The sequence below is a fragment of the Flavobacterium piscisymbiosum genome, assembly GCF_020905295.1.
In the GTDB taxonomy this organism is placed as follows: Bacteria; Bacteroidota; Bacteroidia; order Flavobacteriales; family Flavobacteriaceae; genus Flavobacterium; species Flavobacterium piscisymbiosum.
Genome location: NZ_JAJJMM010000001.1, coordinates 4959143 through 5074485, shown reverse-complemented (window position 1 = coordinate 5074485; position 115343 = coordinate 4959143). Strand labels below are relative to the sequence as shown.

Annotated in this window: 77 protein-coding genes and 2 pseudogenes (1 of these 79 cut by a window edge); 58 read left to right on the top strand and 21 right to left on the bottom strand. The window is 35.6% G+C overall.

All coding sequences use genetic code 11. The annotated features are described in order from the left end of the window. The first annotated feature begins 27 nt into the window (after positions 1 to 27). From LNP81_RS21580 to LNP81_RS21545, 8 genes are all read left to right on the top strand, one after another. Positions 28 to 3171: a SusC/RagA family TonB-linked outer membrane protein gene (locus tag LNP81_RS21580; protein ID WP_230039360.1), complete on the top strand. Its 3144-nt coding sequence runs from the start codon at positions 28 to 30 to the stop codon at positions 3169 to 3171. Between the two features lie 6 nt (positions 3172 to 3177). Beyond that, on the top strand, positions 3178 to 4704 hold the full coding sequence (locus LNP81_RS21575; protein WP_230039359.1) for a RagB/SusD family nutrient uptake outer membrane protein: 1527 nt from the start codon (positions 3178 to 3180) through the stop codon (positions 4702 to 4704). Positions 4705 to 4865: 161 nt separating this feature from the next. Then, positions 4866 to 6398 carry a sialate O-acetylesterase gene (locus tag LNP81_RS21570; protein WP_230039358.1) on the top strand — a complete coding sequence of 511 codons (1533 nt, stop codon included), beginning with the start codon at positions 4866 to 4868 and terminating at the stop codon, positions 6396 to 6398. 242 nt (positions 6399 to 6640) lie between these two features. Next, entirely contained in the window at positions 6641 to 7711 is a 1071-nt protein-coding gene (locus LNP81_RS21565) for a glycoside hydrolase family protein (protein ID WP_230039357.1), read from the top strand. A gap of 100 nt (positions 7712 to 7811) precedes the next feature. Then, positions 7812 to 8141: an L-rhamnose mutarotase gene (gene rhaM, locus LNP81_RS21560; RefSeq protein ID WP_230039356.1), complete on the top strand. Its 330-nt coding sequence runs from the start codon at positions 7812 to 7814 to the stop codon at positions 8139 to 8141. Between the two features lie 35 nt (positions 8142 to 8176). Further along, the gene (locus LNP81_RS21555; protein WP_230039355.1) at positions 8177 to 9466 is read left to right on the top strand and encodes a DUF4861 domain-containing protein; all 1290 of its coding nucleotides are present in this window, start codon (positions 8177 to 8179) and stop codon (positions 9464 to 9466) included. Between the two features lie 452 nt (positions 9467 to 9918). Further along, the gene (locus tag LNP81_RS21550) at positions 9919 to 11247 is read left to right on the top strand and encodes a rhamnogalacturonidase (protein WP_230039354.1); all 1329 of its coding nucleotides are present in this window, start codon (positions 9919 to 9921) and stop codon (positions 11245 to 11247) included. Between the two features lie 318 nt (positions 11248 to 11565). Continuing rightward, entirely contained in the window at positions 11566 to 11742 is a 177-nt protein-coding gene (locus tag LNP81_RS21545; protein ID WP_055095391.1) for a histone H1, read from the top strand. A 348-nt stretch (positions 11743 to 12090) separates the two neighbouring features. Here the strand turns inward: LNP81_RS21545 and LNP81_RS21540 are convergent, their stop codons facing one another. Continuing rightward, the gene (locus LNP81_RS21540; protein ID WP_230039353.1) at positions 12091 to 13590 is read right to left on the bottom strand and encodes a rhamnogalacturonan acetylesterase; all 1500 of its coding nucleotides are present in this window, start codon (positions 13588 to 13590) and stop codon (positions 12091 to 12093) included. 536 nt (positions 13591 to 14126) lie between these two features. Here LNP81_RS21540 and LNP81_RS21535 point away from each other — a divergent pair. The 11 genes and pseudogenes from LNP81_RS21535 to LNP81_RS21490 all read left to right on the top strand — a co-directional run bounded on the left by LNP81_RS21535 (position 14127) and on the right by LNP81_RS21490 (position 27980). Beyond that, positions 14127 to 17537, top strand: coding sequence for a DUF4450 domain-containing protein (locus LNP81_RS21535; protein ID WP_230039352.1), 3411 nt, complete (start codon positions 14127 to 14129; stop codon positions 17535 to 17537). A gap of 601 nt (positions 17538 to 18138) precedes the next feature. Then, positions 18139 to 20265 carry a hypothetical protein gene (locus LNP81_RS21530; protein ID WP_230039351.1) on the top strand — a complete coding sequence of 709 codons (2127 nt, stop codon included), beginning with the start codon at positions 18139 to 18141 and terminating at the stop codon, positions 20263 to 20265. A 324-nt stretch (positions 20266 to 20589) separates the two neighbouring features. Next, complete coding sequence (locus LNP81_RS21525; protein ID WP_230039350.1) at positions 20590 to 22443, top strand: rhamnogalacturonan lyase; 1854 nt, start codon at positions 20590 to 20592, stop codon at positions 22441 to 22443. 278 nt (positions 22444 to 22721) lie between these two features. Further along, positions 22722 to 23183, top strand: coding sequence for a hypothetical protein (locus tag LNP81_RS21520; protein ID WP_230039349.1), 462 nt, complete (start codon positions 22722 to 22724; stop codon positions 23181 to 23183). Positions 23184 to 23199: 16 nt separating this feature from the next. Beyond that, complete coding sequence (locus tag LNP81_RS21515; RefSeq protein WP_230039348.1) at positions 23200 to 23898, top strand: hypothetical protein; 699 nt, start codon at positions 23200 to 23202, stop codon at positions 23896 to 23898. Between the two features lie 6 nt (positions 23899 to 23904). Further along, positions 23905 to 24618: a DUF1266 domain-containing protein gene (locus LNP81_RS21510; protein WP_230039347.1), complete on the top strand. Its 714-nt coding sequence runs from the start codon at positions 23905 to 23907 to the stop codon at positions 24616 to 24618. A 337-nt stretch (positions 24619 to 24955) separates the two neighbouring features. Then, entirely contained in the window at positions 24956 to 25318 is a 363-nt protein-coding gene (locus tag LNP81_RS21505) for a hypothetical protein (protein ID WP_230039346.1), read from the top strand. Between the two features lie 14 nt (positions 25319 to 25332). Then, the gene (locus LNP81_RS21500; RefSeq protein ID WP_230039345.1) at positions 25333 to 25779 is read left to right on the top strand and encodes a hypothetical protein; all 447 of its coding nucleotides are present in this window, start codon (positions 25333 to 25335) and stop codon (positions 25777 to 25779) included. A gap of 222 nt (positions 25780 to 26001) precedes the next feature. Continuing rightward, a pseudogene (locus tag LNP81_RS27545) lies at positions 26002 to 26127 on the top strand (transposase-like zinc-binding domain-containing protein); the annotation flags it as partial. 326 nt (positions 26128 to 26453) lie between these two features. Continuing rightward, positions 26454 to 27053 carry an REP-associated tyrosine transposase gene (locus tag LNP81_RS21495; protein ID WP_230039344.1) on the top strand — a complete coding sequence of 200 codons (600 nt, stop codon included), beginning with the start codon at positions 26454 to 26456 and terminating at the stop codon, positions 27051 to 27053. A gap of 168 nt (positions 27054 to 27221) precedes the next feature. Beyond that, entirely contained in the window at positions 27222 to 27980 is a 759-nt protein-coding gene (locus LNP81_RS21490) for a hypothetical protein (protein WP_230039343.1), read from the top strand. Between the two features lie 335 nt (positions 27981 to 28315). Here the strand turns inward: LNP81_RS21490 and LNP81_RS21485 are convergent. From LNP81_RS21485 to LNP81_RS21475, 3 genes and pseudogenes are all read right to left on the bottom strand, one after another. Next, positions 28316 to 28774, bottom strand: a pseudogene (locus LNP81_RS21485) (transposase); the annotation flags it as partial. Between the two features lie 126 nt (positions 28775 to 28900). Beyond that, a complete protein-coding gene (locus LNP81_RS21480; RefSeq protein WP_230039342.1) occupies positions 28901 to 29278 on the bottom strand; it encodes a hypothetical protein in 378 nt (125 codons plus the stop codon). Positions 29279 to 29661: 383 nt separating this feature from the next. Next, positions 29662 to 30702 carry a GntR family transcriptional regulator gene (locus LNP81_RS21475; RefSeq protein ID WP_230039341.1) on the bottom strand — a complete coding sequence of 347 codons (1041 nt, stop codon included), beginning with the start codon at positions 30700 to 30702 and terminating at the stop codon, positions 29662 to 29664. 389 nt (positions 30703 to 31091) lie between these two features. Between LNP81_RS21475 and rhaT the strand changes: the two genes are divergently transcribed. The 7 genes from rhaT (at position 31092) to LNP81_RS21440 (ending at position 40609) form a co-directional block, all read left to right on the top strand. Next, positions 31092 to 32141: an L-rhamnose/proton symporter RhaT gene (gene rhaT, locus LNP81_RS21470; RefSeq protein WP_230039340.1), complete on the top strand. Its 1050-nt coding sequence runs from the start codon at positions 31092 to 31094 to the stop codon at positions 32139 to 32141. A 24-nt stretch (positions 32142 to 32165) separates the two neighbouring features. Next, entirely contained in the window at positions 32166 to 34307 is a 2142-nt protein-coding gene (locus LNP81_RS21465) for a bifunctional aldolase/short-chain dehydrogenase (RefSeq protein WP_230039339.1), read from the top strand. A gap of 194 nt (positions 34308 to 34501) precedes the next feature. Then, positions 34502 to 35776 carry a sugar isomerase gene (locus tag LNP81_RS21460; RefSeq protein ID WP_230039338.1) on the top strand — a complete coding sequence of 425 codons (1275 nt, stop codon included), beginning with the start codon at positions 34502 to 34504 and terminating at the stop codon, positions 35774 to 35776. 99 nt (positions 35777 to 35875) lie between these two features. Beyond that, positions 35876 to 37237 carry an FGGY-family carbohydrate kinase gene (locus LNP81_RS21455; protein ID WP_230039337.1) on the top strand — a complete coding sequence of 454 codons (1362 nt, stop codon included), beginning with the start codon at positions 35876 to 35878 and terminating at the stop codon, positions 37235 to 37237. 461 nt (positions 37238 to 37698) lie between these two features. Further along, entirely contained in the window at positions 37699 to 38439 is a 741-nt protein-coding gene (locus LNP81_RS21450; protein ID WP_230039336.1) for a (Fe-S)-binding protein, read from the top strand. 189 nt (positions 38440 to 38628) lie between these two features. Next, positions 38629 to 40029 carry a lactate utilization protein B gene (locus tag LNP81_RS21445; protein WP_230039335.1) on the top strand — a complete coding sequence of 467 codons (1401 nt, stop codon included), beginning with the start codon at positions 38629 to 38631 and terminating at the stop codon, positions 40027 to 40029. Beyond that, positions 40022 to 40609: a LutC/YkgG family protein gene (locus LNP81_RS21440; protein ID WP_230039334.1), complete on the top strand. Its 588-nt coding sequence runs from the start codon at positions 40022 to 40024 to the stop codon at positions 40607 to 40609. The genes LNP81_RS21445 and LNP81_RS21440 overlap by 8 nt, the downstream gene beginning before the upstream one ends. A gap of 62 nt (positions 40610 to 40671) precedes the next feature. Here LNP81_RS21440 and LNP81_RS21435 read toward each other — a convergent pair whose 3' ends face one another. The 3 genes from LNP81_RS21435 to LNP81_RS21425 form a co-directional block, all read right to left on the bottom strand. After that, positions 40672 to 41430, bottom strand: coding sequence for a LytR/AlgR family response regulator transcription factor (locus LNP81_RS21435; protein WP_230039333.1), 759 nt, complete (start codon positions 41428 to 41430; stop codon positions 40672 to 40674). A gap of 12 nt (positions 41431 to 41442) precedes the next feature. Continuing rightward, positions 41443 to 42483: a sensor histidine kinase gene (locus LNP81_RS21430; RefSeq protein WP_230039332.1), complete on the bottom strand. Its 1041-nt coding sequence runs from the start codon at positions 42481 to 42483 to the stop codon at positions 41443 to 41445. 270 nt (positions 42484 to 42753) lie between these two features. Beyond that, on the bottom strand, positions 42754 to 43389 hold the full coding sequence (locus tag LNP81_RS21425; RefSeq protein WP_230039331.1) for an outer membrane beta-barrel protein: 636 nt from the start codon (positions 43387 to 43389) through the stop codon (positions 42754 to 42756). Positions 43390 to 43755: 366 nt separating this feature from the next. Between LNP81_RS21425 and LNP81_RS21420 the strand changes: the two genes are divergently transcribed. The 8 genes from LNP81_RS21420 to LNP81_RS21385 all read left to right on the top strand — a co-directional run bounded on the left by LNP81_RS21420 (position 43756) and on the right by LNP81_RS21385 (position 59217). Then, positions 43756 to 46497, top strand: coding sequence for a substrate-binding domain-containing protein (locus LNP81_RS21420; protein ID WP_230039330.1), 2742 nt, complete (start codon positions 43756 to 43758; stop codon positions 46495 to 46497). 1031 nt (positions 46498 to 47528) lie between these two features. After that, positions 47529 to 48887 (top strand): sugar porter family MFS transporter, encoded by a 1359-nt coding sequence (locus tag LNP81_RS21415; RefSeq protein WP_230039329.1) that lies wholly within the window; start codon positions 47529 to 47531, stop codon positions 48885 to 48887. Further along, positions 48850 to 50457 (top strand): glycoside hydrolase family 32 protein, encoded by a 1608-nt coding sequence (locus tag LNP81_RS21410; RefSeq protein WP_230039328.1) that lies wholly within the window; start codon positions 48850 to 48852, stop codon positions 50455 to 50457. Before LNP81_RS21415 ends, LNP81_RS21410 begins: the two co-directional genes overlap by 38 nt. Positions 50458 to 50481: 24 nt before the next feature. Then, on the top strand, positions 50482 to 53586 hold the full coding sequence (locus LNP81_RS21405) for a SusC/RagA family TonB-linked outer membrane protein (protein ID WP_230039327.1): 3105 nt from the start codon (positions 50482 to 50484) through the stop codon (positions 53584 to 53586). Between the two features lie 22 nt (positions 53587 to 53608). Continuing rightward, the gene (locus LNP81_RS21400) at positions 53609 to 55300 is read left to right on the top strand and encodes a RagB/SusD family nutrient uptake outer membrane protein (RefSeq protein WP_230039326.1); all 1692 of its coding nucleotides are present in this window, start codon (positions 53609 to 53611) and stop codon (positions 55298 to 55300) included. Between the two features lie 19 nt (positions 55301 to 55319). Then, on the top strand, positions 55320 to 56717 hold the full coding sequence (locus tag LNP81_RS21395; protein ID WP_230039325.1) for a DUF4960 domain-containing protein: 1398 nt from the start codon (positions 55320 to 55322) through the stop codon (positions 56715 to 56717). A gap of 20 nt (positions 56718 to 56737) precedes the next feature. Continuing rightward, positions 56738 to 58291 (top strand): glycoside hydrolase family 32 protein, encoded by a 1554-nt coding sequence (locus LNP81_RS21390; protein WP_230039324.1) that lies wholly within the window; start codon positions 56738 to 56740, stop codon positions 58289 to 58291. 23 nt (positions 58292 to 58314) lie between these two features. After that, positions 58315 to 59217: a carbohydrate kinase family protein gene (locus LNP81_RS21385; protein ID WP_230039323.1), complete on the top strand. Its 903-nt coding sequence runs from the start codon at positions 58315 to 58317 to the stop codon at positions 59215 to 59217. Between the two features lie 93 nt (positions 59218 to 59310). Here LNP81_RS21385 and LNP81_RS21380 read toward each other — a convergent pair whose 3' ends face one another. Further along, positions 59311 to 59709, bottom strand: a complete 399-nt coding sequence (locus tag LNP81_RS21380) for a winged helix-turn-helix transcriptional regulator (protein WP_230039322.1) — start codon at positions 59707 to 59709, stop codon at positions 59311 to 59313. Between the two features lie 99 nt (positions 59710 to 59808). On the opposite strand from LNP81_RS21380, the gene LNP81_RS27390 reads away from it, so the two are divergent. The 16 genes from LNP81_RS27390 to LNP81_RS21305 all read left to right on the top strand — a co-directional run bounded on the left by LNP81_RS27390 (position 59809) and on the right by LNP81_RS21305 (position 90223). Next, entirely contained in the window at positions 59809 to 59931 is a 123-nt protein-coding gene (locus tag LNP81_RS27390) for a hypothetical protein (protein WP_255700762.1), read from the top strand. Next, on the top strand, positions 59918 to 61099 hold the full coding sequence (locus tag LNP81_RS21375) for an MFS transporter (RefSeq protein ID WP_230039321.1): 1182 nt from the start codon (positions 59918 to 59920) through the stop codon (positions 61097 to 61099). The genes LNP81_RS27390 and LNP81_RS21375 overlap by 14 nt, the downstream gene beginning before the upstream one ends. A gap of 383 nt (positions 61100 to 61482) precedes the next feature. Beyond that, the gene (locus tag LNP81_RS21370; RefSeq protein ID WP_230039320.1) at positions 61483 to 64038 is read left to right on the top strand and encodes an adenosylcobalamin-dependent ribonucleoside-diphosphate reductase; all 2556 of its coding nucleotides are present in this window, start codon (positions 61483 to 61485) and stop codon (positions 64036 to 64038) included. 558 nt (positions 64039 to 64596) lie between these two features. After that, the gene (locus tag LNP81_RS21365) at positions 64597 to 68637 is read left to right on the top strand and encodes a hybrid sensor histidine kinase/response regulator transcription factor (protein ID WP_230039319.1); all 4041 of its coding nucleotides are present in this window, start codon (positions 64597 to 64599) and stop codon (positions 68635 to 68637) included. Positions 68638 to 69697: 1060 nt separating this feature from the next. Then, entirely contained in the window at positions 69698 to 71095 is a 1398-nt protein-coding gene (locus tag LNP81_RS21360) for a hypothetical protein (protein WP_230039318.1), read from the top strand. 45 nt (positions 71096 to 71140) lie between these two features. After that, positions 71141 to 74173: a SusC/RagA family TonB-linked outer membrane protein gene (locus LNP81_RS21355; protein WP_230039317.1), complete on the top strand. Its 3033-nt coding sequence runs from the start codon at positions 71141 to 71143 to the stop codon at positions 74171 to 74173. A gap of 11 nt (positions 74174 to 74184) precedes the next feature. Then, positions 74185 to 75786 (top strand): RagB/SusD family nutrient uptake outer membrane protein, encoded by a 1602-nt coding sequence (locus LNP81_RS21350; protein ID WP_230039316.1) that lies wholly within the window; start codon positions 74185 to 74187, stop codon positions 75784 to 75786. Position 75787: 1 nt separating this feature from the next. Next, on the top strand, positions 75788 to 77425 hold the full coding sequence (locus tag LNP81_RS21345; protein WP_230039315.1) for a glycoside hydrolase: 1638 nt from the start codon (positions 75788 to 75790) through the stop codon (positions 77423 to 77425). A gap of 459 nt (positions 77426 to 77884) precedes the next feature. Then, on the top strand, positions 77885 to 79471 hold the full coding sequence (locus LNP81_RS21340) for a glycoside hydrolase (protein ID WP_230039314.1): 1587 nt from the start codon (positions 77885 to 77887) through the stop codon (positions 79469 to 79471). Positions 79472 to 79642: 171 nt separating this feature from the next. Then, positions 79643 to 82063: a glycoside hydrolase family 2 TIM barrel-domain containing protein gene (locus LNP81_RS21335; RefSeq protein ID WP_230039313.1), complete on the top strand. Its 2421-nt coding sequence runs from the start codon at positions 79643 to 79645 to the stop codon at positions 82061 to 82063. Between the two features lie 390 nt (positions 82064 to 82453). Continuing rightward, positions 82454 to 83824, top strand: a complete 1371-nt coding sequence (locus LNP81_RS21330; protein ID WP_230039312.1) for a glycoside hydrolase family 27 protein — start codon at positions 82454 to 82456, stop codon at positions 83822 to 83824. Next, positions 83824 to 86370: an alpha-L-arabinofuranosidase C-terminal domain-containing protein gene (locus LNP81_RS21325; RefSeq protein WP_230039311.1), complete on the top strand. Its 2547-nt coding sequence runs from the start codon at positions 83824 to 83826 to the stop codon at positions 86368 to 86370. The genes LNP81_RS21330 and LNP81_RS21325 overlap by 1 nt, the downstream gene beginning before the upstream one ends. Before the next feature lie 59 nt (positions 86371 to 86429). Then, a complete protein-coding gene (locus LNP81_RS21320; RefSeq protein ID WP_230039310.1) occupies positions 86430 to 88364 on the top strand; it encodes a glycoside hydrolase family 43 protein in 1935 nt (644 codons plus the stop codon). A 344-nt stretch (positions 88365 to 88708) separates the two neighbouring features. After that, positions 88709 to 89122 (top strand): hypothetical protein, encoded by a 414-nt coding sequence (locus LNP81_RS21315; protein WP_230039309.1) that lies wholly within the window; start codon positions 88709 to 88711, stop codon positions 89120 to 89122. A 220-nt stretch (positions 89123 to 89342) separates the two neighbouring features. Further along, positions 89343 to 89729, top strand: coding sequence for a helix-turn-helix transcriptional regulator (locus tag LNP81_RS21310; protein ID WP_255700761.1), 387 nt, complete (start codon positions 89343 to 89345; stop codon positions 89727 to 89729). Between the two features lie 161 nt (positions 89730 to 89890). After that, positions 89891 to 90223: a carboxypeptidase-like regulatory domain-containing protein gene (locus LNP81_RS21305; RefSeq protein WP_230039307.1), complete on the top strand. Its 333-nt coding sequence runs from the start codon at positions 89891 to 89893 to the stop codon at positions 90221 to 90223. Between the two features lie 80 nt (positions 90224 to 90303). Here the strand turns inward: LNP81_RS21305 and LNP81_RS21300 are convergent, their stop codons facing one another. Then, the gene (locus LNP81_RS21300) at positions 90304 to 90636 is read right to left on the bottom strand and encodes a YegP family protein (RefSeq protein ID WP_230039306.1); all 333 of its coding nucleotides are present in this window, start codon (positions 90634 to 90636) and stop codon (positions 90304 to 90306) included. Between the two features lie 130 nt (positions 90637 to 90766). Continuing rightward, a complete protein-coding gene (locus LNP81_RS21295) occupies positions 90767 to 91522 on the bottom strand; it encodes a DUF1349 domain-containing protein (RefSeq protein ID WP_230039305.1) in 756 nt (251 codons plus the stop codon). Between the two features lie 103 nt (positions 91523 to 91625). Here LNP81_RS21295 and LNP81_RS21290 point away from each other — a divergent pair, with 103 nt between their 5' ends. The 5 genes from LNP81_RS21290 to LNP81_RS21270 all read left to right on the top strand — a co-directional run bounded on the left by LNP81_RS21290 (position 91626) and on the right by LNP81_RS21270 (position 94890). After that, positions 91626 to 92399: a response regulator transcription factor gene (locus LNP81_RS21290; RefSeq protein WP_230039304.1), complete on the top strand. Its 774-nt coding sequence runs from the start codon at positions 91626 to 91628 to the stop codon at positions 92397 to 92399. A gap of 101 nt (positions 92400 to 92500) precedes the next feature. After that, positions 92501 to 93631: an XdhC family protein gene (locus tag LNP81_RS21285; protein ID WP_230039303.1), complete on the top strand. Its 1131-nt coding sequence runs from the start codon at positions 92501 to 92503 to the stop codon at positions 93629 to 93631. Next, positions 93628 to 94218 carry a nucleotidyltransferase family protein gene (locus LNP81_RS21280; protein WP_230039302.1) on the top strand — a complete coding sequence of 197 codons (591 nt, stop codon included), beginning with the start codon at positions 93628 to 93630 and terminating at the stop codon, positions 94216 to 94218. Before LNP81_RS21285 ends, LNP81_RS21280 begins: the two co-directional genes overlap by 4 nt. A gap of 131 nt (positions 94219 to 94349) precedes the next feature. After that, positions 94350 to 94595 carry a ribbon-helix-helix domain-containing protein gene (locus tag LNP81_RS21275; RefSeq protein ID WP_230039301.1) on the top strand — a complete coding sequence of 82 codons (246 nt, stop codon included), beginning with the start codon at positions 94350 to 94352 and terminating at the stop codon, positions 94593 to 94595. Further along, positions 94588 to 94890, top strand: a complete 303-nt coding sequence (locus LNP81_RS21270; RefSeq protein ID WP_230039300.1) for a type II toxin-antitoxin system RelE/ParE family toxin — start codon at positions 94588 to 94590, stop codon at positions 94888 to 94890. Before LNP81_RS21275 ends, LNP81_RS21270 begins: the two co-directional genes overlap by 8 nt. 264 nt (positions 94891 to 95154) lie before the next feature. Here LNP81_RS21270 and LNP81_RS21265 read toward each other — a convergent pair whose 3' ends face one another. After that, positions 95155 to 96285 (bottom strand): cysteine desulfurase family protein, encoded by a 1131-nt coding sequence (locus LNP81_RS21265; protein ID WP_230039299.1) that lies wholly within the window; start codon positions 96283 to 96285, stop codon positions 95155 to 95157. A gap of 174 nt (positions 96286 to 96459) precedes the next feature. Here LNP81_RS21265 and LNP81_RS21260 point away from each other — a divergent pair, with 174 nt between their 5' ends. The 3 genes from LNP81_RS21260 to LNP81_RS21250 are packed head-to-tail and all read left to right on the top strand — an operon-like array spanning position 96460 to position 100291. Further along, positions 96460 to 97101: a (2Fe-2S)-binding protein gene (locus tag LNP81_RS21260; RefSeq protein ID WP_230039298.1), complete on the top strand. Its 642-nt coding sequence runs from the start codon at positions 96460 to 96462 to the stop codon at positions 97099 to 97101. Further along, a complete protein-coding gene (locus LNP81_RS21255; RefSeq protein ID WP_230039297.1) occupies positions 97098 to 98078 on the top strand; it encodes an FAD binding domain-containing protein in 981 nt (326 codons plus the stop codon). Before LNP81_RS21260 ends, LNP81_RS21255 begins: the two co-directional genes overlap by 4 nt. Before the next feature lie 8 nt (positions 98079 to 98086). Then, positions 98087 to 100291 (top strand): xanthine dehydrogenase family protein molybdopterin-binding subunit, encoded by a 2205-nt coding sequence (locus LNP81_RS21250; protein ID WP_230039296.1) that lies wholly within the window; start codon positions 98087 to 98089, stop codon positions 100289 to 100291. Positions 100292 to 100638: 347 nt separating this feature from the next. Here LNP81_RS21250 and LNP81_RS21245 read toward each other — a convergent pair whose 3' ends face one another. The 10 genes from LNP81_RS21245 to LNP81_RS21200 form a co-directional block, all read right to left on the bottom strand. Then, complete coding sequence (locus LNP81_RS21245; protein ID WP_230039295.1) at positions 100639 to 102039, bottom strand: serine hydrolase domain-containing protein; 1401 nt, start codon at positions 102037 to 102039, stop codon at positions 100639 to 100641. Between the two features lie 111 nt (positions 102040 to 102150). Next, entirely contained in the window at positions 102151 to 102714 is a 564-nt protein-coding gene (locus LNP81_RS21240; RefSeq protein WP_230039294.1) for a DUF2911 domain-containing protein, read from the bottom strand. A gap of 97 nt (positions 102715 to 102811) precedes the next feature. Further along, positions 102812 to 104629 (bottom strand): glycoside hydrolase family 2 protein, encoded by a 1818-nt coding sequence (locus LNP81_RS21235; RefSeq protein ID WP_230039293.1) that lies wholly within the window; start codon positions 104627 to 104629, stop codon positions 102812 to 102814. A 38-nt stretch (positions 104630 to 104667) separates the two neighbouring features. Continuing rightward, positions 104668 to 105525: a heparin lyase I family protein gene (locus LNP81_RS21230; RefSeq protein WP_230039292.1), complete on the bottom strand. Its 858-nt coding sequence runs from the start codon at positions 105523 to 105525 to the stop codon at positions 104668 to 104670. A 137-nt stretch (positions 105526 to 105662) separates the two neighbouring features. Continuing rightward, positions 105663 to 105845 (bottom strand): hypothetical protein, encoded by a 183-nt coding sequence (locus LNP81_RS21225; protein WP_230039291.1) that lies wholly within the window; start codon positions 105843 to 105845, stop codon positions 105663 to 105665. 115 nt (positions 105846 to 105960) lie between these two features. Further along, on the bottom strand, positions 105961 to 108378 hold the full coding sequence (locus LNP81_RS21220) for a glycoside hydrolase family 2 protein (RefSeq protein ID WP_230039290.1): 2418 nt from the start codon (positions 108376 to 108378) through the stop codon (positions 105961 to 105963). Positions 108379 to 108522: 144 nt separating this feature from the next. After that, positions 108523 to 109701, bottom strand: a complete 1179-nt coding sequence (locus LNP81_RS21215; RefSeq protein ID WP_230039289.1) for a glycoside hydrolase family 88 protein — start codon at positions 109699 to 109701, stop codon at positions 108523 to 108525. Positions 109702 to 109858: 157 nt separating this feature from the next. Next, on the bottom strand, positions 109859 to 111376 hold the full coding sequence (locus LNP81_RS21210) for a RagB/SusD family nutrient uptake outer membrane protein (protein ID WP_230039288.1): 1518 nt from the start codon (positions 111374 to 111376) through the stop codon (positions 109859 to 109861). A gap of 138 nt (positions 111377 to 111514) precedes the next feature. Next, positions 111515 to 114517: a SusC/RagA family TonB-linked outer membrane protein gene (locus LNP81_RS21205; protein ID WP_230039287.1), complete on the bottom strand. Its 3003-nt coding sequence runs from the start codon at positions 114515 to 114517 to the stop codon at positions 111515 to 111517. 215 nt (positions 114518 to 114732) lie between these two features. Then, positions 114733 to 115343, bottom strand: the final stretch of a protein-coding gene (locus LNP81_RS21200; RefSeq protein WP_230039286.1) for a two-component regulator propeller domain-containing protein. The gene runs 3493 nt beyond the window's last position; only the last 611 of its 4104 coding nucleotides appear in the window; the start codon falls outside the window, past its right edge; the stop codon is at positions 114733 to 114735.

Here is a 115343-nt window from a genome sequence, read left to right as displayed (position 1 = left end):
TATTAAACTAACCAAAATTTAACTTTTATGAAAAATAAGCTTAATCTTTTGCTGATTATGGCCTTCTTTGCTTTATTGCAAGTATCGGCTTATGGGCAAGAAAAAACGGTTACAGGAACAGTTACTGATCCGTCTAAACTCTCTATTCCCGGAGTTAACGTAATCGTGAAGGGAACCAATAGAGGAGCGAGTACTGATTTTGACGGAAAGTTCAGCATAAAAGCATCCGAGGGTGAAACTTTGGTTTTTTCTTTCGTAGGATTTTTAAAGAAAGAACTAAAAATAGGAGCTTCAACTACTTATAATGTTTCTTTAGATGCAGAGAGTTCAAACTTAAATGAAGTCGTAGTTATTGGGTACGGAACCCAAAAGAAAAAATTAACTACAGGAGCCATTTCGGGAATTAAAACTGAAAACTTTACCGAAAGACCTATTTCCAGAATTGACCAGGGATTAATTGGACAGGTAGCTGGTGTTCGTGTAAAACAAACAACAGGTTTACCGGGACAGCCTTTTAGTATTGAAATCAGGGGAGCAGGATCTATTACGGCAGGAAATGAGCCTTTGTATGTTGTAGACGGATTTCCTATTTATACAGAAGGATCTAATAGCAATGGAGGATTTTCAAGCGGAAGCCCTCTTGACAACATGAATCCTAATGACGTAGAATCGATCGAAGTTTTAAAAGATGCCGCAGCGGCCTCAATTTACGGATCGAGAGCTTCAAACGGAGTTGTTTTAATTACAACTAAAAAAGGTAAAAAAGGAAAACCAAAATTCACTTTTAATACTTACGGAGGGGTAAATAAAGAAGCCAACAGAGTCGATATGTTGTCTGCTCAGGGGTGGATCGACAGGGCCAAAACCATGATCGATTCGCAATGGGTAGGATCAGGAATTACAGGGGCTTCTGCAAGCCAGAACAATGCGGAAAGAATTGCAGCTTATAATGCTAAAAATCCAACTGCACCTCTTAATACCGCCAACACAAGATATTATACGTATTTGTACGATGAAAGATGGGATATGCCGGGACACCCTGGATTAGATTATATCGACTGGCAGGATAAAGTTTTCCGTACAGGAGAATTCAATAACTATCAATTATCAGCTTCGGGAGCTACAGATGCTGTCAATTATTATGTGTCGGCCAATTACCAAAAAAACACAGGGTACATCATCGGAACTGATTATACATTGTTCTCTGCGAGAGCAAATGTTGATTTTAAATTATCAGAAAACTTTAAAACAGGAATTAATATTGCGCCTTCATATTCCATCAAAAATGATCCGGGAGTAGAAGGGAAAGACAATACTTTATTTAAAGCCCTTGTAGCAACACCGGTTTTTGAAAGCGCCTCCAATGCGGCAGGAGAAAAATATACAACCAGATATGCGTGGGGCAGCAGCACGACCAATATGCTTAATGCATTGGCCAGAACAGGAAAAAACTCCATGTACAGAACTTTGATTTCTACCTATGCAAGTTATCAGTTTGCAAAAGGATTTACCTGGAAAACGACATTGAATTTTGATAACTCAGACAATACAACAGAGAGTTATACGCCAAATGATGTTCAGGCAAGTATTAGAGGAGCTTATAACACGTACAGAAGACAAAATTTAGTAAATGAAAATACTTTGAACTGGGATAAATCATTTGGGAATCATAATTTCAATGTGCTTTTAGGACAGTCTTTCAGTTCATATGAAATCATGAGATCAAGCTTATCTTCGGGAGCATTATATAACAGTTCAACTGTAGAAACATTGCCAACGGGATCATTAGGATCTACAAATGCAGAAAAAAGTACCTTATTATCTTATTTCGCAAGGCTGCAATACAATTACAAAGAAAAATACATTTTATCTGCAAGCGTAAGACGTGATGGTTCTTCAAAATTTGGATCAGACAGACAATGGGGAGTTTTTCCATCTGTTTCATTAGGATGGAGAGTAAAACAAGAAGAGTTTATGCAAAAAGTAAACTGGCTTAGTGATTTAAAACTAAGAGCGAGCGGAGGTCTTAACGGAAGTAACAATATTGGCAGTTATGCTTCTTATGCAACATTGGCTACTTACAATTATTCTATTGGCGGTGCGGCTGCAATTGGTCAGGGAGCATCATCAATAGCAAATCCTGACTTGCACTGGGAAGAATCAAGAAGTGTCGATTTTGGATTGGATTTCGGAATTCTTAAAAACAGGGTAACAGGTACATTCGAAGTATACAGAAAAAACAATAGTGAATTATTATTAAGAGTGCCTATTGTTGGAGCTACGGGATTTACAAGCTATTTGACCAATGTAGGTGAAGTACAAAATCAGGGATGGGAATTTGAACTGAGTTCTTTAAACGTGAAAACACCAAGTTTTGAATGGAGAACTTCGGCCAATATAAGCCATAACGAAAACAAAGTTTTGGCACTTGGACCTGGCCAGAGTAAAATTGAAATTAGTAATGCCTATGATGGTGGAGTTCCTTTTGTAAAATTAGAAGTTGGAAAACCAATGTATACTATTTTTGGATTACAGCAAAACGGAGTAGTGAGTCAGGCAGATATTGATGCAGGAGGAACTACAATTGGAGGCAACAAATTAGTTTTGGGAGATCCAAGATATATTGATCAGAATGGAGATAAAAAAATCAATGCAGATGACCGTGTAGATTTGGGTAATCCTACTCCAAAATATACTTGGGGAATCACAAACACTTTCAAGTACAAGGATATTGATTTGAATATTTTGGTTCAGGGACAAAACGGAGGAACAGTTTACGGATTAACAGGAAGAGCGATTGACCGTACCGGAATGGGATCTGTTGAAAATTCATTAAACGTAGATCCTTCTGTGAGAGGAAACTGGAGAACTTCTTTTGGATATCAGGCCAACTCAGACTGGTTGTACAAATCAGATTATGTGAGTGTTCGAAACATTACAATTGGGTATAACCTGAGACAAGCCATTAAAGGTTTAAGCAGAATTGATAATATGAGACTTTATGTAACGGGTGAAAACTGGTTCTACTGGAATAAATATAAAGTAGGTTTCAATCCCGAGGCAGTAAATACATCAGCGAGTTCAAACAGCGATTTTTCTGTGCCGGTAGATTATGGAGGAGCTCCTTTGGCAAAATCTTTAGTGATAGGACTTAACATTAATTTTAATTAAAATAAAATGAAAAAATATATTTATTTATTAGCAGCAGTATTGGCAATTACATCTTGCACAGATGAATTGAATCAATTGCCGTTATCTCAGGGAACCATTGAAAATTTCTATGCTACACCGGGCGATTTTGTTCAGGCCAGAAATGCAACGTATTCTGTGGCCTTTCACGGAATGGGTACTTACGGTTATGCCAACAGAGTCTTAAATTTAAGCGAAGTAAGATCAGATAATTTGCTGGCAACCACTCAGGCTTCAAGAGATTGGGAAGGAATTAATAGTTTCTACACCTCGATAAGTTCGAACACTTACGTGAAAGAAGCCTATTTGAGTAATTACAACGCTATTAATAAAGCGAATCAATTATTAGAAAAAATAGCCGAAAAAGGAGATCAGATTTTTACCGATCCGGCTGAGAAAGCTTCTATGATTGCCGAAACTCGTTTTCTTAGAGCATTCTGCTATTTTGATTTAGTAAGATGGTTTGGAAGAGTTCCATTAATGGAAAAAACAATGACTGCTACCGAAGCTGCAAAAATACCAAGAACTCCGGTTGTAGATGTTTACAAATTGATTATTTCAGATCTTGAACAAGCGATTCCGGATCTTGCTCCAACATACGATGCAGCCAATTTTGGTCGTGTTACAAAATATGGAGCAAAAGCCTTATTAGGACTTGTATACATGACCCGTTCAAGCCCAACATACAGCATTGATGGTGCTACATTAGGATTAAACGAATGGGACAAAGCGTATCAGCAATTAAATGATATTAAGTTAAGTGGTTTATATGCCTTTAATACAGATTACGAACCAATTTTTAAAGTAGAAGGAATTACCAATAAAGAAAATGTATTAACAATTCCGTACACTCAAAGTTTGCCGCTTGCTGTTGGAGGTAATTTTATGGTAGAGCTAGGTTACGAGCCTTATTTTGCCTCATTAAATTTATCAGCGCAGGGAGCTCTTGAAGCAAAACCAATTTCGACTGGATTTTTGAATTTGTTTGAAGCAACAGACAAAAGAAAAATATACGGTATCGCAACCAGCTATACCGTTGCAACAGGAACCTATAAAGGAAGTTATACATTACCTGTTTTCAAAAAATACATCGACGCTGCCAGATACGGAAACGGTCGTGAAGACTGGGGTGTCGATTTTATGGTAACACGTTATACAGATGTATTGATGCTAATGGCCGAATGTACGCTTCACGGCGGCGGCGGATCGCAGGCAGAAGTAGATGAGATTGTAAATAAAATAAGAACAAGAGCAGGTGTTGCTGCAAATGCATCTAATATTACGCTGGATGAATTGTTTACAGAAAGAAGAAAAGAATTCTTCTCAGAAGGAACAAGATGGTTTGACCTTATTAGATCAGGAAAAGCAGTAACTACAATGAACGCCTGGAAAGCGGCAGAAGATACCGAAGGAAAAATTAGAACAATCGACAATAACTCATTGTTATACCCAATTCCGTTATCAGAAATATTAGCAGTTCCTGGACTTTATACTCAAAATCCGGGTTACGATTAAGAAATATTTGCTCCCAATTTTTTTTATTTTTTTTAAAGGAGCTGTCTTTTTTTAGGCAGCTTCTTTTTTTATTTTTAATTTAACAATAAACAGGAAAGCACAGGATAGATTCACCGTTTAACTGTTTTAAATTTAAAGTTTTAGTATTTAAAAATATTCTAATGATTTACTTAAAAAGACTTCTCTTAATTCTACTGGTTTTTAGTACAAAAAACGCTGTACTGGCACAGGTTAAATTGCCCGCTTTAGTTGCTGATAATATGGTGTTGCAGCAAAACACAAAAGTTAATTTATGGGGATGGGCAGCTCCAAACGAAAAAATAGCCATTCATTTAGGATGGAATAATCTTCCTGTCGAAGTTGTGGCTGATGCCAATGGAAACTGGAAAACAGCAGTAAACACACCAAACGGAAGTGACAAGGCCTACGATATTACCATCAATGCATCAAATAATATCTCTTTAAGAAATATTCTAATCGGCGAGGTATGGCTTTGTTCAGGCCAGTCGAATATGTTTTTTCCTGTGGGAAGAGAAGATAAAACCTGGAAAACCGGAGTTAAAAATTACGAAGAAGAAGTCAAAAGCGCCTCTTTCCCTAATATCAGATTGTTTACCGTTGCCGTAAACGCGACACAAACACCAATTGAAGATGTTACCGGAAGCTGGAAAGTGTGTACGCCTGAAAGTATTCAGACATTCTCTGCCGTAGCCTATTTCTTTGGCAGGGATTTGTATCAAAAACTAAATGTACCTATCGGGTTAATCACGACTTCCTGGGGCGGAACAAAAGCAGAAGCGTGGACAGCGCAAAGTGTTTTAGAACAAGATGTTGCTTTTTTACCCATTTTGCAGGAAGATGCAAAAAACGAAAAAGCATATCAGGAAAAACTCGAAACTTATTATTTAAGTCTTACCAACGAACGAATTGCAGCTGCTCAAAACGCCGAGAAAGGACAATTAAAAAAGCCTAAAAAAGAAGCCAACAAAACCTCGTATGTATTATATAATGCAATGCTTCATCCTCTGGTAAATTATACGATAAAAGGTGCTATTTGGTATCAGGGCGAAAGCAATTCCGGAAAAGCCTATTTGTATCGATCTTTATTTCCCGCAATGGTAAAAAGCTGGAGAGAAGAATGGAAACAAGGAGATTTCCCTTTTTATTATGTACAAATTACACCCCACAAAGGACAAAATGCCGAAATACGCGAAGCACAATTAATGTCTTTAAAAACAATTCCGAACAGCGGAATGGTTGTTACCACAGATGTTGGGGACGCCAATAATATTCACCCAATAGACAAACAAACTGTGGGTTACAGACTCGCTTTAATCGCACGCGCTAAAACTTATGGAGAAAATAAATTGGTGTATTCAGGACCTGTTTTTAACCAAATGAAAATTAAAAAACAAAAAGCACAACTGTTTTTTGATTACGCAGAATCGGGTTTAAAGCAAAATGGAGATCATCTAAAAGAATTCGAAATAGCAGGAAATGATCAGGTTTTTTATCCGGCAGATGCCAAAATTGAAGGAAAAACAATTGTAGTTTCTTCTGCAAAAGTAAAAGAACCCGTTGCCGTTCGTTTTGCCTGGAAAGCCATACCGGAGCCAAATTTATTTAATAAAGAAAATTTACCCGCGTCACCTTTTAGAACAGATGATTGGGAAATTAAAACAGATAAAAAATAGGTTTAGCGCTTTGAACTTTGTCAAAGTTTGTATAGTATGCCATTTTGAGGAACGCATCAACATTACTAAAATTTGACAAAGTTACTATAAAGTTTGTCATTCCGAGGAACGAGGAATCTCCGTTAGTAGTTCGCCAAAGATTGTTAACTTACTTTATCGAGTTTCTTGCGAAGATCCCTCGTTCCTCGGGAAGACAAAAATGTGTTTACCAAAAGAGTAGCAAATCTTAAATTCAAAAAAAAATGAATAGAAGACAATTTATAATCGGAAATTCTCTCGCTGTTATGGCGATATGTCTTCCATTTTCGGCGAAAGCCATTACTTTATGGGATGATCCAAAGCTTTCTGATTTCGAAAAAAGACTTCGACCAGTGGGACGCGCTTTAGAATTCGAAGATTATTATGTTTGGTGCAACAGCCCAATTGAAGGTCCGGATGGTAAAATTCATGTGTTTTTTTCCAGATGGCCCAAAGCAAAAGGAATGAGCGGATGGATCAACAGTTCTGAGATTGCACATGCAGTTGCTAATAATCCTGAAGGACCATATGAATATGTCAGTACAATTTTAGCACCGCGAGGCGAAGGTTTTTGGGATGCTACAACCTGTCATAATCCAAGTATTCATTTTGTAGACGGAAAATATGCCTTGTTTTTCATGGGAAATTCCAACGGAAAAATGAATACCAAACGCATTGGTTTAGCCACTTCCGATTCTCTTTTTGGACCTTGGCGAAGACCCGATGAACCGTTATTGCTTCCTGCAAAAGAAGGCGAATGGGATGATCTTTTAACCACAAATCCTTCGTTTTTAAAACGTCCAAACGGTGAATATTGGCTGTATTATAAATCATTGGATACAGAAAATTACGAACATCCAAAATTTCCCGTAAAAGGCAACAGAAAATACGGACTGGCGATAGCTAAATCCCTTCAAGGACCTTATAAAAAATACGAACACAATCCGGTAATTGATTTCTCTAAACTGGGAGACAACAAACAATGCGAAGATGCTTTTGTATGGTATGAAAATAAGAAATTCAAAATGCTGGCAAGAGATATGGGCGTTTTCGGGATCGATTACGGATTGTACATGGATTCTGATGACGGAAAGAATTGGAGTGATCCTCAAATTGCCTATCAGCCCTTAAACAAATATATCAATCAGCCCGAAGCGCCCAAACATTTAAATCGGTATGGTAGGGTAGAACGTCCGCAGTTATTGTTCCAAAACGGAAAAGCGACTTATTTGTTTACCGCTTCGCAAGGAGGAAAATACGAAACAGCTTCGGCATTTATTTTTAAAATAGTTTAAAAGGTGCTGATGAAACGCCTTTTTGAGACAATGCAAAACCTATGTATCTATGTGTTTAAAAAATTACGCCCAACAAAAAAAACAAAAATCATTAGAAAAAATGGAAAATAATACAACAGTAAGAAATGCTTTTACGATGAAATTAAAACCGGGTTTTGAAGCCGAATATAAATTACGTCACGATACAATCTGGCCTGAATTACAAACTTTACTTTCAGAAAGCGGAATTCAGGATTATAGTATTTTTTTAGACGAAATAACCTTAACACTTTTTGCAGTTCAGAAAATCAGTAAAGATTTTGATGTGAATTTTTTGCCCAATCATCCAATTGTAAAAAAATGGTGGAGTTATATGGGGGATATAATGGAAACAAATGCAGATAATTCGCCAAAAACAATTGTGTTAAAAGAAGTTTTTCATTTGGATTAAATGATTAAATTGTCCCTCAAATAAAAAGAAAAAGAATGAAAAATACTATAAAATTTTACACGCCTATTGCATTATCAGTATTGATTTTTGCAAACTGTAATGCACAGAAAAAAGCAAACTCAAATACAATTGTTTTAAAAAATACTTCAAATATAGAGGTGACTCAAAAAGCTATTTCGATAAAAAGAAACCAACTATCTGTAAATAACCAAATAGGAACTTATCCTATCTTAATATATAAAAACGATACAATTCCTGCACAAGTTAATGATTTGGATGGAGACGGAAAATGGGATGAATTATTTATCGTTACTGATTTTTCTCCAAAAGAAGTAAAAACTACAACCTTAAGATGGTCAGATACAGATCCTAAATTTTCAATAAAAACGAGTGTAAGATTCGGAAAGAGAGAAGCTAAAAACCTGCCTGTTCATCCTGCAACCGATGAAGTTTTGATGGCCAATCAGGTACATAAGAAATTAGGTTACCAAAAATATCAAACCGACGGCCCATCTTGGGAAAATGACAAAGTAGGTTTCAGGCATTATCTTGACGGAAGAAATTCAAAAGATGTTTTTGGAAAAAAAATACCGGCTATTACACCAGAAGATGTTGGTATAAACAGCAAAGGAGCTGTTGAAGACAATTATCATGTGATGTACGATTGGGGAAGAGATATTTTTCCTGTCGGAAATTCAGCCGGACTTGGAGGTTTTGCTTTACTGATCGATAATAAAATCAACAGACTTGGAATTATTGGAAGCGATACCATAAATAATATCGAAAAAACAACATTCAAAATCGTAAGTGAAGGTCCGGTAAATTCGGTTTTGAGCTATAACTATCAAAATTGGGAAGCTTCAGGAAATAAATATCAGGCACAAGAAACTACATCGATTTGGCCTGGAATGTACGGTTATAAAAACACTATTTCGGTTAATGGTTTAAAAGGAAAAGAAACGCTTGTAATTGCATACTCGAATTTAAACAATCAAAACCCTTTGCAGGTAATTAATGCCGGAGATTTTGTATGTTTCATATTACACGATAAACTGACCTACGAACGCCAATGGATTCTGGGAACTGCTGTAATTGTACCAAAAGCGGTATATAAAGGTTACATCGAAGCACCAAAAACAGGAAAACTAACAGATTCTTATTTGATAAAACTCTCTGCAAAAAACAATCAGCAAGTGAGTTATTACCCAATAGCGGGCTGGGAATTAAGCGCAGACAGTAATTTTAAAGATTCAGCGTATTTTACCAATTACGTCACGACTTTAGCTAAACAATTATCAGCTAAAATTAAGGTTGAGGTAAAGTAAACGCCTAGTTTGTCATCCTGACGCAGGAAGGATCACACTCGAAACTCGACAAAGAATGACCGTTCAGTTTGTCATTCCAAGGAATGAGACTCGAGCGATAGCGAACAAACGAAGTAGATCACACTCGAAACTCGACAAAGATTGTTAACCGTTCAGTTTGTCTATCCCGAGGAACGAGGGATCTCCGCAAGAAACTCGACAAAGTAAATCGCTAATCTTTACGGAGTTTCTTGTGTGATCCTTCCTCTGTCAGGATGACAAGATTGCTGAGAACTTTGACAAAGTTGAATAACGACACAATTAGACGAAAATATTATTATGAAAACTAATGCCCTAGCCCCGATAGAAGTGGAAATCCTTTTGTGTTCGCCGGGGCGGACAGAAAAGATTGGAACGAATAGCGGGATTAGCTCCTAAAAAAAATAACTAACTAACACTAACACATAACCAAAATGAAAAATATTTTTAAAATTTTAATCTGCATCATAGGATTTTCACAGAGTTCCTTTGCGCAGAATTATGCAAATGATACATTTCCGGATGGAAGTGAAATCACCAATTGGTTTAAGGATTATTCTAAAATTCAGTTGAAAGATCTGGGCAAAAAATACATTATTACAGATTTTGGAGTAGGAAAGGACAGTACCAAAATTCAAACCGTTGCCATTCAGAAGGTAATCGATAAAGCCGCTGCAAATGGCGGTGGAGTTATTATTATCCCAAAAGGAGTTTACTTAAGCGGGGCATTGTTTTTTAAACCTAAAACTACTTTATACGTTTCAGAAGGCGGAGTTTTGAAAGGTTCTGATAATATCGCCGATTTCCCAATAATGCCATCGAGAATGGAAGGGCAAAATTTGGATTATTTCCCCGCTTTGGTCAATGCATACGGAGTCGATAATTTTTCGATTTCGGGAAAAGGAACTATTAACGGAAACGGAAAAAAGTATTGGGATGCTTTTTGGGCGCGACGCAAAGAGAATCCAAAATGCACCAATCTTGAAGTTTCAAGACCCCGATTGGTTTTTATATGGAACTCTAATAACGTGCAGCTTCAGGATGTAAGACTGATTAATTCCGGTTTCTGGACGAATCATTTTTATAAATGTAATAATGTAAAACTGCTTGATCTTTATATTTTTTCTCCTCACATTAGCTCAAAAGCGCCAAGTACAGATGCAATCGATATTGATATTTGCACTAACTTTTTGGTAAAAGGCTGCTATTTGTCTGTTAATGATGATGCAATTGCCTTAAAAGGAGGGAAAGGACCTTACGCAGATCAGGATAAAAACAACGGACCCAATGCCAATATTATCATCGAAGACTGCAATTTTGGATTCTGTCATTCAGCGCTAACAAACGGAAGCGAATCTATTCATAACAAAAACGTTATTATGCGTAATTGTAAAATAGACGGCGCTTCGAGATTATTATGGCTCAAAATGAGACCGGATACACCACAGCGATATGAATACATAAGAGTAGAAGATATTAAAGGTGAAGCTAAAACCTGTCTGGCTGTTTTTGCCTGGAAACAATTTTTTGATTTAAAAGGACGTCCTGATGTTCCGTTATCGTACGGAGACCATGTTACTTTAAAAAATATCGATCTTAAGTGTGATACTTTTTATGGAGTAGAAAATGATCCAAATGTTCGTTTATCCAATTTTACGTTTGAGAATTTAAATATTCAGGCAAAGAAAACCGAGATTGATAAAAGCATAATAAATGGAGTTAATTTTAAAAATGTTTACGTGAATAAACAGTTAGTAGAGTAATTTTTCCCCAAATTCTCAGTTAAATTAAGGTTGATATTGGTCGAAATGTTAAAATTTCAGGTCGTTTTTTGAAATTTAGATAAAAAATAACAAATTATTTTCAGTCGTTTTTTAGGCCTCGTGTAAGCCTCTCTTTTTATAGTTGGTAAAATAAGTGATTGATTAGTAGTTGTTTGGTTCTTCTGAGGTTCGCAAAAAAAAGTGAGGTAAATTTAATGTTAACGCGAACCCTGAAAAACACTGATAATTTTAACGTGAAATATGTTGTAACTATCAATCAAACTTTTATTTTTGCGACTTAATTTAATCATTATAAGCATGAAAGATCTATTAGTAAAAATCAACGCCGAAATTGACACATTTAGAGCAGAAGCTGAATCTTTAACAGAAAAAGGTGTTAAAGCTGCTGGACCAAGAGCTCGTAAAGCTACTTTAGAAATTGAAAAACTTTTAAAAGAGTTTAGAAAAGTTTCTATCGAAGAATCAAAAAAATAATATTTTTATTCAAAATAAAACCTCGTTTAAGCAATTAAACGAGGTTTTTTTATGGGATAAATTTGAGGTTAGAAGTTGGAGGTTAGAAGTTAGAGGTTAGAAGTTAAAAGTTAGAAGTTATGATGAATAAAAATTGTCAAGCAACCCATAACCCATAACCCATAACACATAACCCATAACTCAAAACTCATAATTCATAATTCATAACTCATAATTCATAACTCATAATTCATAACTCATAATTCATAACTCATAATTCATAACTCATAATTCATAACTCATAATTCATAACTCATAATTCATAACTCATAACCCATAACTCAAAACCCATAACTCAAAACTCATAACTCATAACACATAATCCCTAAGTCCACAGTCTTTTAATTTTTTAATGCTTTCCGCTACGGTCAATGCATTTAGATTAGCACCTTCTGCGCCAGTGTGCGTATGATCTTTTGGGAAAAAGACTTTTACTTTTTCTTTCCCTAAAGCTTCATATTTAAGAGCAACTATTTCATTCAAATCGATATAGAAAACTTTTTCCTTTTCGGCAGCTTCTTTCGACCAATTACCGTACGTATCACTTCTTCGCTCTACTTTATCGTTTGGCCATTCATTTCTTGGCGTTTGGCTCAAAACAATAGGTATAGCACCTTTTTCTTTGGCTTCACGAATAAACTTGGTCATGTACCATCCAAAAGTATGTACAATTTCTTTCGAGCCATCTGCAAGAGTAACTTCCTGCGTTTCGTCGCCATTTCCTTTAAGGGAACCCCTAAATTTTTCCTTATCAATAGCCCCGGCATCATTATGCCCAAACTGAATTAGTATATAATCACCGGCTTGTAACTGATTTTTAACTTCATCCCAAAGGCCTTCATGATCAAAAGTTCGGGTACTTCTGCCACCTCTGGCTTTGTTAATTACTTCAATTCTGGTCGTATCACAATACGTAGGAAACGAAACTCCCCAGCCCACGGCATTTTGATCATCATTATTATTGGCCATTGTAGAGTCTCCAACTAGATACACTTTCTTTTTGGCAGGAAGCACAATTTTTGGGTCTTTTAAAATATAATTTTTCAAAGAGTTTTTGCTTTCTTTTAATTGATCAATAATTACCGAAGTAGAAAGTACCGCACCTTTTGCTGAGGTATGCGTATGGTCTTTTTTATAAAAGTAAGTTCCTGTTACTTTTTGTTCGCCCAGTTTTTCCATTTCCAGAGCCATTTTATCATTCAAATCTATAAAAGTAACTTTCTCTTTTTCTGCAACTTGTTTGGCCCATAAACCATATGATTTATTGTTTCGGGGTACTTTTCCTTCTTTCCAGTCGTTTCGCGGAATCGGAGAACAAACAATCGGAATCGCTCCTTTTGATTTTGCTTCACGAATTACCTTTTGAATGTACCAGCCGTAACTGTGAACAATTTCATGTTTTTTGGTCAGGATATTATCGATTTCCTGAGTTTCGTTTCCGATTCCTTTGATCGTTCCGCGTGCACGAAGACTATCGTTTAAAGGCCCATCATCATTATGCCCAAACTGAATCAGGACATAATCTCCTTTTTTGAGTTTATTTAAAACCGCAATCCACAAACCTTTATCCTGAAAAGTTCGGCTGCTTGTACCGCCCAAAGCATGATTTTCGATATTGAGTTTTGTAGTATCTAAAAATTGACCAATATAATCACCCCATCCCCAAAGTCCGCCGGAACCATCGCCTTTGCCATTTTTTACAGTAGAATCGCCCACCATAAAAACAGTTGGTTTATTCTCTTGTTTTAATGTGAAATTGAAAAATAGGAAAGCCAGACATAAGAAAGAAAATAGTTTAATTGATTTCATGAAATATGATATTTTGTTTAAAAGTAATTGTTTAATAGGTTTTAATAATCGTAAATCAAAAAGACTAAACAAAAGTTCGACTTCGCTATCAATGAAGTTTTAATTTCAAGCCACTCGTTTCACTGCATACTTTTTTCGCAATCCCTTAGCGACCTCAAAGCAAAGCGAAATAAAAACAAAACCTTGCGTCCCGAATCTTCGGGATTGCGTAAACCTTAGCGCTCTTTGCGGTAAAAATCATTTACATTTTCAGGCTAAGCGAAGCGAAAGCCTAATCAGAAAACCTGAAACTTTTTTTATAGCATAGTTAATTTGATGTTATTTCAAAACTAGTTGTTCTGTTTTTATAAAGTATCCTGTACTATGATGTTAAAAAATAAGAATATTATAAATTATTATATTGCGAAAATCAGGTAGGTACAGGATACTATACCACTAAAAAACAAAGAAATTGCATCCACGTTACAGCATTCATAAAATTAGAACAGAATAATTTTATTATCCGAATTTAAGGATAATTCATTTTTTACAACGCTATGAAAATTAAAAAACAATCTATTCAAACCCTGGCAGCTTTATTTATAATGTGTTCACTCGTTACTTTTGGACAAGAAAATAAAACACCACGCAAAATACACTACGTGCCGGAGGGAAATAGTTTTGTTTTAAAAAATGGTACCCGAAAATTCAACAGAGCGTTGTACGGTTCTAATACAGGATTTAGGGTAGAAACAGGCGATTTTCCTGAGTTTGCAATGTATATGCCGGGTATGGGAGGAAACTTAAAGTTAGGTCTCGTAAATGGAAACGAAAGCAAATGGATTACCGAAACTTCAAAAATTGATACCCGATATGTTTTAGGCATAATGCATTATACCATTGAAGACCCGATTTTAGGAAACGGAAAATTATTTGTAGATGTCGTCGCTTTAAAAGAAAGCGAAGGTTTTATCGTAAAAGTATGTGGTAAAAACGTATCAAAAAATAGCAGTTTAATTTGGGCTTTTGGCGGAGCAACCGGAAAAAAGTTTAGCCGTGACGGCGATATTGGTGCTGATCCTGAATCGGTTTTTTATCTGCAGCCTGATTATTGTATCAATAATAAGTACACGATCAAAAAGCAATCATTTCTGTTAGAATATGGTTCAGAAAGCAACAAACAAAAAACAGGAAACAATAAAAGCCTTAGCGGATTTTTCCCTGAATCTGTCGCACATTTAGCCAATGCAAAGTCTCAGAAAACTCCATTAGAACTTTACAATTCAAATCCCGAATCGCTGAGTCTCATTACAGGAAAAATAAAATCGATTAGTGAGAAAGGGGATTATTGGCTGTTTTTGGCAGAAGATTCCAAAACAAATTACAACCAGAAAAATATAGCACAACTTTACGAAAAGTCAGTGCAGCAAACACAGCTTTTGGCCAATAGAGTAAAAGTTTCAACTCCTGATCCTTATATCAATACTTTAGGAGCTGCCCTTGCCATCGCTGCCGACGGAATTTGGGAAATTCCAGCCTATCTTCATGGCGCCATTGCCTGGAGAATGTATCTAAATGCCTGGCGAGGAGCTTACACCGCTGATCCTTTAGGCTGGCATGATCGTGCAAAAACGCATTTTACCAGTTACAGCAATTCGCAGGTAACAAGTCCGGAAAGTGGCCCGATTGTGTTGGATGAAGAAAGAAATTTAGCGCGCCAAAAAGAAGAAATAGGAACCTCGATGTTCAGTAGCGGATATATCAGCAGAAGTCCGAATAAGAATAACGTTGCGCATCATTACGATATGAATCTGGTTTTTATAGATCAGATGCTCAAACATTTTAAATGGACAGGTGATACGGCATTCATAAAGGAAATGTGGCCAACAATCCAGAGGCATTTAAACTGGGAAAAAAGAAATTTCGATCCAGATGGAGACGGATTATACGATGCATACGCTTCAATTTGGGCGAGTGATGCCTTGCAATACAGCGGGGGCGGAGTCATACATTCTTCGGCGTATAATTATTATGCGAACAAAACAGTTGCCCAAATCGCAAAGAAAATTCAGCAAGATGAAAATCCGTTTACCAAAGAAGCAGCCAAAATTCTAAAAGCAACAAACAGTCAGCTTTGGGTGGCCAATAAAGGAATTTTTGCCGAATATAAAGACGCTTTAGGAAACAGATTATTGCACGATACCCCTGGAATCTGGAGCATTTACCACACGATCGATTCAGAATTATCGAATCCTTTCGAGAGTTATCAAATGCTGGATTATGTGAATAATCAGATTCCGCATATCCCGATCTCGGCAGAAGGATTAGACAAAAAAGACCTTTATGTCATTAGTACCACCAACTGGCAGCCTTACACATGGTCGACAAATAATGTGGCATTAGCGGAACAATTGCATACCTCTTTGGCATTTTGGCAAGGCGGACAATCAGAAAAAGCTTTTACAATGTGGGAAAGTGCTCTGGTAGAAAGTATGTATTTAGGAGCTTCGCCCGGAGGTTTCGAGCAGCTTTTATATCAGGATGCGATGCGTGGCGAATTGTACCGCGATTTTGCCGATCCTATTGGTATGGCTTCAAGAACTCTGGTCGAAGGACTTTTTGGGATTCAGCCGGATGCTTTGGCTGGGGTTTTAACCATTAAACCCGGATTTCCTCAAAAATGGAATGAGGCTTCTTTACAAATTCCAGACATCTCGATTGATTTTAAAAGAGAAAATAAAGAAGAGAAATACCAGATCAAAAATCAGTTTTCGGCTAAAATGAATTTAAATTTGGTTTTGAATTCGTCTTATGAAAGTGTGGAAATTATTACTGTTAATGGAAAATCAGTTTCATGGAAATTGATTCCCGAAAACATCGGAAATCCAAAAATAAGTATCGAAGTTCCTTATAATACCTCTTATGAAATTACCATTAAGTGGAAAGGAGATTTAATTGAAAATGTGATATCAAAAGAAAATTATACTGTAAATGAAATATTAGAATTGAAAACTTCTAAAGCAAAAATAATTTCAGTTTACGATCCGCAATTAGTTTTAAGCGAAATTTCCAAAACAGAAAATTCGCTCAAGGCAAAAGTGAATTCGGCAGGTGATAAACTCTTTTTTGTAGAATTGAAACAGGGAGAATTATCCTGGTGGAAACCCATTCATGTAAATGTAAAATTAGATAATATTTCTAGCAAAGAAGCCACAAACTGGGACGCGCCATTGGACAAATCCAAACGTGCAGAAACAATTTCGCTTGCATCATTTTTCAATTCAAAAGTGACGGATATTTTCAATTATGAATATTTATCGCCAAGACCGCAAACGGTGACTTTACAATTACCCAAACAAGGAATCGGGAATTGGTGTTATCCTAATATTTCCGTAAAAATCGATGACAAAGGTTTACGCGAAAAAGCAAAAGCCAACGGACAGATTACAACTCCAAACGGAATTCCGTTTCAAACGCCTTCTGATGAAAATCAAAAAAATATCATCTTCACATCTATGTGGGATAATTTTCCTGAAAGTATCAATATCCCCTTAAACGGAAAAGCGTCACATGCGTATTTCATGCTTGCCGGAACCACAAACCCAATGCAAAGCCGCATCACAAACGGAGAAATTACCATTAATTATACGGATGGGACTTCGGAAATTCTGCCTCTAAAAAATCCTGAAAACTGGTGGCCCATCGAGCAGGATTATTTTATTGATGGCTTGGCTTTTACAACCGATGCGCCAAAACCGCCAAGAGTTTATTTTAAAACAGGAGAAATTTCGAGAGATTTCAAAGATTTTAAAACCATAAAAGGATTCACCAGTTATGGAGTCGATGGCGGCGCAGGAACGATTTTAGATTTACCATTAGATAAAAATAAAACATTAAAAAACCTGACTTTAAAAACCATTGCCAATGATGTAGTGATTGGTTTGATGAGTCTGACTTTGGTGAGGTGATTTTTAGAATAAAGAGTAAAGAGTAAAGAGTAAAGAGTAAAGAGTAAAGAGTAAAGAGTAAAGAGTAAAGAGTGTAGAATATAGATTTTAGAACATAGATTTTAGATTTTGAAATAGAAATTTTAAGCTCCAGAGGAGCGATATATTTATAGAAACATTTATAGCGACTATCATTCGAGTCCCGTAGGGACGACATATAAATCTAGCCAATAAGAAAATTAGATAATGATAAAAATAAAAATATAAAACCGCTTAAAATTTTACCACAAAGAACACAAATTTTGTTATCCCGATTCTTATGATAAAACCAAATATTTTTTTTCAGGAGCTAATCCCGCTATCCGTTACAATCTTTTGTGCCGAACCCCGGCACAAAAGGATTTCCACTTCTATCGGGGCTAGGCCAATCATTTTTATAACAATATTTTCGTCTAATTTGTCATCCCGAGGAACGAGGGATCTCCGCAAGAAACTCCGCAAAGCTTTGTATTGATAAAGCTTTGCGAACTTAATTTTTTACAAATATTATTAGATAAAAAAACCTTGCGCACTTTGCGGTTAAATTTTTTTTATCTCAACCTGAAACTATAAACCTAACCAAATGAAAAAACATCTATTAATAATTATATCATTATTCTCGATTTCATTGTCGGCCCAACAGAAAATTGATCGAAAAGCATTAGTAACAAGGCATAATGTACAAATTACGGCTATCGATACTTTGGCTTCGCTCACTGTTGGTAACGGTGCTTTTGCTTTTACTGTTGATGCTACCGGTTTGCAGACTTTCCCTAAAAAATACCAAAACGGAATTCCTTTAGGAACACAATCAGAGTGGGGTTGGGACAGCTATAAAAATACCAATAATTATAAATTTTCAGAAACCCTGAGAGATTACAAGCAATACGGACGAGATATTTCATACACGGTTCAGATAAAAGAACCAGCCAGAAAAGTCGAAGCGGTGAATTGGTTTCGCCAGAATCCGCATTTATTGCAATTGGGAAATTTAGGTTTTGAGATTACCAAAAAAGACGGAAGTCCGGCAAAACCCGAAGACATTAAATCGATTGCCCAAAAACTGAATTTATGGACAGGAGAAATCGAAAGTTATTTTGAAGTAGAAGGTATTCCGGTCACCGTTCTTACGGCTTCTCATCAGGAAAAAGATGCTATTGGAGTAAAAGTAAAATCAGATTTATTACAGCAAAAACGTTTAAAAATTAGTTTGAGAATTCCGTTTCCTACAGGAGATTGGGCAGATATGGGAACAAAATACGAAGGAAAGCAGGATTATAAAAGTGCTCTTGTCGAAAAGTCTAAAACAGAAGCTGTTATTACCCATGCAATGGACAGTATTTCATACAACGTAAATTTGAACTGGAAAGGAAATGCACAAATTAAAAAAACTGCAGATCATTATTTTGTGCTCGAAGCAGTCAATACCAATACCTTAGAATTAAGCTGTCTTTTTGCTTTAACAGATAAAAAAATATCCAATTCTTCTTTCGCAGAAATTGAAAGCAGTAGTATAAAAGGTTGGGAGCAATTCTGGAAAAGTGGCGCTGCGGTAGATTTTTCAGGAAGTACAGATCCGCGTGCAAAAGAACTGGAACGAAGAGTAATCCTTTCGCAATATTTGACGAAAGTTCAATGTACAGGAAAAGTGCCGCCTCAGGAAACGGGTTTAACGTATAATAGTTGGTACGGAAAACCGCATTTAGAAATGCATTGGTGGCATGGTGTTCACTTTGCCCTTTGGAACCGACCTGAATTGCTGGAAAAAAGTTTACCGTGGTATCAGAAAGTTTTTGATAAAGCCAAAAATATAGCAAAAAGACAAGGTTTTGAAGGCGCAAGATGGCAGAAAATGGTAGATGCAGACGGGAATGAAAGTCCGTCATCTGTAGGTTCATTTTTGATTTGGCAGCAGCCACATTTTATTACCTATGCTGAATTGATTTATCGCGCTAAACCCACCACAGCGACTTTAAATTTATATAGCGAGCGTGTTTTCGCAACCGCAGATTTCATGGCTTCTTTTGCCCATTACGACAGCAAAACAGATCGTTATGTTTTAGGTCCGGGTGTTATTCCGGCTCAGGAACGTTTTAAAGCAATGGAAACTTTCAATCCAACATATGAATTGGCGTATTGGAACTGGGCTTTGAAAACAGCAATCGCCTGGAAGAAAAAATTAAACCAAACAGTACCTGAAAAATGGGAAAACGTTTTGGCGAAATTATCTTCGTTACCAATGTTAGATCAGGTATATCTGGCCACAGAAAGTGCCAAAGATTCGTATACCAATCCGGAATTCAAAACAGATCATCCATCTGTATTAGGAACTTTCGGGATGCTTCCGGAAACATCGCTTTTAGATAAAAAAATCATGAAAAATACTTTCGATTTGGTTTGGAAAACGTGGACATGGGATAAAACATGGGGATGGGATTTTCCAATGACAGCCATGTCGGCAGCACGTTTACAAATGCCCGAAAAAGCAATTGATGCATTATTCATGAATGTAACGACGAACACTTATTTGAAAAACGGACACAATTATCAGGCAGAAAGATTAACACTTTACCTTCCCGGAAACGGGGGATTGTTAACCGCTGTTGCCATGATGTGTGCCGGTTGGGATGGAAGCACAGAACCAAACCCAGGCTTCCCAAAAGACGGAACCTGGAAAATACAAAGCGAAGGATTTAAAAAGATGTTTTGATTTAATGGGCCACGTGTTAGACGGGTTTGAACGGATTGTCGCAGATTTTTTATTTATTTTTTTTGAGCTTAAATATTCTCACACAAAGCCGCAAAATAATAAACTTATAAAACAAACTTTGCGCCTCTGCCTCTTTGCGAGAGATTAAAAAAAAATCAGTTCAAACCAGTCAAAAACCGCGTAATCCGTGTGCGATGATAAACAATATAAAAATAAAAACTTTGCGCCTCTGCGTCTTTGCGAGAGATTTAAAAAAAAATCAGTGCAAACCAGCTAAAACCCGTTCAATCCGTGGCCAATAACTAACCATAAAAAACACCAATCATGAAGAATAAAATTTTACTATTATTTCTTTTATCAACTTTAGTTTCATTCGCTCAAAGGCAAATGGAAAACCTGGACCGTGGCGTTATTGCAGTAAAAGACAAAGGTCAGTTTTTTATAGGATGGAGAGTTTTAGGGACTGATCCTGATAATCTTGCTTTTAATTTATATCGAAAAAGCGGCACTAAAAAAGCCGTTAAACTTAATGACAAACCTATTCTGGGAGCTACTAATTTTGTAGATACCAAAGCCAATAGCCAGGAAGAAAATACCTGGTTTGTAAAAACAGTTCTTAAAGGAAAAGAAACCGATGCAAAAGGAAGTTTTACCATTGCTGCTCAAAGTCCGGATAAAGATTATTTATCTATTAAACTAAAACCGGTTGAAGGATATATTCCAAATGACCTTTCGGTGGGGGATTTAGACGGAGACGGAAGATATGATTTGATAGTACACATGACCGGAAAAGCACATGATAATTCACATACCGGAATTACAGACCCACCCATATTTCAGGCCTATACTTTAGACGGGAAATTTTTATGGCAGATTAATCTCGGAAAAAACATTCGCGAAGGCGCACATTACACCCAGTTTATGGTGTATGATTTAGATGGTGACGGAATTTCGGAATTTGTCTGTAAAACTGCTGACGGGACTACCGACAGTGAGAATAATGTTGTGGGCGACGCTTCAAAAGACTGGGTAGAACGCGACCCGAATTCGCCTATTTTGGGTAAAATTCTAAAAGGCCCTGAGTACCTTTCTGTTTTTGACGGAAGAACTGGAAAACTAATTACCACCGTTGATTATATTCCGGAACGTGGTGATCTTGCCGGTTGGGGCGGACATGGCGGCAGCGGAGGAAATGATACTAAAGGAAACAGGATTGATCGTTTTACGGCTTGTATCGCTTATCTTGACGGCGTTCATCCAAGTGTGGTAATGTGCCGTGGTTATTATGGAAGAACCGTTTTGGCAGCCTGGGATTTTAAAGATAAAAAATTGACTTCAAGATGGGTTTTTGATAGTAAAGATGCCGATAATCCGTACTCCGGAATGGGAAATCACGGACTAACGGTCGCAGATGTGGATAATGACGGAAAAGACGAAATTATCTACGGATCGATGTGTGTGGATGATGATGGAAAAGGTTTGTATACGACAGGTTTTAGACACGGAGATGCACTTCATGTTTCAGATCTTGATCTTGATGTTCCCGGCTTGGAAGTTTTTGGAATTCACGAAATAGAAAACGGAACTACAGGTCCGGGCGTAACACTGTTTTCTGCTGCTGACGGAAAAGTATTGTTTACCGGTTCTATAAACGAAGATGTTGGGCGAGGAGTTGCAGACAATATAGATCCAACCCGAAAAGGAGCGCAATGCTGGTGGTCAGGATCTCCTTTTTTGCATGACATGAAAGGAAACGAAATAGGAAAAGCACCAAGCTCTATCAATTTTTTAATTTATTGGGATGGAGATTCTTCAAGAGAATTACTGAACTCAAATTACATCGACAAATACAACGCAGGCCGATTATTTACTGCAACAGGCGCAACATCAAATAATGGTACAAAATCTACGCCAGCACTTTCTGCAGATATTTTAGGGGACTGGCGCGAAGAATTAATATTAAGATCTGAAGATAATACAGAACTTAGAATTTATTCGACTACAATTCCAACCGCAATAAGACAATATACTTTGATGCACGATCCGCAATACAGACTAAGCGTTGCATGGCAAAATGTGGGATATAATCAGCCGCCACATACTAGTTTTTATATGGGAACAGGCATGAAACCTGCACCAAAACCAAATATTGTACTGGTTAAATTTCAGGATAATTAAACGGTATTTTTCGTGAATATTAATTTTTTGTAACGTTAAGTTTAACATTAAAACAAAAAAGAATATACATTTTAGAAATTAGATTTTGTGTTTTATTAAAATGCAAAATCTAATTTTTTTTATTGTCTATTGTAAGAAAAATTAAATATATTTGAACAAAAATGTTAAAGAAGCTTTTAATAATATTCTTTTTTGAGTGTTTTAACATATCATTTTTTGTTGTTGTAAATTAAATACTAATCCAAATAAACCCAAAAAAAATACTAAACCAATAAATTATGATTTACCTGAAAAAAATTCTATTAACAACGATTGTTACTTTCTGCTCTTACAATTTGGCTTTAGCCAAAGCAAGAATACCAATTGGTAAAATTGACAAATTAGAAATTGTATCAGATTTACCCAATACAGACGAATACCTCTCAAAAGAAGAATCAAATACACATTTAGATCTTGCCCGATTGCATCAGGAATATAGTATTGCCTGGATTCCGGTTTGGATCACACAGGAACCAAAGCTGGTATTGGCAAAGCCGGATTCTGACAGATATTACGAACTCTCTGATGAACAGCTTGAAAAAATAATAAATACCAATAAATTAGATAAAGAGCAATTACTGAAATTAGGATTTTATACGCAATATGGCGGAAAAATAATTCTGTTTTTATTAGTATGCTTGATTCTGTATGGCATTTTTGGAAAAGACAAAAACAAAGACGTAAAACCAATTAACCTTTAATAAATTAAATTAAATTATGAATCCACTTTTTTTAATTCCCGTTGTATTAGTAATTGCCGGTATCATTTTTATGGTATACATGAACAAAAAGCATGCAGCCGCAAAATCAGAAATTGACTTAGATCTTGAAAGAACAAAATACGATCTTCATAAAGAAGAAGTTTTAAAACAAGATTTTCAGCAATTAACACAATGGTTAAAAGGGAAATCGATAGATGCTTACACCTCCGGATCTGTTCCTCAGACCAAAGCAAATAAAGTTCAGGAAGTGGTAACTGACGGAATTAAAAATGTTGCCCTTTCTGCTGTAGGCGTAAAATTGCAACGCGTAGAAACCGAATGTTTCTGGGTTTTGAGCGGTAATGATTTGCATTTTTTTAGTACTGATGCTGTTGGAGAATTAGACGAGCATGTTGTTTTTGATAATTTCCGTATCGAAGATGCAAAACTTGAATATGGCGGTATTTTAAAATCACAATTAGGATTGTACTCAAAATCTTCTGAAGAATATTTGCCAAAAACTCATATCATTACATTCAATATAGATGGTAATCCTTTGGCACTTGAAATTCACGACAGATTGCATTATGTTCCGGATCCAACAGATATTTTTAATTTGAACAAACAATTATTAACAAGAGCAAAATATCAGGTAGTAGGAGAGAATTTCGTAAAAGTATTACAAAACAAGTTTCCAAATCTACAAGTAGCATAAAGACAAATGGGCATATTTTCAAAGATTTTCAATGCGTTTAAAAGCATTCGATTAAACGATAAAAATGTAATAGTTGGTCAGCAATTAGATTATTTATTAGTTAGTGCTATGTATGCTGAACAACAATCTGCCTATCTTAATTCGTATGAAACCGGACTTAGTAAATCGACATTAAAGACGCTTTTAGAAGATTATTGGAGTATCTATGATAAAGAGGCTGCCGCAGAAATACTTTTGGATCTGCAGGACAGAAATCAGGATCAATATATCGAGGTCGTTTATGATGCTTTCGAAAATAAAGAGAACTACGTTACGATTTTAAAGTCGAATTTACCTGCCGAAGAAGAAATCTTCAAGAAGTATCTAGATATATATCGTAATCTTAACAATGTGGTGCCTGAGCTTATAGAGCAAAATGTTATTAAAGATTTTGTGCAAATAAAAAAGATCAAAGATGCGGCATGGAATTATGGCAGAGGAGCATTTTTATCACGTTGTTGTTATGAGGCTGGTTATCTTTCTGAATTAGAGATGAAAGAATATCTGAGAAAATCATTTACTGAGCTTAAAAAATATTGTACTACATGGGAAGAATATACCATTAGTTACATATTTGGAAGAGCACTTTGGGGAGGCCCAAACAACAGCGGAATGATTCAAATTGCTGATGATCTGCTTCATAATGCAAAAAGTCCTTTAAAAGATAAGAAGTATTTGTAAACGCAAATTCATCCTTTTTAAAGAAGAAAATAATTAATCAAAAAAAAGAGTCGCAAAGTAAAGTGTTTACACGAATAACTTTGCGACTTTTATTTCTATGATTCAGGATTATTAGAAATTGAAAAAGTTGATAATCCAATAGTAAATGTTTTAGATCCAAAATCTTTAACTCTATATAATTTATATTAAATTCAGTATTAAAGTCGGAGACTTTCAGAGTTTTTCGTTTTTCAGTTACATTTGTTTAAAATGGCGCAAAGTCAGAGACATTTGCGCAGCTCGAATAAGGAACACTTCGGAGAGCAGGGGGGGTAACGCCATAGGAAAAGCTTCTACCATGAGCTCACTAAGCAATTCCGTTAGAGCTACGGCTACAGAATTATCAACGTCTGGAAGTGTTCCTTCCACTGTTGTAGGTGCTGAATTAAATGGTCAGACTATGATTGCTACTAGTGGGGCGCCTCAATCAGTCATAGCGCCTCAATTAGAAGGTGTTGTTGGCGAGTTAGGTGGTATAGGTACAAAGACAGCTACAGGAAATACAGTTGGATGCTGTGCAGAATTCCAAGCTGGAAATAATTTGTTATTGGAAAATCCAAATGCATTACCAAATCAAATTAATTTTACCAATGCGATAAGACCAAGAACTGGTCAAACTATACCGATGTGTGATAACTGTAAAACAACTTTTGGAAAATAATTAAATACAAAAATATGATTACTGAAATAGAACAACAATCCTTAGATATTGATTGGTTTTTTACCGATGGAAAGCACGTAGCATTCGTTGCTTCAGGTGGTGGAAAACTACCTAAATCAATTGCAGAATCATCCGATTATAATTTGCTCTCTTCCTATTTTAGAAATTTACCTGAAAAATCTGAGATAGAAATTAATGTCAGTTTAAGTGAGATATTAAAAATGGTGCCAGATGAAAGATATTTAGCAGATTATGTTTTGATGACTAAAAAAGGTTTGTATTCTTTCGATAAAACTATATTAAATAATTTTTTAGACCCAAATTATCATCTAGTTGCTCAGCCTATCTCACCTTTAGAGATTATTGATTTGCCAAAGGAAGTATTTGAAATACTAATAAAATCTAAATATGATAAAAACTTAACATCAATTTCAAGTTTTAATTCATTTGAAATTACATAGCCCCCGATTACGAATAGTTCTGATGAAACTCTGTGCTAATGTCTCCTGACTTCGCACCCGCAATCTAAAGCAAACAAAAAAGCCGGTAGTGTTTCAAAGTTAGTGATATGATATTTTAGATTTCTAACTTGTTGAAATAGAATAAATATCATTAAAAAATAATTTAAAGATGAGCAGTAATGCTCATCTTTTTTGTTTTAATATTGCCTTAAACGTGCTAAAATGAATAAAAATGCGACATGGTGTTCCAAAGTTAGTGATGATGTAAATTGTCCTAAATGCAAAGAGAAAAAGGTTATTAGAAATGGTAGAACTAAAAACTATAAACAGCAGTACTACTGTAAAATGGGTAGTGTTTCAAAGTTAGTGATATAAGATTTTAGATTTCTAACCTTTTGAAATTGAACAAATTTTAGAAATAAATAATTTTAAGATGAGCAGTGATGCTCATCTTTTTTGTTTTATTATTGCCTTAAATGTGCTAAAATGAATAAAAACACCCGCTCCCCGAAGTGTTATCATGAAAAGCTGCGCAAATGTCTCTGACTTTGCGCATTTTTTTTTGTCTAATGAATCTTACATCTAATAAAAGTCTCCCGACTTTTAAGAATAACTTCTTGAGAACAATTTAAGTAAGAAAAATCAATTATTTTTGAACGAAATATAATTTAAAAATGAAAGAAGGATATGTAATTCGAGATCAAAAATTACCTCATTTTATAACATCAACAGTTGTAGACTGGATTGATGTTTTTACACGTCAAACGTACAGAGACATTGTAATTGACTGTTTCGATTATTGTATTAAAAATAAAGGAATGATTTTGTATGGCTATGTTATTATGAGCAATCATATTCATTTAATTGTTCAGTCTGAAGAAGGGAAATTGTCAGATTTAATTAGGGATTTTAAAAAGTTTATTGCAAAAAATATTTTAGATAAAATTCAAAGCAGTCCTGAAAGCAGAAAAGAATGGATGCTGGAACGTTTTAAACTTGCAGCTCAAAAACATCAGCGTAATAAAGAATATCAATTCTGGCAATATGGAAATCATGCAGAGGAAATTTATTCAACAGCCTTTATGTGGTCTAAATTGCATTATATACATTTGAATCCTGTGAGAGCCGGATTGGTTGCAAAAGCCTCGGATTATATTTATTCTAGTGCAGCTAATTATGTTAATAATTCAGGATTATTAGAAATTGAAAAAGTTGATAATCCAATAGTAAATGTTTTAGATCCAAAATCTTTAACTCTATATAATTTATATTAAATTCAGTATTAAAGTCGGAGACTTTCAGAGTTTTTCGTTTTTCAGTTACATTTGTTTAAAATGGCGCAAAGTCAGAGACATTTGCGCAGCTCGAATAAGGAACACTTCGGAGAGCAGGGGCAGCTCGAATAAGGAACACTTCGGAGAGCAGATTAAAACAAAAAAAAAATGAATGCATATAAAAAGGTCATACTGTTAGTATTTTTTATTTTATTGTCATGTAAAAAAAATACAAAAGAAATTATTCAATATGATGCAGAAGGAAAAATAGTTTCGAAAGTTTATGGGAATCCAGCAGAATTTATTGATTCTATTTTTTATTATAAAAATGGTGTAGTAGATTCAAAAATGGTAACTAATAAATTAAATAAATTATCGTTTTACGTAAAGTATTATGATGGGAAAAATATAGTTTCAGAGGGAAATACTATCAATAAGTTAAAAGATAATAAATGGAAGTATTATAATTCTAAAAATAAAGTTGAGAAAGTTGTAGAGTATAAAAATATATGTGGTGAAGAATATCCAAATCAAGAATGGAATTATGATTCAAAAGGCAATTTAGACATTCCTAATAGTTCTTTTTTTTCTTATACATTTAAAAATTCTAAATTTGGATCAAAAGTAAAGAATGAATTAATTATTAAATACGTTCCGTTAATAAAGAAAAAAGGTGTAATATCACTAATATATTTTTCACCTGATTTTGACAATAAATTTTGTAACATTGATAAAATAAAGAAAAACGGGTTAAAATCATCTGGAAATGATATTAGTTTTAAAATTAATATTAGTTTTAAAAATAAAGGAAAAAAATATTTTAGAGGTTACATCGAAGAGCATTTTTATGAAGACACAAATAATAAAGAAGTAGTTAATCATAAAACTAGAAAAGTTTATATTGATATTCCAATTATTGTTAACTAGCTAATAAGCCCCGCTTCCCGAAGTGTTCTCATGAAAAGCTGCGCAAATGTCTCTGACTTTGCGCAATTTTTTTTGTCTAATGAATCTTATATCTAATAAAAGTCTCCCGACTTTTCACTGTAAGTTTTCTAAAAATATTTTTTGTAAGATAAAAACGATTATTTTTATACGAATGAATCTTACATCTAATAAAAGTCTCCCGACTTTTTCAAAAAAAAAGCGCCAGATTTCTCTGAGATTTTCTATTCTAATATTCTTAATTAGAGTCTCAATTCTATAAAAAAAACTTAGTGTCTTCGTAGAAAAAAAATATCTCAATCGAATTAATTTACAACAGATTCTAGTTGTTCATTTTTAGAAAAGTTAAGTTTTCCAACTTCGTTGAGAAATTCAGGATCAAATTCAGTATACGCCCGAAGTGTATATTTTTCATCTCTTTTTTGCATTACAAAACGAATTTTCTGTACCATTAACCAAATAGGTTCGTATCGTTTGTGTCCTAACAAATATTGTATTTCTAAAATAGAAAATTTTCTTTTAGAGAGTGTCATTAGTTCAATACAAATCATCCAGTATTTAAGAGGTAAATTAGAGTTTTCCATCACTGTTCCGGAACGAAGACCAATTCTGTTTTTGCATTTCCTGCATTGAAATTTTAAATCAGATTTTCTGAAGGAATGGGTATTATTTGCGCATTTCTTGCAAATCAAACCATTTTTTAAACGCTTGTTTTTAAATTCTTCAATGCAAATTTCTTCATTTGGGTATTTTTCGAAGTACTCTCGTAATTCCATTTAGGGCTATTTTCTTTTACCGAATAAATATAGATAAATGAATTAGGCATGCAAAGAAAGAGCATAAATAAAAAAGAAAATATTCAAAAACGAATATTCTCTTTTTAAAATTTATATAAAATACAATTACAATTTTTCTGCTATTTCTTTTTTGTATTTATTCAGGATAGATTTTGTCATCCCTAAATTAGCTCTTGTAGAATCTACAGCTAAATAAATAAAATATTCTCCATTATCAGAAACGTCAATAATGTGAATTTGAGAAGTTAGGGTAATCATTACATTATCAACAGCCTGTCCTTGCAAATTTAATGCTTTTATAGCATTCATTTTTGCTTTAACAACTTCAAGATTAAATGCAGAGGCCAATTCAGGATCGAAATCGCTTACCACAGATTGTGAATAATATGACATTCCACTTTTGATTTCAGCTACAGAAACTGCGATAAAACCGGGTACATTTTTTTTTAGATCTTCTCCAAACTGTTTTAAAAAATCAGACATAGTTTTTAGTTATTTTAGGGTTTTGAAATCCTTTATGATGGATTTTGGGCAAAAATATAGATATGATTCTATTTAGTTATCCGCAATACGTACCTAAACTTATTTTTTTCTTAGCAATGTTTTCTTTGTTAAATAGTTTGTGAGGTTAGTATGATAGTAATGAAATTTAAAAAATCTATTTTCTTAAAAGGATTTACTTGAAAAGCTAAACAAATGCCTCATACTTTGCGCAATTTTTTTGTTCTAATAAATCTTAAATCAAATAAAATTCTCCTGATTTTTTCAAAAAAAAAGCCCCAGATTTCCCTGAAGCTTTCTACTTTAATACATAATTAGAATCTCAATTCTATAAAAAAATACTTAGCGCCTTAGTGGCAAAAAAACTAAATAGAATTTCGATCAATAAAATTAAACGGCACTTTTACCTGTCCTTTTTCTTTATTCAGAATCATTCGGGCAGCAGTTTCTCCCATTACATTAAAATCGGTAGACATCACCGTTATCCCCAATAACTCTTTCAAAGGTGTATCGTTATACGAAATCACGCCAATATCTTTACCCAGAGTAAATTTTTCATCACGAATTTGTTTCATTAAATTCACCAAATCCGATTCTTCGATGGTGATGAATAAATCCCCTTTTTTTAGAATCATATCATCGTAGACTTCGCTTAGAATTTCAAAATTGATTTCATGCTCCACACAAAATTTTCTAAACCCATGCAAAATTCTACGCGGATACGGATAAACCGCTTTGTCAGGATATACGAGAATTAGTTTTTCGTATTTTGTTATTTTGGCAAGACCTTCCTTTAAGGCGTTATAAATATCATTTTCAAAATCCTGATAAATCTTGATAATTTCGCCCTGCATCCCCAGTTTGATATTATCCATTAAAACAAGTTTGTCCTCTGGGATATTCTGGATCGCTTTCGCAACTTCATCAGTAAAACTCAAGTGTTTTAATTCATCGGTTTTAAAATGCGTTGTAATCACATAATAATCGTAAGCACCTTCAAATTTATCCAGTAAGTTCAAAAACAAGGTTTCGTCGCAGTGGTAAATATGCAAATCAGTATGCGCATTTGCTCCAATTGTATTGATGAATGAGTTGTAAGTCTTCATTTTATAAGCACTAAGCTTATTTAACACAAAGAGGATATTTACCTTAGATTCCAGTTTAGTTCGGGTAATATAATATCCTTTTCCTCTTATAGAAGAAATGATTTTTCGCTCCTTTAAAATATTATACGCCTTTTCGACAGTATCTCTCGACATATAAAACTCCTCGCTAAAGCTATTTATAGAGGGTATTTTTTGATTTATTTTTAAGTTTCCGTTGGCAATATTCTGCAGGATCGAATCTACAATTTGTTTGTATTTAGGAATCCTGGACTCTTCATCTATTTTAATTAATTTAATCATTTTGTAAGTCTTGTAAATTATGCAGCAATAAGTTACGATTTAATTTTGAGTTATAATTTGTGCAAAAAAAGTTTTAGCCTAAAAGGGTAAAATAATTCATTCCGGTACTTTTCTCACAAAGGCTTTCAAATTAAATAAGGGTTGTTGTATGTTTTTGCTGATTTGTATGTTTAAGGCAAATTGAGGATATAATAATTACGAAATCGATTGCTAAAATAGAAATTTTAAATTTATATTTCCAATAATATCGGGCAGTTGTTTGTAATAATCTTCAGTTTTAACATAAATAACAAAACTATAAAGGATAGTACAGGACAGTTTTCTTTTTTACATTCTATTATTTTACAAAACCAATTTAACTATCAAATTAACCAAAAACTAAATTATTAATGGAATCATTATTAGGAATCATTTTTCATTCTATCGGAGGATTTTCTTCAGGTAGTTTTTATATGCCATTTAAAAAAGTAAAAGATTGGGCTTGGGAAAGCTACTGGATCGTGGGAGGATTTTTCTCCTGGCTAATAGTACCGCCCATTGCTGCCTATTTAACGATTCCAAATTTTGTCGATATCATTGTAACAGCATCGCCAACCATAAAAGCTTTCACCTTTTTGATGGGATTAATTTGGGGAGTTGGAGGATTAACCTACGGCTTGGGAGTTCGCTATTTAGGAATGTCTTTAGGAAACTCTATTATCCTTGGATTTTGTTCTGCTTTTGGTGCCTTGGTTCCTTCAGTTTATTACGATTTATATCCAACAGAAGGTAAAATTTCGTTTACCGATATGCTTTCAAATCCAGGCGGACGTCTTGTTCTGGCAGGAGTTTTAGTTTGTCTTATAGGAATTGCCATTTCCGGAAAAGCAGGAATCTTAAAAGAAAAAGATTTTGCAACAGGACACGAGGATAAAGACAAAGATTTTAGTTTAGTAAAAGGTTTAATTATCGCCGTTATTTCGGGAATTCTGAGTTCGTTTTTTAATTACGGAATCGAAGCTGGAAAACCAATGGCAGAAACCGCAGTAAATTATGGCTGTAATCCGTTATTCCAAAACAATGTGACCTATATAGTTTTGATGTGGGGAGGTCTTACCACCAACTTTATCTGGTGCATGTACCTTAATTTCAAAAATAAAACTTTCTCAGATTATACCAATACCAAAACGCCAATTGCCAGAAACGTACTTTTTTCGGGTATTGCAGGAACGATGTGGTTTTTACAATTTTTCTTTTACGGAATGGGAGAAAGCAAATTAGGAAACGGCGCAAGTTCATGGATTTTGCACATGGCAACCATTATCCTGACAGCAAATTTCTGGGGCTTTTATCTTAAAGAATGGGCAGGAGTTTCTAAAAGAACTCTTAGAACTTTTGGTTGGGGAATTGCACTGATCATGCTATCAATTGTTTTAGTCGGAATTGGAAACTCATTATAAACATACAAACATAACATAACAACAATGTCGAATATAAATATAAATAATATGACTTTTAAGCATGTAAGCTATCTTTGGGATGACGCTAAGGCAGCAGCATTGGCAGGAGATGAAGTAGCGCTTTTCATTTATCGATCTAATTTATTAGGAGCCGATTTAAGATTGACAAACTATGGCGGTGGAAATACGTCGGTAAAAATTACTGATAAAGATCCGTTAACCGGAGAAACCTCTGAAGTAATGTGGATTAAAGGTTCTGGTGGAGACATTGGTACACTAACAAAATCAGGTTGTGCGGCACTTTATCTGGACCGTCTTCGTAATCTTGAAAATGTATACAGAGGAATAGAATTCGAAGACGAAATGGTCGAATTATTCAATCACTGTATTTTCGATTTGGCTTCAAAAGCACCTTCTATAGATACGCCTTTACATGGTTTTTTGCCTTTCAAACATATCGATCACTTACATCCTGATGCAGCCATTGCAATCGCTGCAGCCAAAGACGGAGCTAAAATTACCGACGAATTATTCGACGGCGAAATTGGCTGGGTAGGATGGCAGCGTCCTGGTTTTGACTTGGGGCTTCAGTTAAGAAGTTGTCTGGAAGAGGCAGAGAAAAAAGGAAAAAAATTACGTGGTATCATGTTAGGTTCTCACGGTTTGTTTACCTGGGGAGATACTGCTTACGAAAGTTATGTAAACACACTTGAGGTAATCGAGAAATGTGCTGAATATTTAGAAAGTAACTACGGAAAAAAACGTGCTGTTTTTGGAGGTAAAAAAATAGACAGTCTTCCTGAGGCTGATCGTAAATTAAAAGCGGCAAAAGTAGCACCAATTCTTAGAGGTTTCTGTTCATCAGAACGTCAAATGATTGGGCATTATACAGATGATGCAAGAGTTTTGGAATTCATTAATTCTAATGATTTATCAAAACTGGCTCCACTTGGAACTTCTTGTCCGGATCACTTTTTACGTACCAAAATCAGTCCTTTGGTTTTAACCTTAGAACCAAACGAAGATTTATCAGATGTTGATGCGATCAAAGCAAAATTAACACCTGCTTTTGAAGCGTATCGCGTCATGTACAAAGACTATTATAATACTTGCAAAAAGTCGAATTCGCCTGCAATGCGTGACCCAAATCCGGTTGTGATTTTATATCCGGGAGTTGGTATGTTTACGTTTGCTAAAGATAAAACAATGGCGCGTTTGGCATCAGAATATTATATCAATGCAGTCAATGTAATGAAAGGTGCCGAAGCAGTTTCAGAATATACTTCGCTGCCACATCAGGAAGCTTTTGATATTGAATATTGGTTGCTTGAAGAAGCCAAACTGCAACGTATGCCAAAACCAAAAGCACTTTCAGGAAGAGTAGCTGTAATTACAGGTTCGGCAGGCGGAATTGGTAAGGCAATTGCCAAAAAGTTTGCTCAGGAAGGTGCTTGTGTGGTCATCAACGACATCAACGAAGAACGTTTAGAACAAGCTACAGCTGAGTTTATTAAACTATTTGGTAAAGATGCTGTTTCAAGCACATTACTAAATGTAACAGACGAAAAAAGTACAGAAAAAGCATTAGACGAAGCTTCATTAGCTTTTGGAGGTGCAGATATTATAGTGAATAATGCAGGAATTAGTATTTCTAAATCTATTGCAGAACATACCCTTGAAGAATGGGACAGATTGTATGATATTTTGGTAAAAGGACAATTTATTGTTTCGAAAGCCGGAATCGAAGTCATGCGCAAACAAGGATTTGGCGGAGATATCGTAAACATTGTATCTAAAAATGCAGTTGTTGCGGGGCCAAATAATCCGGGTTACGGTTCGGCCAAAGCAGCTCAGGCACATTTAACACGTTTAATGGCAGCTGAATTAGGTGCCGATAAAATTCGTGTAAATACAGTAAATCCTGATGCAGTAATCTCAGATTCTAATATTTGGTCTGGTGGCTGGGCAGAAGGTCGTGCAAAAGCATACGGTATTACGGTTGCCGAGTTACCGGCTTATTATGCAAAACGTACGTTACTAAATGAAATTATATTGCCGGATGATATTGCAAACGCTTGTTTTGCATTCGTTGGCGGTTTGCTGGACAAATCAACAGGAAACGCCCTGAATGTAGACGGCGGAGTATCAATGGGCTTTTACAGATAGATAGTTTAAGTTTTTAAGTTTGTTTAAAGCAAAAGTGGTTTTTTGTGGTCTAACGTTCGATATCATTCGGACGTTAGATTTTTTTAGACATAACTGCCTGCAAAAATGAACAAATAGCATAAAAGAGTAAAGTTAAACCAGAGTTCAATTTATATAATTTATATATTGTAATCTCTATTAAAAGATAAAATAATATGTTAATCGGATCAAACAATATCGCATCTCACAACGACGATTTATTAAAAAAACATCAAAATAAATTTGCCTTTACAGTATCAGAAATTGGTGATACAGAATCTATTATTCAAAAATTGATCGATTTTCAAATCGCGATTCCATCTTGGGCTTTAGGAACAGGTGGAACACGTTTTGGTCGTTTTGCAGGAGGTGGAGAGCCACGTTCTATCGAAGAAAAAATCGAAGATGTAGGTTTGCTTCATGCTTTAAACAATGCTTCAGGAGCGATTTCTTTACATATTCCGTGGGATATTCCACAGGATTATAAAGCCATAAAAAGTCTTGCTGCACAACACAATTTAAGATTTGATGCCATGAATTCGAATACCTTTCAGGATCAGGCAGGTCAGGACAATTCGTATAAATTTGGATCATTACAAAACGTAAACAAAGCAGTTCGCAAACAAGCAATTGCTCATAATATAGAAGTTATCCAACACGGAATCGAATTAGGATCAGAATCACTAACAATTTGGTTAGCCGATGGATCTTCTTTTCCGGGACAATTAAACTTTAGAAAAGCCTACCAAAATACATTAGAAAGTTTAGAAGAAATCTACGATGCATTACCTTCAAACTGGAAATTATTTTTAGAATACAAATGTGCCGAACCTAATTTTTATTCCACAACAGTGGCAGATTGGGGACAATCGTATTCGTATGTGAAAAAATTAGGAGACAAAGCACAAACTTTGGTCGATTTAGGACATCATTTACCAAATGCCAATATCGAGCAAATCGTTTCATTATTATTGATGGAAGAAAAACTGGGAGGTTTTCACTTTAATGATTCAAAATACGGAGATGATGATTTAACAGCCGGAGCTTTAAAACCTTATCAATTATTCTTGATTTTTAATGAATTAGTAGAAGGAATGGACGCTCGCGGAATGAATCACGCCAAAGATTTAGGCTGGATGATCGATGCTTCTCACAACATAAAAGATCCTTTAGAAGATTTATTACAATCTGTAGAAGCCATTATGATTGCATATGCCCAGGCTCTTTTGGTAGACAGAAAAGCATTAGAAAAAGCGCAGGAAGAAAATGATGTTGTAAAAGCACAGGAAATCCTTCAGGACGCTTTCCGTACAGATGTTCGTGCATTGGTTGCCGAGGCTCGTTTACGTTCAGGCGCGGCATTAAATCCGGTGGAATTGTACAGAAGCCTTTCTGTTAGAAAAAATCTAATTGGTGAAAGAGGACTAAAAACATTGGCGACAGGATTGTAAATTATAAGTTATGAGTTATAGTAATACTCTATTGCAGTTTTTTATAAAACAAAAAACTAACTCATAACTCATAATTCAAAACTCATAACTTATAATTAAATGAATGTAGTTGCAATTTTTGACATTGGTAAAACAAACAAGAAAGTATTTTTATTTGATGAAAATTATAAAATTGTCTGGGAAAAATCAGTAAATCTTGACGAAACCCTCGACGAAGATGGTTTTCCCTGCGAAGATATCGAAGTCCTTAAAAACTGGATATTCGATCGATTGGCAGAAATTAAAAATCTAACGGATTACGTTTTAAAGGCCATCAATTTTAGTACTTACGGTGCTAGTTTTGTTTACATTGATGAAAAAGGAAAAGTTTTAACTCCTCTATACAATTACTTAAAAGAGTATCCGGAGGAGTTAAAAAACGACTTTTATAATAAATACAAAGGACAAGAAACTTTTGCAGTCAAAACGGCTTCGCCCGTATTGGGAAGTCTGAATTCTGGAATGCAGATTTACAGGCTCAAAGAAAAAAATCCGGAACTATTCGATCAGGTAAAATACTGTTTGCATTTACCGCAGTATTTGAGTTTTCTTTTAACCAATGAAGCTTACGCTGATATTACAAGTATTGGATGCCATACCAATCTTTGGAATTTTAAAAAGATGAAGTATCATAAATGGCTCAAAAATGAAGGTATTTCAGATAAAATTCCACCGCTTCATTACGGAAAAGATATTATAAAAAAAGAAGACGGACTAGCCATTGGTGTTGGACTTCACGACAGTTCATCGGCTATTATTCCGTACACAATAAACTTTACAGAACCTTTTGTTTTATTGTCGACCGGAACATGGAGTATTTCCCTGAATCCTTTCAATAATAAACAATTGACTTTTGAAGAATTGCAGCACGATTGTTTGTGTTATATGCAATACACAGAAAAGCCTGTAAAAGCAGCACGTCTGTTTTCAGGGAACGAACACGAATTACAAACAAAAAGATTGGCAGAACATTTTAAAGTGCCTATAGATACTTATAAAGAGGTTTATTTCGATAAAAAGATAGTGTCGAATTTGCGAGCGCTAAACTTTCAGATTATTTATCCAAAGAAATATGATTTTGATATTCTAAAAGAATGTCCGTTTCAAAAGAGAGATCTTGATAATTTTAAAAGCTACGAAATCGCCTATCATCAATTGATGCTGGATTTGGTAGAGCAACAGTTTTTTTCGACTAATCTGGTCATTCACAATAGTTCCGTAAAGAAGATTTTTGTAGATGGAGGCTTTAGTAAAAATTCAATTTTCATGAATTTATTGGCCGAAGCTTATCCGGATATCGAAGTTTTTGCCGCTTCGATGGCGCAGGCAAGTGCGTTGGGTGCTGCATTGGCGATTCATCAAAACTGGAATCCAAAACCGATCCAGAATGATTTGATTGATTTGAAGTTTTATAAGCATTGATTTTAAATTAAAAATTTAGAATTAAAAATTAAAAATAATTAGGTAATCCCGATTGCTATTAGGATAGAGGATTGTAGCTGATTCATTTCCGCATAGTTTGTCAATCCCGAGGAATGAGGGATGACAAAAAATGAGAGAAGCAAAAAATCTGCGTTATCTGCAAGATCTGCAAGAGAAAAACAGCAACAGATTAAGGAATTTTTGTTTCACGCAGATTTTACAGATTTAAGCAGATTTAATTTTAGATAATAATCTGCGTACATCGGCTTAAATCTTTTTAAAATCTGCGTGAAATAATAGTATAAAATAGATTACACATAAAAAACAAATACACACATAAAACATAAATTTTGTGCGTAAAAAAGAAATACAATTTTTTACATTAGCACTTTGAGATTTATTTGGAGTGAAAAGTCCTTTCATATTGATAAACAAACTCAAAGCGTTTAAAAAGACAACATATGAAAATCGGATTATTTATACCGTGTTATGTCGATCAGTTTTACCCAAAAGTAGGGATTGCAACTTATGAACTTTTGCAGAAATTAGGTTGCGAGGTTCATTTTCCAATGGGGCAAACCTGCTGCGGACAGCCTATGGCGAATAGCGGATACCAATATTTAACCAAAGGCTGTGATGCAAATTTTATCGCCAATTTTGCCGGATTCGATTATATTGTTTGCCCTTCCGGAAGTTGTGTTTTACATGTAAAAGAACATTTGCATGACGAAAAACAAGAAGAAGTAGCAGCAGAAATGCGAAAGAAAGTTTTCGAATTAACGGAGTTTATTACCGATATTTTAAAAGTAGATACTATAGAAGGAAATTTCCCGTACAGAGTAGGAATGCACGTAAGTTGTCATGGTCAACGCGGATTAAAGCTTTCGCAGATGACAGAACTTAATGCGCCATTTTTCTCTAAACCAGAGCAATTACTGCACAATATAAAAGGATTAGATTTGGTTTCTTTATCCAGAAAAGATGAATGTTGCGGTTTTGGAGGAACATTTTGTGTTACTGAAGAAGCTGTTTCGGTAAAAATGGGACAAGACCGAATAAAAGATCATGAAAACCATCATGTAGATTATATTACCGGTGGAGATATGTCGTGTTTGATGCATTTAGAAGGAATTCTAAAAAGGCAAAAAAGCCCCATCAAAACCATTCATATTGCTGAAATATTAAATTCGTTGGAAAATTAAAAAATAAGTTTTGAGTGTAATTTTTAACCGCAAAGCTCGCAAAGAAAAAAAACGCAAAGTCCGCTAAGATTAAATTTAGCTTTGCGAACCTTGCGTAAAAACATTGCGGACTTTGCGGTTAAATTAATTACCAATAGTTAAGGTTTAGAAATTTAATTAATTTCAAAATTGACTTTTAAATAATTAAAGATGTCATCAGAAAAAGTTATACCGCACAGCGAAGCCGCAACACGTTTTAACAAAGATGTAGAACGCGTCAACTGGCACGATGAAACACTTTGGTTTGTTCGTGAAAAAAGGGATAAATCGGCGCATCAAATCCCCGATTGGGAATTGCTTCGTGAAACTGCATCGCAAATCAAAAACAATGTGCTTTCTAATATTCACGATTATTTGATTGAATTTGAGGCCAATGCACAGAAAAACGGTATAATAGTACATTGGGCAGCCGATGCAAAAGAGCATAACGAAATTGTGCATTCGATCATGGCAAAACATGATGTAAAGCAAATGGTGAAATCAAAATCGATGCTTACAGAAGAATGCCATTTGAATGATTATCTGGCCGAAAAAGGCATTGAAGTAATCGATTCTGATTTAGGAGAATACATTGTTCAGCTTCGCAAAGAACCGCCCAGTCATATTGTTTTGCCCGCTATTCACCTTAAAAAAGAAGATGTAAGCGAAACTTTTCACGAACATTTAGGTACACAAAAAGGAAATATAGATCCTCAATATTTAACAGAATCGGCTCGTTTGAGTCTAAGAAATACCTTCTTAACGAGAAAAGTAGCGTTGACCGGAGTCAATTTTGCTATTGCAGAAACCGGCGAAATTGTCGTTTGTACCAATGAAGGAAATGCCGATATGGGCGCACATCTTGCCGATGTTCATATTGCCTGCATGGGATTCGAAAAACTGATTCCGCAACGCAAACATTTAGGTATTTTCCTTAGATTATTAGCCAGAAGCGCTACAGGACAGCCTATTACCACTTTTTCAAGTCATTTTAAGAAACCAAGAGACGGCAAAGAAATTCATATCGTGATTGTAGATAACGGCAGAAGTACTCAATTAGGCAGAGAAGATTTTAGAAATTCCCTCAAATGTATTCGTTGTGGCGCGTGTATGAATACATGCCCGGTCTACAGACGAAGCGGTGGACACAGTTATCACAATGCCGTTGCAGGACCAATTGGTTCTATTTTGGCACCCAATTTAGACATGAGCAAAAATGCCGACTTACCTTTTGCAAGTACACTTTGTGGTTCTTGTACCAATGTTTGTCCGGTAAAAATCGATATACACGACCAATTGTACAAATGGCGTCAGGTTTTGGTAAAAGAAGGTCATACACCAAAAGCCAAAACCGTTGCAATGAAAACGATGGCAACAGTTTTAGCGAATCCAACTATTTTTAATATTGCCGGAAAATCAGGTCGTTTTGTAATGAAAAATATTCCCGGTCTGGTCAATAATAAAATGAACAAATGGTACGATCAGCGCGAAATGCCGGAAGTTCCTGAGGAATCTTTTAGAGAATGGTACAAGAAAAATTCAAGAGAAGCAAAAGCAAAAGACAATGAGTAGTAAAGCAGATATTTTAAATAAAATAAAGCAAAATCAACCTGCTTTTATCACTAATTTGCCTGATCTGAATCTTTTAAGTTCAGAGAATCCTGATGTGCTTTCAACCTATAAAACAGTACTCAAAAATATAGGCGGAGATCCTGTTGAAGTGGCCAATTATGCTGAAATCATCGAATATATAAAATCAAATTATAATCTCGAAAAACGCCTGATCACCACAATTCCGGAACTTTCTGAAATTGCAGCTTTAGACTGGACAAACGATGACCCACATTCGCTTCAGGATGTCGAATTGAATGTGATTAAAGCTCATTTTGGCGTAGCCGAAAATAGTGCGCTTTGGGTGACAGATGATGTATTAGGACAACGCGTATCGCCATTTATTGCACAATATCTTGCTATAATTGTGCATAAAAAAGATATTATCGCCACCATGCATCAGGCCTATGAGAGAATTGGCAATCAGGAATATGGTTTCGGGACTTTTATTGCCGGACCATCCAAAACGGCTGATATCGAACAATCATTGGTTCTTGGAGCGCATGGCGCAAGAGGATTGATTGTTTTTTTATTGGATTAAGATTTAAGGAAACAATCTTTTAAATAATTATCGAAGCATTAATTTAAAAATCTATAAAAATTTTACTTGCTATCCAGCCAGTTTTTAAAAGAAATTCCGCGTTCCCTGCTTACTAATATTATTTCGTTAACAATAGGTTTGAGTTCCAGTTTTAGTTTATAATCAAAGGATTGAGATAATTTGTGGATTGATTTTAAGGAAACAATATAATTCCTGGTCACTTTAAAAAAGTCATCAGGATTTAATTCTTGCATTAATTCATCAAGTGTTTGCCTAATCACATATTTTTGGTTAGTATGTGTAGTAAGATATACTATTTTATTTTCAGAGCTGAAATAAGCAATATCAGCACTGGGAATTGTAATAAACAAATCTTTGTAGCTGATTAAAAATCGTGATTTATAAATGTCCTTTTGTAAACGCATTTTTTTTAAAATATCTACAACACTTTTATCAAGCTCGGGATTCATGAAACTTTTAATTCTTTTTATACTCGAGTCTAATTTTTTTTGCTCGATAGGCTTTAAAAGATAATCGATACCATTTACTTCAAATGCCTGTAATGCATACTTGTCATAGGCAGTCGTAAAAATAACGAACGATTGGATATTGACCTGATTAAAGATTTCAAAACTGATACCGTCAGTAAGACGTATATCCATAAAAATAATGTCAGGACTTTTTTCTTTTTCAAGCCAGGCGATACTATCGCGTACAGTTTGTAAAACTCCGGCAACTACAATTCCTTCTTCCAACTGTAAAAGCATTTTTTGCAATCTTGCCGCATTTGCAGCCTCATCTTCAATAATTAAAACGGTCATCGTAAATGTTTTTTAATTGTTTAATAAGGGAATTTTAACTTCAAAGCTATCTTCTAAATCATATACTTCAGGTGGTATTGCTCCTAAAACTTTATAACTATGATCAATATGCGCGAGACCAATTCCTTCACCGGGTTCTTTGGTAAATTTGGGTGCTTTATTGTTTTTTACTATTATCCATTGGTCTTCGTAACTTATACGAATAATAAGCGGCGCAGTTATAGAGAAAGAATTATGTTTTATAGCGTTTTCAATTAAAAGCTGTAGTGTCAATGGGGGAATATATTTGTTCAGAAGGTCGCTGTTATCGGCAATATAGATGGTAATAGAAGATCCATATCTTATTTGGTATAAAAATAAATACTCCTTGATGAAATCCAGTTCTGTTTTTAAAACTACAATATTTTTATTCCTATAAGACAAAAGATAACGATAAACAGCAGAAAGATTGGTAACATATTGTACAGCTGTGACTTGATTTTCTTCAATAAGAGAGGTAAGAGTACTAAGATTATTAAAAAGAAAATGAGGGTCTAATTGTAGCTTCAAAGCATTCAACTCGGCTTGTAAAGCCTGTTTTTTATTTTCAACAGCTTCAAGTTTACTTTCATTCCATTTTAGGAGAAGCTGCTCAGCCGTGAGTCCGGTAGTTACTAATATTGAAAATATAATACCAAAGATTAGCGCTCTTCTTAAAAGAAGGTCGTCATAACCATATTTTTGAGGAAGATCAATAGTAAAAAAGAGGACAACAAGAATACTCACAATAACTATTTGAAGCAGTAGTTGAAAGATAAACCTCGGCATAGTGTTTTTTTTCCAAACCGATTTTTTATTAAGCATTTGCGATAATCCAAGACCGGTTTCAAATAACACTATGGTAAAGATTAAACAAAACACTCCTTCTGTAATAAAATCAATTATCGTATAAAACTTCCATCCCTGAATATTACTCTCATCAGAATTAAGGAGTATTAAAATTAGATAAAGAAAAACAGCAAAAACGGGATATCCGTATAAGCGCAAATTTTTATAGTGTTTTGTATACATCATATAAATTTAATCATAAAGTAGAATGTCGTTGTATGATTATTAAATCTAAAATAATTCTTCACAATATATTCCAATTTTAGAAAGTTCTGTTATTAAAAATGCTGAGCAGTTTGTATCGCTCTCGACTCTTAAAATTTTGTCACAATCTTCTAAGTCAAAGTTCCATTTAGAATTCAAAAGTATTCTATTAAGAACAGGTTTTACTTTTCTTAACTTAGATTTTGTATTAATATCGGTTTTGTAGATGGAAATTATCATGCGAATATAGTATTAAAAACTAAAAAGATATGATTTTAAGCCTAGCTGAAGACTCATACCGCTTAGGTGTGTATCAGAACCTGAAGGAACCGTTGGAAGTCTGGAAGCTTGTCCTTCCAGAGAAACAATAAAATACCTGTTGAATATATAATTAACACCAATACTTGCTGATATGTAAAGGTAACTACCGGTTTTAGTCGTATAGCTTATTGTATTTTCATTTATCAGTACTGTTTTGGGAGAGTCGATAAAAGAAGTACCTGAACCCACCATTACAAAGGGTTGCCAATGTTTGATTTTGTATTGATATCCAATATTGATTCCTATCGTTGTGCTATTTGCTTTAGAATCGATTATAGAATTAAAACCATTTGAACTTTGGATAGATTTATAAGAGACAGTTGTTTGTCCAAACTGTAATTTAGCAAAATAATGTTCCTTATAGTTGAACTGAAGAAATGTTACTCCATTAGAACCAAGCTGATTTTTATCATCGGGAAATCCTTTAGCAGATTCTTTAAAAGGGGAAAAAACACCAAATGAGCCTCCAAAATCAACAGAGAATTTTTTTGTTCCTGTTTCAGATTGGGTTTGTGCCATTAATAAAGCAGAGAAAAAGAATAAAATGGTAATAAGTAACTTTGTCATTTACTATGATTTTTAAGATTAATGGCAAAGATAGATTGGGGTCGAAGATGGCTGTTTGTAGAATGTACCCAACTCCTGAATTTAGCTGCTGAAGTCGAAATTATGAGAACTCAATTTTTTTTGCAATACTTAAAATAACAGTAATGTTTACATTTACTTACAAAATATTTAATAGTATCGTTTTGAATTTAAGATATTACGATACTAATTTGTCTACATCAAATAAAAGTTTAATTTTACCTTATTATATATTGCCTTCCCACTTGTCAGTGAAAAATAATCCTTCCTAATTATTTTGACAGGTTGCTGGTCTAATAAGGTATTTTTTTTTGAAAACTCATTTTCATTTACATAAACTCATAATTCATGTATTCACTTGTAAAATATATTTTGCTGCTTTTTTTAGCATCATTAAGTTTAGTTTCCTGTACTCAAAAACAAGGAGATAAAATAAAAGTTGGATTTTCTCAGGCGATGACCACAGATGATTGGCGCAAACAAATGACCAGCTCAATGAAAATTGAAGCCTCATTACGCCCTGAAGTCGATTTAAAAATTAGCGATGCCAATAATAATGTCGCCAGACAAATAGATGATATCGAAAGGTTTATCGCTAATAAAGTAGATGTAATTATTGTATCTCCCATTCAGTCAAAACCCCTAACTGCCGTTGTCGAAAAATCGATCAAAGCCGGAATTCCGGTTCTTGTTGTAGACCGCAAAATCGATGGCGAAAATTACACGGCTTATCTTGGTGCAGATAATATCGAAATTGGAAGAATTGCCGCCAGATATATCATCTCGCACAGCAAAGGTTCTGGTAAAATCGTTGAAATTACGGGTGCAAACGGATCGTCGCCTGCGTATGAACGTAGTCTGGGTTTTACTCAGATTATTCAGGGAAATAAACGTTTTAAAGTTGTAAATACCATTCACGGCAATTGGGAAAAAGAGTCAGTAACCGCGCCATTAAAAACAATTCTTTTACAAAATCCTGATGTCGAATACATTTTCGCCCATAACGATCGTATGGCATTAAGCGCTTGGGAAACAGCCAAAACGGTTGGTTTAGAAAATAAAATTAAGTTTTTAGGTGTCGACGGACTAAACTCTGTCAATGGCGGAATCGAACTGGTAAAAAGCGGCGTTTTAGACGGAACCATTTTATATCCTACGGGAGGAAATGAAGCACTAAAACTGGCTTTGAAAATGTACAATAAAGAACCTATTTCTAAAAATAATATCCTCAATACCATTGTAATCGACCATAACAATGCTGAAATTATCGAAAACCAAATGGATAAAGTCGATCAGCAGCAAACCGTTATCGAGTCACAGCAAGGAGCTATAAAAGTGCAGGAAAGAGAATATGCTTCGCAAAACAATTTGGTGAGATTACTAAGTTTTTTCTTAGTGATTATCCTGAGTTTGACCATTTACAGCATTTACTCGACGATTTCTATTTCGAGAAAGAAAAAACAACTCGAACGTATTAATCAGACCGTAATTGATCAGAACAATGAAATTCAGGAAATGGCTAAAGTAGCCGAGAAAAGCAACGAAGCAAAACTGAATTTCTTTACCGGACTTTCGCATGAATTTAAAACTCCCATAACGCTTATTATGAGTTATGTAGAGTCTTTGATCGAAAATGAAAAAATAAAAGGAACCGCACTTATTGACGAGGTGAAACTCATTCATAAAAATTCGAACAGATTGCTCAGATTAATAAATCAGTTATTAGACTTTAGGAAAATAGAAGAACAAAAATTTACGTTAAGAGCCTCAAATACTAAAATCTATGATTTTACCAATGAAGTAATGACCAATTTTAAAGGAGAAGCTGCCCGCAGGAATATTGATTTTCAGCTGAGTATGAAAAATAAAAACCTGGAATTGTTTATCGATAGGGGATTGATGGATAAAGTGTATTTTAATTTGCTTTCCAACGCTTTTAAATTTACACCGGATAACGGAAAAATAAACATTTCGATTGTCGAAAACCAAGACAATACGGTAAAAATCAGCTTTAAGGATTCGGGAATCGGAATTCCGGAGAATGAATTGTCTAATGTCTTTAGTCCGTTTTTTAAAGCTTCAAATAATAATAAAAACAGTTCAGGAATTGGACTTCATTTATCGAAAGAGTTTGTGCTTTTGCATCACGGAACAATCGAACTAAAATCAAAACAAGGCAGTGAGTTTGTTATTACTTTATTGAAAGGAAATAGTCATTTACAGCCTTCAGAGATCGTAAGTAAAGCCGAAAACCTAAATATAACGCCCAATTTAATAACAGATAATCTTGATATAGAACCTGATTTTAAAGAAGTAAATACAATTGCTGAATCAGAGAAACATTCACTTTTGATTATAGAAGACAATATTGACTTGGTCACATTTTTAAAGGCAAAATTATCTGGTGAATATATCGTTTACTCTTCTGACGGAAGTGATGCTATCGAAAAAACAATGGAAATAGTACCCGATATCATCATTTGTGACATCAATTTAATAGATAAAGACGGTTATGAAATCAGTAAAGAATTGAAAAAAGATTTACGTTCGTCGCATATTCCTATTATTATTCTAACAGCGCAAAGCAATAAAGAATCTGTTTTAAAAGGTTTGCAGAGCGGAGTAGACCAATATTTGACCAAACCATTCAGTCTTTCGATCTTAAAACAATCCATTTCGGGCTTGCTTTTCAACAGAGAAAAACTCCGTTATTACTATACCAATAATATTTACCGCATCGAACCCGAATCTAAATTTGGTAATCAGGAACAAACGTTCATTACTAAAATGAATGATATCATCAAGATGAATGTCGAAAATCCTAAATTCTCTGTCGAAGATTTGGCAGACAAACTAAGTGTTTCAAGAGTTCAGTTGTATCGAAAAGTAAAAGCGATTATCGGAATTAATATTAGCGATCATATCAATAATGTCAAATTAGAGAAAGCCGCAGAGCTTTTAAAATCAAATGAGATGAACATTTCTGAAATTGCATACTCACTTGGATTCTCTTCTCCCAACTATTTTTCGACCGCTTTTAAGAATAAATTTGGAATTTCGCCAAAAGAATACAAAAATGATAAGTATTAATACCAATCAAGAATTTAGAGTCTGCAATTTGTGCTGTTAAGCACTAATATTGGTAGAATTTTTTTCAGGAGCTAATCCCGCTATTCGTTCCAATCTTTTGTGTCCGCCGCGGCGGACACAAAAGGATTTCCTCTTCTATCGGGGCTAGGACAATCATTTTCATAACAAGATTTCCGTCTAATTTGTCATTTCGGCGAAGGAGACCCGAGCGATAACGAACAGACGAATCAAATCTTCGCAAGTAACTCCGTAACGAGAATTTAATCGTTGTCAGATGAATTCAATAGAATACCTAAAAGTCCCGAAGCGCATGTCATTAAGTTAAGGAAAAATCTAATGGCACAATTTGTTAAGAACAATATCTCATCACTTTGTTTTTGTTCCGTAGGAACGTTTGATTTTATAATTAACAATTAGCAAAAACTTATACAGATTTCTTATACTATTTCTCAAACGTCCCAATGGGACGATGTTTCTCACGATGCATTTTTTTTCTACCGATGAGGTGTTCCGATGGAACACAATCTAAAATAGCTTAACTTAATGACATTACCCGAGCCTCGGGATTAGAAACCTGTTAGGATATCACATTTGAATTGCCTCCAGCTTCAGCTGGAGGAGAGAGAATGGATATAGAGGGGCTTTAGCCAAAATGCTCATTATCTGGGCTAAATTCATTCTTAGCTTTATTTTATATCTTCAAATAAATCACCACCAATTCAAAAGACAAAACTTAAATAAAATGTAAAATTCTCTTTACTTATAGTTTTTTTAACAACTTTGAACCTCAGGACCTTTGTTACTTTGTCCCTTTTTCAATTATTTCATGTATCATTTTTATATTAAATGTAACAAAATCGAAACTACATGGTTTTCGTAAATAAATTTTAATACACGTAAAGACTTGTAAATAAACGATTTGAGTTTAAAGTATCAAACTATCAATAATTATAGAATTAAATTGTAACATCATTAAAAATAAGTTGTTTTTTTTGCGAATATCTTAGCAACAAGTTTTTAATACATCTACAATGAATAAGATATTGATTTGGTCTGTTACTGCTGCACTGGCAGGTTTTCTATTCGGTTTTGATACCGTAGTTATTTCTGGAGCTGATAAACAATTACAGCTTTTATGGCATTCATCTGATGCTTTTCATGGTTCTGTTGTTATGGCAATGGCACTTTGGGGAACAGTTGTAGGTGCCATTTTTGGAGGAATTCCAACCAATAAAATAGGTCGTAAAAAAACACTCTTCTGGATTGGGATTTTATATTTCGTTTCGGCAATAGGCGCTTCTTTCGCAAACGATCCTTATGTATTTGCTGCTTTCAGGTTTATTGGAGGTTTAGGTGTTGGTGCTTCAACTATTGCTGCTCCGGCCTATGTTTCTGAAATTGCTCCGGCAGACAAACGCGGACGATTGGTAGCTTTGTATCAGTTTAATATTGTATTGGGAATCTTAATTGCTTTTATATCCAATTACTTTTTAAAAGATATTGGCGAAAATGCCTGGCGCTGGATGGTAGGAATTCAGGCTTTTCCATCACTTATCTATATTCTTTTCATACTTACAATCCCGGAAAGCCCAAGATGGTTATTGTCTAAAAACCGTGATGAAGAAGCACGTAAAGTCCTGTTTCAAATTGATCCCACTGCAGATCTTAAAGATATTATGGATGATTCAAGAGAAAATGGTGTTACAAAACACGAGAATATCTTCATGAAGAAATACCGTTTCCCGTTGATTCTGGCCTTTTTAATTGCGTTTTTCAATCAGTTTTCAGGAATCAATGCCTTTTTATATTACGCACCAAGAATTTTTGAAGAAGCAGGCTTAGGACAAAATACCGCTTTACTGAGCAGCATCGGGATCGGGATCACGAATCTTATATTTACCTTAATCGGAGTAGCATTAATTGACAAATTAGGAAGAAAGTTGTTAATGTACATTGGTTCTGTTGGATATATTATTTCTCTAGGCTTAGTCTCTGCTTCATTTTATTACAATTGGGGAGGATTATCAGTACCTACTTTTCTTTTCTTATTTATTGCATCACACGCCATTGGCCAGGGAGCCGTAATCTGGGTGTTTATCTCAGAAATTTTCCCTAATCACATTCGTGCTTCAGGACAAGCTTTCGGGAGTTCGGTACACTGGGTTTTAGCGGCGATTATTCCGTCTTTAATTCCAATGTTGTTTTCAGAAATTGGACCCGACGTCGTATTCTTAATTTTTGCATTGATGATGGTCCTGCAATTACTGTTTGTAATATTTATAATGCCGGAAACTAAAGGGATCTCTTTAGAAGTTTTAAGTGAAAATTTAACCAAAAAAAATATCAAAAAACATGACATCAAAGAAACATCTACCGCTGGCATTATATAGTGCTGTATTATTATCAATAGGAGCTTGTAAACCATATACGGCTGTTGCACAAACAACTGCAGTTTCAACTTCGGTTGCAACAGAAGAAAAAATGTACCGTCCTAATTTTCACTTTACACCAAAAAATGGCTGGATGAATGATCCTAACGGAATGTTCTATGCCGATGGAGTTTATCATTTGTATTATCAGCATTATCCTGAAAAAAGTGTTTGGGGACCAATGCACTGGGGGCATGCTATTAGTAAAGATTTAATTAAATGGGAAGAGCAGCCAATTGCGATTTATCCGGACAAAGACAAATACATTTTTTCAGGAAGCGCTGTTGTAGATACACATAATACTTCAGGTTTAGGAACTGGTAAAAAGGCTCCAATTGTAGCGATTTATACGCTGCATGATATGACAAAAGAAAAAGAAGGCAAGATCGATGTTGAACAACAGGATATTGCGTTTTCGAACGACAATGGTTTTACATGGCAGAAATTTGAGGAAGGAAATCCTGTCATTAAAAACCCCGGGATTCGTGATTTTCGTGATCCAAAAGTAAACTGGGATGAAACCCATAAACAATGGATTATGTCCTTAGCGGCACAAGATCGTACTCAGTTTTATGCCTCTAAAGATCTTAAAAACTGGAAATATTTATCAGAGTTTGGAAAAAACATTGGCGCTCACGGAGGTGTTTGGGAATGTCCGGATTTCTTCGAAATAAAAGTAAAAGGTTCCAATGAAACCAAATGGGTTTTGATTCAGAATTTGAATCCTGGCGGAGCAAACGGAGGTTCAGGAACACAATATTTTATTGGCGATTTCGACGGAACAACTTTTACACTTGAATCTAATTTTGCTAAAAAAATAGAGACAGAAAAAGCAGCATGGCTGGATTACGGAAAAGACAATTATGCTGGCGTAACCTGGAATAATGTTCCTGCTGCAGACGGTCGACGATTGTTTATTGGCTGGATGTCAAACTGGGATTATGCTCAGCAAGTTCCAACACAATCCTGGAGAAGTGCCACAACCATTGCGCGTGAACTTCAGGTTATTAAAAAAGGAAACAATTATACTTTAATAAATAATCCGGTAAAAGAAATCAATAAATATATTGGTAAAACGATCAAAGTAAAAAGCCTGAAAGGAAAAGAAAAATTAGCGATTGTTGAAACAGGAAAAATCGATTTAACAAAAGCAATGCTTCATTTTAATATCAAGAACTTAAAACAGGATACGTACACTTTTACACTTTCAAATACAAATGGAGAAGCCGTGACTTTCGGGATTAATAATTCAGATCACTATTTATTTTTGGATCGTTCGAAATCAGGAAAAATTGATTTTTCAGAAAAATTTGCTTCAACAATTACCAAAGCAGCTTTAGACGAAAGTCAAAAAGAAGGTGTTTTTAAAATCATATTAGATAAAACCTCTATAGAGATATTTTACAATAATGGAGAAAAAGTAATTACCGAAATCTTTTTTCCAAACCAGCCTTACACTTCTCTTTCTGTTTCTTCAAACAGTGGGGTTGAGCTAAGCAATTTAGAAATTAACCAATTAAATATAAACTAACCTTAAAACCAAAAACCACTAACTATGAAAACTAAACTCATTTATTTTCTATTATTCTTTTTTCCCATGCTGGTAATGACAGCACAGGAAACAGGAATAAAAGGAACGGTAATTTCGTCAGATGACGGAATGCCGCTTCCGGGAGCAACAGTAATTGTTTCGGGAACGAATACCAGTACAGTAACAGATTTTGATGGAAATTTCTCTTTTCAGAATGTAGCTTCAGATGCAAAGATTGTTGTTTCTTTTATCGGATACAGTCCGCAATCGATTGAAGTAAAAGGACAAAAAACATTCACTATCACTTTAAAAGTAGATAATAATCAGTTGAATGAAGTTGTTGTAACAGGATATTCAAAACAAAAGAAAACAGATATTACGGGAGCAGTTGCCGTTGTAAACATGAAGGAAGTCATGAAACAACCGGAACCAAACCCAATAAAAGCGCTGCAAGGAAGAGTGGCGGGGGTAAAAGTTACCTCTGACGGTTCGCCAAGTGGAGGAAATACCAAAGTTGTGATTCGTGGAGTTGGAACTTTAAACAATACTGATCCTCTTTATGTAATCGACGGAATGCCAACCAAATCCGGAATGCACGAATTGAACCCAAATGATATTGAAACAATTCAGGTTTTAAAAGATGCTTCTTCGGCCAGTATTTATGGTTCCCGCGCTTCAAACGGAGTTATTATCATCACAACCAAAAAAGGGAAAGAGGGTAAAATGAGAATCAATTTTAGCACTTATACTTCTTTGTCTGATTATTCCAGAAAGCAGGAAGTGCTGAATGCCAATCAGTTTGGACAGGCTTTATGGCAGGCAAATATCAACGACGGTTTAAACCCGAACAATAATAATTTACGTTATCAGTTTGACTGGTCCGTAAACAATAACAAACCACAATTAAACAAAGTTTTAGTTCCGGAATATTTAGATGCCAGTCAAACCCTGAAAGCTTCAAATACCGATTGGTACGATGCGATCTCGCAAACCGGAATTGCAAATTCGTATGACTTATCGGTTTCAAACGCATCAGACAAAGGGAATTATGTTTTCTCTTTGGGTTATTATGGAAATGAAGGAGTTGTAAAAACTACAGATTTCCAGAGGATTTCTGCCAGAATGAACGGTTCGTATAAATATTTTGACGGGAAACTGGTTATTGGCGAAAATTTCTCGATGACCCGAACTAACGAAGTTACAGATCCCGGAGTTTTAGATCCTGCACTTCGCGCCTTACCTATAATTCCGGTACATACTGTAGACGGAAAAGGATGGGGCGGACCAGTTGGAGGAATGAACGACAGACAAAATCCGGTTCGTCTTTTAGAATACAACAAAGACAATAAATACGATTATTTACGTCTTTTCGGAAATATGTATGCTGATCTGGAAATCATTAAAAACTTACATATCAAGAGTAGTTTTGGTATCGATTACGGATCGTATAAAAAACGTACGCTGCAAAGAAGTTATCAGTCAGGTTATTTGCAAAACGATCAGACATCGGTAACTATTGATCAGTCATTGAGTGACAAATGGACCTGGACCAATACGGCAATTTATAGCCTGAATCTAGGAAAAAGCAACCTGAATTTTATGGCAGGAACAGAGATGTACAAAGATGTTTATGATACGACAACTTTGCGTAAAAACGATTTCCTGATCGAAACTCCTGATTATATGTATCCTGATGCAGGAACCGGAGAATCGTTTACAAGCGGAACTTCGACAACGTATTCATTGTTATCTTTCTTCGGAAAAGTAGATTATGAATTTGATAATCGTTATTTACTTTCTGGTACTATTCGTCGTGACGGATCGTCTCGTTTTGGTAAAAATAATCAGTACGGAACCTTCCCGGCAATTTCAGCAGGATGGAGAATCAGTAATGAAGATTTCATTAAAAATAATGCACCTGTTTTCTCTGATTTAAAATTAAGAGCAGGATGGGGACAAACCGGAAATCAGGAAATTAGCAATACTGCTGTTTACAGTTTGTATTTGGCCAGTTATGCAGGCGGAAGCCCAACCTGGGCAACTTCTTATGGTACGGCTTATGATATTGCAGGAAACGGAAACGGTTTACTTCCGTCAGGTTTTATTGCAACTCAATCCGGAAATGATGATTTGAAATGGGAAACGACTACACAAACTAACATCGGTTTAGACTTTGGATTATTCAAACAAAAATTAAGCGGATCTGTAGATTATTACATCAAAAAAACAGATGATATTTTGGTTTTACCGCCGTATTTAGGTGTAATTGGCGAAGGTGGAAATCGTTGGGTAAACGGTGCTTCGATGCAAAACGAAGGTTGGGAAGTTACTTTAGGCTATCATGACGAAACCTCATTTGGACTAAAATATGATATCTCGGCAAATGTTTCGGCGAACAAAAACAAGATTACAAAATTGCCGGACGAAGTACGAAATAACTATGGTGGAGACGGATTGAACGATAATATCTTAGGTCGTCCAATTAATTCAATGTATGGTTATGTTACTGACGGATTGTTTAAAAGTCAGGACGAAGTAGACAACTCGGCCACTCAGGAAGGGAAAGGCCTTGGTAGAATTCGTTACAAAGATTTAAACGGAGATGGAGTAATTACAGATAAAGACCGTACATGGATAGGAAATCCAAATCCGGGTTTGACTTATGGATTTAATTTAGGATTAGGGTATAAAAACTGGGATTTCACCACTTTCTGGGAAGGAGCAAGTGATGTTGATGTCATTAATAATACCAAATACCAAACGGATTTCTGGAGTGTAGATGATGTAGGTTCTAATAAAGGAACCCGTTTGCTAAATGCGTGGTCTTTAGACAATCCAAATTCTACTATTCCGGCATTGACGACTGTAGACAGAAATGCAGAATCAAGATTTTCGACTTATTATGTAGAAAACGGAAACTATCTTAAACTGCGTGTTTTACAGGTAGGATACAGTTTGCCAAAAGATTTATTGAAAAAAATGAATTTCGATAGCTTTAGATTGTACATCAGCGGTCAAAATTTACTGATCATTGATGCCAAAAGTTTTACTGGTGTAGATCCTGAAAATGCAGGATTTGGATATCCGCAGCCAACGACTTTTACGGCTGGTCTTAATTTTACTTTATAATAAAAGCTTAAAATCAAAAAAAATGAAAAAATTACTATATATAACCTGCTTTTTGGTACTTGGAATGTTGGGTTCCTGCTCAGATTTTCTGGAAAATGATCCTCGTGGTGTACTCTCAGAAGAAGATATTGTGACACCGCAATCGGTAGAAGGATTTATGAATGCAGCTTATGCACAATTAGGTAACGACCATTATGATTCACCATACAGTTTATGGCCTTTTGGAAATGTGCGTTCTGATGATGCTTACAAAGGCGGAAGCGGAACAAACGACATTCAGGATTTTCACTTCTTTGAAGTATCCAATAATATCCGAACTGATTTTGCAGAATTAGACAATTTCTGGTACATCAGTTATGTTGGGGTTTCAAGAGCCAATAAAGCCTTGAAAGCATTAGAACAAATTTCAGAAGCTGATTATCCTTTGAAAAAAACGCGTATTGCTGAAATGCGTTTCTTAAGAGGACATTTTTACTTTATGTTGAAAATTATGTTCAGAAGTGTTCCTTACATCACAGAAGATATTCCTGTTGAAAATTATAAAACCATCTCAAACAAAGTGCTTTCAAACGAAGAACTTTGGAACAAAATTGCCGAAGATTTTCAGGCTGCAGCCGATGCTCTGCCGGAAACTCAGCCACAAGTGGGACGTGCTACACAAAAAGCAGCTTATGCTTATTTAGCCAAAACACGTTTGTATCAGGCGTATACACAAGATGAAACGTATAAAGTTACAGGAATCAATCAACAGCATTTGCAGGAAGTAATTGCAGCGACAGATAAAGTAATTGGGAAAGCAAGTTTAGAGCCTGATTTTGCCAACAACTTCTTGCCGGGAACTTTTGAAAACGGTACAGAATCTATTTTTTCTATTCAGTTTTCTGATAATGACGGAACTTTATACGGAAGATTAAATTTTTCAGATGTCCTTTCTACGCCTCAGGGTTTAGGATGCTGCGATTTTCATAAACCAAGTCAGAACTTAGTAAATGCCTTTAAAACAGGAACTAATGGTTTGCCGGAATTTGATACTTATAACGATCAGGATTTTGATTATAAAAACAGAGATGCCAATACGGTTGATCCAAGATTGTACCATACTGTTGCGATGCCGGGTTTACCATATAAATACGATCCTGAATTTTTGTACGTAGAAGCTTGGGTGAGATCTCCGGGAACATACGGTTATTTTGCTTCATTAAAAGAAAACGTAGCGCCAAACTGTAGTTGCGTGGTCAATATCGATCCGTTTTACGGAAACTCAAAAAACAGAATCCAGATTCGTTACGCCGATGTGATATTGATGCGTGCCGAAGCCCTGATTGAATTAGGAAGACAATCAGAAGCTTTGCCATTAATCAATCAAATCAGAGAGCGTGCGGCGCAAAGTACAGGAAGACTTCCGTATGCAAAAAACTTTAAAATCAATACTTATGTAGACGGAAGCAATTGCAACTGGACACAGGATTTTGCTCGTAAAGCCTTGCGTTGGGAACGTCGTTTAGAACTGGCGATGGAAGGAAATCGTTTCTTTGATTTGGTTCGTTGGGGCGTTACAGATGAAGTAATGAATGCATTTTACAGCGAAGAAAAAACAAAACGTACCTATTATCAGGATGCCTTTTTTGATGCTCATAAAGAGGAGTATTGCCCAATTCCGTTAAAGCAAATTAATTTTAGTCAGGGATTGTACAAACAAAATTTAGGTTATTAATCTATTTTAAGAAATCAATATGAGAAAACTTATCAATACATACTGGGTCAAAGTGGCTACAGTATTGGCTATCGTTTTTGTATTTACAGCCTGCGAAAATAGTTTCGAAAACGGAGGTTTTGATGTCAATTCGCCATCGAATGTTACTTCTTTTAAAATAAACGGAGTTGCAGGAACAATCGACCAGAAAACAGGAGCAATCAATATAACAATGCCTTACGGATCTGATATTACAGCTGTAAAACCTGAAATTGTTTTGGCAGAAGGAGCAACATCAAATCTGGATCTAACTGCACCAATAAACTTTGCAAATCCGGTAAAGTTCAGAGTGGTAAACGGTAATTTATACAAAGATTATACGGTGACAACGGTAGTTTCAAGTCCAATTAAGAGTTTTACTATTAATGGAGTTGCAGCAACAATAAACGATGTAAGCAAAACCATTACGATGACATTGCCCGAAGGTACAAACCTGACAGCACTTCAGCCTTTAATCGTATTAACAGAAGGGGTTTTGATATCGCCGGTTTCAGGCACTACGATTGATTTTAACAACTCGGTAACTTTTGTAGTAACCTCAAATGGTAAAAGTGTTAATTATACTGCCAATGTAGGAGTTCCGGTAGCAGGTTTGGTAGTAGCCTTTTTAGGAACGGCAGCAACAAGATCAGGAATCACGAATATGGATGAAGTTACAGCATCAAACTGGTTGTTTGATAATTTCCCGGGAGCCAGATATATTTCATTCGAAAGTGTTTTAAACGGAGCTGATTTAAGTGATGTTAACGTGATTTGGTGGCATTTTGATTCGGCTGCAAATTTACCTTCAGTGGCTTATAATCCTGCGGTAACAACAGCGCTCAAAAATTTCAGAACTAGCGGAGGGAATTTACTTTTAACCTCTTTTGCATCTCAATATGTAGATGCTTTAGGAATTGTTCCATCCGGAAAAGGGCCTAATAATGTTTTTGGAGATTTTCCTCCAAACGGAAATGTAGATGGTAATTCATGGGGAATGTCTTTCGTGGGGCATGAGAACCATCCAATATTTCAGGGATTAACCACTTTTGAAGCCGGAAAAGCTAATTTGCTGCAAGGCGGAACTTTCAGGTTAAATCATACCGCATGGTGGTTTTTACCGGAATGGGGAGGTTACACAAACGGTGAAGGCTGGAGAAACCAAACCGGAGGAACCAATTTGGCCAGTGAAGCCTGGGACAATAATCTTGACGGACGAGTGACCATTGCAGAGTTCCCAAATACAGCAACAAATAAAAATGTAATTGTGATCTCGATGGGAGCTTACGATTGGTATAATGAAGCTAATAGTTCCGGAGTACCAAGTCAGTCTAATGAGTTTATTACAAATATTAAGCTTCTGACACAAAACAGCATCAATTATCTGGCTGAGAAATAATTTATTTTCAATTCAAAAAAATGAAATACAGAAACATTATAACCATAGTTTCCATCTTCTTTTCGCTTGCCTCATGTAGTCAGGACGATAATTATACCGGAGGCTCGATTTCAGGAGGTAATACCGAAATAGCAAGTATCTTTCCTGTCCCGCCTTCGCAGTGGATGGGTGCCAGTGATCCTTACTACAGTGCGGGTTATACAGGAGATATCATGCCATTTTTCGATAACGGAAAATTTCATATTTACTTTCTGCACGACGCTCAGAATAAACCTGCCGGAAAAGGATTTCATGATATTCATGAATACTTGAGTACAGATTTAGCCCATTTTACATACGAAGGGCAAATGATTCCATATGGCAAAACTACTGATCCTGATTTTGCCATTGGCACAGGATCAGTTGTAAAAGTCGGTAATATTTATTACTTTTATTATACAGGCCACAATGAAACGCCAGCTTTTGTGCAGTCAAACGCCAGAGAAAGTGTTTTGTGCGCCACAAGTTCTGATTTAAAAAACTGGACAAAAGTGCCTTCATTTAAGATCACAGCACCAGCCGGATATTACAATTATGATTTTAGAGATCCGCATGTGTTTTACAACGATGAGCTTAAAAAGTATTCGATGTTGGTAAGCACGCAAACAGAACCAGGCCGAAAAGCAGTTTTGCTACATTTTACAAGTGCTGATCCGGTTTCTGGAAAGTGGGATGTTCAAACGCCAATTTACACTACAACTCCTCAGGAAAATTATTTGATGATGGAATGTGCTGATATCTTCAAAATGGGAAGTTACTGGTATTTGATTTTTTCTGAAAACTGGAGTGCTAATAAAGGAACACATTACAAAATGTCAAGTTCGATCAATGGCCCGTGGACAACGCCGGAAATTGACAGGATCGACGGAGAATATTTTTATGCCGGAAAAACAGCTTCTGATGGAAACAAAAGATATGTTTTTGGATGGAATGCCAGAAAAACACCTGAAAATGATTTAGGAAATAAAGATTGGGCCGGAAATATGGTGATTCATGAGCTAACACAAAATGCAGATGGAACCTTAACAACCCAGTCACCGCAAAAGGTAAAAGATTTATTTTCTAAAAAAGTAACGCCCGAAGTAGAGACAACTTTAGGAGATGTAACAGCAACATCAGGAACTTATACCTTGTCAGGGGCAACAAATAAAGCTTTAGTAACGTTTAAAACTATAGGTAAAAAAGCAAAACTAAAAGCAGAGCTTACTTTATCAGGTAATAATGGAACTTCAGGATTTGTTTTTCATACCAATGAAACCGGAAGTTATTATAAAATTGTACTGGATATTGCTAAAGGTAAAATAATAGGATATAATTCAGCATCGCAGGAAGCAACCGCAATACCGTTTAAGCTTCAAGCAAATACTAAATACGATGTTGAAATAATTGCAGAAGGAAGTGTAGTAGTATTTTACATCAACGGAAAAGTGGCTTTAACGAATAGAATTTACGGAAGAGACAAAAATAAATGGGGATTAATTGCTGAAGGACAAAATAGTACGATTTCTAACCTTCAGATTACGCAACCGGAATAACATTAATATAAAATAGTTTTAGAATGAATAACGGAAAAAGCCTTAAAGCTGTAGCCTACGGAGAAGTACTTTGGGATGTTTTTGATAACGAAAAAAAGATTGGCGGAGCGCCTCTTAATGTTGCTTTACGCATGAAAACATTAGGTTGCGATGTAGCCATGATTAGCTGCGTAGGAAAAGATGCTGACGGAGAAGCAATTATCAATCAGGTCAAAAGTCTCGGACTTGAAACGAATGCGATCATGCAGTCAGAAAATTTCCCAACCGGATTGGTGAATGTAACCTTAAACGAGCGTGGTTCTGCAACTTATGAAATTGCTTATCCATCGGCCTGGGATAAAATTGTACTCAACGATTTTGCAAAAAAAGTTGTTGCCGATGCTGATGTGCTAATTTATGGCAGTTTGGTTTGCAGAGACGAAGTTTCAAGAAAATCTCTGGAAGAATTGTTACAGACAAAAGTATATAAGGTTTTTGATGTGAATTTAAGAAAGCCACATTATTCGTATGAGATTTTGGAGCAATTAATGCATTCGGCTAATTTTATAAAGTTTAATGACGAAGAATTATTAGAAATTGCCAAAGCCATGCATTCGCCTTTTACTGGTTTAGAAGAGAATATGCATTTTATCGCAGAAAAAACCAATGTTACGGCAATGTGCGTAACAAAAGGTAAACACGGCGCATTGCTAATGTGGGAAGGTAAACTTTATGATAATAGCGGATACCCTGTTGAGGTGTCAGATACAGTGGGAGCAGGCGATTCGTTTTTGGGAGCATTAACTACTTCGCTGCTTACCGGAAAAGAACCTCAGGCAGCTATAGATTTTGCTTGTGCCATTGGCGCTTTGGTGGCCGCATCTCCGGGAGCAAATCCAGAAATTTCGCATTCTAAAATTGAAAATTTAATGACTAAAGTTTCATAATATTTAGTCTTTTAATTGTTTTTTGAAGAACATTAAAGTAAAAGCCACTCCCAAAAGGAGTGGTTTTTTGTTGTAAAAATTTCAAAAATAGTTTTATTCTTGTTCTACTAAGTTTTCTGCTTCGATAGCATTTTTTTGCGCCATAGTCTCTTTATGTTCTGCTCCCCAATTGCTTATTAAGCCCCAGATAGGAACTAATTTTAGGCTAATTTCAGTAAGTTCATATTCTACCCTTGGCGGAACTTCGGCATAAACGGTACGTTTTACCATTCCGTCTCGTTCTAATTCACGCAATTGCAAAGTAAGCATGCGTTCTGTAATATTGCATATTTGATTTCTTAATTCACCAAATCTAAGTTTTCCTTTTTCAAGTTTGCACAGTATCAACAGTTTCCATCGGCCGCCCACAAGGCAAACGGCATAAGTCAGATTGCAGGTTGTGATATAATTTCTATTTTCTGTATTTGTTGAACTTTCCTTTCTTTTCGCCATTACTTACTTTTTTGTTAGTACCCTACAATGGGATGTGTATAGTGCAAAAATAAGGCACTAACAGTAATTTTGGAATTTTAATTCAAAATTTTTATAAACATGTTTACATACTCATTGGTACTTATTATGGCAATAACACTCACCGGAATACCCAGTCAGGGACAAATCATCAAAAATGCAATTTATTCATCACTAAATTCAGATAGTAATGAAACTAAATAAAAAAATTGCCTACGTTGGTTGCCTGGGAATGATTGGAATTATAACAACAGAATTTGGAATAATCGGAATCTTACCACAAATTGCCGTTTATTACGGAATTACAATCGATAAAGCAGCTTATTTATTAAGTGCTTTTGCATTGGTTATTGCGCTTACGGGACCTTTTATGACTTTATTACTTTCGGGATTTGACAGAAAAAAGATCATGCTTGTGACTATTTTTATCTTTTTCTTTTCTACAATTGTTTCTGCATTTTCTCCGCCTTTTTGGCTTCTGATGATTGTTCGAATGTTGCCTGCATTTTTACAACCGGTTTATATTGCTACAGCAATTGCAGCAGCCGTAGCATCAGGAAAAAAAAGTCAGGAGAATCAATTAATGGGAATCGTTCTGGGCGGAATTGCATTGGCAATGGTTACAACCGTACCATTTGCAACCTATCTGGCTAGTATTTTTAGCTGGCAGGTTTCGTTTTATATTCAGACAATTGTTAGTGCTTTAGCATTAGTGGCTATTTTTAAAACAATGCCATCCGGGGACATACCGGAGAAAAAATCATACGGAAGTCAGATCAGAATTTTAAAAGACAGCCCCTTTCTATTAAGTACTGCAATGAACTTTTTTATGATCGCATCCTGGTTTTCTACCTACAGTTATTTTGCCGATTATTTAGTAAAAACAAGAAAATTAGATATGGCAACCATTAGTTATATGTTACTTCTATTTGGTGTTGTGGGCGTTTTTTCTAATTGGCTTGCCGGAAAAATGCTGACCAAAAGCATAACAAAAACAGTTGCTTTTTTTCTTTCAGGAACTATCATTATTCCTGTAATATTGGTCTATTCAGGAGATAGCATCTGGACAACTGTAATTGTCATTATCATTTGGGGATTTTTTTACGCGCCCTGTTTTTTAAATGCTTCGGCATACATGATTTCGGCAGCTCCAAAATCGCTTGAATTTGCCAATAGTCTGGCAACTTCTTTTGGAAATCTGGGAGTATTTCTGGGTACGGCCGCCGGAGGATGGATTATTTCTCATAGCGCAATTAATAATATTCCGTGGGCAGGAATGGTCTTTGGAATTTTAGCTTTATTGATGGTGGTCTGGAGAAGTGTTTTAGAAAAGAAAAATAAAAAAGTGATACTAATTGATACTATAAATTAATAAAAGAAATGCTTTCAGGTAAATTTTCCTGAAGGCATTTTTTATTATTTAGAACATATCAATAAAGCAATCAGAATTGAAATTTGATAAATCTCTTAATTAAAAATCAATCATTCAAAATAAGTAAGAAAAATTATCGATTTATGTTTTTATTTAACTCATTCTTCTCATTATTATCATTCAATGATTTTTGTCATATTTTCTGTTAATTGTGAATCATAAATGTATTTATTTGTTAACTTTCTGATGTTTATAAATTTTTAATGTATTTATTATCAATTGTTTAAATGTTATTTTTTGTAAACTTTTTTAATCTTATTTTTTTTAGAGTTTATTTGGTTCTAAATTTACCACTCGTAAAAAACGTCAAAAATATCATAATCATGGATGAATTATTAGCTGCAAAAAAGGAAACAATTATTTACACTCAGGATGAAACAATTCAGGCTTCTTTAGAATATTTTAAAGGAGATAGTCTTGCGGCAACAGTTTGGGTAAGCAAGTATGCTCTTAAAGATTCTCAGGGTAATATTTTCGAAAAATCACCCAATGATATGCACCATCGTATTGCGTCAGAAATTGCGCGAATCGAAAGTCGGTATGCAAATCCGCTTAGCGAAAAAGAAATTTTTGATCTCATTAAAGATTTTAAATATCTCGTACCTCAGGGAAGCCCGATGACCGGAATAGGAAATCCCTTTCAGGTGGCATCATTGTCGAATTGTTTTGTAATTGGTAATGATAATTCGGACTCGTATGGCGGAATCATGAAAACCGATCAGGAACAAGTTCAGTTAATGAAACGAAGAGGAGGAGTAGGACATGATTTGTCGCATATTCGCCCTAAAGGTTCTCCGGTGAAAAATTCGGCTTTAACCTCTACAGGATTGGTTCCTTTTATGGAGCGTTATTCAAACTCAACTCGCGAAGTGGCCCAGGATGGCCGTCGAGGCGCTTTGATGCTTTCGGTTTCTGTAAATCATCCCGATGCTGCCGATTTTATTGATGCCAAAATGGAACAGGGAAAAGTAACCGGTGCCAATGTATCAGTAAGAATTGATGATATTTTTATGAAAGCAGTAAAAGACGATGCTTTATACGAACAGAAATATCCAATTTTTAGCGAGAAACCATTGTACTCTAAAGTAATTAAAGCAAAAGAACTTTGGGACAAAATCATTCACAATGCCTGGAAATCGGCTGAGCCTGGAATTTTATTCTGGGACACTATTATCAACGAATCTTTGCCGGACTGTTATGCTGATTTAGGATACAAAACCTTATCTACGAATCCGTGTGGCGAAATCCCGCTTTGTGCTTATGATTCCTGTCGTTTATTGGCAATAAACCTTTTTTCGTATGTCATTCAGCCTTTCACGAAAGTGGCCTCTTTTGATTTTGAACTTTTCAAAAAACATGTAGCCGCCGCTCAAAGAATAATGGATGATATTATTGATCTTGAGCTGGAAAAAATTGATGCTATTTTAGAAAAAATCAATCAGGATCCGGAAAGTGATGAGGTAAAAATGGTAGAGAAAAATCTGTGGTTAAACATCAAACATAAAGCCAATGAAGGCCGTCGTACCGGAATTGGAATAACTGCCGAAGGAGATATGCTGGCAGCTTTAGGTTTACGTTACGGAAGCGACGAAGGTATTTTATTTGCCGAAAAAATTCATGAAACGCTTGCATTAGAAGCCTACCGCGGATCAGTAAATCTGGCGAAAGAACGCGGAATGTTTGCTATTTATGATGCTAAAAGAGAGAAGAACAATCCGTTTTTACTTCGATTAAAAAAAGCAGATGCTGAGTTGTACAATCAAATGCAAAAATACGGCCGTCGTAATATTGCATTATTGACAATCGCACCAACCGGAACGACAAGTTTAATGACGCAAACCACATCTGGTATTGAGCCTGTTTTTCTTCCGGTTTATAAAAGAAGAAGAAAAGTAAACCCGAACGATAAAGATGCAAGAGTTGATTTTGTAGATGAGTTAGGAGATAGTTGGGAAGAATATGTGGTGTTTCATCACCGATTCAAAGAATGGATGCTGATCAACGGATACGATACTTCTAAAAACTACAGTCAGGAAGAAATTGATGTATTGGTCGAAAAATCGCCTTATTACAAAGCCACCAGTAATGATATCGACTGGCTGAACAAAGTAAAAATGCAGGGGAAAATCCAGAAATGGGTCGATCACTCGATTTCGGTTACTATAAACGTACCTAATGAAACACCAGAGGAAATGGTGAATAAATTGTACATGGAAGCCTGGGAAGCCGGATGCAAAGGTGTTACCGTGTATCGTGATGGTTCACGTTCAGGAGTTTTAATTTCGAACACAGAAAAGAAAGAAGAACCTACTGAAACGCATTCCAGTACTTTTACAACCAAACGTCCTCAAATATTAGAAGCCGATGTAGTACGTTTTCAAAACAGTAAAGACAAATGGATCGCTTTTATCGGATTATTAGATGGCAAACCGTATGAAATTTTTACTGGTTTGGTAGATGATGAAGATGGTATTTTGATTCCGCGTTGGGTTTCTGAAGGCTTGATTATCAAAAATAAAAACGAAGAAGGAAATACACGTTACGACTTTCAATATAAAAATACAAGAGGTTACAAAACCACAATCGAAGGACTTTCGCATAAGTTTAATCCGGAATACTGGAATTATGCCAAACTAATTTCAAGTACCCTAAGACACGGAATGCCTATCGATAAAGTAGTAGATTTAATTAGCAGTTTACAACTTGATAGTGAATCTATAAATACCTGGAAAAATGGCGTATCACGTGCCTTGAAACGTTACATAGTAGACGGCACAGAAGTTCGCGGACAAAAATGCAGCAATTGCAACTCAGATAATCTTATTTATCAGGAAGGTTGTCTTACTTGTAGTGATTGTGGTTCGTCTAAATGCGGTTAAAAGTTTTTTGCCATGAAGGTGCTAAGACACGAAGTTTTTTATAAAGTTTTGCCACCAAGACGCTAAGACGCAAAGTTTTTTATAAAGTTTTTGCCACGAAGGCGCTAAGACACGAAGTTTTTATAATCTATATTTGATTTAAGCTTTGTGACTTGGTGCCTTCGTTGTATTTTAAAGTTAATTTATAAGTTGTAATTTTCTTAATCTCGCAAAGACGCAGAGCCGCAAAGTTTTTTAAGCTTTATTTTCTTATTTTGGGATTGATTTAACATGCCGAAGTCATCTATAATATAAACTTTGCGTCCTTGCGCCTTTGCGAGATTATTTCAGCCTTCAGCCTGGTAAAAAAAATCTTTGCATTCTTTTATGGCTGAAAAAAACATCATTGTAGTGGAATTATTTTTCGCGTAGGGATTATTTTATTAAAAAGTAAGATCAAGGTAAAATCCTATAAACACTGGGATGAAAGTGATTTTTATAACTATATTTTTATGATATATATAGAAATTTAGCTTATAATTGTACTATTTACACAAAATCAAAAAAATACCTTTTATTTTGAAGTATTTAGTTTTACTTTTTATACTGCTATTGGGGTTTTCTCCATTGAGTTATGCACAGGACAATCCTGTAAAATTTCTTGATATTTCTGATGGATTGTCTAACAATTCCGTGACCACTATTTTTCAGGATAGCGATGGTTATATGTGGTTTGGGACTTACGATGGACTCAATCGTTACGATGGATACAATTTTAAAGTTTTCCGTAACCGAATCAACGATAAAAAATCATTGTTGTTCAATACGATTTATAACATCGAGGGAGATTCCAAAAAAAATATTTGGGTTGGCGGTTCCAATGGTATTTGTATTTACAATAAAACTACAGCCACATTTCATAATGTACAATATACTGTATCGGGTAAAAAGCCTGAAGTTTTAAAAGACATTATTCACCAGATGCGTTCTGTTTCAGATAATTTGGTTTTAGTAGCTTCTCAAAACTTAGGATTAATTGCTTTCGAAAATGGTTCTTTTGTTGGGAAACACATTCCACTCAATGTTCTGGGAAACAGAATTACAGTCAATAATTATGATGCGATAGCTATCGAAAAGGATCAAAAAAACAATCATTCGTGGGTTTATATTAAGAATGTAGGTATTTCGAGTTACAATTATAAGTCTAAAACTTTAAAAGTTGTTTTTCCGCTTTCAAAAGAAGTAAAAGCCATGAAACTGGCCACTGACGGAAACTTATTATTAGGAACTGATGAAGGTTTGTTTCTGTTTAATACCAAATCCGGTGTGCTGTCAGAGAATTACTTTTCGACCAAAAGCAGCGTTACTGATCTTCTTTTAGATAAAAAAAATGAAATCTGGATTACCACAGACGGTTCCGGAATTTATAAAGTCATTGGTAACAGTAAAAAAGCCATTCCGGCAAATGCAATAAAAGAAAATCAGGTTGCCAAAAGTAATTCGGTTTGGAGTTTATACGAAGATAAATCAGGCAACAAATGGTTTGGTTCTTTGCGCGGCGGAATCAGTATGCTCAGCAATACGCCCAAATATTTTAAAAGCATCAAATACAACTCAAAAGATCTGGTTGAAAACTTTATCCTTTCTTTTTGTGAAGATGAAAAAAACAATGTTTGGGTTGGTACAGATGGTGCAGGTCTAAAATATTGGGATCGAAAAAACAATACGTATACCAATTACAGCAACAAACTTTCAAGCAAATTTATTACGGGGATTGTACGCGACAATAACAACGAAATCTGGCTTTCGACCTGGGCTGGAGGCGTAAATAAAATTAACCCAAAAAACAATTCGGTTACACCATATTCCTGTTACAATCCTTACACCAAACAAATCGAAAAGAATATTTGGTTTGTTTACAAAGATTCAAAAGCCAATATCTGGGCAAGTGGTACAAATGAGGGCGCTTTGTATTTTTTAGACAGAGAAAAGAACAGTTTCACACTTTTTGATCCATCGGTTACGAATTTGCAATGCATGACCGAAACCAGCGACGGAAAATTGTGGGCTGGAAATTATAGTTCTTTATTTTCTATCGAAAAAACAACCCGAAAAATCAATAAAATTACGATAGGAAATCCCGTAAGATGCATTCACGAAGACAAGGATAAAAACCTCTGGCTGGGAACACAGGAAGGTGGTTTATTGTTGTTTGACCGAAAAACAAATACTTTTAAAAGACTGACCACAGATGATGGTTTGCCTTCGAACACGGTTTTAAGATTACTCGAAGATAAAGAAGGCAATCTCTGGATGAGTACCTACAACGGTATTTGCAGATATGATAAAAAGAGAAAGACATTCCGTAATTTTTCTATCAATGATGGTTTGCAAAGCAATCAGTTTAGTTTTAATGCGGGCCTTAAATTATCGACAGGAGAATTTTTGTTTGGAGGAATAAACGGTTTTAATGCCTTTTTTCCGGAAGCCATAAAAGGATTCAATCAAAAAAACAACTTACTCCTATCTGATTTTTATGTCAACAATTTACCTATCGAAGAAAGCAAAAACGACTTAGAGTGGGAGAATGGTAAAATCGAACAAGTAAGCCTGCCGTACGATCAAACCACATTGTCACTAGAGTTTGTAGCGTTGGATTATAATAATGCCGACAAAATAAATTACGCCTATTATTTAGAAGGCTGGGACGAACAATGGAATTATGTGGGTCAAGCCCGAAAAGCCAATTATGCCCGATTAACCGAAGGGAAATATATTTTTAAAGTAAAAACAACCAATTTTAAAGGTGGCTGGAACAAAGAAGTAAGCTTGATTACGATTGAAGTTTTGCCACCTTGGTACAGAGCCTGGTGGGCATATGCATTGTATTTACTGGCAGGTATTGGCGCTATTTTTGCCTATTTGGAATACAATAAAAACAAAGAAAAACTAAAGTATAAAGTCAAAATTGCTGAACTGGAAAGCAAAAAAGAAAAGGAAATTGCCGAGAAACAATCCTCGATGTTTACCTATATCTCTCACGAATTTAGGACACCGCTTTCGCTGATTATAAATCCGTTGAAAAAAGCAGTGCAGAAAGAAAGTGTACAAAACGGTTCTTCGGGAAGTGATTTGGCGATTGCGCACAGAAACGCCAGAAGACTTTTGAGTCTGGTCGATCAGTTGTTGCTTTTCAGGAAAGCAGAGAACGATGCAGATTCACTCAGATTATCTCCTATAAATGTAAATAATCTTTGTAATGAAGTGTACCAATGTTTTGTAAATCAGGCAAAAGATAAAAGTATTCGATACAATTTTGGTATTCCGGATCATGAAATTGTGATCATTGGAGATTATGAAAAAATCGAAATTTCGTTGTTCAATTTAATGTCAAATGCTTTTAAATACACGCCAATTGGTGGAAAAATCAATCTTAGACTTACAGAAAACGATCACGAAGTTTTCTTAGAAATTTCGGATAGCGGAGATGGAATCGAACCAAAGGATATTGAAGTGATTTTCGAAAAATTCAAACAAATAAAATCGAAAGTATCTATTGGAACCGGTTTCGGAATCGGACTTTATATCGTCAAACATTTTGTCGACAAACACAAAGGAACCGTAAGCTGTACCAGTGAAATTGGAAAAGGAAGTACTTTTAAACTCACATTCCTAAAAGGAGACAGCCATTTTGATAATGTCGAAATTACAAATGAAATCCCAAAAAGAAGCCAGTTATTTGATGAACTTATTATAGATGATGGTCAGGAGAATCAGACCGCAAATCCTTCAGTTTCAGAAAGTGATTTTCAGAAAATCATGCTTACAGATAAGCGTACGGTTTTGATTATTGATGATAATGTCGAAATAAGAGCTTATTTGATCAAATTATTTTCTGAATCCTATATTGTATACAGCGCCGAAAATGGGGAAGAAGGTCTAAAACTAACCAAGAAACACATGCCTGATTTGGTGATTAGTGATATCACAATGGAAGAAATGGATGGTTTGGAATTGTGCCGAAAAATAAAAGAAAATGACGCATTATCTCACATTCCGGTTATTTTACTAACCGCATCAAAAAATCCCGAAACGCATTTGCAGGGTATCAACGATGGAGCCGATGATTATATCACCAAACCTTTTGATGATGATATTCTCGTAGCGCGTGTCGAATCGTTATTAAGAAACCGCAGCAATTTGCGGACCTATTTCTTAGATAGTATCACGCTCAAAGAAAACACCCAGAAAGTGCCTCAGGAATATCAGGAAATCCTGAAAAAGTGTATCGATATTGTCGAAGCTAATATTCATAAAAGAGATTTTACAATAAAAAACTTTGCTCTCGAAATGGGAATGAGCCACAGAACATTGTACACGAAAATTAAAATCATTTCCGGCCAGACTTTAAATGCATTTATCCGTTCGGTTCGAATTCGAAGAGCGGCTATGCTAATGCTTACCGAAGATATAAATATTACCCAGGCAAGTGCCGAAGTAGGTTTTGAAGATCCTAAATATTTCAGACAGCAATTTGTAAAACTCTTCGGGATGACACCTTCAGAATACATCAAAAAGTACAAGAGTTCTTTCAACTCAGATCTTAATGTTATTAAATAATTCTAAAACATTTTTCACGTTCAAACCTGTCATTTCGATTTCATGATCAGCCAAAATCTTTTTTTTCAGGAGCTAATCCCGCACCCGAGCCTGAAAGTGCGAACTGGCGAAGCAATCCGTTTCAATCTTTCCACTTCTATCGGGGCTAGGGCAATCATTTTCATAATAATATTTTCGTCTGGTTTGTCATTTCGACTGAAGCGAGAAATGACAAAATAATAATCATTTTTAATATTTATGATGAAAATCAATTTCTTGTTTTTTAAACGGATTAATCCATTATTTGAATTTCGAATACCCAATCTTGTCATTTCGACGAAGGAGACTCGAGCGATAGCGAACAGACGAAGTAAATCTCCGCAAGTAACTCCGCAACGAAAGTCTAATTTTTGTCGAGCTTCTCGTCGAGATTTCTCCTTCGTCGAAACGACAAATCTTGAGTTTATATCTCATGGTCGAAAAAACGCAAACGTTTTAGCTGTAAAACATCATTTTATTTACTAATTACATATAATTCAAAAATAGACTGGTATTTTTTCATAGTCCTTAATTTTTAATCCAAAATAATAGTTAATTGCAATTTTGACCTCCTTTTTTTTCCATTTTACCCCTCCTTAAAAGTGTTGAATATACATTTCTTTGCACTTATAGTAATCTGTTAGTTGAATTACTGTGTATAATATAAGTGTTTATTTTACGATAAGTTTTTTGATCTGTTTAAAGGAATTGAGCCTTCTTTAAAATAAGATAGTAAGAGTTGGTTTTACATGTTTACTTATCAAACCCGCAGTGAAAACTGCGGGGTAAAATAAAGTTTAATTATACAATTAGATCAATAAGAAGTTGTCTTATTAAGACGAGAAGTATATAAATAAAAAAAGAAAAAAGTAGCTAACAATTAACCAAACTCAGCCATATGAAAATAACCACATAATGAATTTTTTGTTCTTCTGTTTTTCCCCTAAAAAAATAGCAGCAACAATATCCTCACAAATTAAACCTACAGAATTTTTTAAACTATCACTTTACAATACCTAACTAACCTAACCTTAAAAATCAAATGAAAAAAAATGTATTTTTATTTTTTCTTGCTGTTTTTGCTGTTCTATTTACAGGATGTCAAAATAACGAATCTGATTTTCCAAGTTCTGATAATCCTACTGTTGTTGTTTCAACAAAGGAAATTTACGGAGCACCAAGCAGGAAATTTGAAATTAAAGCCGCTTTGGCTGACGATTTAGGATTAAAAAGCGTGAGAATTCAAATCCCTGAATTATCACTGGATAAAGTCATCGCTTTTGCAACTGATCCCTTACTTAAATCATACGATTTGAGTTACTTTTTTGAAGTTCCTGCGAATAGAGGAACCTCTGAAGCTTTCAAAGTAAAATTGACGATTACCGATGTTTCAGGAAACGCAATTGATGAAGACATCAACTTACGTCTTGACGGAGAATTTGCTGCACCATCAATCACTATGATTACTCCAAAAGAGGGAGCAGTTATTTTATTGTCGACAAGCAATAAAATGCCAGTAAATTTTGTTGTGAATGATGATTCAGGAATCGATTTTATTCAAATTCAGTGTGCTGCATTGGGTATCGACGAAACAGTTCAGTTAACAGGATCTCCGCAATCGTATACTTTCAATAAAACCTATACATTACCAGTAACGGCTGATAATTATGTTTTAACAATTACGGCAAAAGACAAATTTGCGATTCCGAATACAGGAACGTTAAGCGTAAATGTTGTGGCTACAAATGAATATCCGGCAATTTACTTATGCGATCAGCCAAAAGGCACAAACCTTACTACTGATGCAGTTGGAGTTCCAATGTATTTTCACAATAAAGAAGGGCAAGATTTCGAATTCAAATATTATGCTGATAAAGACAATAAAGAGATTTATTTCTTAGGTCAGGAATCTGATTTTGCGCCACATTGTTTTGGACTAAATGCTTCAGGAGAACTGGCAGATGATGTTGCTTCGACACCAATTATCTTACCTACAAAAGGATATTATGTAATCAAAGTAAATCCGAATACTTTAAAATATACTGCAACTAAATACACGCCATCAAGCAAAGTTTGGGCTGATGTTGCCAACGGATTATGGCATGATGAAGAAGCAAAAAGAAGACCTTTCGTAAGTGTTTGCGGTGCCGGAATTCAGGGAGCTGACTGGGATACCTGGACGGCTTGGGTTCAAACAGGATTACACTTAGCCAACAACCCAAATAACCCTTACCAATTAGTAGGAGAGTATACGCTGACAGGAACTATGGAGGCAACTTTTACAGGTCAATGGTGGAATCCATCATGGAGGTTAATCAAAAACGGGGTTGCTACAATGTCGCCGGGAGAAAACGGAAATGCTAAATATCCTGCAGCTCCGGGAGTTTACAAAGTGGTGCTGGATACTGAATTGGAAAGACTTTTTGTTACTAAAAAATAGTAGCTTATCATCTGGCTATAACATTTAATTAAAAAATATCTTAATATGAAATATAGATTTATATGGTTGTTTATTACCATGTTGTGCAGTGCTGCAACGTTTGGTCAAATAACAGTAAAAGGAACCGTTAAGGATAAAGGCAATGTGCCCATTCCGGGAGTAAACTTATTGGTAAAAGGATCTGCAAGTACAGCCGCTACAGATTTTGATGGAAATTTTACGATTTCTGTTCCAAATAAAAATTCTCAGATCGAATTTTCGTTCATTGGCTTTGCCAATAAAACAATTTCGGTAGGAGAGCAAACCGTTCTAAATGTAACGCTTGAAGAATCTAGTCAGGTTCTTGACGAGATTGTTGTGGTAGGTTACGCCGCGGTAAAAAAGAGCGATGTAACGAGTTCGATTTCTTCTATAAAAGGAAAAGAATTACAAACCATGACTGTGGGTAACGTTGCAGAATCTTTGCAGGGTAAAGTTGCCGGAGTTCAGGTTACAGGTCAGGGTGGTCCTGGCGCTCAGCCAAGGGTTTTAATTCGTGGAATCTCTACGGTAAACCTTAATACAGATCCGCTTTATGTGATCGACGGAATCCCGATGGGAACGAGCATCAACTTTTTGAGCAACAATGAGATTGAATCGATGGAAGTATTAAAAGATGCTTCTGCAAGTGCCATTTACGGTTCAAGAGCTTCAAACGGAGTTATTTTGATCACGACCAAAAAAGGTAAAAGCGGTCAGACAAGATTCAATTTTGATTTAAGTTCAGGGATTCAGATGATGAATAACCCTTATAATATGGCAGATGCTGAAGGCTACGCTAGTATTATGAACAAAGCTTACAACAATTCAGGATATGCAGATTATTTGCCAAATCCGTCCCAATACAGAGGAAAAACTACTGATTGGTGGAAAGCTGGAATTAAGTCCGGAGCGCCTGTAACAAATGCTTCTTTGGGAGTAAGCGGAGGTTCTGACAAACATACCTATTCTATTAGTTTAAACTATTATAACTCAGAATCTATTTATGAAGTAGGTGGATGGGAAAGAATCACGATGAGAATCAACAACGATTTTAAATTTTCGGATAAATTTTCTGCCGGAATTACTTTAAATCCTCGTTACGAAACTTACGGAGCTCCTGGAAACTGGGCTGATTTTGATAAAATTGATCCTATTACGCCAGTTTACAAACCAGCAGATCAATTGACTGGATTAGAAAACGAATACAGCATTTTTGCACGTTCTCCTTCTTACATCTGGAATCCTGTTGCATCTGTAAAACGTTATGATGATTTTACAGATCAGTACAACTTAAATACAAACGGTTATTTACAATATACGCCAATAAAAGGTTTAGTGATTCGTACTCAGGCTTCTGTAGAAGTAGGAGATAAAGTTAGAAGCAAATTTACACCTGATTTCGTAATCGATGCTGCACACGAAAAAGCAGAGATCAATACAATCGAAAGATGGAATACAACAAATGTTGACTGGACATGGCAAAATACAATTACTTATTCTAGAGCATTTGCAGAAAAGCATAATTTCTCTTTAATGGTAGGTAATACTATGGAAGAATACAATGGTAAAGATCTTTGGGGTTACGGAGAAGGAGTTCCTAACAACACTGATGCCATGAGAGAATTAAATGCAGCAACCAAAAACCGTAATAGCGGTGGTAACAGCTGGTCAAGTTCTTTGATGTCTTATATTTCTCGTTTCTCGTACAATTATGACAGTAAATATTATTTTACAGGAACATTCAGACGTGATGGTTCTTCTAAATTCATGACGAATAATAAATGGGCCAATTTCCCATCGGCATCTGTTTCATGGAGAATTCTTAACGAAGGATTTATGGAATCTACAAAAGATGTTTTAAGCGATTTAAGATTTAGAGCAGGTTGGGGTAAAGTAGGAAATCAGGGCTTACCAACAGCTGTTTATCAATCCAACATTGGTCAGGGATTTTATCCTATTGGCGATGTTGTGGGCGATACTTCATTCCCGTCATCAATGGCGAATAAAGACATTAAATGGGAAACAGTAGAAGATATGAGTTTTGGACTTGATTTCGGATTATGGAAAAACAAACTTTCAGGATCTTTAGAGTATTATCAAAAGAAAACCAAGGATATGTTGTTCCTGAAACAATTTCCAACTTACAGTGGTTTTCCGGACAATTCAAGAATCTGGTCAAATGTGGGTTCTATGCAATCAAGCGGTATTGATTTACTGGTTTCTTATAAAGATAAAAAAGGAGATTTCTCTTATGGAGTAGATGTTACTTTTACAACAGTAAACATAGAAATGCTGTCATTATCATCTGAAGGAGAAAGACTTTACGGAGCAGGAAACAGAACCCTGACAATGAAAGGTGAAGAACCTGGATTTTTCTACGGATATGTTGCTGACGGTTTATTCCAAAACCAAACACAATTGAATTCGCATACAGATGAGCACGGAACAAAATTACAACCTTATGCTCAGGTAGGAGATGTTCGTTTTAAAGATGTAAACGGTGACGGAAAAATAGACGAAAAAGACCGTACAAAAATTGGTTCACCTTGGGCAGATTACAATGTAGGTCTGAATTTGAATTTTGCTTACAAACAATTTGATTTAGTAGCCAACTTTTACTCCAGTATTGGAAATGAAATCGTAAACGAAAACATTTCGGATTTATACAATGGTGCAAGCTTAACCAACAAAGTAAGCGGATTAGAGCAAATGGCCTGGCATGGTGAAGGAACTTCAAACCGTGTTCCTCGTTTGTCTAAAGATGATAACAACGAAAACTTTACCAAATTCTCTTCTTTATATGTTGAAGATGGTTCGTTTGTACGTATGAAAAACCTTCAGGTTGGATATTCGTTCTACAACAAATTTGGTTTAGATAAATTGAGAATCTCATTATCAGGACAAAATTTATGGACATGGACCAAATACGATGGTGTTGATCCTGAAGTTGCAGGAGGAGATCCTGACAAAGGCGACAGAGTAAAAGGAGCAGGTTTTGGAGGATGGAACTATCCGGTTCAGCCAACTATTTTGATGGGGCTTAATGTAGCATTTTAATAAAAAACGACATGAAAAAAACGATATTATCAATACTAGCTTTTTCTCTAATTGCAGTTTCATGCAGCGATTTTATTGAAAAAGACGAAAGAGGTAAACAAACCTTAGAGAACTATTTTCAAACCGCGCAGGAATGCGAGAATTATGCCAATGAGCTAACACAGCGATTATTGCTTGCCAAAGACTGGTGGGTACTAACAGCGCCAAGAGTAACCAACGAAATGGCTACTGATGATGCCTGGATGGGTAATACAGGTCAGGATAACAGTGCACACAGACCAGCTTCGCAATACCTGATAACACCTGATAACATGGGAGATATGAATGGTGCTTATACCGCTCATTATTACACCATTCAATCAGCCAATATTGGTTTAGAGAAAATGGCTGCATCGCCAATTCCTGATGCACAGAAAAATCAATATATGGGAGAATCTTTATTCGTTCGTGCTTACTGCTATTACGAATTGGTGAATCTTTATGGAGCAGTTCCATTATACACAAAAGTGTTAGGAACTTCAGATCTTAATTTACAACGCAGTCCTGTTGCAGCTGTTTACGCTCAGATTGAAGCCGATCTTAAGGAATCTGCTGCAAAATTAGAAAGTGCTCCTGTAGCCAGAAACGGAAGAATCAATAAATGGGCTGCTTATGCTTTATTGGCGCGTGTTTCGTTGTTTCAGGAAAAATGGGCTGAAGCCAAATTATACTCAAACAAAGTAATTACTGAAGGGCCTTATGCTCTTGAATCTGATTTCTTGAACATCTGGAATGTAAACAACCATAATGGTGTTGAATCTATTCTTGAAGCGCAAACTTCAGCGGTTCAGGATAAAAATCTTGGGGCTGCTTTACCAACTTTGGCTGGAGCCAGAGGTGAAGACAAGAAAAACTTCCCGAGTAATGATGCCGGAGATGTTCTGGACGGTTGGGGATGGTGTATGCCAACCAGCGATTTAGAAAATGCTTATCTTTCTGAAAATGATGTAATTCGTCGCAGAAGCACTATTACAAAATGGGGAGAAGCCGCTTACGGAGATGAGGTGTTGAACCCAACACACAAATTCAGTTTAAACGATAATAAATCAGGACGTATCATTCGTAAATATTATATTCCGATCGCAACACGTCGTGCATTAGACAAAAAAGACGGACACTTACCATTGAATATTCCGTTGATTCGTTTGGCCGAAATGTACCTTACAAGAGCAGAAGCTAATTATCATACTGGCGGAGACGCTTTAGCAGATATTAACATCATTAGAGCCCGTGTAAAATTAGATCCAAAAACAGGATTATCAGGACCAACGCTTTTAAGACAAATCTACAAAGAGCGTCGTTTAGAACTGGCTTTCGAAGGATTGCGTTTGTATGATATTCGTCGTGAAAAAGATCCAAATACAGGAAGACCGGTAATCGAATCTTTGATGGGACCAAACGGAACTTTTGTTCAGTACAACCTGAATTCTACAGATCCGTACGAAACAACCAATTTAAGAGAACCTCAGGATAAAGGAATCAATTTTAATCCTGCAAAACACTTAGTATGGCCAATACCTCAAATCGAAATTGATTTAAGTGGCGGATTAATCACTCAAAATCCTAATTACTAAAATGAGATTTATAAACAACAATAAAGTAAGTCTGCTGTGTGCAGGCTTACTTTTCGCAAACTCATTTTTGGTAAGCTGCGATTCAGAAAACAACGGAAACTCAGATGCTGAAAATACTACAGCCGAGTTGAGTATCAATCTGGATGCAAATCTTCAAACAATGGAAAGCTTTGGTGCTTCTGATGCCTGGCAATGTAATTTTATAGGCAGAAATTGGCCTTTGGATAAAAAAAATAAAATAGCCGATTTACTTTTCAGTAAAGAAGTAGATGCAGACGGAAATCCAAAAGGAATTGGTTTGTCATTATGGCGCTTCAACCTTGGTTCAGGAAGTGCTGAGCAAGGAGATGCAAGCGATATTACAGATGAATGGAGACGTACAGAATGTTTCACCAACGATGGAGTTACATACAACATGAACAAACAGGCCGGTCAGGTTTGGTTTATGAAAGCAGCAAAAGAGCGTGGTTTAGAAAAATTACTGGCTTTCGCCAATAGTGCTCCGGTGTATTTAACACAAAATGGAAAAGCGCACGCATCCATCAAAGAATTTTATAATTTAAAAGATGGAAAATGGTCAGAATTGGCTGATTTCTGGACCAACTCTTTGGATAAACTAAAAACAGAACACGGTTTAACAATCGATTATGTTTCTCCGTTTAATGAGCCACAATACGAGTGGGACGGTTCAGGACAAGAAGGTTCACCGGCAACGAATGCCAATGTCTACAGTTTTGTAAATGTCCTTTCACCAAAATTACAATCAAAAGGATTGACTTCTCAGATTGTGGTAGGAGAAACAGCAGCTTACGAACATTTGTACAAAACAGTTTCTGGTAAAGAAAACAGATCAAACCAGATCGATTATTTCTTCGGAGTAAATTCGGCAAAAAATATTGCAGGATTACCAAATGTAAAAAAGACCATTTCAGGACACAGTTACTGGCAAGCCTGGCCATTGACAGAATTAGTGTATTCAAGACAATTGGCCGCAACAAGAACGCAGTCAGTTCCGGGATTAAGCCTTTGGTCATCAGAATATTGTGTTTTAGAAAGCCCTGGAACTGCTGAATTGCCAGGCGGAGCAGGTCCGGGAAGAGATTTAGGAATCCAGACCGCACTTTGGACAGCTCGTATTATCAGTACAGATATTGCCGTTGGTGGTGTTTCGTCATGGCAATGGTGGACAGCCATTAGCCGCGGAGATTACAAAGACGGCTTAATTCACGTAGATGATGGTTCAAGCAACGGAGCCGGAAATGCAGATTATTGCAAAAACGACGGTTTTGTCAGAGATGCAAAAACACTTTGGGCATTAGGAAACTTCTCATTCTTCGTAAAACCGGGAATGGTGAGAGTGCAGATTCCAAGTGTTGATAATGCCACTTCCGTGAATGGTGTAATGGTTACTGCATACAAAGATGCCGCAACAAAAAAATTAGTAGTTGTAGCAGTAAACGTTGGCAAATCGGCGAAAGCCTATAAACTAAACCTTTCAGGCGGTGCATTAACAGATAATAAATTAACACCTTATACAACCTCTGAAACCTTGAGTTTGAAAAAAGGAACCGCTGTTGAAGCTTCTGGATTTGAAATTCCTGCTAAGTCAATTGTGACTTATGTAGGAACATATAAATAGGAGGTTCTAAGGGACTAAGTTGCTAAGGTACTGAGGTTTTTTTTCTCTAGGATGGATTAAAATCCATCCCTAAAATATATTTTGTTCCTCTGGAACTTCTAAAGAAAATTCCGGAGGAATGATTCATATTGTAGCAACGGATTTTAATCCGTTGAAGTGAGAAGATTGCGTTTTACCGCGCAGACCTTTGTCAAAGTTTTAAACTTTGACAAAGGTTATAACCGCAAACTATGTCATCCTGAGCGAAGTCGAAGGACAAGTAAGTAATTCTATAATCAAGGACGACAAAGATTGTCGAGCTACTTGCGAAGATTTCTCCTTCGTCGAAATGACAAGATTGCGATAAAAGCTTCAGAAACCTTTGTCAAAGTTTTAAACTTTGACAAAGGTAATACCGTCGAAATATAGCAAGGCTGTCATTGAAAATATTAGATTAAAATAGAAAGAATAATAAAAATAATGAGAAAAGTATACATCTCGCTTTTATTGGTCATGAGTTCGCTGTCGTATGCACAGCGAACCGTAACCATTAGCACTGATCATGTAGTACAAACCATGGACGGTTTTGGAGGCTCTGATGCCTGGAGATGCCAGTTTGTGGGGAAAAATTGGCCGGAACAAAAAAAGAATGCCATTGCCGATTTGCTTTTTAGTAAAGAAATCGATGCACAGGGAAATCCAAAAGGAATCGGGCTTTCGATCTGGAGATTTAATCTTGGTGCGGGAAGTACGGAGCAAGGCGAAAAAAGTAAAGTTTCGGACGAGTGGAGAAGAAGCGAATCTTTTTTGCAGGCAGATGGTACTTACGATTTTAATAAACAAGAAGGACAAAGATGGTTCTTGCAGGCAGCCAAAAAACGTGGTGTCGAAAAATTCCTGATTTTTACCAATAGTCCGCCGGTTTACATGACCAAAAACGGATTATCTTTTGCATCTGAAAAGAATAAACTGAATCTAAAAGATGGTGCAATGCCAAAATTTGCCGATTTTCTAGTTCAAAGTATTCAGGGATTGGAAAAGAAAGAAGGAATCAAATTCGATTATGTAAGCCCAATCAACGAACCACAGTGGGAATGGATGCCAAAAGACGGCGACACCAACAGTCAGGAAGGAACTCCGGCAACCAATCAGGAAATTTACGATTTGACCAAATCACTTTCAGAAAAACTGAAAGCGAATAAAATGAATACAGAAATCGTCATTGCCGAAGCCGCACAAATCGATTATTTATACGAAAATGTAAATTCTGAAAACCGCGACAAGCAAATTGATTATTTCTTTGGAAAAACAAAAACCAACGTTTCAAAATTCCCAAATGTAAAAAACGTCATTTTAGGACATAGTTATTTTACTACATGGCCAATTGAAAGACAGGTTTTAAGCAGAAAATTAATTGCAGCCAACATCAAACAAAATCCGGGATTAAAATACTGGCAATCGGAATATTGTATTTTAGAAAATCCGGGAGAATCTGAAATTCCGGGCGGTTCAGGCGGAGGAAGAGATTTAGGAATGCAGACGGCTTTATTCGTAGGGCGTTTGATTCACAATGATATTGCTGTTGCCAATGCTGCTTCATGGCAATGGTGGACATCGCTAACACGTGTTGATTACAAAGACGGTCTGATTTATCTTGATGACGGAAAAAGCAACGGAGGAACAGCGCCGGATTACGTAAAAAATGACGGAGAATTTCACGATTCAAAATTACTTTGGGCTTTAGGAAATTACTCTTTGTTTGTACGTCCGGGAATGCTTAGAATCGATGTTCCCAATCAAAACGATCTGGAAGCAGCAAACGATGTAATGCTAACCGCTTATAAAGATGTCGAAAACAAAAAGCTAATTGTAGTTGCTGTAAACGTTGGAAAATCAGCCCAAAAATACAAATTCAATTTATCGAAAGGAACTGTAAAAAACAATGATTTTACACCTTACATAACCTCAGATACTTCGAATTTAAAAAGAGCAGCAACTCAAAAAATTGATAATCTCGAAATTCCCGCAAAATCGATAGTGACGTTTGTGGGGGAGTTACAGTTTTAGTATTCAGTCGCAGTTTACAGTCTCAGTTTTCAGTTTACAGTCACAGTCTGAAAACTGAAAACTGAGACTGGGACTGGGACTGGGACTAAAAAATTGAAACAAAGAACAATAAATTAAAAATAACAAAAGCTTAGAACCTTAAATTCTCAGCACCTTAGAACCTTAAAAAAAATGTTTACAAAAAAGATCTTACTACCCGTATTACTCTTCTCGTGTTTGTCTGCATTCAGTCAGATCTCGTTTGGAGATTCAAAGAAAATCAATGACAACTGGAAATTCAATCTTCAGGATACTCCGGATGCTCAAAAACAAGCTTACGACGATAGCAAATGGCAGTCAGTAAACGTTCCTCACGACTGGAGCGTAAAAGGACAATTGAGCCCAACATTGGCTAGCTGTACTGGTTTCTTGCCAGGCGGAATTGGCTGGTACCGCAAATCAGTTACGATTCCTCAAAGTAAAACAGGCGAAAAAGTCTATTTGTATTTTGAAGGCGTTTACAACAGAAGCGAAGTTTTCATCAACGGACATTCATTAGGAAAACGTCCAAACGGTTATATTTCTTTTGCTTATGATGCTACTCCGTATGTAAAATATGGTGGAGAAAACACGATTTCGGTTCGTGTAGATCACAGTCAAAGTGCCGATTCAAGATGGTACACCGGTTCAGGAATTTACCGTGATGTTTGGTTGGTATATTCTAATCCGGTTCATATTACACAATGGGGTGTTTATGCATATCCGGAAGTAAAAAAAGGAACAGGAACACTAAATGTTGAAGTTGAGGTTGAAAATGGTTCAGCTGGAAAATCAAGTCTTACCGTAGTAAATGAACTGATTTCAAAAGACGGAAAATCAGTAGGGAAATCTTCTTCTAAAGTGGAAGTTGCCGCTAATAAAAACGGAAAAATCTCGACTAAAATAAATGTAAAAAATCCACAATTATGGGATTTAGAAAATCCAAATTTATATCAGCTTAAAACAACTGTTTTTAAAGACGGAAAACAAATTGATGAAACGGTAACCAAAACAGGTTTCAGAGATTTCAAATTCGATCCTAATAATGGTTTTGCATTAAACGGAAAATGGATGAAAATGAAAGGTGTTTGTCTGCACCATGATGCCGGAGTTTTAGGTTCTGCAGTACCAAGAGAAGTTTGGGAAACAAGATTGAAAACATTAAAAGAAATTGGTGTAAATGCAATCCGTACCAGTCATAATCCGCAAGCGCCTGTTTTTTATGAACTTTGCGACGAGTTAGGAATATTGGTTTTAAACGAAGCTTACGACGAATGGGAATTTCCAAAACGTAAATGGTTAGAAGGCTGGAATTATGGAACTCCGGGATTCGAAGGTACGTTTGATATTTTTGCAGATTACGCAGAAAAAGATTTAGAAGATTTTGTACGTCGTGACAGAAACCACCTTTCGGTTTTTGCATGGAGTATTGGTAACGAAGTAGATTATCCAAATGATCCGTATTCTCATCCGGTTCTGGATAAAGGAAAAGACGGATTTGGACAAGCTAATTATGGTGGTTACAAAAAAGATGCGCCAGATGCAATGCGTCTTGGAGCAATTGCAAAACGTTTGGTAGCTGCGGTTAAAAAATACGACAAATCACGCCCAACAACTGCTGGTTTAGCCGGAGTTGCAATGTCTAACGAAACAGAATATCCAGGTGCTTTAGACATTACAGGATATAATTATACAGAAAGCAAATATCAATCGGATCACGAGAAATACCCGAACAGAGTTATTTTTGGAAGTGAAAACGTTCACGACATGGAACCTTGGTTAGCGGTAAAAAACAACAAACACATCTTCGGACAATTCTTGTGGACAGGAATTGATTATTTAGGTGAATCAGGAAGATGGCCATCAAGAGGTTTTTACTCAGGATTGGTTGATTTTGCAGGAGTAATCAAACCTAGAGGATATTTCCGTCAGTCACTTTGGTCAGATAAACCAATGGCATATATCGGAACTTATCCGTTAAAAGATGTAAAAGATGTTTCTAAAGATGCATGGGCAATTTGGAATTACACTCAAGGTGAAAAAATTCGCGTAGTGGTGTATACCAATGCAGCCAAAGCACGTTTAGAATTGAACGGAAAAGTAGTAGGCGAAACCAAAGCATACGACGAAAAAACCGGAATTATCTACTGGGATATTCCGTTTGCTTCAGGAAAACTAGAAGCAGTTGGTTTAAGCAAAGATGACAAAGAAGTAAGCAGATATGCTATTTCGACTACACAACAACCTGTAGAGTTAACTATTGCAGACAAAAACATTACGATTACAAAAGACAAAGGAGTTGCTAAAATCATGGTTCAGGTTAAGGATCAGAACGGTTTACCGGTTATGCTTTCAGATAATGAAGTTACGTGCACCATTAGCGGACCTGGAGTTTTGTTAGGACTAGAAGCAGGAAACAACAGCGACATGACGGATTATACAGATAATGTTCAAAGAGTTTTCCACGGTCATATTGCAGCATACATTCAGGCAACCGGAGAAGCTCAGCCTATAAAAGTGACGTTTACAAGTCAATGGTTAAAACCAGTTGAAGTTACCATTAATGTAAAATAATCAGTTTTCAACGAAGACCTAACAGGTTTTTAATCCCGTCCCGAAGTTTCGGGATCGGGCAATGTCATTAAGTTAAGGAGAAATCTAATTAAGAAAGTAATTAGAAAAATCCGTTTTTATCAGCGTTTTCGCTTTAGCGAATCAGTAAAATCAGCGTCTAATTTTAACGCGGATAAAACAGATTTACTTCGTAAAAACGCAGATAAAAACAGATTTTATTTTCTAAAAACTTAACTTAATGAAATTGGGCTTCGGGACTGTTAGGTCTAACAATGCAATGTTATAAAAAAATTAACCTGTCAGTCTTTTTGTTAAGCTGATGGGTTTATTTTTATAGTATCCAAAAGTTTATTATATTTAAAGTGTAAAATTTACACATATTTAATTAAAATGAAAATAAAAAATACAATTGCTTTGGCAATAGGCGTTGTTTTAGCATCGGTTTCATCGAATGCTCAAACGACAACATTCAAAAAAGAAGAATTCAAACAATGGGCACAAACGCCTCCAATGGGTTGGAACAGTTGGGATTGCTACGGTTCTACAGTCGAAGAACACGAAGTAAAAGCCAACGCCGATTATATGGTGAAAAACCTGAAAAAATTTGGATGGGAATATGTTGTAGTCGATATTAGATGGTTTGTAGAAAATGACAAAGCAGGAGGATACAATCAAACAGATCCGCGTTATGTAATCGATCAGTACGGAAGATATTTGCCGGCTTTAAATCGTTTTCCATCTGCAAAAGACGGACAAGGATTTAAACCTTTGGCAGATTATATCCATAAAAAAGGATTGAAATTCGGGATTCACATTATGCGCGGAATTCCTAAAAAAGCCGTTGAAGACAAATTGCCTATCAAAGGTACAAACGGAATCACAGCTGATCAGATTTATTCTACAGCATTGCAATGCGAATGGTTAAGAGACAATTATACCGTTGTTGCAGATAAACCCGGTGCACAGGAATATTACGATTCATTATTTGAATTGTACGCACAATGGGGCGTTGACTTTATCAAAATCGATGATTTATCAAGACCGTATCACGAAGGAGAAATTAACCTGATCAGAAACGCAATCGACAAATGCGGACGTAAAATTGTATTGAGCACTTCACCGGGAGAAACACCTATCACTGCTGCGCCACACGTAACCACTCACGCCAATATGTGGAGAATGGTAGACGACGTTTGGGATACCTGGCCACACATTACACATTTAATGAATGTTGCTCAAAAATGGTATCCTTACATTGCACCGGGAACATGGCCAGACTGCGATATGATTCCGCTTGGACGTATTTCATTAAGAGGAGAACGTGGCGAAGACAGAATGTCGCGATTGACAAAAGACGAGCAATATACTTTGATTACTTTCTTCAATATTTTTAAATCGCCGTTGTTTTTTGGTGGAGATTTGCCAAGTAACGACGCTTTTACTTTATCATTATTAACCAATAAAGAAGTGGTGAAAATGCACAATGAAAGTACCGGTGTAAAACAGCTTTTCCAGAAAGATGGGAAAATAGCCGTGACTTCAAAAAATCCAAAAGACGGAAGTACTTATCTGGCTTTGTTCAATATTTCGGATAATGCGACAGAAACGATTTCGGTAAATTTATCAGATCTTGGAATTTCAGGTTCGGTTCAGGCTATTAATTTATGGACAGGGGAGAAATCGACAGTTTCAGCTACAGCAGTTTCAGCAGCATTAAAACCTCATAGTTCAGTACTTTTTCAATTAAAAGCTAAAAAATAATGAAGAAGCTTTTACTGCGTCATCGAATTCTGATTGTACTTTTTGCAGTTTTTATTTCATTTGCATTTGGTTTAAAATCAAAAGAAGACAAACCGGACAAGGTATACCTTTTCGCCTATTCCACATTAAAAAATAATGGAAAAAACGGACTTCATTTTGCCTGGAGTACAGATCAGAAAAACTGGTTTGGCGTAGGTCCTGAACATTCTTTTTTAAAATCAGATTATGGAAGTTGGGGACCAACGGGTAAATCAATGTCTGAAGCTTTTTTGATTCAGGATGATAACGGAATTTTTCATTGTTTTTGGGGAGTGCAGGATGATGTTTTTGCGTCTGCTTCAAGTAAAGATTTGATTAACTGGACAAGACAAAGTTACATTCAGGCAATGAAAAATGTGACAAAAAATGAATCAGGAAAACCAATTATTCAAAACATAAAAGTCAGCAAAAAAGCAGGCGAATATAACATTTATTGGAAAGCAGACAACGCAAATTATACTAGTGTTACCAAAGATTTTAAAACATATTCTAAAGCCATAATTGATGACAATAAAGTTCCTCAGTTTAGTGAAATCACATTACAAGGAGAAACTCAAAAAGGAACTATTACTGAAGTCGATTGGACTTTAGTTGATTCGCTGATAAAAAACATGGAATCATCAAAGTTTAGGGACAAACAAGATAATACTTCACCCAAAAGTGATAGTTTGCTGTTTGTGGGCCTGAAACCTGTAACGGCTCAAATTAGTATTGACGGAAAAGATTCTAAAAAAATAAGCAATATGCTTACGGGAATGTTTTTTGAAGATATTAATTACGCTGCAGATGGTGGTTTATACGCTGAATTGATCCAGAATCGTGATTTTGAATATTCGTTACACGATAAAAAAGGCAGCGATAAAAACTGGAATGAAACCATGGCGTGGAGCGGAAATTTTAAGGTAGAAAAGGAAAATCCAATTCATCCTAATAATTCGCATTATGCTGTCCTTACAAAAAGTAAAATCAGCAATTCAGGTTTTGACGGAATTCCGCTTAAAGCGAATGAAAAATACGATTTCAGTGTTTTTGCAAAAGGAGCCAAATTTACCGTAAAATTAATTGGGGCTAGCGGAGAAACTTTGGCGGAAGCCGCACTAAAACCCAATACTTCGTGGAAAAAAATTAGCGCAGTGCTAAAAGTATCCAAAACAGTAAGCGATGCTCATTTAGAAATTAGTTCTGATGGAGAAGTTGCTCTGGATATGGTATCTCTTTTCCCTCAAAATACGTTCAAAAACCGTAAAAACGGGCTTCGTGCTGATTTGGCTGAAACCATTGCGGATATGCATCCAAAGTTTGTTCGTTTTCCTGGTGGTTGTGTAGCTCACGGCGATGGAATAGGAAATATTTACCGTTGGAAAAATACTATTGGACCTTTAGAAAGCCGAACTCCAATGCGTAATATTTGGGGATATCATCAATCACTTGGATTAGGATATTTTGAATATTTTCAGTTTTGTGAAGATCTGGGCGCGCTTCCTGTTCCGGTTTTAGCGGCAGGAGTTCCATGTCAAAATTCATCTGACGGTGGTGCCGGACAACAATTTGGTATTCCGATGGAAGACATGGATGAATACGTGCAGGATGTTCTGGATTTAATTGAATATGCCAACGGACCCGTGACAAGTGTTTGGGGTAAAAAACGTGCTGAAGCCGGTCATCCTAAACCTTTTAATTTAAAATATGTTGGTATCGGTAATGAAGATTTAATTAGTGATGTTTTTGAAGAACGTTATAGAATGATTGTAAAAGCCGTGCAGAAAAAATATCCTGAAATTATTATTATTGGTACTGTTGGACCCTTTTTTGAAGGCACAGATTATAACGAAGGATGGGCAATTGCCAATGATTTGAAACTGCCAATTGTAGACGAACATTATTATCAAAGTCCGGGTTGGTTTATTAATAACCAGAATTTTTATGACAGTTATGACCGTTCTAAATCAAAAGTGTATTTGGGAGAATATGCATCTCGTGGCAATAAATTTTACAATGCTTTGGCCGAGGCGCTTTATCTTACTGCGATCGAGCGAAATGGCGATGTAGTTACAATGGCTTCTTATGCGCCTTTATTTGCTCGCGAGAAACACACACAATGGAATCCTGATTTGATTTATTTTACAGGAAATGAAGTAAAACCAACAGTAAATTATTTTGTACAGAAATTGTACGGACAAAATCCGGGCGATATTTATTTGCAGCCTAAAATAAAATTATCAGATGCAAATAATGAAGTTCATAAGCGAATTGGTGTTTCAGTGGTTCAGGATAATGCTTCGGGAGATTTGATTGTAAAGTTAGTCAATATGCTTCCGGTTGCTGTAATTCCGGCAATAGATGTATCGAATCTAACGACGACTGAAACTGCAGGTTATACTACATTTTCAGGAACTCCCGAGAGTACCACTGCCAGACCAATATCTCAAACTATAACAGTAAAGGAAGCCTTTTCAAAAGAATTGCCTGCTTATTCATTTACTGTGATTCGTATTAAAACTAAATAATTTTTCGACTATTTAAAGTTATATTTTTTGAAAGTTGAAAACCATAAACAGAATAGATAATGAAAAAAACACATTTTAGTCTTGTATTATTTTTAATGATTTTTAATTTTTTACAAGCCCAGAATACCCCAAAAGGAACTCCGCCCGTTATTGCCGACAAAGATTTAACAGCTTATTTATTTGTGTACTTTACAGGAAATTCGGTTGAGGAAGAAGCAGTACGATACGCCATAAGTGCCGATGGTTATCATTATTATCATTTAAATAATAATAAACCGATTATTGACAGTAAAGCGATAAGTTCAACCGGAGGCGTTCGTGATCCGCATATTTTGCGTGGCGATGATGGTAAAACATTTTATATGGTCCTGACCGATATGACTTCATCAAAAGGCTGGGACAGTAACCGCGCCATGATTTTACTAAAAAGTACCGATTTGGTAAAATGGGAAAGCAATGTTGTAAATATTCAAACAACTTTTCCTGGAAATGAAAACCTGAAACGTGTTTGGGCACCACAAACTATTTATGATGCTAAAGCAGGGAAGTATTTAATTTATTTCAGTCTGCAATACGCCGGAGGTCCTGATAAAATTTATTACGCTTATGCGAATAAGGATTTCACTGCTCTGGAAAGCGCTCCAAAATTATTATTTGTGCCAAAATCAGAGAGAGCTTCTATTGACGGAGATATTATCGAAAAAGACGGCGTATATCATCTTTTCTATAAAACCGAAGGCGGAAAAGCCGGAATAAAAGTAGCCACAACAACAGATTTAACTTCAGGAAAATGGACAGAAAACGACAATTATCTGCAACAAACCCAAGATGGGGTAGAAGGTTCAAGCGTTTTTAAACTCAACAATTCTGATGATTATATCCTGATGTACGACGTGTATACGAAAGGGAAATATCAGTTTACCAAAACCAAAGATCTGGAGAACTTTACAGTAATTGATAATGATATTTCGATGGATTTTAATCCGCGTCACGGAACCATTTTACCTATCACACGTTCTGAGTTGAAAAGGCTTGTGGCCAAATGGGGAATGCCGGAGAAATTTCCAAAAATAAATAATAATCCCGTTCTCGAAGGGTATTATGCTGATCCTGAAATTTTATATTCAAATAAAACTAAGAAATATTATATCTACCCAACCAGCGACGGATTTGACGGTTGGTCAGGAAATTACTTTAAAACCTTTTCATCAGATAATTTAACCGACTGGAAAGATGAAGGAATTATTGTAGATCTTAGAAAAGATGTAAGCTGGGCCAACAGAAATGCCTGGGCGCCTTGTATTGTTGAGAAAAAGATCAAAGGAAAATACAAGTATTTCTATTATTTTACAGCAGCTCAAAAAGTAGGAGTAGCTTCATCAGATAATCCTACAGGACCTTTTACAGACAGCGGAAAAGCTTTGGTAAACACAAGACCCGAAGGTATAAAAGGTGGTCAGGAAATCGATCCGGATGTTTTTACAGATCCTAAAAGCGGTAAAAGTTATTTGTACTGGGGTAATGGATATATGGCTGTAGCCGAATTGAATGCCGATATGATTTCGCTTAAAGAAGGAACTACAAAAGTCATAAAAGTTGATAAAACGTATCGTGAAGGAACGTATGTTATTTACAGAAACGGACAATACTATTTCTTGTGGAGTGAAGACGATACCAGAAGCCCAAATTATAAAGTAAGATACGGAGTTTCGAAATCGCCTTTGGGGCCAATAGAAATTCCAGAAAACAATATTGTCATACAAGGAAATCCTGGTGAGGGAATTTATGCAACGGGACATAATTCGGTTTTGCAGATTCCAAATAAAGATGAATGGTATATTGTTTATCACAGATTTTCATATCCAACAGGAATAAAAATGGGAGATGCCGGCGGTTTTCACCGTGAAGTTTGTATCGATAAACTAGAGTTTAATCAGGATGGGACTATTAAACAAGTAACACCAACTCATTTGGGTATAAACGCAATTAAATAATTTTATATATTAATTTTGGTCAGTAAGGGCTATTTCTTTTGATAGAAATAGTCCTTATTTTTTTTTGTATCAATTTGAAAAACATATGCATTACAAAAATGAAGTCATAAATTAAATTCTCACGTTTAAGGATCGAATAAGAATTAAAAATTTACATTTTAGATTTAATTACAACTTTTAGTTATATTCTATAAGAGGGTTTGTAAGAAAAAAAAACGAGATAATGCGTAATATTGCGGAGGTGAGGAATTGCTTTAAAAATAATTATAATCAGATAATTTTTTTAAGTTTTTTCAATTCTTCACGACAGTGAATTTATGTTTTTCTTAATCCCCCAAATTATTATGTTCTTTACCCTTACTCAAGATCAAGTTCAATTTCAATATGGATCAAATCGATGGCAATACAGCTATAATGAGATTGTAGAACTTGGTTTACTTAAAAAAAAGAAGTCTTTTCTTCTTGAAAATTGTGCTTTTATAGCAGTAACAGCTTTGGCGTATTACTGTATGGTTTTCTCCAATTTATCTGAGTTGTATTATATAGGACCTACCTTATTACTCTATACAATTCTAATTATTTTGAGATTTCATAACGACATCGAATTTGAATATTATGTCATTGTGAGAGACATTTATAAAAAAGAAACCAAAGTAAAAATAAACGGTGTAGATCGTCCTGTAATAGGAAAACAGATTGATCATTTTTTAAATCTCAATTTCAACCGATTGTTACAGAAAACAAAAAAGAACCTATAAAATAAAGCAATGTTATTAGGAATTTCCCTTTACGATTTAGTTATGATAGCAGTGGCTATTTTATATGGTTTTTTTATTACCACTAAAAAAAAATGAACACATACTACTACAGTAACCCTACTATTGAGGTAGTATGATATTAAACATTAAATAGTATAGCTGTAATACTAAAAGTTTAGTACCGGTCAGTTTTAGCTATACAAAATCCCCCAATGAAATTATGACCTCTTCAATAAAAAATAAAATTAAAAGCATTCGAGAATTAAAAAATTATACGCAGGAATATATGGCAGATCAACTAGGAGTTACACAGGCAGGTTATAGTAAAATTGAAAAAGGAAAGACCATTCTTTCTTATGTAAAATTAGTCGAAATTGCCCGTATTCTCGAAGTTAGTGTAGAAGATGTTATTAGTTTTGACAGCCAGAGATATTTTAATAATGTCAATAAAGTCAGAGGAAACAATAACGGAAGTATTCAGATTAACTCAGATAACAGTGCCACTCTTAAGGTGCTGTATGAAGATAAAATAAAACTTTTAGAAAAATTACTACTTAAAACTGAAGAAGAATTATGTCGCTACAAAGACAGATTCGGACAAATTTGAAGTATCCGTAACTACGGTTTTATTTTGAGTTTATTTTACCAAAAGGGTGTATGAAATTTTTCAGGCACCCTTTTTTATTTTTACATTAAAAAATCACTAAAAGTGGGTATTGTGTATTCTGTAAAAGCGGTATAATTTGGTTGGAATATTTTTTTTAAGAAATGAAAGCAAAATTAAACCTAATTGTTCTCCTATTGCTACTTTGTAGCTGCACAAACAATACTTTTTCAGGTTATGTGTACGATTATGATAGTGAACAGCCCATTATAAATGTACAAATAGATAGCAACGGAAATAAAACCGAAACAGATAGCACAGGATACTTTATCTTAAAAGTTAGGCCAAATAAAATGTGCAAAATAGTTTTAAGAAAGGAAGGTTACTCTTCAAAAAAAGTCGAACGAAAACCGGATTCGCTTGGATTATTTTCAAAAACGAACCTTAAGGATGTTAAGATTTATTTGTTTGAGAAGAACAGCGATTTTTCTGAGTAGAGACAATTGCAAAGCCTAAAAAATAGGATCATAAAAAAACGGGGTCGCATAACCCCGTTTTTCTATATTATAAAAATAAATTATACTGTTTGATCATCTGTAGTTGCCTCAGCTGCATTTGTTTTTACTGATGCAATTCCGTTATCTCGCGCGCTTGTACTTTCATACATTTCGCTTGATCCAATGATTTGACCATTGCTGGCTTTTAAATTGAAATACGGTTTTCCGCTTTTCGATTCCAGTTTATCAAACTTAGAGTCATCTTTAGAATTTGTTTTCACAGATTCGATTCCGTTAGTGCAAGCAGCTTTAGTAGTATAACCTTCACTGGTTAAAATAGTCTGGCCGTTACCTGCTTTTAAATTAAATTGGAATTCACCATTGGTTCTTTTGGTAATCACAAATTTTCCCATGTAGTTTTATTTTAGTTAAATATTATTTATTTTGCTTCAGATAAAAATACAAAATTGCATCATATAAATCATACAAATAAAAAAAATAATTGATTCTATGGAAGTTACTAAATGGTAAGTTCTGGTTTAATTAATTCCCCATTCTAAAATCGGTCACACTTTTTTGATCTAACGTAATGTCTTCAAAAACACTTTGAGTTCCTTTGTCAACAGGACATTGCGTACTAATTCCAACCCAGATTGTTTTAGGATAATTGTTTTTATACAAACGAACCATTTGCCAGTTTTTTTTATCCAAAGAATAATAGCTGGCTACTGTTTTGGTATCCGATGATATTTTCATGTAAATCGTTGGGGCCGTCACAACATCATGATTATTATCGTCAGAAGTTCCAATCGTGCGTACCGTTACCACTCGATGATTGCCGCGTTCGTCTTGTTCGAAACAAAATTTTTGATAGAAATTATCATTCACATAAATATATAAAACACCCGCATTATACAATCCTTTCTCTGTAAATTCAGGCGTTACTTTAGCTATTAAAGTAAAAGGTTTGGTATTATCGACTTTTGATAATAAAATAGGAGCGGTGTTGTTGGATAATTCGCCATTAGGATCTGAAAAATAATCTTTCTTTTCGCCTGCGCGGAAAATTACTTTGCCATTTGCATCGGCTTTTGCCAAAGTATCAGCGCCATTAATAGATTTAGTAAAATGAATATTAGCAAGTTTAATATCGCAGGGACTGCCGTTTACAAAGGCAGAATCAGTTTTTTGGCTGTTTTTTGAAGTTACTTCTGATACTTCTTTTTGGTTATTGTTTCCGCAGGCCGATAATAAAGTTAAGCCGGATAAAATGCAGAAAACATAAAATTTTGATTTCATAAAGTGCTTTTTTTAAATAGAAAAATTATATTTTAGTTTATCAAAAATACCACCGCTTTCCAGAAGCCACAATACGTAAAATTAACCATTTTTAATCCTGTTTATGTCAAATGTATCCGTCGAGAATCAATTATCAGCCACTTTATTAGAACAAACATTTTCGATAGAAGAATGCAATGATATAGAAACCTTCAAAAAATTAGTAGCAGGTTATGTAAGCCTCGATCAGTGTGTGGCCGTCTTATCAGATTTTCAAGCCGATTGCAGTTATATTTACGCCGGTAATTTCGGAAAAGTATTTGGTTTACCGGCTGAAAACTCTGTGATCGATTCTGCCTTCGAAGAATGTATCTTCACCAAAATTCATCCCGACGATTTAATCGAGCGCCATATCTTGGAACTGAATTATTTTCAATACCTAAAAACACTGCCTTATCAGGACAGTCATAAATACAGTACTTCAAGCCGTATTCGTACTCAAAATACATTGGAGAATTGTGCCTACATCAATCATAGAACCATTTACTTAAAAAGCTTTAGTAACGGAAGTATCTGGCTGGCGTTATGTCTTTATTCACCGTCGGCAGATATTCAGCCCCGTTTAGGAATCGACGGTAAAATAGTCAATATTGAAACGGGTGAGATTATTTCGATCGAAAAATACAAACATTACCAACAAACCCTGCTTTCTAAAAGAGAACTCGAAATCCTGACGCTTTTGGCCAAAGGAAGCAGCAGCCCCAATATTGCAACACTACTAAATATTTCGGTTTATACAGTTCGCCGCCACAGACAAAATATAATCGAAAAAATGAAAGTCGCCAATACAACCGAAGCGGTAAAAACAGCGATGGTTATGGGAATCATATCGATTTAAATGTCATGGTTAAAAATATTTTTATTGAGTTAATACTTTAAGGCGTTTAAATCTTCGGCAAAAAAATAATTAGTTATTTTTGTTAAGCACGATTTAGTAGTATGAAGGAAATAAGCGAGATTCTAAAAGCACATTCCCAGGCAAAAGCCGCCGGAAAAAAGACAGCACTTGCCACCGTGGTAAAGGTCGAGGGTTCGTCGTACCGTCAGCCCGGAGCACGTATGCTTGTTACTGAGGATGGTTTGCTTACAGGCGCCATTAGCGGAGGCTGTTTAGAAGGTGATGCATTGCGAAAAGCGCTTCTTTCCATCCATCAGCAACAAAATAAATTGATTACTTATAATACAAGTAATGAAGAGGATAGCGAAGTAGGTTTGCAATTAGGATGTAACGGAATTGTGCATATTCTTTTTGAATATATTAATGATGAGGTAGAGAATAATCCGATACAGCTTTTGCAGCAGTTAGAACTGGAACGAAAAGATGCTGTCGTAGCAACCGTTTTTTCATTAAAAAGACAAGCAATTCAGCAAGGAACAGTACTGTTTTACAGAGAAAATCAAGAACCAATTTACAGCAGTAATAGGACACTTAATATTCTGCAAGATGCAAAAGAGGCATTGAATAACAAAACAACATTAATAAAAAAACTTCACGATGATCAGGAGAATGAGGTTTTGGCAGATTATATAAATCCTCCCGTTTCTCTGGTAATTGTTGGAGCAGGAAATGACGTTCAGCCATTGGTAAAAATGACTTCTTTATTAGGTTGGGAAATTACCATTGGCGAAGGCCGAGCAACACATGCTACAAAAAAAAGATTTCCGGAAGCCAAAAATGTATTTGTTGTAAAACCGGAACAATTACTGGAAAATATTATTATCGACGAACAGACTTATTTTGTCCTGATCACGCATAATTATAAATATGATTTGGCTGTTTTAAAACTTCTCATAAAAATCAATTGTAATTATATTGGAATTTTAGGTCCAAAAACAAAACTCAATCGTATGCTCGATGATTTGAACAATGAAGGCATACAATTGACAGAAGAAAAATTAAACATCATTTACGGCCCAATAGGACTTGATTTGGGAGCAGAAACATCAGAAGAAATTGCCTTATCGATCGTGGCTGAAATAAAAGCGGTAATGAGCGGTAAACAAGGGACTTCATTAAAATATAAAACAGAAAAAATACATACTGCAACCAATACATCTTGTTTAATATGAAAGAGATAACTGGAATTGTTGTTTTAGCAGCAGGAAGTTCTTCAAGATTAGGACAACCCAAACAATTGCTTTTGTATAAAAATACTTCTCTTTTAAAAAACACAATTTCCCAAGCTTCTCAGGTACCAAATACTGCAATCATAGTCGTTACCGGATCGAATCATGAACTAATCGAAAAAGAAATTACTGATTCCGAAATAAAAACAATTTTCAATCCTGATTGGGAGTTGGGAATGGCATCTTCTATAGCAACAGGTTTAAACGAATTGTTACGCTTAAATCCTGATATCCAAAAATGCATTTTTACGGTTTGCGATCAACCCTATATTACAACTATAGTGTTTGAGAATTTGATAAAAGAACATCAAAAAAAAGCAAAAGGAATTGCCGCCTCTCAATACGCAGCAACCTTAGGAACTCCGGTACTCTTCCATAAAAAATATTTCACCGAATTACTACAATTAAAAGGTCAGGAAGGCGCAAAAAAAATCATCAATAGATTTTTAGAAGATACTGTTGCAGTTCCTTTCGAAAAAGGCAATATAGATATCGATACTATTGAGGATTATAATGAGCTTATTTCTTAAAGAGGTTCAAAGGTTCAAAGGAACAAAGGTTCAAAGGAACAAAGGTTCAGAGGGAAAATAGGAAAAATTTCTAAAATACAATTTCGTTTCGAAATATTGGTGTAAATTTACACCAATTTAAAATTATTGCTATGACACGACAAAGTATATCATTAACTGCACCGAATGAGGAGTGGCTTAAAAATCAGGTTAAAGCAGAAGAATTTAGCAGTAAAAGTGAAGCTATTAATTATTTGATCAAACAAGCTCGTACACAAGATGAGTATTATGAGTTTGTAAGAGCCAAAATAGATAAGGGCGAAAAAAGTGGTTTTGCAAAAAAACAAACAAGAGAAGAAATGTTAGCAGAATTCAGAGAAGGTCTTCCTAATGTATAATTATTTTTTAAGTAAAGAAGCTAAAGAAGATTTACGAAGAATTTATTATTATTATTATTATTATTATTATTATTATTATGGAGTTGGTAAGTTTGGCGTTAATCAGGCGGATAGCTATTTTAGTATGTTCTATGATTGTTTTGATAGAATAGAGGAAAATCCTTTTTTATCTCCATCAGCCGACCACATCAGAAAAGGCTATCGTTATTGTGTTTGTGGAGTTGATACGATCTACTATCAAATCATAGATAAAAGAATAGAGATTATTACCATTATTGGAAGGCAAGATTTTTAATAGAAGTTATTTGATATGAGCTATTCAAATCTTCTCGACTTGGCGATAAATTATTAAACATTAAAAAAATCTTAATGTCTTCGCGCCTTTGTGGCAAAAAAAACATGTCGCTCCGCTGGAGCTTTTTTTCAATATTTAAATTATTAGCTATAAATATACCGCTTCTCCGAAGCTTTAAAAAAAAAGAAACTTTGCTACTTAGCAAGAAATTATAAGCTTAAGAAATAAAAACCTTTGCGACTTAGTGCCTTCGTGGCAAAAAAACTAAAGCTCTCTTACCAAAGCACAAACCCTCTCAATAGTAACTAAAATTTCTTCTTCAGTAGTAAATTTCCCTAGACTAAAACGAATCGAACTCAAAGCATTTTCATCAGATAAACCCAAAGCCTTCAATACATGCGAAGGTTCGGATGTAACAGCAGAGCAGGACGAACCATTCGAAACCGAAATATTTTGCAAAGCCAGAATCAGACTTTCAGAATTCACTCCCGGAAAGCAAATATTCGACGTATTGTATATTCGGTTTTTTGTATTTCCGTTTACAAACGATCCTTCAATTTCTAATAAAGATTTTTCAAGACGATCTCTAAGTTTTTGTATTCTTTCCTGATCTGTTTTCATTTCAGCTTGGGCAATTTCACAAGCTTTTCCAAGACCAATAATTCCGGAAACATTTAGTGTTCCGCTGCGTAATTTGCGTTGTTGTCCGCCGCCGTGTATTTGTGGGGTTAATTTTAATTTCGCTTTCGCGGAAAGATACAAAGCGCCTACACCTTTTGGTCCGTAAAATTTATGTGCCGAAAGGGCCAAAAGGTCAATCCCTGATTTTTGCACATCAATAGTCATTTTTCCAACAGCCTGAGTAGCATCACACATAAAAAGAGCCTTTTTCGAATGAACTATTGCGGATATTCTATCAATATCCTGAATCACACCAATTTCATTATTCACCATCATTACAATAACCATTAAGGTATGATCGGTAATAGAGTCGTTTAAAAGCTGAAGATCTAAAACCCCATCAGAATCTACATGCAAGTAAGTAACCTCAAAACCAATACTTTCCATAAATTGACAGGTATCCAGAACAGCTTTATGCTCTGTACGAACCGTTATAATATGTTTCTTGCTTTGATTTGCGAGTCCTTTTATAGCTAAGTTGATTGATTCTGTTGCGCCCGACGTAAAAATGATTTCTTCCGGAGTTGCCCCAATCTGGTTCGCAGTTTGCCACGCAGCATTTTCGACAGCTTCATTTACGGTTAATCCTGCTAAATGACCACTACTGGCATTCGCATACGAATGGATAAAATAAGGAAGCATGGCATCAAGTACACGTTCGTCAAGTTGGGTAGTAGCGTTATTATCGAGGTAAATGGTTTGCTGTAGGGACATTTTTTAATTCTTAATAAAGTAAAAATACAATTTAGTAATTTAAATCTAATTTTTTTAATGATTCTAAATTGTATTTAAAATGGTGTTTATGTGAATTTTGTAATTTTTTGTCGCATAGGATTCTTAAATTTGTTAGGAGTAACATTAGATTTTACTAATTTAAAAACAGTATGCATGGCTGCCAAGAGAACAATTAAAAACAAAGCAGTAGAAGAAGAATCGAGTTCTTCACGTCGCGATTTTATAAAAAAATCCGGATTATTTACTGCACTTGCTTTGACACCGCCTTCATTGGTGATGGCTTCTGATAATAAATGGGATGAAAAAATCGCAGAATATTTAGAGACCGTTCCGTTATCGCTTGAAGTAAACGGCATAAAGCACAATCTAAATGTAGAGCCCAGAACCACGCTGCTTGATTTATTACGAGAACAATTGTTACTTACCGGAACCAAAAAAGGCTGCGATCATGGGCAATGCGGCGCTTGCACCGTTCATGTAAATGGCACCAGAATATTATCTTGCCTTTCATTGGCATCCATGCAGCAAAATGCTCAGGTAACCACCATCGAAGGACTTTCAAAAGGGAAAAAACTACATCCCATGCAGGAAGCTTTCATTAAAAATGATGGTTTTCAATGTGGCTATTGTACCCCCGGACAAATTATGTCAGGTATAGCCTGTATCAAAGAAGGTCATGCCAACAGCAGAGAAGAAATTAGGGAATATATGAGCGGCAATATTTGCAGATGCGGCGCTTACCATAATATTGTCGATGCCATTATAGAAGTTAAGGAAGGAGGGAAGCTAGTATGAAAAACTTTCAGATTATAAGAGCATTATCATCAAAATCAGCAGTAACTACTATTGCCAAAGAAAACTCAGCCATGTTTATTGCCGGAGGAACCAATCTGGTCGATTTGATGAAAAAAAATGTTGTCGCTCCTGATAAACTTATAGATATTAACGGAGTAGATTTAAAAAAGATAGAATTCCTGACAGGAAAAGTTTCAATTGGCGCAATGGCCAAAAACAGTCAGGTTGCCGAAGATAAAATAATACAAGAAAAATATCCTTTACTGGCATTGGCACTAGCTGCCGGTGCATCGCAACAAATTAGGCATATGGCAAGTGTAGGAGGAAATATGTTACAGCGTACACGTTGTTCTTATTTTTATAATACTGATATGCCCTGCAATAAACGAACTCCCAAAAGTGGCTGCGGCGCCATTGGCGGATCTAATAGAATGCATGCCATTTTTGGTGCTTCGGATAGTTGTATTGCCGTGCATCCCAGTGATATGTGTGTGGCACTTGCAGCTTTAGACGCTACTGTTTTTGTTGAAGGCCCTAAAGGAAAAAGAGAAATTAAGTTTACTGATTTTCATAGGCTTCCAGGCAATATGCCTGAAAAAGACAATACACTTGAAAACAAAGAAATCATTACTTCAATCGAGATTCCAAATAATAATTTTGAGAAGAACAGTCATTATTTAAAAGTTCGCGACAGAACCAGTTATGCTTTTGCATTAATATCTGTTGCCGTAGGTTTAGATATTCAAAATAATACGATTAAAGATGCAAGGCTTGCAATGGGAGGCGTGGCGCATAAACCATGGCGACTCACAGAAGCAGAAGAATTTTTGAAAGGAAAGACAGTTTCTGAAACCACATTCAGGCAAGCAGCTGATTTGGCCATGCATGGCGCAAGAGGTTACGGTGATAATGATTTTAAATTAACACTGGGACCAAACGCCATTACTGAAGCATTAACGATAGCAGCATCTAAATAATTTGAATTATGAGCAAGACAAGTAATATAAACAGAGTTGACGGATTTGCTAAAGTAACAGGTTCAGCCACATATTCAGCCGAGTATAAAACTCCGGGCGTTGCTTATGCATGCCTCGTAGGAAGTACGATTGCCAAAGGAAGAATTAAAACTATTGATACTAAAAAAGCCGAATGGGCGCCGGGAGTTTTAGCAGTAATCACACATCTTAATGTAGACAAACCTGCTGGATACGAACAACCTAAAAAACGCGATAACTTAGGTCAGCCACTTCAAATTTTTAAAGATGATTCGGTTCGTTATTATGATCAGCCCATTGCTTTGGTAATTGCAGATACTTTTGAGCGTATGCAATATGCTGCCAGTCTGATCAAAGCAGATTATTTAAAAGAAGACCATTCTACAGAACTTGAAAAAGTAAAAGATAAAGGAAAAACTCCGGAACGTGCAAAAGATTATCACCGTGGCGTTGAGGACGGCTATAAAAATGCAGAAGTAATTCTTGAAGAAGAATATACTATACCAACAGAGGTGCATAACCCAATGGAGCTGGCTAACATCATTGCCAAATGGGATGGAAATAAGCCTACACTTTACACCAAAAGTCAGGGTGTAGAAGGAACACGCAGAAGTGTAGGAGATGTATTTGGGATTCCTGCCGCAGATGTATCTGTAAATTCAGAATATCTGGGAGGTGCTTTTGGTATGGGACTACACACCTGGCCTTATGAAATTGCAGCTCTTATTGGTGCTAAAAAAATAAACCGCCCTGTAAAACTGGTATTGCATAGGGAACAAATGTTTACCAATGTTGGTTTTCGACCTTATACGATTCAGAAAATGGGTCTTGGTGCCACCAAAGAAGGCAAACTAACAGGACTAACGCATGAAGCTATCGCCATGACGTCGAGTTATGAAGATTTTATGGAAGGTACCGTAAACATGTCCCGATTTATTTATGATTGTGCCAATGTTTCAACGCGATATCGTATTGTTCCTCTTGACACTTGTACGCCAATCTGGATGCGTGGTCCGGGAGAAGCAACAGGTTCTTTTGCCTTAGAAAGTGCTATGGACGAGTTGGCTCATAAATTAGATATGGACCCAATTGAGTTTCGTAAACTGAATTATGCCGAAAAAGATCTCGAACAAAATAAACCATGGAGCAGCAAATATCTTCTGGAATGCTACGAAGGCGGTATGGAACGCATTGGCTGGAAAAACCGTAAAAACAAACCAGGATCTGTTCGTGAAGGCGAATGGCTCGTAGGTTACGGAATGGGAACCGGAACTTTTGGCTGTTATAGAAGTCCTACTTCTGTAAAAGCAAAATTTTTAACCAATGGCACGTTGGTTCTGCAATGCAGCGTAAACGATATGGGACCCGGAACAGCCACTATGATGACTGCGATTGGTGCCGATGTAACTGGAATACCAAGTGAAAATGTGATTATCGAAATGGGAAAAAGCGGTCTTGCAAAAGGACCAACCCAAGGAGGTTCAGCAACCACTTCATCTGTAGGGTCAGCGGTCAACGATTCCTGCCAGTTATTAATAACAAAAGCTATTGAACTGGCGAGTAAATCAGAGGCGTTAAAGAATGTGCCTATTACCGATCTGGCGTTTGCGAATGGTTCAATAACTTCAAAAAAAGACAGTTCGAAAAGAGTTTCTTTAGTTGAGGTATTGAATGCAAATAAATTAGAAGAATTAGTAGTAGAAAATGAATCGAAAGCTTCAGAAGAGGCCAAAAAATATTCGATTTATTCTTTCTCTGTACATTTTGTAAAAGTATTGATAAATCCAAATCTTGGAAAAATCAGATTGGCACATGTGGTTTCCTGCGCTGATATTGGAACTGTAATCAACCAGAAAACTTCGGCAGGGCAAATGTATGGCGGAGCGGTAGGAGGAATCGGAATGGGATTGATGGAATCGCTAGAAATCGATCACAGATTTGGTCGCCCCATAAATAATAATTTTGCCGATTATCATGTTCCCGTAAATGCCGATATTGAAAAACAGGAAGTATTTTTTGTCAATAAAAAAGATCCAATTAGTAACCCAATGGGAACAAAAGGACTTGGAGAAACCGCTTTGGTAGGAATGGCTCCGGCAATTGCCAATGCAGTTTTTAATGCAACAGGAATACGCGTCAGGGATTTACCTATTACATTAGATAAAATATTAGAATCTTCTGTAGCAACTGCTTAAGATTTTTATCAATATAAAAAAGCTTTTCATTGTGCTAAATTTGCTCGAAAAGTCGCGAAGACGCAAAGTTTATGCCCAATTTTGAATTGCCTCCGGCTTTAGCTGGAGGTTATATAAATTTAAGATGAAGGTCTTTAGCCAAAATGAGAATTTTTGGCTAAAGACCTTTTCTGATTCTATAAAGAACCTCCAGCTAAAGCCAGCGGCTAGTCGATCAATAGGAGCTTAAAAAACTTTGCAACTTTGCGTCTTTGAGAGATTCAAAAAACTTCACTAAAAACAGCTTATAAAATAAAATACCTTCAAGATATAATTTCTTAAAGGTATTTTTTATCATATAAAATAAATCACTTCTTATTAAAAGCCGGTAAAATATATTTCTGAATCAATTCGTCGCTTGGTGATTGCGCATTATAATTTCCGCCAGTAATAACCGTAATCATATTTTGTTCTTCCCAAATATAAATTTTCTGACCGCCATTTCCCTGAGCCGCTTTTCCGTTATAGCGAACACCATCAACAGTTATGTATTTAAGCCACCACAGATAACCGTAATTTACGCCTTGTACAACAGAATGTTTGGTAAGTGATTCCTCAACCCAATTTTTAGAAACGACTTGTTTACCGTTCCAAACACCTTTATTAAGATAAAGCATTCCAAATTTTGCCATGTCCCTGGAGTTTAAATATACCTGACAAAAAGTTTCGGCACTTGAAGCATCAGGTTTAAAATTCCATTTAAAATTTTTAATTCCAAGATCTTTAAAAAGAGTTTGTTTGGCAAAATCAGGCAAAGGCATTTTGGTTGCTCTTTCGATAACTTTGCCTAAAGTTATAGGATTACCGGAGCAATACATTCCTTTTCCGCCAGGCACATCAATCATGGGTAAATCTAATGTAAACTGAATCCAGTCATCAGAATAATTCATGGTAGTTTCATTCCCTTCAGATTTTGGATTACTCACATCACAATCCAATCCGCTCTGATTGGTCAGCAGGTTTTCAATTGTAATTTGCTTTTTATCTTCGGTCAGGTTTTTAAAAGTATAATCCGGAAAATAGGAGAGAACCGTTTCATTTTTATCTTTAATATATCCTTTATCAATGGCAATTCCGGTCAGGGCCGAAACAAAACTTTTTGTAGCAGAGCGAAGTTCGTGAAGCTTGGTTTTGTTGTTGTCATAAAAGTATTCTTCAAAAACTAATTTTCCATCTTTTATAATCAAAACACTATGAACGTTAGCATAAGTACCGTTAACGATTTTCTGCATCATTTCGCTTAATAATGCTTTGTTTAATCCGGTATTATCGATGCTCCCGGTGACTAAGCCATCAGTTTCTTTTTTGGGTTGCTGATACGTATATTGATAATCTTTTGAGGCATTCAATCTTGGATACCACATTTCTTTAGGGAAATTCACTTTTTTATTAATTAAATTAAAAGTCTTTCCATCAGAAGAATATCCCGTTATTACCGAAGATGTATTCCTTACAAACGTCACTTTTTCTTTCGACATATTCAAAAAAACATCTTTTTCAGAAGGTTTCAGAGAATATTTACTTTCATTAATAATCGCATACAAAATAGTGTCTTTAGGTGAAGCTGCTATTTGTAACGTGGTGTTTTTTTCATATTCATAAACACCTTCGTAATCTTTTAATTGGTCGTAGGTAATTTTAAATTTTTGTTGAGAATAGCCATAATAAACAGGCAATAAAAAAAGCAGCAGTAAATATGATTTTTTCATTATGTTGGTTTTTAGGTTAGTTATAGTATAGTTGACCATGGCTATTAAACAAAAAAAGAGACACTATTTTTTATTTAGTGTCTCTTAATATTTTGTTTCAATTGTAAACAATTATTTAACCGTAATAGGCAATTCAACAGTTGTTTTGTCCCAGCCAATTACCAGATTTGCTACAGAATCTTTACTGGTAAAAGCGATTGATAAAGCTTCGATTACTTCAGATACTGGTTTTACAGGAACCGAAACTCTCACAACATCTTTGCTTTCGTCGTAAGCATAACCTCCCCATAAATCAAGCTCTTTATTAATGATGATCGTCCATTTGTCTTTTTCAGGAATTGCAAATAAGCTATAAGTACCAGCTGCAACTTTTTTGCCACCAATTGTTACTGCTTTGTAGAATTTGATTTCTGTATTTTCGTTTGCACCAACTCTCCAAACTTCGCCAAATTTTACAATATCACCAAAAATTGTACGCCCTTTTGCAGAAGGTCTTGCATAAGTAACTTTTACAACAGGATTTGGATTATCAGTTTTTTTGAATTTAACTGACTTGTTTGGGAAATAAGAAATATCAACCGGACTTGCATCAAGCGGAGCAAATTTTACTACTTCCTGAGCTTGAACTGTAAAGGCAGCAAACAAAGTAACTACCATTAAACTTAATTTTTTCATAGAATTACAATTTTTAGAATAACTACAAAGTAAGTTAATAATGAATAAAAATCATATCATTACAGTTTGTTTTTTGTTAATGAATTGATAATAGTGCTTAATTTTTATTTTCTTTTTTCTTCTTGGCGTACCAATCCTGCATGATATAAAAAGCTTTCTTCTTTTCACCGTCATTCGAAATTAGACCTTTACGATTGTAACCGTCCTGAATTTCCGGAAGCAATCTTTTTGGAGATCTGAAATCTACCAGAATCCACGGACTTAAACCGCTAAGATGAGGTATTTTTTCGATCATTTTCAGGTTCTGAATGTATAAGTATTCTTGATATTCCTCTGTCCAGCGTTCGTTTTTTTCTCCGTGAAAACCAGCTTTGGCATCTCCTCCAAATTCAGAAACAATTACTGGTTTGTTGTAAGGTGTGTCCCAAAAAGTTTTTTCAGCGTTTTCTAAATTTCCGCCATACCAACCCAAATATTGATTGAAAGCAATAATATCAAGCGATTTACCAATTTCATCATCGATCATTCCAACGCCTTTTACATTATGAGTCAATAATGCAGCGCTGATTAATCTTGTATTGTCCAGTGATTTTGTATGTACCACCAAATTTTTCAGAAACGTATTTCTTGCATCAGAAATTGGCGTTTCATTCGCCATCGACCAAATAATAATACTGGCTCTGTTTTTATCTCTTGTAATAGCCGCTGTCAATTGATCTTGGGCATTTTTATATGTTTTTTCGTTGGTGAATTCCACCGTCCAGTAAACCGGAATTTCTTCCCAAACCATTAATCCTAGTTTGTCGGCAAGTCTGATAATGTTTTCATTATGCGGATAATGTGCCAGACGAACATAGTTACAGCCCAATTCCTGAGCCCAGTTTAATAAACGCAAAGCATCTTCTTCTGAGTTGGCACGTCCGCCTTTTGCATTTTCTTCGTGAATGGATATTCCGCGCAAGAAGATCTGTTTTCCGTTTAATAAAATTTTGTCTTCCTGAGTTTCAATGGTTCTAAAACCAATATTATCTTTTAGTTTTTGTCCGTTAAAATCAATTACAACATCATATAATTTTGGATTTTCAGGCGACCAGTAAGAGATTTTCTTAGCAGGAATTTCAAAATTTACAATTCCGTCAGCACCTACTTTTCCTTTATAATTAATTTTCAATTCCGGAATCGAAATAGCCACTTGATTTTGTGCCGGATTGAAATTGTTGATTTTTACAAAACCAGAAATCAAAGCCGCATTTCCTTTTTTAAGCTGAATATTATAATCTTCAATAAACGATTCATTCTCTTCGATTAAAGTAACATCGCGCGTGATTCCGCCATAATTCCACCAATCGGTATTCACAGTCGGCACATCTTCTTTATGGCGAGTATTATCAACTTTTACCACCAAATAATTGTCTTTTGGTTTTACAATCGAAGTTACTTCATAATTAAAAGGCGTAAAACCACCTTCGTGAGTTCCTAGTTTTTTTCCGTTTAAATAAACATCCGCTTTATAATTAATTGCTCCAAAATAAACAAAAAGACGTTTTTTATCCTTTAATTCATAATCGAATGATTTCTTGAACCAAACATTTCCTTCGTAATATTTAAGTTCCGGAACCTGCGAATTCCAATCTCCCGGAATATTTATTTTTGCCGATTTGTCAAAATCATATTCTACCAGTTCCTGCTTGTTTGCAGCATGATAATTATTAAAAAAAGCACCATTTGAGGGTTTTGCCTGTTTATCGTATTGATCGAGGTGAAAGCTGTAAAATCCTGTTTGATAAGGATCAATAATATAATTCCAAACCCCGTTTAAAGAAGTTGTGGTTCTGTTTGGAACATTCGAGATTAAATTTTGTGCCTGCCCGATAAAAGCAGTTGTTAGTAGTAATAAGGTAATTAGTTTTTTCATTCTTATATTTATTTTTGATCATTTTATATTTTGGATAACTACTTATCTTTTCCGGATGAAGTAGTGAATTCTTGTATGCTAAAATCCGAGAATCGCATTGTTTCATCTTTCATATTAGCAATATCTTTCAAACTGCGATACATTCCCCACTTAGGTCTAATGAAAGAATTATCAGCGCGAATCGTTTGAATATTTGAATTGCTATAATTCATCAAAGTAGTTCCGTCACTTACTTTTTTTATAGTTATGGCATAAGTTCCTTTTAAGCCCACTTTAATAGTTTCTGTTGCTTCAACCCAGGTTCCTTCAAACAAAGACATATCTACTGTTTGATATTTTATCATTTTTGTAGCTTCGTCTTTAACATAAATGAGTTCGAGTTGGTTAGAACCGTTTGTCATTTTTCTTAAAGTCAAAGTAAACAAAGGATTGCCCGCATCGCCATTGACCGCTTTAATCTGATGAATATGGATAAAATCCTTAGTAGGCTTAAATCCTTTAGGTATTTTAAAACGCCATTTGTATTGCACCGTTTCGCCAGTTGTTCCTTTTAAATTATCAGGAGAAGGTTCGAATGATTTTATTTCGACACGCTGCCTGTCCGTTTTACCTTTTACAGGTTCATTGTCCGGAGGCGTGTTCGTAACATGTAGATTAAATTCAAAAACATATTTCTTCAAATCATCATCATAAACTTCCGTAATATGCTTTCCAAAGTTGGGATGAATAACATCTGGAGCTTCTACGGAACCATTTTGCGTTCCAGGCGCCAATGCTTTTGTAATTAATTCATAAGTGCCAAGTCCGTTAGGGCCATCAGCATTTAAAGTTACTTGTGCATTGGTTATAAAAGTGGTCATTGCTAAAGCAAATCCGTAGAAGATTGTATTTTTCATAATTGTTGATCTTTATTATTTCACGCGGAATTTTTTTATTTCACGCAGATTTTAAAAGAATTAAGCAGATGCGCGCAAATTTTTTATCATCTGACTTCGAAGTCTGGCTTGTCTTTCTAAACGAAGGATCTCCGCATTCATTTTCTCAAGCATTTATCCTCATTTTTGTCATTCTGAGGAACGAAGAATCGCACGCGTAAATCGACAAAGATTGATGAATTTGCAGACGGAGTTTCTAGTGTGATCCTTCGTTCCTCAGGATGACAAAACGATTGCAAATTCTCTAACGGATTAAAATCCGTTGCTACAAAATGAATCATTCCTCCGGAACTTTAAAAAACTTTGCGCCTTTGCGAGATTCATTCAGCGTGAAACAAAAACTTTGCGTTCCCTGCATAAACCCTTGCGAACTTTGCGGTTAAACCGTTCAGCTAATTAATTCGCAATCTTCAAATATTCCCCTTTAAAACTCTGATTCAAAGCTGTCATTTCTATAGGAATCCCAGCTCCATCAGGAACCACTTCTATCGAAGCCTTTCCATTAGCCATTTTTATAGATTCACTTCCGGTTGGAGTTCCCTGGCTTTTCATGGTTTTTCCACCTTTTAAACATTGAAAATAAACGCTTTCCTCATAATCTAAACAACGTAAATAGTTGTTGTCAATTGCAATTGCCGTTACCAAATAATTGCCGTTTTTTAATTTCTCTGATGACAATTGTAAAGAAGTTGCTGTATCATTTTTATTAAAACGATAATTTACTTTGATCGTATCCGAAACTTTTTTCCCGTCTTTTGTTTCTCCAACTGCGATTAAAATATTTTCATCTTTAAAGAAATTCACATCCCAAGTTAAGCCATTTGCGGGATAAAGCGAAAGGTTTCTTTGTTTTTGTCCCAATGATTTCCCCTGATGAAATAAAGTAACCTTTTCGCAATTACTAAAAACACTCAACGTTCTTGGTGTATTTTCGGGACCTTGACGTTCTGTCCAGGTATGCGATTCGATGTAGGTAAAAGGCTCAGTGCTCCAATAACTTTTAAAAACATAATAAGCATCTTTTGGATTTCCGTTACGATCGACAAGTCCTTTTTGATTCATGTACGGAATATCATCTTCCGGGCGCAATGGCGTTGCAAAATCCTTAAATGCCCACTGAATATTACCCACAAACATTGGATCATTCTCAGATATATGCAAGTGCCAGTCGAATAAATCAACGATATAATTCTCGCTCCAATCGCCAATTTGGGCAATATTGGCCACTTTGGTTTGTACAATTGCTTCTTCCCAACCATCAGATTTTATAATATTTTCTCCCGTTATTGGATTTTCGCTATGACGGCCTACGTGACTGTCTCCGCCATATTCGGCGTGAATAAAATGCTTGTATTCTTTTTTGTAAACATCAATTGCTTTCTGGTAATTTTTATAACTTCCGGAATACCATCCCGACCAGATCGAAGGGGAGAAGACATCAACAATTTTCGAACCTTCATAATACTTTCTAATCGCGGTTTTTCGAGTTGGATCCATTTTATGTGCGATGTCGTTTAGTTCCGTTAAAAACACATTGGTTCTTTCTGTGTTATCTCCGTCAGGAAAATCAGGAAGCCAATTCATTTCGTTACCCAACGACCAGATAATGATACTCGGGTGATTGTAATTTTGATTGATGATTTCGGCCAGCATATTTTTGGTATTCGTTTGCCAAAGTTCACCGCCAATTCCGCCACGGCACCAAGGCAATTCATCCCAAACTAATAAACCCAGTTCATCGCAGGCCTTGTAAATTTCAGGATCTTGAGGATAATGCGCCAAACGAACAAAATTAGCACCCATTTTTTTAATCGATTCCATATCAGCACGATGTTGTTCGTTGCTCATCGCAGCGCCAACTCCCGCTTGTTCCTCATGACGATGTGTACCGCGAATGAGTAATCGTTTTCCGTTAAGGTAAAAAGGACCGTGGTCTTTAAACTCAAACCATCTGAAACCCACTTTTTCGTTTACGCTGTCTTTGATTTGATTTTTCTCTGATAAAAAAGCAGTCACTTTATATAAATTAGGTTTCTCCGTATCCCATAATTCAGGATTTTTAAGATTCTCGAATTTAATAGTGGTTGTTTTATCTAAAACCGGAATCGTTTTACTCGCAATCTTTTTCCCTTTCGGATTTTTAAGAATTACCGTTAATGATAAATCTTTTGAATTTTCAGAATTTAAAGTTGAAGCCACAATATTTAAAGAAGCTTTTTTTGCCGAAACCTCAGGAGTTGTAATTTTTAAATTTTCGATATGATTTTTGTATTTAGACAATAACCAGACATCGCGCGTTATTCCGCCATAAATATAGAAATCACTTTTTTGCGACGGGATAATTTCAATATCATAACTGTTATCGACACGAACAAAGATTTCGTTGTTTCCTTGCTTGATAAAATGAGTGATATCAATAGTAAAACCAATATATCCGCCAATATGGCCTCCTGCTTCTTTACCGTTTACATATACTTTTGTGGTTACATTCGATCCTTCAAAATATAAATAATAAAGCTGATCTTTATCGATAGAGTCAATGTTCAGCTTTTTTTGATACCAGCTTGCATCGCGTCTATAACCCGGATTAAGATCGGTTGCGTCTTCGGCATTCCAGGTATGCGGTAAGTTTAATGGAATCCAATTAGTGGCTTTTTGTGCTTCGCTAAGACTTGGAGTGTGATTTTCCAGATATTGCCAATTTTCATTGATATTCATTTTTGTCTGAGCAAAACTGCTGCTCAGACAAATCTGAAAAAAAACAAAAAGTGCAAAAGTATAAAATGTATTATTTTGGTACGGTGACGTATTCATAGATTGTAAAGCTTTTTTTTTTAGGTTCTAAGGTTCTGAGGGACTGAGGTTCTGAGCAAAAAAAGGTTGAGAGGGACAAAGTTTTAAAGCTTTTCTGCCTTTAAAATCTTAGAACCTCAGTCCCTCAGAACCTTTCTATCTTTCTTACTTTTTCCTCAACAATGCTTCCAGAAAATAATAGTCGGCATAGATTATTGGTTCGTCGATTTCGTCGTGTTTTGGCCAGTTTCCGGTACTGTGGTCGAATATAAAAGGCGCGTTTATTTTTGGATCTAAAATGTATTTATCCGATTGTAAACTCGCGATTATTTTATCGGCGAAAGCCAAATAAGTTTTATTTTTAGTATAGTCGTATAACTCATACAAAGCAGAAGCCATAACGGTTGCAGCAGAAACATCACGCGCTGAATTTGGAATAGCAGGATCTCTAAAATCCCAATACGGAATTCCGTCTTCCGGCAGGTTTTTATCTGTCATAAAAAACTTTGCCGCTGCTTCAGCTTGTTTTAGGTATGCAGGATCTTTGGTATATCGGTACGACATGGTAAATCCGTAAACCGCCCAGCCTTGCCCGCGTGCCCAAACCGAATCATCATTATATCCCTGAAGTGTGGTTTTCTTTCTAACGGCTCCTGTTGTTGGATTGTAATCAATAACATGATAGCAGCTATTATCGTCTCTAAATTGGTTTTTGAGCGTTGTATTGGCATGCTGAATCGCAATATTCTGATACTTTTTGTTGCCGGATAGTTTTGTGGCTTCAAAAAGCAATTCGAGATTCATCATGTTATCGATAATTACAGGATAATCCCAAATTTCCTTATTGAAATCCCAAGAACGGATGGCGCCAACTTTTGCATCAAAACGAGTACATAAAGTTTCTGCTCCTTTGATAATGACGTCTTTGTATTCTTGTTTGTTTTCTACTTTTAAAGCTTCTCCGTAAGCACAATATACTTTGAAACCTACGTCATGAGAATTTCTGTTTACGCTTTCTTTTTTGCTGAAAGGCGTCCATTTTTCGGCTTGTTTTTTATATTCTGAGTTTCCTGTCAATCGGTACAATTGCCAAAGATTTCCGGCAAAGAATCCGCTTGTCCAGTCTCTTGAGGGAACTTTTTTAATCTCATTGGTTTTGATGTTCATACTTCTTGGCATCGACATCGAATCAACCGGATAAGCGAGTAACATTTTATATCGGGTTTCCAGAAGATTTTCTGCTGCTGCAGAGGTGTTTTTTGTTGTAGAATTAATCCCTGATTTGCACGCTGTTACCAGCAATGCAAACCCCAGGATTAAAGCAAAATTACTAACTTTACTCATACTTATTATTGTTTATTTAATTAAAAATGGAGAATTAAAAATTAAAAATTGGTTATAGTTTTGTTTAAAATGGGTATGAAAAACTAAACTCAGGATAATTGTAATTCCAAAGATTTTTAATTTTTAATTCTAAATTTTTAATTTTCATTCTTATGCTTTAGTAACCAGGATTATTCGGTTTTAAATTAGGATTAATTGCTAACTCGGTTCCCGGTAATGGGAATAAATAATCTTTTGCCGGATTAAAATTGGCGTGAGGCTCTAAACCACTTGGGCCAAAAACTTCCGGGCCATTTTTCAACCTTTTGATGTCGTACCATCTGATGTATTCAAAAGCGAATTCTAATCTTCTTTCCTCAATAACCATTTTTCTAAAATCGGCCTGAGATAATCCCGGTGTAACATTCGCAGGAAAAGAAACCAGTTTTCCGGCTTTGTTTCTGGCTCTGGCGCGTACTCTGTTGACATAACCATCAGCTTCTGTAGTTCCCGGAGTAATTTCGTTTAAGGCTTCGGCAGCTGTTAGCAATACTTCGGCAAAACGCATCGTGATATAATTGTGCTGAGAAGTCCTTCCGTTGGCACCGGCTTTTCCAGGAAAACGGTAATATTTTGCAATATGCGGACGTGGCGCTTTTTCGTTATCGCTCGAAGGGTAAATTTGTAACGCACCCCCGGGACCTGTTTTCTTTCTGATAATCGTATCAAAACTTACCGCTCGTCTGTAATCTCTTTGATCCCAGGTATTAAATACTTTTAGCGACGGAACCGCTACCGAGAATCCTTGTCCGTAACTATAACTGTCATCTTTTAATGATCCTGTAAAAAATGCCGTATAATCCTGACCGTAGTTTCCTGAAACTAAATTATTAAAGTCAATTGTAAATAAAGGTTCTTTTAGAGCTGCTGCTTTTGTAGCGTTGAATAAATCCTGAAAATCAGCATCTAAACCTAAACCAAATTTTGCTTCGTTGGTAATTACATATTTAGATTCGTCGTAAGCTTTTTGGTAATTTCCTAAAGTCAGATAAACTGATGCCAAATATCCTGCAGCGGTACCTTTTCCGGGAACGGCTTTTACTTTTGGTTTGTCTTCCAGCCATTGTTTTGCAAATTCAAGATCGGCGATGATTTTTGGATAAATTTCAGCCTCTTTTGTTCTGCTTAATTTATCAACCTGAGAAATCTCATTTACAGGAAAATCAATATAAGGAACATCGCCAAAAATGCGCACCAAATGGTAGTAAGTAAAAGCTCTTGCAAAATAAGCCTGCGCTACAATTGCGTTTACTTTTGCCGGATCTCCCGGAGTTTTTTTAGCACCTGCAATCGCTTGATTTGCTGCTGCGATAATGATATACGATTGTGGCCAAAAGTTGGCTACAAGTGCGTTAGTGTCATTCATGTTCATATCATTTACATCGATACGTGCCGCCTGAGTGGTTCTGTCGCCAATATCGGCCATATCATCACGCAACATTAGGGCGATGGTAAATTCTCTCCCCCAATAATTATTGTGTGCAATGTTGGCAAAAGCTCCGTTTACAGCAGCTTGCAGATCATCTGTATTATTAAAGAAGTTCTCAGGACGTATAGTTCCTACAGGATGTTCTTCCAGATCTGAACATCCAAAAGCGAATATTCCCAAGAAAAGAAAAGCTATATATTTTTTCATAATACTATTTTTTAGGTATTGGGTGTATAATTTAACACATAGAGACATAGCTTTTTGGAACGCTAAATAAGGCGTTTCACTTGCATCAATAATCATAGCATTTTGCGTATAACTATGTGTTTAATACTATTTTTTTAACTAGAATTTTAAATTAAAACCAAAAGTGAAAGTTCTTACATTCGGGTAACTTCCGTAATCCAATCCTAAATTGGTATTACTTCTTGAATTGTTATCATTCAGGTAATTTACCTCAGGATCAGAACCGGGATATTTGGTAATAGTCCATAAGTTTTGTGCACTGATGTAGAAACGAACTTTGCTTAATCCAATTTTTGAAACCACATTGTCATCTAAACTATAACCTATAGAAACGTTTTTTAAACGAATATAACTTGCATCATAAACAAATCTTGAAGTAATTCTTTTCGTTCTTGCCGCATTTACTGGCACATTGGTATCGGTGTTTGTTGGAGTCCAGGCATCCAAAACTTCTGTAGTGGCATTATTATTTCCAGAAGCCAGTTCCATCAAAGTATAATTTAAAATCTGATTGCCCTCTGAACCCTGAAAAAAGATATTTAAATCAATATTTTTATACGTGAAATCATTATTGAATCCAAAAATGAAATCAGGATTTGGGTTTCCGATAATCGTTTTATCATTAGAATCCAGTTTTCCGTCACCATTTACATCTTTGAATTTTTCTCCACCGGCAATAGTTTCAAAATTCCCGGGAAGAACCGCTTCTCCTTGCTGAATTACGCCATCATACACAAACCCAAAGAAGGAACCAACAGGTTGACCAACTCTTAAAATCTGAGATTCTGTTGCAAGAAAATGCCCAGGCGCAGAGTTGATTAAAAGATCTTTGTTGTCAGCCAGTTTCAGGATTTTATTTTTGTTCGAAGAAATATTAAAATTGGTTGACCATGTAAAATCTGCTCCAATAAAGTTTTTTGTATTAATGCCCAATTCCCAACCTTTGTTTTCCAATTCTCCCACATTTTGAAGCTGAGAAGCAATTCCTGAAATACCAGGTAAAGGTCTGTTGAACAATAAATCTTTGGTAATTGTTTTATAATAATCGGCTGTAACGCTGATTCTGTTATCAAATAAACCCAAATCAATTCCGTAATCTTGTTGATAAGATGTTTCCCATTTTAAATTGGGATTATTGATTGCCGTAAGCTGAACCGCATTTACAATCACGTCACCACTTACATCATACACTTCAGAAAATTTAGAAAGTGTAGAGTAGGCATCGATAGACGGGTTTCCTGTTGCACCATAACTTGCTCTTAATTTAAGATTAGAAACTGTTTTACTGTCTTTTAAGAAATTTTCTTTACTAACATTCAATCCAATTGCTCCAGAAGGAAAAGTCCCGTATTTGTAGTTTTCACTAAAGCTTGAAGAACCGTCACGACGTGCTGTAAAGGTGAATAAATATTTATCATCATAATCAAAATTCAACCTCCCGAAAGCCGATATTAATTCTGTTTCAGACAAACTTGATTCCGGTTTTAAATACACCGTTCCTGCACCTAAATTATGGTAAGAGTTAGAATTCGTTAAAAATCCTCTTGATGCGGCATAAGCACGGTCATTTTTATTTTTTTGATACGAATATCCTCCAAGAACCGTCAGGATTCCTTTGTCAATAATCTCACGTTTAAACGTTAAATAATTCTCTGTAAGGAAAGAAGAAAACTTGGTATTGTTTATAGAAGCTTCTCCTTTTACATTTTTTCCTGCAATCAAAGTTGAGGGAATATATCGTCCGGTTTGCGAATTATTATCGGTTAAACCTAAAGTAGTTTTAAAGTTTAAATCTTTGGTAATTTGGTATGAAGCAAAAAAGTTACTTCTGTTTACAGTCGAAAGTGTCTCCAGAATATTATCCATTGCCGTTGCATACGGATTATCAATATCGTCCCCAATTGGAGCCGTTGTTGTATAAGTTCCGTCGGTATTATAAATTCCTTTATCCGGCATAAATCTGTACGCCGCTGCAATTACACCCGCTGCACCAGTTCCTCCAGCGCCAGTCTGGCTAATAATTCCGTCTTTGTTTTGTTTGCTCTGAAACATATTCAAACCCACTTTAAACTTGTCGGTTAAATCTGCTTCAACATTACTTACAATCGTGTATTTGTCGATTCCTGAATTAATTACGACTCCATTTTGGTTGAAATAGTTTCCTGAAACATAATACCTGATTTTATCAGAACCTCCTGAAAAAGATAATGAGGTGTTCGAAATCATTCCTTCACGGTAAATTACATCCTGCCAGTCTGTATTTGCACCGCCATCTGTATGCGTGGTAAAACTTTTTCTATAGGCTACAAATTGCGGCCCATCTAATAAATCTAATTTATTGTTGACAGATTGCACCGATGTTGAATTACTGAATTCGATTACCGGTTTTCCTGGTTTACCTTTTTTGGTCGTAACCATGATAACCCCGTTTGAACCTCTGGATCCGTATATGGCTGTAGCCGATGCATCTTTAAGAACCTCAATAGAAGCAATATCCTGAGGTGCGGGCATTGAAACTCCTGCAAAACCATCGACAACAATAAGAGCGTCTCCACTTGCATTGATAGATGTTCCTCCACGAACCCTGATTTTTACGGGAGCGCCTGGCTCACCACCATTATTAGATTGTACCGAAACCCCTGCTGCACGACCTTGCAAAGCCTGTTCAGCATTTAGAGTAGGGTAGGCAGTCAGTTCTTTTGCCGTTACAGAAGAAACTGATCCTGTAATGTCGCTCTTTTTACGGGTTCCGTAACCTACCACAATAACTTCATCAAGATTTTTAGTATCTGGTTTTAAACTGATATTGATGACCGTTTTATTTCCCACAGGAACTTCAACAGTTTGATATCCCACATAATTAAAAACTAATACCGCATTTTTCTCCGAAACGAAAACACTGTAGTTTCCATCCATGTCTGCAGATCCTCCAACCGAAGAACCTTTTACATATACATTAGCACCAGGGAGCCCAAGTAAGTCTTCGCTTGAAGTAACTTTTCCGGTGACTTTTCTTTCCTGTGCATTCATAACAACATTCACCAGTAAAAAAGCTACCAGCAAACACCATTTAAGCGATTTGAAATTTTGGTTTGTGAACATTCATTTTGGTTTTTTAGGTTAATGTTAGATAAAGTAGAAAATCAACAAACTCATTCCGATTATGATTATCACAAATAGAATTTGCAATACTATGAATGTTGTTTTTCTGATTTTCATAATGACAAATGTAGTGGCCGAAAACGATATAGAAATACAAAAAAGGGTATCTAAAAATACAGATACCCTTTTTTAACCCTTTAAAAACAATGAATTCCCTAAAAAACTTCTGAAGATTTAAAAAACTTGTCAGCAAACTGAGTTGGCGTTTCCCCATACTTTTTCTGGAAACATTTACTAAAGTATTTTGGATTGTTGAAGCCTACTTTATAGCTAATTTCGGAAACGTTTAATTTGTTTTGTTCCAATAATTGAGCGGCGCGTTTTAATCGTATTTCATGAATGAATTCGTTTGGCGTAAAATTCGTCCAGGCTTTTATTTTTAGAAACAACATCGTGCGGCTTACACCCAATTCTGTACAGAAAAACGGAATATCAAATTGTTCGTTCGAAATGTTTTCTTCGACGATCTTAAACGCTTTTTTCAACAGATCTTCATCTAAAGAAGAAACCGTTATTTCCGACGGAATAAAATTATCATCACTCGAGAATTTGTTTTTCAGTCGTTCAGTCGAATTCAGCAGGTTTTTAACTCTAAGTTTAAATTCAATTAAATTGAAAGGTTTGCTGATATAATCATCGGCGCCACTTTCTAAACCTTCAAATTTATACACTAATGAAGTTCTCGATGTCAGCAAAATAACCGGAATATGGCTTGTTTTTAAGTTCGCTTTAATTTTAGAACAAAGTTCAGTTCCTACCATTTCGG

Bases quoted from the DNA above. Each gene is read 5' to 3' on its own strand.
- LNP81_RS21580 (WP_230039360.1), top strand. From the start codon at position 28: ATGAAAAATAAGCTTAATCTTTTGCTGATTATGGCCTTCTTTGCTTTA.
- LNP81_RS21575 (WP_230039359.1), top strand. From the start codon at position 3,178: ATGAAAAAATATATTTATTTATTAGCAGCAGTATTGGCAATTACATCT.
- LNP81_RS21570 (WP_230039358.1), top strand. From the start codon at position 4,866: ATGATTTACTTAAAAAGACTTCTCTTAATTCTACTGGTTTTTAGTACA.
- LNP81_RS21565 (WP_230039357.1), top strand. From the start codon at position 6,641: ATGAATAGAAGACAATTTATAATCGGAAATTCTCTCGCTGTTATGGCG.
- rhaM (WP_230039356.1), top strand. From the start codon at position 7,812: ATGGAAAATAATACAACAGTAAGAAATGCTTTTACGATGAAATTAAAA.
- LNP81_RS21555 (WP_230039355.1), top strand. From the start codon at position 8,177: ATGAAAAATACTATAAAATTTTACACGCCTATTGCATTATCAGTATTG.
- LNP81_RS21550 (WP_230039354.1), top strand. From the start codon at position 9,919: ATGAAAAATATTTTTAAAATTTTAATCTGCATCATAGGATTTTCACAG.
- LNP81_RS21545 (WP_055095391.1), top strand. From the start codon at position 11,566: ATGAAAGATCTATTAGTAAAAATCAACGCCGAAATTGACACATTTAGA.
- LNP81_RS21540 (WP_230039353.1), bottom strand. From the start codon at position 13,590: ATGAAATCAATTAAACTATTTTCTTTCTTATGTCTGGCTTTCCTATTT.
- LNP81_RS21535 (WP_230039352.1), top strand. From the start codon at position 14,127: ATGAAAATTAAAAAACAATCTATTCAAACCCTGGCAGCTTTATTTATA.
- LNP81_RS21530 (WP_230039351.1), top strand. From the start codon at position 18,139: ATGAAAAAACATCTATTAATAATTATATCATTATTCTCGATTTCATTG.
- LNP81_RS21525 (WP_230039350.1), top strand. From the start codon at position 20,590: ATGAAGAATAAAATTTTACTATTATTTCTTTTATCAACTTTAGTTTCA.
- LNP81_RS21520 (WP_230039349.1), top strand. From the start codon at position 22,722: ATGATTTACCTGAAAAAAATTCTATTAACAACGATTGTTACTTTCTGC.
- LNP81_RS21515 (WP_230039348.1), top strand. From the start codon at position 23,200: ATGAATCCACTTTTTTTAATTCCCGTTGTATTAGTAATTGCCGGTATC.
- LNP81_RS21510 (WP_230039347.1), top strand. From the start codon at position 23,905: ATGGGCATATTTTCAAAGATTTTCAATGCGTTTAAAAGCATTCGATTA.
- LNP81_RS21505 (WP_230039346.1), top strand. From the start codon at position 24,956: ATGAGCTCACTAAGCAATTCCGTTAGAGCTACGGCTACAGAATTATCA.
- LNP81_RS21500 (WP_230039345.1), top strand. From the start codon at position 25,333: ATGATTACTGAAATAGAACAACAATCCTTAGATATTGATTGGTTTTTT.
- LNP81_RS21495 (WP_230039344.1), top strand. From the start codon at position 26,454: ATGAAAGAAGGATATGTAATTCGAGATCAAAAATTACCTCATTTTATA.
- LNP81_RS21490 (WP_230039343.1), top strand. From the start codon at position 27,222: ATGAATGCATATAAAAAGGTCATACTGTTAGTATTTTTTATTTTATTG.
- LNP81_RS21480 (WP_230039342.1), bottom strand. From the start codon at position 29,278: ATGTCTGATTTTTTAAAACAGTTTGGAGAAGATCTAAAAAAAAATGTA.
- LNP81_RS21475 (WP_230039341.1), bottom strand. From the start codon at position 30,702: ATGATTAAATTAATTAAAATAGATGAAGAGTCCAGGATTCCTAAATAC.
- rhaT (WP_230039340.1), top strand. From the start codon at position 31,092: ATGGAATCATTATTAGGAATCATTTTTCATTCTATCGGAGGATTTTCT.
- LNP81_RS21465 (WP_230039339.1), top strand. From the start codon at position 32,166: ATGTCGAATATAAATATAAATAATATGACTTTTAAGCATGTAAGCTAT.
- LNP81_RS21460 (WP_230039338.1), top strand. From the start codon at position 34,502: ATGTTAATCGGATCAAACAATATCGCATCTCACAACGACGATTTATTA.
- LNP81_RS21455 (WP_230039337.1), top strand. From the start codon at position 35,876: ATGAATGTAGTTGCAATTTTTGACATTGGTAAAACAAACAAGAAAGTA.
- LNP81_RS21450 (WP_230039336.1), top strand. From the start codon at position 37,699: ATGAAAATCGGATTATTTATACCGTGTTATGTCGATCAGTTTTACCCA.
- LNP81_RS21445 (WP_230039335.1), top strand. From the start codon at position 38,629: ATGTCATCAGAAAAAGTTATACCGCACAGCGAAGCCGCAACACGTTTT.
- LNP81_RS21440 (WP_230039334.1), top strand. From the start codon at position 40,022: ATGAGTAGTAAAGCAGATATTTTAAATAAAATAAAGCAAAATCAACCT.
- LNP81_RS21435 (WP_230039333.1), bottom strand. From the start codon at position 41,430: ATGACCGTTTTAATTATTGAAGATGAGGCTGCAAATGCGGCAAGATTG.
- LNP81_RS21430 (WP_230039332.1), bottom strand. From the start codon at position 42,483: ATGATGTATACAAAACACTATAAAAATTTGCGCTTATACGGATATCCC.
- LNP81_RS21425 (WP_230039331.1), bottom strand. From the start codon at position 43,389: ATGACAAAGTTACTTATTACCATTTTATTCTTTTTCTCTGCTTTATTA.
- LNP81_RS21420 (WP_230039330.1), top strand. From the start codon at position 43,756: ATGTATTCACTTGTAAAATATATTTTGCTGCTTTTTTTAGCATCATTA.
- LNP81_RS21415 (WP_230039329.1), top strand. From the start codon at position 47,529: ATGAATAAGATATTGATTTGGTCTGTTACTGCTGCACTGGCAGGTTTT.
- LNP81_RS21410 (WP_230039328.1), top strand. From the start codon at position 48,850: ATGACATCAAAGAAACATCTACCGCTGGCATTATATAGTGCTGTATTA.
- LNP81_RS21405 (WP_230039327.1), top strand. From the start codon at position 50,482: ATGAAAACTAAACTCATTTATTTTCTATTATTCTTTTTTCCCATGCTG.
- LNP81_RS21400 (WP_230039326.1), top strand. From the start codon at position 53,609: ATGAAAAAATTACTATATATAACCTGCTTTTTGGTACTTGGAATGTTG.
- LNP81_RS21395 (WP_230039325.1), top strand. From the start codon at position 55,320: ATGAGAAAACTTATCAATACATACTGGGTCAAAGTGGCTACAGTATTG.
- LNP81_RS21390 (WP_230039324.1), top strand. From the start codon at position 56,738: ATGAAATACAGAAACATTATAACCATAGTTTCCATCTTCTTTTCGCTT.
- LNP81_RS21385 (WP_230039323.1), top strand. From the start codon at position 58,315: ATGAATAACGGAAAAAGCCTTAAAGCTGTAGCCTACGGAGAAGTACTT.
- LNP81_RS21380 (WP_230039322.1), bottom strand. From the start codon at position 59,709: ATGGCGAAAAGAAAGGAAAGTTCAACAAATACAGAAAATAGAAATTAT.
- LNP81_RS27390 (WP_255700762.1), top strand. From the start codon at position 59,809: ATGTTTACATACTCATTGGTACTTATTATGGCAATAACACTCACCGGA.
- LNP81_RS21375 (WP_230039321.1), top strand. From the start codon at position 59,918: ATGAAACTAAATAAAAAAATTGCCTACGTTGGTTGCCTGGGAATGATT.
- LNP81_RS21370 (WP_230039320.1), top strand. From the start codon at position 61,483: ATGGATGAATTATTAGCTGCAAAAAAGGAAACAATTATTTACACTCAG.
- LNP81_RS21360 (WP_230039318.1), top strand. From the start codon at position 69,698: ATGAAAAAAAATGTATTTTTATTTTTTCTTGCTGTTTTTGCTGTTCTA.
- LNP81_RS21355 (WP_230039317.1), top strand. From the start codon at position 71,141: ATGAAATATAGATTTATATGGTTGTTTATTACCATGTTGTGCAGTGCT.
- LNP81_RS21350 (WP_230039316.1), top strand. From the start codon at position 74,185: ATGAAAAAAACGATATTATCAATACTAGCTTTTTCTCTAATTGCAGTT.
- LNP81_RS21345 (WP_230039315.1), top strand. From the start codon at position 75,788: ATGAGATTTATAAACAACAATAAAGTAAGTCTGCTGTGTGCAGGCTTA.
- LNP81_RS21340 (WP_230039314.1), top strand. From the start codon at position 77,885: ATGAGAAAAGTATACATCTCGCTTTTATTGGTCATGAGTTCGCTGTCG.
- LNP81_RS21335 (WP_230039313.1), top strand. From the start codon at position 79,643: ATGTTTACAAAAAAGATCTTACTACCCGTATTACTCTTCTCGTGTTTG.
- LNP81_RS21330 (WP_230039312.1), top strand. From the start codon at position 82,454: ATGAAAATAAAAAATACAATTGCTTTGGCAATAGGCGTTGTTTTAGCA.
- LNP81_RS21325 (WP_230039311.1), top strand. From the start codon at position 83,824: ATGAAGAAGCTTTTACTGCGTCATCGAATTCTGATTGTACTTTTTGCA.
- LNP81_RS21320 (WP_230039310.1), top strand. From the start codon at position 86,430: ATGAAAAAAACACATTTTAGTCTTGTATTATTTTTAATGATTTTTAAT.
- LNP81_RS21315 (WP_230039309.1), top strand. From the start codon at position 88,709: ATGTTCTTTACCCTTACTCAAGATCAAGTTCAATTTCAATATGGATCA.
- LNP81_RS21310 (WP_255700761.1), top strand. From the start codon at position 89,343: ATGACCTCTTCAATAAAAAATAAAATTAAAAGCATTCGAGAATTAAAA.
- LNP81_RS21305 (WP_230039307.1), top strand. From the start codon at position 89,891: ATGAAAGCAAAATTAAACCTAATTGTTCTCCTATTGCTACTTTGTAGC.
- LNP81_RS21300 (WP_230039306.1), bottom strand. From the start codon at position 90,636: ATGGGAAAATTTGTGATTACCAAAAGAACCAATGGTGAATTCCAATTT.
- LNP81_RS21295 (WP_230039305.1), bottom strand. From the start codon at position 91,522: ATGAAATCAAAATTTTATGTTTTCTGCATTTTATCCGGCTTAACTTTA.
- LNP81_RS21290 (WP_230039304.1), top strand. From the start codon at position 91,626: ATGTCAAATGTATCCGTCGAGAATCAATTATCAGCCACTTTATTAGAA.
- LNP81_RS21285 (WP_230039303.1), top strand. From the start codon at position 92,501: ATGAAGGAAATAAGCGAGATTCTAAAAGCACATTCCCAGGCAAAAGCC.
- LNP81_RS21280 (WP_230039302.1), top strand. From the start codon at position 93,628: ATGAAAGAGATAACTGGAATTGTTGTTTTAGCAGCAGGAAGTTCTTCA.
- LNP81_RS21275 (WP_230039301.1), top strand. From the start codon at position 94,350: ATGACACGACAAAGTATATCATTAACTGCACCGAATGAGGAGTGGCTT.
- LNP81_RS21270 (WP_230039300.1), top strand. From the start codon at position 94,588: ATGTATAATTATTTTTTAAGTAAAGAAGCTAAAGAAGATTTACGAAGA.
- LNP81_RS21265 (WP_230039299.1), bottom strand. From the start codon at position 96,285: ATGTCCCTACAGCAAACCATTTACCTCGATAATAACGCTACTACCCAA.
- LNP81_RS21260 (WP_230039298.1), top strand. From the start codon at position 96,460: ATGGCTGCCAAGAGAACAATTAAAAACAAAGCAGTAGAAGAAGAATCG.
- LNP81_RS21255 (WP_230039297.1), top strand. From the start codon at position 97,098: ATGAAAAACTTTCAGATTATAAGAGCATTATCATCAAAATCAGCAGTA.
- LNP81_RS21250 (WP_230039296.1), top strand. From the start codon at position 98,087: ATGAGCAAGACAAGTAATATAAACAGAGTTGACGGATTTGCTAAAGTA.
- LNP81_RS21245 (WP_230039295.1), bottom strand. From the start codon at position 102,039: ATGAAAAAATCATATTTACTGCTGCTTTTTTTATTGCCTGTTTATTAT.
- LNP81_RS21240 (WP_230039294.1), bottom strand. From the start codon at position 102,714: ATGAAAAAATTAAGTTTAATGGTAGTTACTTTGTTTGCTGCCTTTACA.
- LNP81_RS21235 (WP_230039293.1), bottom strand. From the start codon at position 104,629: ATGAAAAAACTAATTACCTTATTACTACTAACAACTGCTTTTATCGGG.
- LNP81_RS21230 (WP_230039292.1), bottom strand. From the start codon at position 105,525: ATGAAAAATACAATCTTCTACGGATTTGCTTTAGCAATGACCACTTTT.
- LNP81_RS21225 (WP_230039291.1), bottom strand. From the start codon at position 105,845: ATGATTCATTTTGTAGCAACGGATTTTAATCCGTTAGAGAATTTGCAA.
- LNP81_RS21220 (WP_230039290.1), bottom strand. From the start codon at position 108,378: ATGAATACGTCACCGTACCAAAATAATACATTTTATACTTTTGCACTT.
- LNP81_RS21215 (WP_230039289.1), bottom strand. From the start codon at position 109,701: ATGAGTAAAGTTAGTAATTTTGCTTTAATCCTGGGGTTTGCATTGCTG.
- LNP81_RS21210 (WP_230039288.1), bottom strand. From the start codon at position 111,376: ATGAAAAAATATATAGCTTTTCTTTTCTTGGGAATATTCGCTTTTGGA.
- LNP81_RS21205 (WP_230039287.1), bottom strand. From the start codon at position 114,517: ATGTTCACAAACCAAAATTTCAAATCGCTTAAATGGTGTTTGCTGGTA.